Origin of the sequence: Carboxydocella sp. ULO1 (assembly GCF_002049255.1) — a bacterium.
Classification (GTDB): domain Bacteria; phylum Bacillota.
On record NZ_BDLQ01000021.1, the window covers coordinates 36,852 to 127,741 of the forward strand.

Annotated in this window: 93 protein-coding genes, 3 tRNA genes and 2 riboswitches; of the genes, 4 read left to right on the plus strand and 92 right to left on the minus strand. The window is 45.8% G+C overall.

Translation table 11 applies throughout. The annotated features are described in order from the left end of the window. The coding region (locus ULO1_RS04260; protein ID WP_200806930.1) for a CARDB domain-containing protein at window positions 1-1,070 on the plus strand (1,070 nt) is incomplete at its 5' end. Window positions 1,071-1,148: 78 nt separating this feature from the next. Here ULO1_RS04260 and ULO1_RS04265 read toward each other — a convergent pair. From ULO1_RS04265 to ULO1_RS04695, 87 genes are all read right to left on the minus strand, one after another. Beyond that, entirely contained in the window at window positions 1,149-2,816 is a 1,668-nt protein-coding gene (locus ULO1_RS04265; RefSeq protein WP_078665226.1) for a ribonuclease J, read from the minus strand. A gap of 174 nt (window positions 2,817-2,990) precedes the next feature. Continuing rightward, window positions 2,991-3,851, minus strand: a complete 861-nt coding sequence (dapA, locus tag ULO1_RS04270; RefSeq protein WP_078665227.1) for a 4-hydroxy-tetrahydrodipicolinate synthase — start codon at window positions 3,849-3,851, stop codon at window positions 2,991-2,993. A gap of 17 nt (window positions 3,852-3,868) precedes the next feature. After that, window positions 3,869-5,089 carry an aspartate kinase gene (gene dapG, locus ULO1_RS04275; RefSeq protein WP_078665228.1) on the minus strand — a complete coding sequence of 407 codons (1,221 nt, stop codon included), beginning with the start codon at window positions 5,087-5,089 and terminating at the stop codon, window positions 3,869-3,871. Window positions 5,090-5,103: 14 nt separating this feature from the next. Then, window positions 5,104-6,114, minus strand: coding sequence for an aspartate-semialdehyde dehydrogenase (locus ULO1_RS04280; protein ID WP_079906378.1), 1,011 nt, complete (start codon window positions 6,112-6,114; stop codon window positions 5,104-5,106). 23 nt (window positions 6,115-6,137) lie between these two features. Next, on the minus strand, window positions 6,138-6,728 hold the full coding sequence (locus tag ULO1_RS04285) for a dipicolinate synthase subunit B (protein WP_079906377.1): 591 nt from the start codon (window positions 6,726-6,728) through the stop codon (window positions 6,138-6,140). 1 nt (window position 6,729) lies between these two features. Next, window positions 6,730-7,638 carry a dipicolinate synthase subunit DpsA gene (gene dpsA, locus ULO1_RS04290; protein WP_079906376.1) on the minus strand — a complete coding sequence of 303 codons (909 nt, stop codon included), beginning with the start codon at window positions 7,636-7,638 and terminating at the stop codon, window positions 6,730-6,732. An 84-nt stretch (window positions 7,639-7,722) separates the two neighbouring features. Then, window positions 7,723-8,502, minus strand: a complete 780-nt coding sequence (gene dapB, locus ULO1_RS04295; protein WP_078665232.1) for a 4-hydroxy-tetrahydrodipicolinate reductase — start codon at window positions 8,500-8,502, stop codon at window positions 7,723-7,725. 107 nt (window positions 8,503-8,609) lie between these two features. Continuing rightward, window positions 8,610-8,795, minus strand: a riboswitch (Lysine riboswitch). 69 nt (window positions 8,796-8,864) lie between these two features. Beyond that, a complete protein-coding gene (locus ULO1_RS04300; RefSeq protein WP_078665233.1) occupies window positions 8,865-9,134 on the minus strand; it encodes a YlmC/YmxH family sporulation protein in 270 nt (89 codons plus the stop codon). A gap of 52 nt (window positions 9,135-9,186) precedes the next feature. After that, window positions 9,187-9,636, minus strand: a complete 450-nt coding sequence (gene dut, locus ULO1_RS04305) for a dUTP diphosphatase (protein WP_200803473.1) — start codon at window positions 9,634-9,636, stop codon at window positions 9,187-9,189. After that, window positions 9,624-10,877 (minus strand): pitrilysin family protein, encoded by a 1,254-nt coding sequence (locus tag ULO1_RS04310; RefSeq protein WP_078665235.1) that lies wholly within the window; start codon window positions 10,875-10,877, stop codon window positions 9,624-9,626. Before ULO1_RS04310 ends, dut begins: the two co-directional genes overlap by 13 nt. A 66-nt stretch (window positions 10,878-10,943) precedes the next feature. Next, window positions 10,944-11,636: a polysaccharide deacetylase family protein gene (locus ULO1_RS04315; protein WP_079933041.1), complete on the minus strand. Its 693-nt coding sequence runs from the start codon at window positions 11,634-11,636 to the stop codon at window positions 10,944-10,946. A gap of 39 nt (window positions 11,637-11,675) precedes the next feature. After that, window positions 11,676-12,776, minus strand: coding sequence for a D-alanyl-D-alanine carboxypeptidase family protein (locus tag ULO1_RS04320; protein ID WP_159446826.1), 1,101 nt, complete (start codon window positions 12,774-12,776; stop codon window positions 11,676-11,678). 64 nt (window positions 12,777-12,840) lie between these two features. Then, complete coding sequence (locus tag ULO1_RS04325) at window positions 12,841-14,934, minus strand: polyribonucleotide nucleotidyltransferase (RefSeq protein WP_079906372.1); 2,094 nt, start codon at window positions 14,932-14,934, stop codon at window positions 12,841-12,843. Between the two features lie 161 nt (window positions 14,935-15,095). Next, a complete protein-coding gene (gene rpsO / locus ULO1_RS04330; protein WP_078665239.1) occupies window positions 15,096-15,365 on the minus strand; it encodes a 30S ribosomal protein S15 in 270 nt (89 codons plus the stop codon). 105 nt (window positions 15,366-15,470) lie between these two features. Next, the gene (locus ULO1_RS04335; RefSeq protein ID WP_078665240.1) at window positions 15,471-15,692 is read right to left on the minus strand and encodes a hypothetical protein; all 222 of its coding nucleotides are present in this window, start codon (window positions 15,690-15,692) and stop codon (window positions 15,471-15,473) included. A gap of 78 nt (window positions 15,693-15,770) precedes the next feature. Next, window positions 15,771-16,715 carry a bifunctional riboflavin kinase/FAD synthetase gene (locus tag ULO1_RS04340; RefSeq protein ID WP_078665241.1) on the minus strand — a complete coding sequence of 315 codons (945 nt, stop codon included), beginning with the start codon at window positions 16,713-16,715 and terminating at the stop codon, window positions 15,771-15,773. 3 nt (window positions 16,716-16,718) lie between these two features. Next, complete coding sequence (gene truB, locus ULO1_RS04345) at window positions 16,719-17,627, minus strand: tRNA pseudouridine(55) synthase TruB (RefSeq protein WP_079906371.1); 909 nt, start codon at window positions 17,625-17,627, stop codon at window positions 16,719-16,721. Window positions 17,628-17,629: 2 nt separating this feature from the next. Then, complete coding sequence (locus ULO1_RS04350; protein WP_079906370.1) at window positions 17,630-18,613, minus strand: bifunctional oligoribonuclease/PAP phosphatase NrnA; 984 nt, start codon at window positions 18,611-18,613, stop codon at window positions 17,630-17,632. Then, a complete protein-coding gene (gene rbfA, locus ULO1_RS04355) occupies window positions 18,594-18,953 on the minus strand; it encodes a 30S ribosome-binding factor RbfA (RefSeq protein ID WP_078665244.1) in 360 nt (119 codons plus the stop codon). Before rbfA ends, ULO1_RS04350 begins: the two co-directional genes overlap by 20 nt. Window positions 18,954-18,968: 15 nt before the next feature. Then, window positions 18,969-21,368, minus strand: a complete 2,400-nt coding sequence (gene infB / locus ULO1_RS04360) for a translation initiation factor IF-2 (RefSeq protein WP_079933043.1) — start codon at window positions 21,366-21,368, stop codon at window positions 18,969-18,971. Between the two features lie 25 nt (window positions 21,369-21,393). Beyond that, window positions 21,394-21,693, minus strand: coding sequence for a ribosomal L7Ae/L30e/S12e/Gadd45 family protein (locus tag ULO1_RS04365; protein ID WP_078665246.1), 300 nt, complete (start codon window positions 21,691-21,693; stop codon window positions 21,394-21,396). Beyond that, entirely contained in the window at window positions 21,675-21,953 is a 279-nt protein-coding gene (gene rnpM, locus ULO1_RS04370) for an RNase P modulator RnpM (RefSeq protein WP_078665247.1), read from the minus strand. Before rnpM ends, ULO1_RS04365 begins: the two co-directional genes overlap by 19 nt. A 5-nt stretch (window positions 21,954-21,958) precedes the next feature. Continuing rightward, entirely contained in the window at window positions 21,959-23,002 is a 1,044-nt protein-coding gene (gene nusA / locus ULO1_RS04375; protein ID WP_107753463.1) for a transcription termination factor NusA, read from the minus strand. Between the two features lie 17 nt (window positions 23,003-23,019). Continuing rightward, the gene (gene rimP / locus ULO1_RS04380) at window positions 23,020-23,487 is read right to left on the minus strand and encodes a ribosome maturation factor RimP (RefSeq protein ID WP_078665248.1); all 468 of its coding nucleotides are present in this window, start codon (window positions 23,485-23,487) and stop codon (window positions 23,020-23,022) included. A 158-nt stretch (window positions 23,488-23,645) separates the two neighbouring features. After that, window positions 23,646-24,185: a GNAT family N-acetyltransferase gene (locus ULO1_RS04385; RefSeq protein WP_078665249.1), complete on the minus strand. Its 540-nt coding sequence runs from the start codon at window positions 24,183-24,185 to the stop codon at window positions 23,646-23,648. Between the two features lie 24 nt (window positions 24,186-24,209). Continuing rightward, window positions 24,210-28,496, minus strand: a complete 4,287-nt coding sequence (locus ULO1_RS04390) for a PolC-type DNA polymerase III (protein ID WP_079933044.1) — start codon at window positions 28,494-28,496, stop codon at window positions 24,210-24,212. 5 nt (window positions 28,497-28,501) lie between these two features. Further along, window positions 28,502-29,131, minus strand: a complete 630-nt coding sequence (locus ULO1_RS04395; RefSeq protein ID WP_079933045.1) for a glycosyltransferase family 2 protein — start codon at window positions 29,129-29,131, stop codon at window positions 28,502-28,504. Window positions 29,132-29,148: 17 nt separating this feature from the next. After that, the gene (locus ULO1_RS04400; protein WP_079906367.1) at window positions 29,149-30,870 is read right to left on the minus strand and encodes a proline--tRNA ligase; all 1,722 of its coding nucleotides are present in this window, start codon (window positions 30,868-30,870) and stop codon (window positions 29,149-29,151) included. Beyond that, window positions 30,871-31,923 carry a flavodoxin-dependent (E)-4-hydroxy-3-methylbut-2-enyl-diphosphate synthase gene (ispG, locus tag ULO1_RS04405; protein WP_107753467.1) on the minus strand — a complete coding sequence of 351 codons (1,053 nt, stop codon included), beginning with the start codon at window positions 31,921-31,923 and terminating at the stop codon, window positions 30,871-30,873. It abuts the gene before it with no gap. Between the two features lie 6 nt (window positions 31,924-31,929). Next, complete coding sequence (gene rseP, locus ULO1_RS04410) at window positions 31,930-32,997, minus strand: RIP metalloprotease RseP (RefSeq protein WP_079906366.1); 1,068 nt, start codon at window positions 32,995-32,997, stop codon at window positions 31,930-31,932. A 5-nt stretch (window positions 32,998-33,002) separates the two neighbouring features. Beyond that, entirely contained in the window at window positions 33,003-34,166 is a 1,164-nt protein-coding gene (locus ULO1_RS04415; RefSeq protein WP_078665255.1) for a 1-deoxy-D-xylulose-5-phosphate reductoisomerase, read from the minus strand. 22 nt (window positions 34,167-34,188) lie between these two features. Continuing rightward, the gene (ytvI, locus tag ULO1_RS04420; RefSeq protein ID WP_078665256.1) at window positions 34,189-35,301 is read right to left on the minus strand and encodes a sporulation integral membrane protein YtvI; all 1,113 of its coding nucleotides are present in this window, start codon (window positions 35,299-35,301) and stop codon (window positions 34,189-34,191) included. Then, window positions 35,298-36,089 (minus strand): phosphatidate cytidylyltransferase, encoded by a 792-nt coding sequence (locus ULO1_RS04425; RefSeq protein ID WP_159071881.1) that lies wholly within the window; start codon window positions 36,087-36,089, stop codon window positions 35,298-35,300. The genes ytvI and ULO1_RS04425 overlap by 4 nt, the downstream gene beginning before the upstream one ends. 16 nt (window positions 36,090-36,105) lie before the next feature. Beyond that, window positions 36,106-36,873 (minus strand): isoprenyl transferase, encoded by a 768-nt coding sequence (locus tag ULO1_RS04430; RefSeq protein ID WP_078665303.1) that lies wholly within the window; start codon window positions 36,871-36,873, stop codon window positions 36,106-36,108. Between the two features lie 104 nt (window positions 36,874-36,977). Next, window positions 36,978-37,145: a DUF362 domain-containing protein gene (locus ULO1_RS04435; protein WP_078665258.1), complete on the minus strand. Its 168-nt coding sequence runs from the start codon at window positions 37,143-37,145 to the stop codon at window positions 36,978-36,980. Between the two features lie 30 nt (window positions 37,146-37,175). Then, a complete protein-coding gene (gene frr / locus ULO1_RS04440; RefSeq protein ID WP_078665259.1) occupies window positions 37,176-37,733 on the minus strand; it encodes a ribosome recycling factor in 558 nt (185 codons plus the stop codon). Further along, the gene (gene pyrH / locus ULO1_RS04445; RefSeq protein ID WP_078665260.1) at window positions 37,730-38,458 is read right to left on the minus strand and encodes a UMP kinase; all 729 of its coding nucleotides are present in this window, start codon (window positions 38,456-38,458) and stop codon (window positions 37,730-37,732) included. The genes frr and pyrH overlap by 4 nt, the downstream gene beginning before the upstream one ends. A gap of 116 nt (window positions 38,459-38,574) precedes the next feature. Then, window positions 38,575-39,279, minus strand: a complete 705-nt coding sequence (gene tsf, locus ULO1_RS04450) for a translation elongation factor Ts (RefSeq protein ID WP_278308208.1) — start codon at window positions 39,277-39,279, stop codon at window positions 38,575-38,577. Window positions 39,280-39,292: 13 nt separating this feature from the next. Next, window positions 39,293-39,991, minus strand: coding sequence for a 30S ribosomal protein S2 (rpsB, locus tag ULO1_RS04455; protein ID WP_078665262.1), 699 nt, complete (start codon window positions 39,989-39,991; stop codon window positions 39,293-39,295). A 143-nt stretch (window positions 39,992-40,134) separates the two neighbouring features. After that, the gene (locus tag ULO1_RS04460; RefSeq protein ID WP_078665263.1) at window positions 40,135-40,590 is read right to left on the minus strand and encodes an endolytic transglycosylase MltG; all 456 of its coding nucleotides are present in this window, start codon (window positions 40,588-40,590) and stop codon (window positions 40,135-40,137) included. Beyond that, window positions 40,590-41,036, minus strand: coding sequence for a DUF6115 domain-containing protein (locus ULO1_RS04465; protein WP_143311824.1), 447 nt, complete (start codon window positions 41,034-41,036; stop codon window positions 40,590-40,592). Before ULO1_RS04465 ends, ULO1_RS04460 begins: the two co-directional genes overlap by 1 nt. A gap of 13 nt (window positions 41,037-41,049) precedes the next feature. Continuing rightward, the gene (locus ULO1_RS04470; protein WP_078665265.1) at window positions 41,050-41,316 is read right to left on the minus strand and encodes a hypothetical protein; all 267 of its coding nucleotides are present in this window, start codon (window positions 41,314-41,316) and stop codon (window positions 41,050-41,052) included. Between the two features lie 10 nt (window positions 41,317-41,326). Continuing rightward, window positions 41,327-42,730 (minus strand): DUF342 domain-containing protein, encoded by a 1,404-nt coding sequence (locus tag ULO1_RS04475; RefSeq protein ID WP_079933046.1) that lies wholly within the window; start codon window positions 42,728-42,730, stop codon window positions 41,327-41,329. Between the two features lie 17 nt (window positions 42,731-42,747). Then, window positions 42,748-43,539 carry a FliA/WhiG family RNA polymerase sigma factor gene (locus ULO1_RS04480; RefSeq protein WP_078665267.1) on the minus strand — a complete coding sequence of 264 codons (792 nt, stop codon included), beginning with the start codon at window positions 43,537-43,539 and terminating at the stop codon, window positions 42,748-42,750. A gap of 12 nt (window positions 43,540-43,551) precedes the next feature. Next, window positions 43,552-44,034 carry a chemotaxis protein CheD gene (locus tag ULO1_RS04485; protein ID WP_079933047.1) on the minus strand — a complete coding sequence of 161 codons (483 nt, stop codon included), beginning with the start codon at window positions 44,032-44,034 and terminating at the stop codon, window positions 43,552-43,554. A gap of 6 nt (window positions 44,035-44,040) precedes the next feature. Continuing rightward, the gene (locus tag ULO1_RS04490; protein ID WP_078665269.1) at window positions 44,041-44,652 is read right to left on the minus strand and encodes a chemotaxis protein CheC; all 612 of its coding nucleotides are present in this window, start codon (window positions 44,650-44,652) and stop codon (window positions 44,041-44,043) included. Further along, entirely contained in the window at window positions 44,631-45,053 is a 423-nt protein-coding gene (locus tag ULO1_RS04495) for a chemotaxis protein CheW (RefSeq protein ID WP_159071882.1), read from the minus strand. The genes ULO1_RS04490 and ULO1_RS04495 overlap by 22 nt, the downstream gene beginning before the upstream one ends. Window positions 45,054-45,058: 5 nt before the next feature. After that, complete coding sequence (locus ULO1_RS04500; RefSeq protein WP_078665271.1) at window positions 45,059-47,080, minus strand: chemotaxis protein CheA; 2,022 nt, start codon at window positions 47,078-47,080, stop codon at window positions 45,059-45,061. Window positions 47,081-47,099: 19 nt separating this feature from the next. Further along, window positions 47,100-48,134, minus strand: a complete 1,035-nt coding sequence (locus tag ULO1_RS04505; protein ID WP_079933048.1) for a chemotaxis response regulator protein-glutamate methylesterase — start codon at window positions 48,132-48,134, stop codon at window positions 47,100-47,102. Window positions 48,135-48,145: 11 nt separating this feature from the next. Then, window positions 48,146-48,790 (minus strand): flagellar brake protein, encoded by a 645-nt coding sequence (locus tag ULO1_RS04510; protein ID WP_078665273.1) that lies wholly within the window; start codon window positions 48,788-48,790, stop codon window positions 48,146-48,148. A 13-nt stretch (window positions 48,791-48,803) separates the two neighbouring features. Then, entirely contained in the window at window positions 48,804-49,700 is an 897-nt protein-coding gene (locus tag ULO1_RS04515) for a MinD/ParA family protein (RefSeq protein ID WP_078665274.1), read from the minus strand. A gap of 3 nt (window positions 49,701-49,703) precedes the next feature. After that, the gene (flhF, locus tag ULO1_RS04520; protein ID WP_079933049.1) at window positions 49,704-50,804 is read right to left on the minus strand and encodes a flagellar biosynthesis protein FlhF; all 1,101 of its coding nucleotides are present in this window, start codon (window positions 50,802-50,804) and stop codon (window positions 49,704-49,706) included. Window position 50,805: 1 nt separating this feature from the next. Beyond that, entirely contained in the window at window positions 50,806-52,869 is a 2,064-nt protein-coding gene (gene flhA / locus ULO1_RS04525) for a flagellar biosynthesis protein FlhA (RefSeq protein ID WP_078665276.1), read from the minus strand. 18 nt (window positions 52,870-52,887) lie between these two features. Next, a complete protein-coding gene (gene flhB, locus ULO1_RS04530) occupies window positions 52,888-53,976 on the minus strand; it encodes a flagellar biosynthesis protein FlhB (protein ID WP_079933050.1) in 1,089 nt (362 codons plus the stop codon). Between the two features lie 11 nt (window positions 53,977-53,987). Continuing rightward, a complete protein-coding gene (fliR, locus tag ULO1_RS04535; protein WP_079933051.1) occupies window positions 53,988-54,761 on the minus strand; it encodes a flagellar biosynthetic protein FliR in 774 nt (257 codons plus the stop codon). A gap of 13 nt (window positions 54,762-54,774) precedes the next feature. Next, on the minus strand, window positions 54,775-55,044 hold the full coding sequence (gene fliQ, locus ULO1_RS04540) for a flagellar biosynthesis protein FliQ (RefSeq protein WP_078665279.1): 270 nt from the start codon (window positions 55,042-55,044) through the stop codon (window positions 54,775-54,777). Window positions 55,045-55,055: 11 nt separating this feature from the next. Next, window positions 55,056-55,772 (minus strand): flagellar type III secretion system pore protein FliP, encoded by a 717-nt coding sequence (fliP, locus tag ULO1_RS04545; RefSeq protein ID WP_079933052.1) that lies wholly within the window; start codon window positions 55,770-55,772, stop codon window positions 55,056-55,058. A gap of 1 nt (window position 55,773) precedes the next feature. Then, entirely contained in the window at window positions 55,774-56,313 is a 540-nt protein-coding gene (locus ULO1_RS04550; RefSeq protein WP_079933053.1) for a flagellar biosynthetic protein FliO, read from the minus strand. 24 nt (window positions 56,314-56,337) lie between these two features. Then, entirely contained in the window at window positions 56,338-56,700 is a 363-nt protein-coding gene (locus ULO1_RS04555) for a response regulator (protein WP_078665282.1), read from the minus strand. Window positions 56,701-56,721: 21 nt separating this feature from the next. Continuing rightward, window positions 56,722-57,885: a flagellar motor switch phosphatase FliY gene (gene fliY, locus ULO1_RS04560; RefSeq protein WP_078665283.1), complete on the minus strand. Its 1,164-nt coding sequence runs from the start codon at window positions 57,883-57,885 to the stop codon at window positions 56,722-56,724. After that, entirely contained in the window at window positions 57,882-58,916 is a 1,035-nt protein-coding gene (gene fliM / locus ULO1_RS04565; RefSeq protein WP_079933054.1) for a flagellar motor switch protein FliM, read from the minus strand. Before fliM ends, fliY begins: the two co-directional genes overlap by 4 nt. 18 nt (window positions 58,917-58,934) lie before the next feature. Next, window positions 58,935-59,411, minus strand: a complete 477-nt coding sequence (gene fliL / locus ULO1_RS04570; protein WP_078665285.1) for a flagellar basal body-associated protein FliL — start codon at window positions 59,409-59,411, stop codon at window positions 58,935-58,937. 18 nt (window positions 59,412-59,429) lie between these two features. Then, window positions 59,430-60,242 carry an OmpA family protein gene (locus tag ULO1_RS04575; protein WP_079907437.1) on the minus strand — a complete coding sequence of 271 codons (813 nt, stop codon included), beginning with the start codon at window positions 60,240-60,242 and terminating at the stop codon, window positions 59,430-59,432. 3 nt (window positions 60,243-60,245) lie between these two features. Continuing rightward, window positions 60,246-61,028: a flagellar motor protein gene (locus tag ULO1_RS04580; protein ID WP_078665287.1), complete on the minus strand. Its 783-nt coding sequence runs from the start codon at window positions 61,026-61,028 to the stop codon at window positions 60,246-60,248. 10 nt (window positions 61,029-61,038) lie between these two features. Continuing rightward, entirely contained in the window at window positions 61,039-61,236 is a 198-nt protein-coding gene (locus tag ULO1_RS04585) for a flagellar FlbD family protein (protein ID WP_078665288.1), read from the minus strand. 61 nt (window positions 61,237-61,297) lie between these two features. Continuing rightward, the gene (locus tag ULO1_RS04590; protein ID WP_078665289.1) at window positions 61,298-63,382 is read right to left on the minus strand and encodes a flagellar hook protein FlgE; all 2,085 of its coding nucleotides are present in this window, start codon (window positions 63,380-63,382) and stop codon (window positions 61,298-61,300) included. 77 nt (window positions 63,383-63,459) lie between these two features. Beyond that, entirely contained in the window at window positions 63,460-63,837 is a 378-nt protein-coding gene (locus tag ULO1_RS04595) for a TIGR02530 family flagellar biosynthesis protein (protein ID WP_078665290.1), read from the minus strand. Between the two features lie 19 nt (window positions 63,838-63,856). Then, window positions 63,857-64,252 (minus strand): flagellar hook capping FlgD N-terminal domain-containing protein, encoded by a 396-nt coding sequence (locus ULO1_RS04600; RefSeq protein WP_079907435.1) that lies wholly within the window; start codon window positions 64,250-64,252, stop codon window positions 63,857-63,859. A gap of 13 nt (window positions 64,253-64,265) precedes the next feature. Then, the gene (locus ULO1_RS04605) at window positions 64,266-65,780 is read right to left on the minus strand and encodes a flagellar hook-length control protein FliK (RefSeq protein WP_159446827.1); all 1,515 of its coding nucleotides are present in this window, start codon (window positions 65,778-65,780) and stop codon (window positions 64,266-64,268) included. 4 nt (window positions 65,781-65,784) lie between these two features. Next, window positions 65,785-66,300, minus strand: coding sequence for a MotE family protein (locus ULO1_RS04610; RefSeq protein WP_159446607.1), 516 nt, complete (start codon window positions 66,298-66,300; stop codon window positions 65,785-65,787). A gap of 13 nt (window positions 66,301-66,313) precedes the next feature. Continuing rightward, window positions 66,314-66,763 carry a flagellar export protein FliJ gene (gene fliJ / locus ULO1_RS04615; protein WP_078665294.1) on the minus strand — a complete coding sequence of 150 codons (450 nt, stop codon included), beginning with the start codon at window positions 66,761-66,763 and terminating at the stop codon, window positions 66,314-66,316. Then, window positions 66,760-68,091 (minus strand): flagellar protein export ATPase FliI, encoded by a 1,332-nt coding sequence (gene fliI, locus ULO1_RS04620; RefSeq protein ID WP_078665295.1) that lies wholly within the window; start codon window positions 68,089-68,091, stop codon window positions 66,760-66,762. Before fliI ends, fliJ begins: the two co-directional genes overlap by 4 nt. After that, entirely contained in the window at window positions 68,048-68,860 is an 813-nt protein-coding gene (locus tag ULO1_RS04625) for a FliH/SctL family protein (RefSeq protein ID WP_159071885.1), read from the minus strand. The genes fliI and ULO1_RS04625 overlap by 44 nt, the downstream gene beginning before the upstream one ends. Further along, window positions 68,853-69,857 carry a flagellar motor switch protein FliG gene (gene fliG / locus ULO1_RS04630; protein WP_078665297.1) on the minus strand — a complete coding sequence of 335 codons (1,005 nt, stop codon included), beginning with the start codon at window positions 69,855-69,857 and terminating at the stop codon, window positions 68,853-68,855. Before fliG ends, ULO1_RS04625 begins: the two co-directional genes overlap by 8 nt. Window positions 69,858-69,868: 11 nt before the next feature. Further along, the gene (gene fliF / locus ULO1_RS04635) at window positions 69,869-71,407 is read right to left on the minus strand and encodes a flagellar basal-body MS-ring/collar protein FliF (RefSeq protein WP_079907430.1); all 1,539 of its coding nucleotides are present in this window, start codon (window positions 71,405-71,407) and stop codon (window positions 69,869-69,871) included. 28 nt (window positions 71,408-71,435) lie between these two features. Next, window positions 71,436-71,738: a flagellar hook-basal body complex protein FliE gene (gene fliE / locus ULO1_RS04640; RefSeq protein WP_078665299.1), complete on the minus strand. Its 303-nt coding sequence runs from the start codon at window positions 71,736-71,738 to the stop codon at window positions 71,436-71,438. Window positions 71,739-71,760: 22 nt separating this feature from the next. Next, a complete protein-coding gene (gene flgC / locus ULO1_RS04645; RefSeq protein WP_078665300.1) occupies window positions 71,761-72,213 on the minus strand; it encodes a flagellar basal body rod protein FlgC in 453 nt (150 codons plus the stop codon). A 3-nt stretch (window positions 72,214-72,216) separates the two neighbouring features. Then, window positions 72,217-72,642: a flagellar basal body rod protein FlgB gene (flgB, locus tag ULO1_RS04650; protein ID WP_078665301.1), complete on the minus strand. Its 426-nt coding sequence runs from the start codon at window positions 72,640-72,642 to the stop codon at window positions 72,217-72,219. Between the two features lie 52 nt (window positions 72,643-72,694). Continuing rightward, window positions 72,695-72,780: riboswitch (cyclic di-GMP riboswitch) on the minus strand. Window positions 72,781-73,000: 220 nt separating this feature from the next. Further along, window positions 73,001-73,783 carry a GTP-sensing pleiotropic transcriptional regulator CodY gene (gene codY / locus ULO1_RS04655; protein ID WP_079907458.1) on the minus strand — a complete coding sequence of 261 codons (783 nt, stop codon included), beginning with the start codon at window positions 73,781-73,783 and terminating at the stop codon, window positions 73,001-73,003. Window positions 73,784-73,819: 36 nt separating this feature from the next. Continuing rightward, the gene (gene hslU, locus ULO1_RS04660) at window positions 73,820-75,202 is read right to left on the minus strand and encodes an ATP-dependent protease ATPase subunit HslU (RefSeq protein WP_078666172.1); all 1,383 of its coding nucleotides are present in this window, start codon (window positions 75,200-75,202) and stop codon (window positions 73,820-73,822) included. Between the two features lie 4 nt (window positions 75,203-75,206). Next, window positions 75,207-75,743, minus strand: coding sequence for an ATP-dependent protease subunit HslV (gene hslV / locus ULO1_RS04665; protein ID WP_278308210.1), 537 nt, complete (start codon window positions 75,741-75,743; stop codon window positions 75,207-75,209). A gap of 5 nt (window positions 75,744-75,748) precedes the next feature. Next, window positions 75,749-77,059, minus strand: a complete 1,311-nt coding sequence (gene trmFO, locus ULO1_RS04670; protein WP_078666170.1) for an FADH(2)-oxidizing methylenetetrahydrofolate--tRNA-(uracil(54)-C(5))-methyltransferase TrmFO — start codon at window positions 77,057-77,059, stop codon at window positions 75,749-75,751. Window positions 77,060-77,070: 11 nt separating this feature from the next. Further along, window positions 77,071-79,128 (minus strand): type I DNA topoisomerase, encoded by a 2,058-nt coding sequence (gene topA, locus ULO1_RS04675; protein ID WP_079907427.1) that lies wholly within the window; start codon window positions 79,126-79,128, stop codon window positions 77,071-77,073. Between the two features lie 10 nt (window positions 79,129-79,138). Further along, window positions 79,139-80,101, minus strand: a complete 963-nt coding sequence (dprA, locus tag ULO1_RS04680; RefSeq protein ID WP_159446606.1) for a DNA-processing protein DprA — start codon at window positions 80,099-80,101, stop codon at window positions 79,139-79,141. Between the two features lie 83 nt (window positions 80,102-80,184). Continuing rightward, window positions 80,185-81,534, minus strand: coding sequence for a SpoVR family protein (locus ULO1_RS04685; RefSeq protein WP_079907424.1), 1,350 nt, complete (start codon window positions 81,532-81,534; stop codon window positions 80,185-80,187). Window positions 81,535-81,548: 14 nt separating this feature from the next. Continuing rightward, the gene (yhbH, locus tag ULO1_RS04690; RefSeq protein ID WP_079933056.1) at window positions 81,549-82,694 is read right to left on the minus strand and encodes a sporulation protein YhbH; all 1,146 of its coding nucleotides are present in this window, start codon (window positions 82,692-82,694) and stop codon (window positions 81,549-81,551) included. A gap of 14 nt (window positions 82,695-82,708) precedes the next feature. Beyond that, window positions 82,709-84,604, minus strand: a complete 1,896-nt coding sequence (locus tag ULO1_RS04695) for a PrkA family serine protein kinase (RefSeq protein ID WP_079933057.1) — start codon at window positions 84,602-84,604, stop codon at window positions 82,709-82,711. A 107-nt stretch (window positions 84,605-84,711) separates the two neighbouring features. On the opposite strand from ULO1_RS04695, the gene ULO1_RS04700 reads away from it, so the two are divergent. The 3 genes from ULO1_RS04700 (at window position 84,712) to ULO1_RS04710 (ending at window position 84,968) form a co-directional block, all read left to right on the plus strand. Next, a tRNA-Gly gene (locus ULO1_RS04700) sits at window positions 84,712-84,786 on the plus strand. Window positions 84,787-84,799: 13 nt separating this feature from the next. Next, window positions 84,800-84,874, plus strand: a tRNA-Cys gene (locus ULO1_RS04705). Window positions 84,875-84,880: 6 nt separating this feature from the next. Further along, window positions 84,881-84,968: transfer RNA gene (locus tag ULO1_RS04710), tRNA-Leu, on the plus strand. A gap of 38 nt (window positions 84,969-85,006) precedes the next feature. Here ULO1_RS04710 and ULO1_RS04715 read toward each other — a convergent pair. The 5 genes from ULO1_RS04715 to cooS all read right to left on the minus strand — a co-directional run bounded on the left by ULO1_RS04715 (window position 85,007) and on the right by cooS (window position 90,498). After that, entirely contained in the window at window positions 85,007-86,233 is a 1,227-nt protein-coding gene (locus ULO1_RS04715; protein WP_079933058.1) for an MFS transporter, read from the minus strand. Window positions 86,234-86,350: 117 nt separating this feature from the next. Then, window positions 86,351-86,698 carry an ASCH domain-containing protein gene (locus tag ULO1_RS04720; protein WP_078666163.1) on the minus strand — a complete coding sequence of 116 codons (348 nt, stop codon included), beginning with the start codon at window positions 86,696-86,698 and terminating at the stop codon, window positions 86,351-86,353. A 24-nt stretch (window positions 86,699-86,722) separates the two neighbouring features. Further along, window positions 86,723-87,340: a hypothetical protein gene (locus tag ULO1_RS04725; protein ID WP_079907418.1), complete on the minus strand. Its 618-nt coding sequence runs from the start codon at window positions 87,338-87,340 to the stop codon at window positions 86,723-86,725. 29 nt (window positions 87,341-87,369) lie between these two features. Then, entirely contained in the window at window positions 87,370-88,593 is a 1,224-nt protein-coding gene (locus ULO1_RS04730; protein WP_079907417.1) for an NAD(P)/FAD-dependent oxidoreductase, read from the minus strand. A gap of 12 nt (window positions 88,594-88,605) precedes the next feature. Beyond that, window positions 88,606-90,498 carry an anaerobic carbon-monoxide dehydrogenase catalytic subunit gene (gene cooS / locus ULO1_RS04735; protein ID WP_079933059.1) on the minus strand — a complete coding sequence of 631 codons (1,893 nt, stop codon included), beginning with the start codon at window positions 90,496-90,498 and terminating at the stop codon, window positions 88,606-88,608. Window positions 90,499-90,890: the final 392 nt, after the last annotated feature.

Sequence of the window (90,890 nt, forward strand, 5' to 3'; positions counted from 1 at the left end):
CTACAAAACTGGAACTAAAGCTGGACGGTCAGACGGTGGCCAGCCAGAACCTGACCATGAGCCCCGGTGATGGCAGGCCCTGGCAGGAACGGGGTCGGACCGTGGAGGTGGAAATCCACTGGCAGGCTCCGGCTAATCTGCCGGAAAAGGATAGCTACACCCTGACCGCCATCGTCAACGGGGACCGTCAGGCCCACTGGCTCAACCAGAACCAGCCTTTTGTAGAAACCACCTATGCCGATAATACCACCAGCTTAAAGCTCAATGGTTCCCTGGTTAACCTTAGAATGCTCAGCTTATCTTACCCGTCTCCCATCAGTCCCGGACAGAGCTACCAGGGGACAGTACAGGTAGAGAATCAGGGTAGCCGCCCGTTATCGACAACACTGAAACTGACCCTTAACCAGCGTCAGGTAGCATTATTGCCTGTAACCCTGGTAGCGAAGGAAAAGAAGGCAGTCAGCTTTGCCATCAAGGCACCGGACACTACTGGTTCCTTTAACCTGACAGCCCGGATTAATCCTGATCGTCAGGTTAAGGAGAAAAACTATCAGGACAACAGTTTGAGCAAGGCCATCCAGGTTCGTCAGGAAGTGAGGGAAGAACAGGGCCAGCTGACCGTCAGCGGCAGGGCGGAACCGGCCCAGATCAAAGCCGGACAGGTATTTGCCCTGGTGGTGGAAACGGCCACCACCCCTTATACCTGGGAAGAAACTGTTTATGAACAGCAGCCTGATGGCAGTGTTGTAGAAAAGAAAGTTAGACGAAGTCGGCCCTGTCCGGGAGCAAAATATGTACAGGCCCGCTTTCCTGATGGACAGCAGGTGCTGCTGGAACCGACAAATCCGGCCGGGACACCGGCTAACACCTGGCAGTTGCCTGTTAATCCCCGGTCGAAAAACAGAGCTCGCATCCATTTCACTGATCCCTATTTACCGGATGGACTTTATCCGGTTACCATTATCGCTGGCGGGGCGGGGGATAATGGTAACCTTTCGGCCCGCACGGTGATAAAAGTGGTGATTAAGGGCAGTATACTGGAAGGAATTAAGAGCAGATTGACATATTGAAAAAAAATCAAAAGAGGTCCCTTGCATTACATGCAAAGGACCTTTTTCTTGTCTTAAAAAAGGCAAAATCGGCTTTGTTCATACTTCCATGATGATGGGCAAAATCATGGGTCTTCTCCTGGTCTTTTCATAAAGATATTTACCGATGCTGTCTCTAATTCCGGCTTTGATCGAAGCCCAATCAGCATTCCCTCTGACCTGGGTCTTCTCAATCGCGATCTTCACCTTCTCTTTGGCTTCTTCCATTAGCTTTTCCGCCTCACGGACATAGACGAAACCTCGTGAAACAATATCTGGACCTGCTACAATGGCACCGGTCTCTTTGTTCATTGTCACCACTACAATCAAAATCCCATCCTGGGCCAACTGTTTTCTATCCCGCAATACAATATTTCCCACATCGCCTACACCCAGGCCGTCAACCAGTACTTTACCGGCAGTGGTGCGACCTGCCACCCGTCCACTTTTGCGTGTAAACTCCAGCACCTGACCATTTTCAGCCACAAAGATATTGGCTTCATCCATTCCCATTTCTTTTGCCAGCTGGGCGTGTTTAATCAAATGGCGATATTCCCCATGTACCGGGACGAAAAACTTAGGCCTAACCAGGTTGAGCATCAGTTTTAGCTCCTCCTGGCTAGGGTGCCCGGAAACGTGGATACCGGAGAACTTTTCGTAAATTACTTCCGCCCCTTGTTTAAACAGGCTATTGATTACACGGGAAACCATGCGCTCATTTCCAGGGATGGGAGTAGCTGAAATAATTACCGTATCACCTGGTAAAATTTCCACTTGACGATGGTCTGCATTAGCCATGCGGGTAAGAGCAGACATAGGTTCACCCTGGCTACCAGTGGTCAAAATCACAACCTCATTGGCAGGATAGTCGTTGATATCATCCAGATCAATCATGATATCTTCCGGATAAGTCAAATACCCCAGCTCTGTGGCAATATTAACAACATTGACCATACTCCGCCCTGAAACAGCAACTTTTCTGCCATATTTGTGCGCCGCATTAATTACTTGCTGCAGACGATGAACATTGGAAGCAAAAGTGGCAACAATTATCCGGTTTTTGGCATTCTGAAAGGTTTCATCGAAAGTCAAACCTACTGTCCGCTCAGACATGGTATAGCCAGGGCGTTCCGCATTGGTACTATCTGCCAGTAAAACCAGAACTCCCTGATCGCCAAGCTCAGCGAATTTATGAAAATCGGTTACTTCCCCATCAACAGGAGTTTGGTCAAACTTGAAGTCCCCGGTATGCACAATCACACCTAACGGAGTTCTGACCGCTATTGCTACCGCATCAGGTATGCTGTGGCTGACCCGGATAAACTCCACTTTAAAAGGTCCGATGGTCACACTGTCTCTGGGTTTTACTGCCACTAACTTGCACTGCCCTAAAATCCCCGCCTCTCTCAACTTTCCCTGCAAAAGCCCTAAAGTCAATCTGGTCCCATAAACCGGCACATTCAGTTGTTTCAAGACATAGGGTAAAGCGCCGATATGGTCCTCATGTCCGTGGGTGAGGACTATCCCCCTGACCATTTCCTTATTTTCCAACAGATAGGTGATATCCGGAATCACAAAATCAATACCAGGCATATCATCTTCAGGAAACATCAAACCTGCATCAATAACCAGAATGTTATCCTCATACTTTACTACCATCATGTTTTTGCCAATTTCCCCCAGACCACCCAGGGGAATTAATGTAATTTTACCCTTGGCCGCAGCCATGGATACACCTCCTGACTTTTCTTTCTCTGCCCATCTTTGTGCCAGGAGAAGCAATCTTTTACCTCAGGTGATTCCGGATATAAGCCGCCCTTGCCACTTCGTAACAATTATACAGGAAAGCCAGTTCATTTACAAGTATTCCCCAAGAAAAGAAAAAAATCCGGGGCACCCCGGTTATAGCAATTTTGCTATTGCTGCTTTTATTTCTTCAGTAGCAGGGACTAAAGGCAGGCGTACACTGCCAACCTGAAAACCTTTAAGAGCCATCGCAGTTTTTACCGGTACTGGATTGGTAGTAATAAACAACCCCTTAAAAACAGGTATCAGTTCCCGATGCAAGCTGGCAGCAGTTTCGATATTGCCAGCAAGATAGCTTTCAATCATTTTTTTCATCTGCAGGCCTACAATATGAGCCGCTACACTAACTACTCCATAACAGCCCAGGCTTAACATGGGTAAAGTCAGACTATCATCACCGCTATAGACACGGAAGTTTGCCGGAACCAGACGTAGCAACTGACTTACCTGATCCAGGTTGCCGGAAGCCTCTTTAATAGCCACAATATTGGACACCTGAGCCAGTTCTGCCACCGTCTCCGGCAATAGATTGATTCCTGTTCTGCCCGGAATATTATAGAGCATAATGGGTAACCCAGTGGATTCTGCTACTGCCCGGAAGTGAGCTTTTAACCCGTTTTGACAGGGCTTATTATAGTAGGGAACTACCAGCATTACCCCATCTACACCCAGTTTTTCTGCTTCTTTGGTCAGAGCTATAGATTCTTTGGTATTATAGGAACCGGTTCCAGCAATAACCCGGGCTTTATTGCCCACCGCCTCCTTTACCGCCGCATAAAGCTTAATCTTTTCTTCTTTAGTAAGCGTAGGGGATTCACCAGTGGTCCCAGTCACAACTATTCCATCACTGCCGTTATCGACTAGGTACTGGGCTATCTTCTGAGCCTCAGAGTAGTTTACTTCATCATTTTCTGTAAAAGGAGTAATCATGGCGGTTATTAACCTGCCAAAATCCATTAATGTTTCCTCCCTTCTTATTGGTCCAAATAAAACTCAGTATGCAAGGCCCGTATTGCCCTTTCCATATCCTGATTTTTGACCAGTACCCAGATGGAGGTATAGGAATCAGCGGATTGCAGGATATTGATCTGTTCTCGATAAAGGGCGCGGGCAATTGCAGCCATTACCCCGGGAATGCCAGTCATACCAGCACCTACCACAGCTACTTTAGCGCATCCAGGGGTGAGATAAACTTGATAACCTAAATTAGCTAAGATGCTATATGCTTTTTCCGCCAGGTCATCTTTTACAGTAAAAGCTACCATTTGCGGATCAGCATTTATGAAATCCACACTGATGCCAGCTTCCGCCATGGCATGGAAGATTTTGTATTGTTCAGTGATGCCGTTTTCCTGAGCAAGGACAACTTTAACCTGGGTAATTCCAGCAATATGAGCTATCCCGGTAATCATTCGCTCTCGTTTAACACCATTATTGCCCTGAGCCTCCTGGTTACCAGTTACCAGTGTCCCCGGATGTTCGGAAAAAGTATTTTTAACCCAGATTGGGATGTTTTTTTGCATAGCAATTTCCACGGCCCGGGGATGGATCACTTTGGCTCCTTCCTGGGCCAGCTGGCAAATTTCATTGAATGTAACCACATCCAGCAGTTTGGCTTTATCTACTATGCGCGGGTCAGCAGTCATAATGCCGTCAACATCAGTATAAATGTCAATATATTCGGCATTCAGGGCCACCCCCAGGGCAGAAGCAGTAGTATCACTGCCGCCCCGGCCCAGAGTGGTGATCTCACCTGCTTCAGTCATGCCTTGAAAACCTGCTACTACAGGGATTATATTGCGTTCCAGCAACTGCCGAATTCTTTTGGGTTCTACCCGCAGAATGCGGGCATCACCAAAATGGTCATCGGTAATTATCCCCGCCTGCCAGCCAGTCAGAAAAGAAGCTGCCAGCCCTCGCTCCAATAAGCCTGCCACTAAAACAACCCCGGAAATTATCTCTCCACAGACAGCCAGTAAATCCAATTCCCGCCGTGGCACTTTAGGGTTAGTTTTACGAACCAGATCCAGAAGGGTGTCGGTAGCATAAGGATCACCCCGCCGGCCCATGGCTGAAACGACTACTACCGGCAGGTATCCCTGTCGCACCGCACCAATAATTTTTTCCAGTACTTTTTCTCTGGTCTGCTCATTTGCTACCGATGTCCCACCAAACTTCTGGACAATAATCTTCATAAATTCGCACCTCGTCAAATACAATTATATTTGACCAGGAGTTCCGCTATTTGCACCGCATTTGTTGCTGCCCCTTTACGCAGCTGGTCGGCAACTACCCAGAGATTTAAACCATTGGCAAGGGAATTATCCTCCCGGATCCTGCCGACAAAAACTTCATCCCTATTGGAAGTGAAAAGTGGCATTGGGTACTGTTTTTCCTGGACATTATCAACCACAATAATACCAGCGCTATTGCGCAGTATTTCCCTGGCTTCAGCCGCAGTCAGCTTCCGCTCGGTCTCAATATTAATTGATTCGGAATGGCTGCGATAAACAGGAACCCGTACAGTCGTAGCTGTAACAGCAATATTGTCATCATGCAGAATTTTCTTGGTTTCCCGTACCATTTTCCACTCTTCTTTGGTATAATCCATGTCTTCAAAGACATCGATGTGAGGAATCAGGTTAAATGCGATTGGATAGGGAAACACCTGGGGCGGATACTCTTCCCCCGCCAGTACAGCCTGAGTTTGTTTGGTTAGTTCTTCAATGGCCTCAATTCCGGCACCAGAAACTGCCTGGTAAGTAGAAACAACAACCCTCTTAATTTTAGCAGCTTGATGCAGCGGATTCAATGCCACCACCATTTGAATGGTGGAACAATTGGGGTTGGCAATAATACCTTTGTGCCATTTTACATCTTCGGGATTGACCTCTGGCACTACCAGGGGTACGTCAGGTTCCAGCCGAAAGGCACTGGAATTATCAATAACTACACAACCAGCTTTGGCCGCGGAACGGGCAAATTCCTTACTGGCAGAGCCGCCAGCAAACAGCGCTATATCCACCCCTTGAAAGGATTCATGGGTAGTCTCCTCTACGATATAGTTTTTTCCCTGATATTGAATTTCCTTACCTGCAGAACGCTGGGATGCCAGTAATTTCAGGCCATTGATGGGAAATTCTCTTTCCGCCAGCACTTTTAGAATCTCCTGTCCTACTGCGCCAGTGGCACCTACTACAGCTACATTCAATTTTTTCACGTTCATCCCTCCATCTCTCTCTGTTATTTCGGTGGTCCTAACAAAACAGGCTGGATTTGGCGTCCGTTTAATGCCTCTATAACGGTATCAGGAATAAGTTCCATTTTAGCCACCAGTGAGTTGGGTTTTTGCCAGGGGTTATCCTGACAGAAAGGCACCAGATAGATATTTTTGCTGTTTAATAGCAATCCGATATTTTTAGCATTCATACCCAGTCCATCATTGGTCGAAACTGCAATGACCACCGGGCGGCCATTGCGCAAATGAGCTTTAGTAGCCATCAATACCGGGCCGTCGGTAATGCCATTGGCCAACTTGGCGATAGTATTGCCGGTACAGGGAGCGATCACTATCAGGTCTAACAGCTTGCCAGGACCGATGGGCTCTGCTGTGACTATTTCGTTTATTACAGGACCGCTACAATATTTAGAAAAGCGATTCAGCCAATCTTCTGCCTTGCCGAACTTGGTATCCGTCTGGTATGCCGCTTTGGACATAATCAGAGTGATCTCGGCACCCTCCTGAGCTAGCTGGTCCAGTATCGGTTCTACGGCAGCAAAGGTGCAAAAGGAGCCGGTGATAGCAAACCCGATTTTTTTACCCATGAGACGCATATCAGGCATCCCCCTTTTTAGTCAATCCAAGTTCCTGCATAATGATTTTGGGAATCACCTCAACCAGGATTTGGGCCGCTGTCACCGGTGCCACCTTGCCGGGGAGCCCCGGAGCCAGTACGGCTTTTATGCCGAGTCCGGCAGCAGTTTCAAAATCAACCCCGCCGGGATGGGAGGCCAAATCCAGAATATATGCGTCCGGGCGAACTTTTTTTAATTTTTCCCTGTCCAGCACCAGAGCTGGGACTGTGTTGAAGATAATATTCATACCAGGTAATACTCTGTCGATCTCAGCAAAGGCTACGGGAACATACCCGCATTCATAAATTCTTGCCAGGTCTTTTTGTTTTCTGGCTGCCACATAGGTATGCGCCCCAATGCCTTTGAGCATGCGAGCCAGAGTAATGCCAGTCCTGCCAAAACCGATAACCAGGGCATTAGAGCCATGGATAGTGATCGGTAAGGCTTCCATTGCCATCTGGATAGCCCCTTCAGCAGAAGGAATAGAATTGTAAATAGCAACATCATCTAGTTCCATATACTCGATAACCCGGTGACCAGTGCGTGCTACCAGTTGTTTTAAAGCCTTTTTAATCACTCCCACCAGGATTGGGGCCCGTAATGGCAAATGGGCAAGCGTCTCCTCCGTTAAAATTAAAGGAACAGATAAATGGGGAGCGTAAACTCTGCCGCCATCTCCAATTCCTGGTACCGGCAATAACAGCACATCTGCGTCTTTCAGAGCCTCGTGGATGCTGGCAGCTTGAATAATCTTAGGTCCAGATTTAAGATTGGGAACCCCGATGACTTTTAAAATCGCCCCCATTTCCGCCAGGGCATTCACCAGAATAATCTGCCTCTGGTCCCCACCAACTACGGCTATGGTTACCCCGTTTAATACAGGCGTCATTTTTTCCCTCCCTCCCTGAGCCTAAATCCCAATATACTCTCATGGTAGTTGTAGTATATGGTGCTCAGGGAGAAGGCGTGCCTGTTAGAGTTCCAAAAAGTTATCCAAACCGTATATTAAGCCCTGGGTATGATAAATCTGGCGAATACCCAGCAATACCCCGGGCATAAAGGACTCCCGGCTGATGGAATCATGGCGAATGGTGAGGGTCTGGCCTAAACCGCCAAAAATAACTTCCTGATGAGCGACATACCCTGGTAATCGTACGGAATGAATTCTAATCCCACCAAAATTGCCACCACGGCTAGCAGGAATGGTTTCTTTTTCCTCCGGGTGACCCTGAGCTTTTTCGCCCCTGACAGTCATAATGGCTTCCGCTGTCTTGATGGCTGTGCCCGAGGGAGCATCCAGTTTTTGATCATGATGTAATTCAATTATCTCTACATCGGGAAAGTACTGGGCAGCTTTTCGGGCAAATTCCATCATCAGGATAGCACCTAAGGCAAAATTCGGAGCTACCAGGCAGGCAGTTTGATATTGCTGACACCAGCGCTTAATCTCTTCCAGGTCCTGCTGGGAAATACCAGTCGTCCCTACTACTGCTTTAGCCCCATTGGCTAAAATGGTATGTATGTTACCCATCACATTTTCCGGGCTGGTAAAATCGACCACTACATCAGCTCCAGTGGACCGAATAGTTTCGGCCAAATCATTGCTTACATATAAATCTGTAATTGCAATTTTTTCCTTATTACCGCGTACATCTACTGCTCCCACTAAAAGCAAGTCCGAAGCACTATTTACAGCTTTGATGACTTCCTGGCCCATTTTACCTAATGCACCATTAACTATAACCTTAATCATCTAATCCCTCCTCCTGCTTAATAAAAAAGCGACTGCTGAGTATTTCTCTCAGTAGTCGCCCAATTCCCTATGAGCAGAGTTAAAAGAAATACTCACCTCTGTCCCCCAAATGAGTCAGTGCTCCATTAGGAAACGGGGATTTCCTAATGACAGTCCCGGACATCTTCTGCCCGGTCCCAGCAACAATAGCGCAGATCTATTGTCACTTCGGCGGTCTCCCCTTTCCCCTGACCTCCTCGAGTTCTGCCCTCTCCGTCAGGTTACTCATGAATCCCGCGACCTCTGACTCATCCCTCGTCGAGATGAGGATGATATTTTTTAATTTATATATTAGCATAATTTTTCTCCTCTGGCAAGGCTGGTTAATAGGCGTATTTCTGATAGTTGGGATAAGTATTATCCAGTTCTACAATTACCACTTCACTGCCTATTTTTTTTATCGCCGGCCATGGTATAATCAGATATTGTTTGTCCATCCAAAACCCCAGCATACCACCCCGATTAGGTAAAATAATGGATTCTATCTGCCCGGTTCTGGGGTCGATGACCACATCAGACTCGCCGATGGTGCCCAATCTGGCGCCATCCAGGATATTTATTACTTCTTTGCCAATTAACTCACTCAAGCGCATAATCACTCCCCCTTTGGAATTAAATATATCCAACAGGGGACAAAATTATGCTTTATCTGCCGGTATGACCAAATCCTCCCGTGCCTCGCTCCGTTTGAGGCAATTCATCGGTTATAACCCATTGGCCTTGAACTACTGGGGCAATTACCAGCTGGGCTATTCGCTCTCCCGGCTGGATGGTAAAAGGCTGTTGGCCGTGATTGATCAAAATAACTTTTATCTCACCTCGATAATCAGCATCGATGGTACCAGGGGTATTTAAGCAGGTGATACCATGTTTGGCAGCCAGGCCACTCCTGGGCCGGACCTGAGCTTCATAACCGGGGGGTAAAGCAATGGCAATCCCGGTATCTATTAACCTGTACTGGCCCGGTTCCAAAATAACAGGTGCCGGAATAGCTGCAATTAAATCAGCCCCGGCGCTCCCTTCTGTCATATAAACCGGGACCACATCTAGTGGTAAATCCGTAACTTTTTTCAGGGGGACTTTTATTTGTGCCAAGATTCAATCACCTCTTGGGTACCTTTCGGTCCGATTGCTGCCAATGACCACCCCTGCTGGTACCAGAATTTTGTACCCAGCTGTTTTACCTGTTCCACAGTAACCTGGTCTATTTTGGCCAGTACTTCCTCTATTGGTGTAATCCTCCCCAGGGTAAGTTCCAGCTTACCCAGCCTGGACATGCGACTGCTGGCTGACTCCAGACCGAGGACAAAATTTCCTTTAATTTGCTGTTTGGTCCGATGGAGCTCCTCCTCATTTAAATCATTTAACATTTGCTCGAAATTCTCTTTAATTAAAGTTAAGACTTGAGGGATATTATTCATGGTCAAGCCGGCATAAATCCCCAGTATGCCCGTATCCATATAATTACTGGTATAGGAATATACCGAATAAGCCAAGCCTCGTTCTTCCCTTATGCTCTGAAACAAGCGGGAACTGATCCCACCCCCTAGTAAACTATTAAGACAGTGCAGCCCATAAATATCGGGATCTCCTGCTGCCAGACCATAACTGCCCAGGCAGATATGTACCTGTTCAATATCCTTGGTTTTAACCAGTACAGGTTGCTGTTCAAAAGTGTTTTGGCTGGTAACGGTTAGGGCATTTTCCCGCTGCCAGTTAACAAACAACTGGGTAAAACGATTCTTTACATATTCTGGCTCAAAAGAACCGGCAATAGCTATCACAGTGTTTTCAGGACGATAGGTTTGTTCTAAATAGGTCAAAATATCTTCCCGTCTGATGTTATTTATGATTTCTGTTGTACCAATGATCGGACGACCCAAAGCATGTCCGCTGAAAAGCGCTCGGGAAAGCAAGTCATGCACAATATCATCGGGAGTATCTTCATACATTTTAATTTCTTCCAGAATTACATTCCGTTCTTTATCAATAGCATCTGTGGCAAAAAGGGAATTGAAAAACATATCGGTCAGAACATCAATTGCGATATCAATGTATTCATCCAGTACTTTAGCATAATAGCAGGTATATTCCTTGGAAGTAAAGGCATTTAGTTGTCCGCCAACAGCATCAAGAGCTTCTGCCAATGCTTTAGCACTACGCTGGGTTGTTCCTTTAAACATCATGTGTTCAATAAAATGAGAAATACCGTTATTTTGTTCATTTTCTGATACAGAACCAGCTTTAACCCAAATGCCAATGGAGACGGATTTTACCCAGGGTAAGTGTTCATAAACAATCCGTACACCATTGGGCAAAACAATTTTTTCGATCATTCTATATCCTCCCTGAACCCACAAAATTACCTCTAAAAAATTCAACACGATCGAGCAAATTCCTGCTTATGACGACATATTTGTTAATAATTTTCCAATTAATTCAATCTCATAACCTTCCTGTCGGATCTGGTTAATTAAGGAAGGTAACGCTAAAACTGTTGGAGCTGTAGGGTGAATGAGTATTATTCCACCATTACGCAGTTTACGCTTTACCCGTTGTAAAATTACTTCTGGTGCCGGTTTTTGCCAGTCGATGGTATCGATGTTATTGATTACAGTAATATGGCCTGTTTCATAGGCAGTGCTGATAACAAAATCATTAAAGTCACGATAAGGGGGGTGGTAATAAACCGTTGGTTTTCCCGTCAGTCCCCGAAGGATTTCCGCAGTCCGGGTTATATCTTCAATTAGTTGTCTCCGACCCAAACGGGTAGGATAAACATGACGAAAACCATGGTTTTCCACCTCATGGCCATAGGCCACAATTTCTCTTACCAGGTCGCCATTTTTCTGGGCCCATTGCCCTTCCACAAAAAAAGTAATCTTAACATTTTTGTCTTTAAGTACCTTTAATAAAGGCGGTAAATATTCCTCCCCCCAGGCTACATTACACATTATAGCTACCGCCTTTTTATCACTTGGTCCTGATTCAACCAGCCCTTTGGCAATTACTGGTTGCGCTGCTTCTCTGTTATAAAATATAGTTACCAAAAAGATAAGCAAAATCAGTGAAAAAAAGAATAGTTTTTTTTTCATTCCCAGTTTTCGCCTCCCTCCATTCTATTTTATTATTCTTTACTGTTTACGATGCCAGAAGTTCGTAATTATATCGCGATCAGGATAAAGCTCAATCCGGCCAATGAACTGGTTTCCAAACCAGAACTCCGCTTTTCCTACTGGTTGTTGAGCCTTAACCGGTAACTTAATATTAGGATTGATATATACTCTTTTTATAATCTGATTTTTTTCGGAGGCAGGCAACACCACTTCTATTCTTTTTTTACTGATTACAACAAATTCTAGCGGCCTATTGCCGCCCAGGCGCACTCTTTGCCAGTCTTGGTCAAAATCTACAATAATCTCCTTTGTACACCTTTCTTCAGTAAATCTCTTTAGTTTCAACATGTCACCCCAGCGTTCAGAACTATTTAGCACGATCCCAATAAAATGATGACCATGGGCGTCCCACGCCCCAGCCAGACATTTGCCAGCCAGGCTAGTGGTACCGGTTTTTATACCATAAATTCCCTGGTCACTAAAAAGTAAGCGGTTGGTATTGCGTAAGGTCAGCTTTTTTTCCTCTCCTTTACGCTTTATCATGATTTCTGCCTCTTTCATTCCTGCCAGGGCTTTAAATTCAGGATTACGCATTGCCATCGCTGACCAAACCGCCAGATCATAAGGGGATATGCGATGATTAGCTACTGACAAGCCATGGGTGTTGGTAAAACTGGTACTAGCAAGCCCAAAACCATAAGCAGTGCCATTCATTAGTTGTAAAAACAGCTCCAGGTCACCGGCTGTAGCTTCTGCAATCGCTATGGTAGCATCATTGGCAGAAACGATCATGGCCGCTTTCAATAAATCTTCAAATTTGATTTCATCTTCACTCTTTAGCCCAATGATAGAGCCAGTATTTAAATTTCCAGCTTTCTGTGATACAATCACCACTTTCTTATGGTCGCCAAATCTCAATCCTGTCAGGACAGTTGCTATCTTAGTCAAGCTGGCGGGATGAGCTTGCTTATTCATCTTTTTTTCCCAGATTATCAAGCCTGTATCCATGTCATAGAGAACGGCCTGGGCAGCTTTGAGCTGGAGGGATTGAGCAGCATTAGCACTTTCCACCGCTAAGAACAATATTAAACACAAACTAAACATGACTTTTCTAATCATTTTTATCCTCCTTCCCCTTTTATTATGCCCAGATAAACAAAAAAAGCTCAGGTAATTCCTGAGCTTAACCCTTTTGCTTTTCTTCCTGGATAGCTTGCTTGCGGGAAAGATTGATCCGCCCCAAATCATCAATCTTGATTACCTTAACAGGAATTTGATCGCCAACACTGACTACATCTTCTACTTTATTGACTCTCTGTTCGGAAAGCTGACTGATATGCACTAAGCCTTCCTTACCGGGCAGAACTTCGACAAAGGCGCCAAATTCTACAATCCGAACTACTTTACCGAGATAGGTTTTGCCTACTTCCACTTCCTCGGTGAGTTCCTCGATCATTTCCTGTGCTTTTCTACCAGCAGATTGATCAATTGCATATATGAAGACTCGGCCATCATCTTCAATATCAATCTTTACTCCGGTTTCATCAATGATTTTCTTGATGGTTTTACCACCAGGGCCAATCACCGTCCTGATTTTATCCGGATGAATGGTCAGGAAAATCAGGCGCGGAGCCCATGGTGACAACTCCTTCCGGGGTGCCGGTAAAGTCTCCAGCATCTTCTGAAGAATATACAGCCGTCCCTGTCGGGCCTGTTCCAGAGCCATCTTGAGGATCTGCCGGTCAATCCCAGCGATCTTGATATCCATTTGAATGGCTGTTACCCCGATTTCAGTACCTGCAACTTTGAAATCCATATCCCCCAGAGCGTCTTCCATACCCTGGATATCGGTCAGGACCCGGACAATATCTCCTTCCTTAACCAGACCCATAGCTACACCGGAAACGGGGCGCTTGATAGGTACACCGGCATCCATTAAGGACAAGGTGCTGCCGCAAACGCTGGCCATAGAACTGGAACCATTGGATTCCAGGACTTCGGAAACCAGGCGGATAGTATAGGGGAAGACCTTTTCATCAGGTATCATAGGTTCGAGAGCTCTTTCTGCCAGAGCGCCGTGACCGATTTCCCGTCGGGATGGAGCCCGGAGCGGTCTGGCTTCTCCTGTGCTATAAGGAGGAAAATTGTAATGATGCATATAGCGTTTTGATTCGTCTACTCCCAGGTCATCCAGAATCTGTTCATCCCCAATCGCCCCCAGAGTAGTAACGGTCAGTACCTGGGTCTGTCCTCTGGTAAAGATAGCAGAACCATGGGTTCTAGGCAAAACTCCGACTTCACACCAGATAGGACGAATTTCATCCAGTTTCCGGCCATCAGGACGGATTCCTTCAGTGATAATCATCTGCCGTACAGTTTCTTTCAAGATGTTATGAAATACTTTTTCCAGCTCTTTTTCCCGTTCCGGATATTGTTCCTGGAAATGTTCTAGCACTTTTTTCCTCAGTTCTTCTAATGTATCCTGCCGTTGCTGTTTGTCAAAAATTCGCACTGCCTGGTTGATCTTTTCGGCAATAAATGCCCTGACTGCCTGGTCCATTTCAGGATCTGGCTGGGCCAATGGAATTTCCCGTTTAACCACTGCCAGTTCAGTTTGAACCTGAATCTGAAATTCTACTATCTTCTTGATTTCTTCATGGGCAAACATGATGGCTTCCAGAATTTCATCTTCCGGAACCTCATTGGCAGCAGCTTCCACCATCATTACTGCATCTTTGGTTCCCGCTACGACGATGTGCATGTCGCTCTTTTCAGATTGTTCTAGATTAGGATTAATGATAAGCTTCCCATCAACGCGGCCAACGATAACAGCCCCAATAGGTCCGTTAAAAGGTATGTCAGAAATGGTTAGAGCAACGGATGCACCACACAAAGCCACAACCCGCGGGTCATGATCCTGGTCAACGGACATTACAGTAGCTACTATATGTACATCATTGCGAAAACCTTCAGGAAATAAGGGACGTATGGGTCTGTCAATCAAACGGGCAGCCAGAATGGCTTTTTCCCCCGGCCTGCCTTCCCGTTTGATGAAACCGCCTGGGATCTTACCAGCGGCATATAATCTTTCTTCATAATCTACTGTCAAAGGAAAGAAATCAATCCCTTCCCGGGGTTCCTTGGAACAGGTAGCCGTAACCAGGACCCGAGTATCGCCATATGCTGCCATCACAGCACCATTGGCCTGTTTTGCCAGTTTCCCGGTCAAAAAAGACATGGTCCTGCCGCCTACCTCTAACTGGAAGGTTCGTTCCATTGCTATATTTTCCTCCTCTCAATTTCGCCATTTAAGAATAACCTATAATTATTTCCACATTACCTATAGTATTTCCTGCTTATCTAGCAAAAAATACATTATTTTCCCATCATACAAAATGATTGATATAAAACAAGCGGGGTCTATACCCCGCTTATTGTCTATCTTCTCAGACCCAGTTGCTCAACAATATTACGGTAACGATTGAAATCCTTTTCCTTCAAATAGTTGAGCAAGCCTCTTCTCTGGCCTACCATTTTGAGCAGACCCCGACGAGAATGATGGTCCTTCTTATGAACCTTCAGGTGTTCAGTCAGGTAATTGATTCTCTCGGTCAGGATAGCAATCTGCACTTCAGGAGAACCAGTGTCCATGTCATGCAGTTTGTACTTGGCGATAATAGCTTGCTTCTGTTCTGTAGTGAGTGCCATGGTTTTCACCTCCTATTCCTAATATCCCCACAAGCCAAGAAGAAGGGCGGAGCCTCCTCCCTCCGAGCCAGTGGTTCTTTATAACAAAGGGATTCCTTTGTTAACTCATTTTCCAATGACAGTGATCACTATCCGCAAATTATCACTGTCTTTAACAACAACATCAAACCATCTTCCTGAACCAGCAAGAAAATTTCTAAATCTGGTGGCAACCTGAATCCGTCCAGGAATACTGCTGGCTGCTGCCAGAACATCTTCAACCCGAATCAGTTGCTGTCTCTCTTCCTGCAAGCGCCTCCGGGCATGATCGCTGATAATCACATTCACCTTTACTCACCCTGAGTCAAGCAGGACACTTATAAAATATACCATATCGGCCCCGCTTTGTAAAGTATTCTGCTTAGATTATATGCAAGGTGAGTAAAAAAGGCCTCTAGCTTTGGCAATATCCAGCTTTATTTGCTCTTTCAATTCTGCCACACTGGTAAATTTTTTTTCATCCCTTAATTTTTTAAGAAATTCCACTTCGATAGTCTCGCCATAAAGCTCGGGCACATTATCATTTAAAATAAAAACTTCCAAACCCAGCTGGCCTTGCTCATAAAAAGTAGGCCTATGTCCTAGATTGGCTACTCCCGGCCACTGCTGTTCCTGCCACCTAACTTTGACAGCATAAACTCCTTGCGCCGGAATGACCAGTTTCCTGTCAACTGCTACATTAGCAGTAGGAAACCCTAGTTCCCTCCCCCGCGCATCACCATGCTTTACTTCACCGGCAAGATAGGGATAATAGCCCAAACAGGTTGCCGCTGCTTCCATATTGCCCTGCTGGATATAGTGACGAATCAGGGAACTGCTTACCCGCTGCCCGTCAACAGTTACAGGAGGCACTATTTCTACCGGTACATTATAGACATTCCCCAGTTCCTGCAAAGTTTCTGCAGTACCTTTTCCGCCCTGGCCAAAGGTATAATTATACCCTACCACCAGACCCCTAACTCCTACTTGTTCCAGTAACACTTCTGTAAAAAAAGCCCGGGGCAAAAGTTCAGCAAAAATCCGGGTAAAGGGCACCACCAGAACGACTTCTATCCCTTTACTGGCCAACAATTGGAGTTTTGCCTTCTGATCGAGAATCATAGGAGGTAATTTTTGAGGGGCAAGTAATTGCAAGGGATGGGGATCGAAGGTCATGACACCCGGAATAGCGTCCAGCTGTGCCGCCAGTTGTAAAGTTTTCATCAACAAAGCTTGATGGCCGCGGTGTACCCCGTCAAAATTCCCCAGAGCCAGAACCAGCCTTCCTCTCAGGTCCCGCCCAAGATCAGACAGGTCTCTTAATATCAACATTCCTTACCCCTCCCGGAAAACAATCACAGGTTGCAGATGACCATTCTCTATGCTTTTGGCCACAGCTAATAGCCTGCCCTGTTGATTGCACAGCAAGATTCTTTCCGCCTGGTCTGGAAATGTTTTAGTATAAGGCAAATTGATCCTGTTCCCGTTTTCCACTTTTCTTGCTTCTTCTGCGGAAACAATAACTACCGGCCAATCCGGAAAAACCTGCTCAACAGAAAAAAGATAATCCTTTATTTGGTCTCCGTCCATCTCTTCTAACTCTTCCAGTGCTAAGCCATTCTTCAGGTTAAAAATCCCGACTTCTGTCCGTTCCAGTGCTGTCATGACTGCCCCTGTTCCCAGTTTCTGCCCCAGGTCGTGCACCAGGCTCCTGATATATGTTCCTTTTGAACAATGGACCTCTATTTCTACTAATGGGTGGTCACTGCCCAGCTGTTCTATTTTTGCAAGTTTTATCTGATAGATCTCGACAGGACGAGCCTCCCGTTCCACTACAATTCCCTGCCGGGCCAGCTCATATAAGGGCTTACCCTGCCTTTTAATAGCAGAGAACATAGGAGGTACCTGCATTATTTGGCCTTCGAACGTTTGTAAAGCTAATACAATCATCTCCCCGGTAATGTGACTGGCCGTGGTTTCGGCTATCACACTGCCTTCCCGGTCATAAGTATCGGTCTCAATCCCCAGTTGCAGCTGGGCCCGGTATTTTTTACCCATGTTGCTCACATACTCAGCCAATCGGGTAGCCGGTCCTAAACATAGAGGAAGTACCCCCGTTGCCAGCGGGTCCAAGGTACCAGTATGGCCGATTTTTATTTTGCCGGTTTTTTTCTTAACCCTTTGTACTACTTGTTGAGATGTTAGTCCAGCTGGTTTTAGTACATTAAGAAAACCAAAATGCATATTTATGCCCCCGCGCCCTCAGTTATTAATATGGCCTGTTCAATTATTTTCTGTTCAGCCTCTGTTAAGGGACCACGGTAACGACAGCCAGCGGCTCTCTGATGGCCGCCTCCCCCAAATATCTGGGCCAGCGCATTGACATCAACAGCCTTCTTGGAGCGGAAGCTGACCTTAACTAGATCTGGCTCAGCTTCTCTGAGCAGAATCCCAACCTCTACGCCCTTCTGGGCTTTGGCATAATTAACTATACCTTCCAGATGCTCATCCCGGGCCTGTAAACGGGTCAAAGTTTGCTTATCCAGTACCAGCCAGCAGACTTTGCGCTGGGGTGAATATTGAAAGTGGGCAAAGGCATACCCCAGCACCGCCAGGGTTTCTGGCGGTATTTCTTCATAGATCTGGTGATTGATTGTTTCAGTATCGGCGCCGGCCTCTTTCAATTCTGCTGCAATCCGGAAAGTGCTGGCGGTGGTATTAGGAAAACGAAAAGAACCGGTATCGGTCACAATGGTAACATACAGACAGGTGGCTATTTCCCTTGATAATGGCACCCCAGACATTTTCACCAGCTCATATATGATTTCACCGGAAGCAGCCCGTTCAGGAACTACCAGGTTAAAATCAGCAAAAAATTTGTTACTGATATGATGGTCAATATTGAAGAGGGTGCTAGCCTGACGGTAATAAGGCAAAATTTCATCCCCACAGCGTTTCGGTTCAGAACAGTCGACAAAGATCAGGTTTTTCCCCTGCCAGTCTCCTGCCTGGGGGCAAGAGAAACGTTGCACCCCCGGCAGGAAATGATAAAGCTCCGGTACTGGGTCCAGATTCCAGAGTTCAACCTTTTTCCCCAGACTCTCCAGCATAAAGGCCAGGGCCAGAGCAGAACCGATAGTATCACCATCAGGATTGATATGGCCGATGATAGCAAAATCATCCAGCTCTTGTAGCTTAGCCAGGAAATTTTTAATCTCTTGATTCTTCATTCTGGTTCACCTTGTTTAAAAGCTCCATTATCCTGGCACCATGCTCTATCGACTCATCATAGACGAATTGCAGTTCCGGAGCAAACCGCAGACGCAGGCGTCGACCCAGCTCCCCTCTGAGCCAGCCGCTGGACTTTTCCAGCAGCTCAGCAACTGCTCCTTTATCACCCTTGCCACCCAGCAGGGTGAAATAAATTTTGACATACCGCAGGTCAGAAGAGACATTGACCGCTGTAACAGTGACCAGTCGTAAAACTTCTTCTTTAACATCTTCGCGCAGGATTTTAGCCAGTTCCTTTTTAATTTCTTCAGCTACACGTTGCGGTCTGTGACCTCCCATTTTAGTTCACCTGCCCTAAATTTCTCTTTTTATTTTTTCAAAGGTAAAGAACTCAAGAATATCTCCTTCTTTGATATCATTATACTTTTCAATGGTCAAACCGCACTCATATCCCTGGTTAACTTCACGTACATCATCTTTAAACCGCTTGAGAGATTCCAGTTTACCCTCGTGCACGACGATTCCATTGCGGATTAACCGTAAATGGCTATCCCGGGTAATTTTGCCTTCCAGCACATAGCAACCTGCGATGGTACCGATTTTGGAGGCCTTGAAAGTCTGACGCACTTCCGCCCGCCCCAGGACTACTTCCTTGATTTCCGGCTCCAGCAAGCCACTCATAGCGGCTTTTACATCTTCGATAGCATCATAGATAACCCGATACAGTCTGATATCGATTTTTTCCTTTTCAGCCGCCTTACGGGCATTGCTGTCCGGCCGGACATTAAAGCCAATTATAATAGCATTAGAGGCTGAAGCCAGCATAATATCGGTTTCAGTTATAGCTCCAACCCCGCCGTGAATGGGTTTAACTCTGACTTCATCATTGCTCAGATTTTCCAGGGACTGCTTCAAGGCCTCTACTGAACCTTGCACATCCGCTTTAACAATGACATTTAGTTCCTTGATTTCCCCTTCTTTAATACGGGCAAAGAGGTCCTCCAGACTAACCTTGCTGTTAGCCTTCAGTTCCTCTTCCCGCTTGCGATCCAGCCTGATTTGCACCAGTTGCTTGGCCTTTTTCTCATCATCAAAAGCATAGAAAACATCCCCAGCTTCTGGTACTTCTGACAACCCCAGGACCTCAACCGGCATCGAGGGTGGTGCTTTCTTGACCTGTCTTCCCTTATCATCTGTCATGGCTCTGACCCTACCAAAGGCAGTACCGGCAACGATGGCATCACCAATTTGCAGGGTACCATTTTGCACCAGCACAGTAGCCACCGGTCCGCGGCCTTTATCCAGTTTAGCCTCAATCACTGTACCTTTAGCCAGGCGTTTGGGATTAGCTTTCAGCTCCAGCATTTCAGCCACCAGCAGAATCATTTCCAGCAAGTCACTAATTCCTTGCTTGGTTTTGGCAGAAACATTTACACAAATGGTATCTCCGCCCCATTCTTCCGGCAGCAGACCGTGTTCAGTCAGTTCCTGTTTTACCCGATCAGGGTTAGCTCCTGGTTTATCCATTTTGTTAATGGCAACTATGATCGGTACATTGGCAGCTTTTGCGTGGTTGATAGCCTCAACAGTCTGGGGCATTACCCCATCATCAGCCGCTACCACCAGGATAGCGATATCAGTAACCTTTGCCCCCCGGGCTCGCATTGCTGTAAAAGCTTCGTGACCGGGAGTATCCAGGAAGGTAATTTTCTGCCCATTGTGCTCGACTTGATAAGCGCCAATATGCTGGGTAATTCCACCAGCTTCTGAAGCAGTAACATTAGTCTGACGGATAGCGTCGAGCAAGGAAGTTTTCCCATGGTCAACATGCCCCATTACCGTAACCACACAAGGACGGGCTACCAGATCCTCAGGACTATCTTCCTGCTCCAACAGCTCCAGAATTTCTTTTTCCGGGTCCTCGATTTTGACCTGAACTTCCACCCCGTAATCAGCGCAGATAATTTCAGCGACTTCTGCGTCGATTTCCTGGTTGATGGTAGCCATAATGCCCAGACCGATTAACTTTTTAATCAATTCAGCGGCTGGTTTCTTTAAACGATTAGCCAGCTCCTGTACAGAAATGGAAGCTCCCATAATGATAGGCCCAATAACTTCCTGATTTTCATTGCTCGCCCTTTGCTGTTTGTTTCCTTTTTTGGCTTTACCGCGGGTTTTTTGCTTCTCCAGCAATTTTTGTTCTTCCCGTTCCCGGCGTAATTCGATAATGTTCTTTTCCTCTTTTTCCAACGGTTTTACCTTTTCCCGCGGCTGCTCCTTTTCCGGCGGTATTACCGGAGGTATATTAGCAGCGGCCTGGGGTCGCGGCCGGCGCTGATCGTCCTTACGGAATTGGGGCTGATTAGCCGCTGCGGCAGGGGCCTGACCCGGTTTTCTGTCCCGATTCTGCTCCCGCTGCCGATCACGCCTTTCACCTTGCGGTACTGGTCTGTTTCCAGGTCTGTTATGCCGGTGCTGTTGACCCTGAGGCCGGTGCTGTTGCTGTTTCGGTTGCTGTTGTTGTGTGGTAGTTTCTGTCTGCTGTTTTTTGGCTGTCTGCTGCTTAGGCACGGATTTCTCCTCTTTTTTCTCTTTTTGACCTTTTGCTTTTGCCCGTAGCATTTCTGCTACATCATCTTCAATTGTGCTCATGTGATTTTTTACCTCTATTCCATGGTTTTTTAGCCAGCTGATCATATTTTTACTTTCTATCCCCAGTTCCTTTGCCAGCTCATGCACCCTGATTTTACCCATGAATTCACCCCCAGAAGTTATGCTTTTAGACCAGATTTTCATATACGGCTTTTGCCAGTTCGGCATCAAGAATCAGCACCACGGCTCTGGGAGATTTGCCCAGTGCTATGCCCAGTTCCGTTTTCGTTCCGGCAATTACGCTCTTTATACCCAGGGACTTAGCCCAGTGTTGATAAACATTTATCCGTTTACTATTTAAATCTCCTGCCAGAACCAGTAATTCTCCTTTGCCTTTTTTCAACATGGCCTCAACAGCCGCTTCGCCCGATACCACTTTCCCTGAACGTTGCCCCAACCCTAAGAGACCTAACCATCTGTTTCGCATGCCGCCAACTCCTGTTCCAGTTGACTGATTAGTTCAGGAGGAATGGTAACCGACAGGGCTCTGTCCAACCGCTTGCCTTTGACTGCTTTTTTTAAACATTCCAAATTGGGACAGATATAAGCCCCACGCCCATTCTTTTTCCCAGTCGAGTCGACCAGCACCTCTCCTTCTGGAGTCCGTACTATCCGTACCAGTTCTTTTTTAGGCTTCATCTCCTGACAGCCTACGCATTTTCTTTCCGGAATCTTTTTTACCTTCATCAGCCTCACTCCAGTTCGGCAGCTTGACTCTCACTCTTGATATCGATTTTCCAGCCTGTTAATTTCGCTGCTAAACGCGCATTTTGTCCTTCTTTACCAATAGCCAGAGAAAGCTGGTAATCCGGCACAATTACTCTGGCCATTTTCTCCATATCCCTTATTTCTACTTTAACCACTTTGGCAGGGCTCAGGGCAGCAGCCACAAACACTGCCGGGTCTGGATGCCAGGGGATAATATCAATTTTTTCGCCCTTCAATTCATTTACCACCATCTGCACCCGGGCCCCTTTTTGACCAACACATGCTCCCACCGGATCAACATTTTCATCTCTGGAATGGACGGCAATCTTGGAACGGTATCCCGCTTCCCGGGCCACCGCCTTGATTTCCACAATTCCTTCCCGAATTTCAGGTACCTCCAGCTCAAACAGGCGTTTCATCAGCCCCGGATGGGTACGGGAAACATAGACCTGAGGGCCTTTATTGGTACGCTTGACCTCAACCACATAGGTTTTAATCCTGTCCCCGGAATGGTATTCTTCCGTAGGCATTTGCTCACTTTTGGAGAGCAAGGCTTCGGTTTTGCCCAGATCGATGATAACATTATCCCGTTCGATGCGCTGTACAATCCCGGTAACAATGTCCCCTTCCCGATTGGCAAATTCCTCATAAATCAGACCTCTTTCAGCTTCCCGCAGCTTCTGGATTACCACCTGCTTGGCATTCTGGGCCGCAATCCGACCAAAGTTACGGGGAGTTACTTCCAGTTCCACCACATCGCCCAGGTCATAACGGGGGTTAATTTTTCTGGCCTCGGTCAGGCTGATTTCCTGGGTTTGGTCAGCCACTTCTTCTACTACAGTTTTTCTGGCAAAGACTTTAAGTTCCAGCGTATCCCGGTTAATATCCACCCTGACATTGTCTCCGGTACCAAAGTTCTTTTTGTAGGCTGAAACCAGAGCTGCTTCCAGTGCTTCGATAATTACTTCCTTGTCCAGTCCCTTTTCCCGCATCAAATCAACCAGTGCTTCCAGTAGTTCACCACTCATTGCCTGTGCCTTCCTCCTTAAAAATCTATTTCTAATTTAATTTTGGCTATTTGATTACGTGGGATGCTGGTTTCCAGCATCTCTTCTCCTATCCCAATAACCACTCTTTCTTTAGAAAAAGCCCGTAGAGTACCTATCCATTCTTTTTTCCCTTCAAAAGGGGCAAACAAACTGATTCTGACTTTCTTACCCAAAGACCGGGCCAAATCCTGGTCGTTTTTCAGGGGCCGGTCCAATCCTAAAGAAGATACTTCCAGATGATATGGGAAGGGTATCGGATCGTGATTATCCAGAACAGGATCAATTTGCCTGGAAATCATTTCACAATCATCGATATTGATGCCTTCCGGTTTATCAATAAAAATGCGCAAATACCATTCACCATGTTCTTTTTCTAGTTCCACATCAACAACTTCAATTCCCAGGGGTTCCGCAATTTCCTGCGCCCATGTGAGTACCTTCTGGCAAACCTCTTTCTTATTCAATTTTTTTCACCTCTTCAACAAATATTTCCACTGGTTATTATTTCCCAGGCTCTATCCTTTAATAGCCATTCCATCTCTGCAAAAGGAAAGAGTGGGTATGGACCCACTCTTTATCCGCTCCATTCATGGGATACTATAACAATTATACCATAGTACAACTATAATAGCAACCCCATCATTACTTCATCAATATACTCCGAGCCAATTCGATATTGTCTTTTCCTTCTGCCTTCTTCCTGGAAACCGTGTTTTTCAAAGAGATGGATTGAGCGACGGTTGGTGGTAAAAATCTGGGCTGTTAGTTTGCCGAAGCCTTTCTCTTTGGCCCATTCGATTGCATAAGCCAGCATTTGACTGCCAATCCCGGCCTCCCGATAATCCTTAACCAAATGCAGGCCTATTTCCAGCACATGCTGCAGTTTGGGATACTTGCCTCCCCCTGCCTGGGACGCTCCCAAACCGCCGATAACCTTATCTTCATGCAAAGCGACCAGCAAAAGATTGTGCTGAGTATCCAGGTTAGCGATATATTTAGCTTCTTCTTCCACTGTTCGTCCCACATTTTCGGTGAGGATAAAACTGCGCTCCCTGGCAACTGAAGCTATACTGCTGAGAATCCCTTCAGCATCTTCCGGCCGGGCAGGGCGGAGCCAAATTTCCCTCCCTTTTTGGTCAATAAAACGCCACTCTCTCTCCATACTTTAACCTCCCATCCTTTAATCTTAAGCCATAGTAAAAAGCTGCAACTGACTGGTAGCCGGCAAACCTCTTAAACAACCATGCCGGTCTAACACCTCGATGACGGTTTTGGTCAGGCGGGCCCTGGTCCGCAAATCCTCAATGGACACAAAGGGGGCTTCTCGCCGCGCCTCCACAATATTCTGGGCTGCAGCTTCACCTACTCCCTGTAAACCAGCAAAAGGCGGCAGTAATCCTTCCGGGGTGATGATGAATTTCTTGGCCTCCGATTCTTCCAGGCTGATCCGGCGCATTTTGATTCCACGCATATACATTTCCAGAGCCAGTTCTAAGATGGTCTGCAGGTTTTTTTCTTTCTGCGTAGCGTCAGAGCCTTTGGCCTCGATCTCTTCAATGGTCTTACGTACAACCTCTGGTCCCTGACAAATGAGCTCCGCATCGAATTCATCGGCACGTACGGTGAAATAGGTAGCGTAAAAGGCTTCAGGATAATAGACTTTAAAGTAGGCTATCCGGAACGCCATCATGACATAGGCTACCGCATGGGCCTTGGGGAACATGTATTTTATTTTCTTACAGGATTCTATATACCACTCCGGCACATTATGCTTGCGCATTTCTTCTTCATCTTCCGGTTTTACCCCTTTACCTTTCCGTACGCCCTCCATAATTTTAAAAGCTCGGCTGGGTTCCAGTCCTTTATAGATCAGATAGATCATAATATCATCCCGGGCCGAAATGGCCTCTCCCAGCTGACAGATGCCATTTTTGATTAAGTCCTGGGCGTTATTTAACCAGACATCGGTTCCGTGAGAAAAACCGGAAATTCGCACAAGTTCTGAAAAAGTTTTGGGTTTGGTATCTTCCAGCATCTGTCTTACAAATTTAGTCCCGAATTCAGGTATACCGTAAGTGCCCACATTACTCCGAATTTGTTCCGGTGTCACCCCCAGTGCCTCCGTACTGGAAAAAAGGGATAATACTTTCGGTTCATCCAGGGGTATGGTTTTGGCATCCACTCCGGTCAAATCCTCCAGCATTTTTATTACCGTCGGGTCATCATGTCCGAGAATATCCAGTTTAACCAGACGGCTGCTGATGGAATGGTAATCAAAATGAGTGGTAATCACCCCGGATTTTTTATCATCGGCCGGATACTGCAAAGGAGTAAAATCGTGAACATCACAATCCCGCGGTACTACCATGACCCCTCCTGGATGCTGGCCTGTTGTCCGCTTTACACCGGTACAGCCCTTGACCAGGCGGAGCAGCTCTGGATTGCGTTTGGGAATCCTGCGTTCCTCAAAATACTTTTTCACAAACCCGAAAGCGGTTTTTTCGGCAATGGTACCGATAGTACCAGCACGGAAGACATTTCCCTGGCCGAACAATTCCTCAGTATATTTATGGGCCCGGGGCTGATACTCACCCGAAAAGTTTAAATCAATATCAGGTACCTTGTCGCCTTTGAAACCCAGGAATACTTCAAAGGGTATATCATGGCCATCTTTTTTGTATTTACAACCGCAGTCAGGACAGTTCTTATCAGGCATGTCCGCACCAGAGCCTACCGACCCGTCCAGGATAAATTCGCTTTTCTTACACTGCGGACAAACATAGTGAGGGGGTAAAGGGTTAACCTCCGTAATCCCGGTCATGGTCGCCACAAAGGAAGAACCGACAGAACCCCGGGAACCGACCAGATAGCCATCATCATTGGATTTTCTTACCAGTTTATGAGCAATTAAGTATAAGACCGCAAAACCATTATTGATAATAGAATTCAGTTCTTTATCTATCCTGGCCTGTACTATTTCCGGCAGGGGGTCACCATAAATTCTTTTTGCCGTCTCATACGTCATGTTGATAATTTGCTCCTCCGCACCTTCTAGAACGGGAGGATAAAACTCATCCGGAATGGGTTTAAAAACTTCTACCGATTCCGCTATTTTCTGCGGGTTTTCAATTACAACTTCCCGCGCCTTCTCTTCCCCGAGATAGGCAAATTCCTCTAGCATCTCCTCGGTAGTTTTAAAATAGAGTGGTGCCTGGTCATCAGCATCGGTAAAGCCCTTGCCTGCCATTAATATTCGCCGATAAACTTCATCCTCAGGATTGAGGAAATGCACATCACCAGTAGCTACAACGGGAATCTGCAGCTTTTCCCCCAGCCTGACAATTTCCTGGTTCAGCCGTTGTAACTCTTCTAAATTCTTGACGGCATTTTCTTTCAATAAAAATTGATTGTTGCCAAGGGGCTGAATCTCCAGGTAATCATAAAATGTGGCGATTTCTTCCAATTTTTCCTGACTGGTCCCGTCGAGCAAAGCCCTGTAAAGCTCTCCAGCTTCACAGGCAGAGCCGATGATCAAGCCTTCACGATGTTTTATCAGCTGACTTTTGGGAATGCGGGGATGACGATGATAATAGTGCAGGTGGGACAAGGTAACCAGTTTGTACAGATTTTTGAGACCAGTCTTATTTTTGGCCAGTAAAATAATATGGTAAGATTTCAGACTATCCAGATTGATGTTTTTAATCAAACTGTTAATTTCCTGAATCTCATTTATGCCTTTTTCCCTTACCAGTTCCAGCAGTTTAAGAAAAATCAGGGCAGTAGCCTCAGCATCACAATCGGCACGATGATGCTGTTCCAGGTCTACTTCAAAGTGACGGGCCAGCTGATCTAGTTTATAATTTTTCATTGTCAGTAAGCAGCGAGCTAGCGATAAAGTATCCAGGAGGGGGTTAGTCAATTTTTCGCTGAAATACTGTTCAATTTTCACCCGGATAAAACCAGCATCAAAAGTGGCATTGTGAGCCACCAGAACAGCCCCTCGAATGAAGTTAAGAAAATCCTGCAACCCTTGTTCTGGCTCCAGAGCCTCAGCAAGCATTTCATTAGTAATACCTGTTAATTGGCTAATTTCTTCACTAATTGGCCGGGATGGCTTGAGAAAACAGTGGAATCTGTCTTGAATTTGTCCAGCCCTTATTTTTACGGCACCGATTTCAATAATATCATTGGTTAAGGGACTAAGTCCTGTTGTTTCCAGGTCAAAAATAACATAATCCGATTCGGCAATTGGTCCATTAACTTCACCGATCAGAATCGGCTGACCATCATCGATTAAATAACCTTCCAGGCCATAGATAACTTTAATGCCATACTTCCCCGCAGCTTCAGCCGCTTCCGGGAAAGCCTGTACTACGCCATGATCGGTAATGGCTATTGCCGCATGTCCCCACCGGGCAGCGGTTTTAACCAAATCCGCAGCACTGGCCACTCCATCCATCGCACTCATCTTGGTATGGGCATGGAGCTCAATCCTTTTTTCAGTCGCCTGGTCCTGTCGTTCAGGTATCCCTTCGGCAATGTTAATATCATAGGCCATTACCACCAGTTCCCGGCAAAAAGGGTCATATTGCACTGGTCCCCGTACTTTCAGCCATTTACCTTCTTTTAGCCAGGAATTCTCCTGTTCCTCATCCTTTTTCTCGCTGAAAAACTTGACCAGAATGGAATCGGTAAGATCTGATATGGCAAAAGTTGTCACAGTCCGACCGGATTTTAATTCCTTGCGTTCAATATTGAAGATTTGCCCCTGGATAACCACATTCCGTTCTTCTTCCAGAACGTCCTTAATCAGGACAGGAGTAGCGGTAATAGGCTTGCCTTTTAGAACAGGACTTTCCTTCTCTTCTTTTCTTTGCTCTTTATTTTCCTGCTCCTTATCAGTTTTTTCCTCTTTTGCTATTGCTTCAATCCTTTGAGTCAAAATGGTCTGCACATCCGGCAGGTCTTCCTCTAAGCTCGGCTGGTGGCCGATATCCAGAAGCACCTCCGGACTAAACTCAAAATGTTTCAGGCAATATTCCCTGATTAGTTCGGGAATCTTCTTGTCCTTTAATACCTGAACTCCCAGCAGGTTAGGCATTGAAATCAGAATACGTCCGGCCTCAATTTCCAGTTCCGACATTTCCAGCCACTTGCGGCAAACTTCTGATTTTTCGCCTACAGCCTCAAGCAGATAAGACTTTAACTGGACTGACTGCTGGCTCAAATCCGAGGCTGGACAATATAACAATAGCTTCAGTTTAGCGGGCAGAATCAGTTTATTCCCCAGCCCCTGTTCCAGTATGTTTAATTCCTCCAGAGGCAGAAGCCCGCCGATTTTCAAGTGAACCAGCCACAAACCCTGTTTCTGGCTGATTTCCACTTTGATTATCTCTGCTTCTGCCAGCAGCGCACAGCTTTCCGGAGAAAGGCGCAATTCCTCTGCCAGTTGCCCGAAATCTATTCTGCGCATAGTAATTACCACCCTGTTAAGGATTTAACAATTTCCCAGTACATTTTCATTCTGGCCTGCATCCCTTTAACCAGGCCAAACTTTTCTTCTTTCATTCGATGGGTAAGATCAAAAAGTTCTACCTCCAGCACTTTCCAACCTTTCTCCCGGGCCAGACTGTTAATAAAAACTTCTACCCCGTAGCGGGTGCTGGCCAGTTCATCATAGGGGGTAATTAAGTCCCGTAAAAGGGCCCTTTGTCCGGACAAACTGGGGGTAATTTTTTGCGCCAGGTCAGTGGTTAACCTACCCCCGCTAAATATACCTACTGTCATTTCAGCTTGTCCATTTAGAATTGGATTCAAAAGATTGGTGATATGTTCATCTCTAAGACCGATCAGATCAGCATCAAGAAACAGCAGAACGGAATGAAGAGCAGCTCTGGCGCCAACTAGCAGAGCTGCTCCCTTGCCTTGATTGTAAGGTAGTTCGATCACTTTTGCTCCTGCTTGCTCAGCAAGGATGGCGGTTTGGTCCTGACAGCCATCGCAAACAACGATCACTTCATCTACCAGAGCATGATTCCTGGTTGTTTTCACCACTGGCGCGATAGTTTTTGCTTCATTATAAGCCGGGATTATGGCAGAGCATCCCATGGTACAACCTCCACAAGTTAGTATCTGGCTAATTCTTCTTTGACCAGATTAGCAATCACCTGTGCAGCTGCCTCTACATCGAGTACCCGGGTGTTACCTGTTCTCCGTTCCTTGAGCTCTACTTTACCCTCGGCCAGGGTTTTGCCTACAGTAAGGCGATAGGGGTAACCAATCAGGTCTGCATCCTTGAACTTGACGCCGGCCCTTTCAACCCTATCATCAATTACAGTTTCAATCCCCAGCTGAGTTAACTGACTATAGATTTTTTCCGCTGCTTCCCGCTGTTGCTGATCTTTCTCGGATACAGGTATAACCACCACATGATAGGGAGCTATGGCCAACGGCCAGATGATCCCATTTTCGTCATGGTTTTGTTCAATAGCAGCTGCCATTGTCCTGGTAATACCGATACCATAGCAACCCATTACCATTTCTTTTTGTTTGCCATTTTCATCCAGAAAAACAGCATTCAGAGCTTTACTGTATTTTGTCCCTAACTGGAATACTTGTCCAACTTCAATACCTTTTGCTGTCAGCAATTTGCCTTCTTCACAGCGCGGGCAATGTTCTCCTGCCTCAACCATCCTTATATCTGCAACCAGGTCAACTGCATAATCCCGGTCATAATTAACGTTTTTTAAGTGATAGCCGTCTTCATTGGCTCCACAAACCAGGTTGTTCTGCTGGACTACTTCCGGGTCCGCAATGACCTGCCATACCTTGCCTTTTAGACCCACCGGTCCGATTGAACCAGGAGCTACACCGATCTTTTCTACTACTTCTTCATCACTGGCCAGATGCAATTGCAAAGTATCAACCAGGTTTTGCAGCTTGATTTCATTAACCTGTCTGTCTCCTCGCAGCACAGCAGCTACCAGACCTTTTTCAGTATGATAGATCAGGGTTTTAATAGTCTGTTCAGGAGCTATTCCCAGAAAGGCCGCTACCTCATCAATGGTCTTTTGTTCTGGAGTGGCGATTTTCTCTAAAGGCTGGGCTTCCTGTTTTCCCCTGGCAATCAATCTGGACTCAGCCTTTTCCACATTGGCAGCATAGGTACAGGTATCACAGTACACAATGGTAGCTTCACCCGCATCAGCAATTACCATAAACTCATGGGTACTGCTGCCCCCAATGGCACCTGCATCGGCCTCTACTGGCCTGAATTTGAGGCCCAGCCTGGTAAAAATCCGGGTGTAGGCATCATACATTTTTTGATAGCTGATTTGCATGCCTACTTCATCTTTATCAAAGGAATAAAGATCCTTCATGATAAACTCGCGCCCTCGCATCAGTCCAAACCGTGGCCGGCGTTCATCCCGGTATTTGTTGGCAATCTGATAGAGCAACAGGGGCAGCTGTTTATAGGAATGCACTTCATTGCGCACCAGGTCAGTAATGATTTCTTCATGGGTTGGTCCAAGGGCGAATTCGCGACCGTGCCTGTCTTTTAAACGGAAGAGCTCGTCACCATAAACATGCCAGCGCCCTGATTCCAGCCAGAGCTCTGCAGGCTGGATGATGGGCATGGTAATTTCCTGGCCCCCGGCCCGATTCATTTCTTCGCGGACGATTTGCATTATCTTATGCAAAACCCGCTGTGCCAGAGGCAAATATGTATAAACACCAGCGGCAGCTTTGCGGATAAATCCCGCTCTGAGCAGCAGCTGATGACTGATAACTTCGGCTTCAGCCGGAGTCTCTCTCAAAGTGGGTGCTAATAACTGGGATGCTCTCAACTAATCCAACCTCCTTATTTCTTCTAACAAAGCTGATAATAACTGTTCTTCCGGCACCTTGCGGATAACCTGTCCCTTTTTGAATAATAATCCGGCTCCTTTGCCCCCGGCAATGCCAATATCAGCTTCCCTGGCTTCGCCGGGACCGTTAACTGCACAACCCATAACAGCTACTTTCAGGGGCCGGTCTATCTGGTAAAGAATCTGATCAACCTCTTCTGCCAGCTTAATTAAATTCACCTGGCAACGACCACAGGTGGGACAGGAAACCAGCTCCGGGCCAGCCTGACGCAGATTCAAACTCTGCAAAATCTGCCAGGCAGTTCTCACCTCATAAACGGGATCAGCGGTCAGGGAGACCCTCATTGTATCACCTATACCTTCAGACAGCAATATTCCCAGACCTACTGATGATTTTATCACACCACGGAACAAGGTGCCAGCCTCTGTAACACCTATATGCAAGGGATAAGGCACTTTTTGTGCCAGCAGTCGGTAAGCAGCCAGCAAAACCGGAACCCGGGAGGTTTTCAGGGAAATTTTTATTTCCTCATAGCCAAATCGCTCCAGTAATGCTACATGCCTGAGAGCGCTTTCAACCAGCGCTTCGGCACAGGGATGGCCGTATTTTTCCAGCAAGTCCTTCTCCAGAGAGCCGGCATTAACCCCGATTCTTATTGGTACTGCTCGCTCCCTGGCAGCTGCCACAACTTCTTTTACCCGATCTTCACTTCCGATATTGCCAGGATTAATGCGCAGGCCTGCAACTCCATGGGCCAGAGCCTTTAAGGCCAGGCGATAATCAAAATGAATATCGGCAATCACCGGCAAGGGAGACCTGCGGCAGATTTCCTTGAGTGCCTGAGCTGCTTCTTCATCAGGTACGGCCACCCGAATAATTTCACATTTTTCCCGGGCCAGTACCTCAATCTGCTGCAGGGTAGTCTCCACATCCCTGGTATCGGTATTGGTCATGGACTGAACAGATACAGGCGCTCCGCCTCCGATTAATATATTCCCTATCTTAATCTGTTTTTTACTGGCCAAAAACAACTCCCCCTATTTCAGCAGCTGGGAAATATCATTTACAGTTACCACTACCATTAACACCAGCAACAGAGCAAAACCCACCAGGTGAACGATGTTTTCCCGTTTGGGGTCTACCCGGCGACCGACCAGCCCCTCCCAGCCTACAAACAGCAGTCGGCTGCCATCAAGAGCCGGAATGGGCAACAAATTAAATAATCCCAGCTGCAAACTTAATAAAGCAGCTAGCTGCAGCAAGTTCAGCCAACCTGCCTGAGCAGCCTTGCCTATCTCCATACTAATACGAGCCGGACCAGCCAGCCCTGCCGTCGGGTCGGGCATCTTAAACAAGTTAGCCAGATAGTGTAAAACAGTAGAAGTAATTTTACCTGTATATAGTACCCCATAACCGGCTGCTTCCCAGAGGTTAACTGATTTCATTTTTGGTGGCTGAGGGGAAATACCAATCATACTCTGCCCTGTTGCCGGGTCCTTTTTGGGTCTAAGCTCGATCAGCATCTTCTTCTGATTCCGGAGAATTTCCAGAGAAACTCGCCCTTGTTCCTGCTTTCTGATTTCCTGGACTACTTTTTCCCAATCCGTTACGGTCTTGCCATTGACCGCAATAATTCTATCTCCCGGCTTTAGTCCTGCAGCTTCGGCAGGCATGTTTTTTATCACTTCACCGATAACCGGCTCAATTACTGGTACACCCAGTTTGAAGAAAATTCCTGCTAGAATCAGGATAGTTAAGACAAAATTCATTAACGGTCCTGCCAGGATTACCAGTCCTTTTTGCCAGGGTTTCTTTTCATTAAAGCCTTCCCCCGGCCGGTATCTGAGCGCCCCATCTTCATCGGTATCTTCTTCCTCATCCATCCCGGCAAATTTAACAAATCCTCCCAGTGGGATAGCCCGTACACTATATAGAGTTTGGTTGCGTCCGGTTTTACCAAAAAGCATAGGGCCAAAACCGATAGCAAACTCATAAACTTTCACGCCTACCGCTCTGCCGGCAAAATAGTGTCCGGCCTCATGTACCAGCACCAGTAAACCAAGAACCAGGATAGTAGCGATTACCGAGACAAGAAAACTGGTCATTTTAATCACCGACCTTTCTTAATCAACTCAGCAGCCTTATAGCGCGCCTGCTGGTCGATATGAAGCACAACCTCCAGATCTTCAGCCTTCTGAGGCGAAAACTGGTCCAGGGTGGCTGCAATGACATCTACAATTTCCACAAACTTTATTTCCTCATTTAAAAATGCTGTAACCGCAACTTCATTGGCTGCATTGAAAATCGTTGGCGCCAGTCCCCCTGCCTGACCAGCCAGATAGGCTAATTTCAATCCTGGATACTTGGCATAATCCGGCAGCGAAAAAGTTAAGCTGCCGATACTTGCCAGATCCAGCCGCGGCCAGGCCCCACTCCAGCGCTGCGGCCAGGAGAGGGCGTACTGAATGGGCAGGCGCATATCCGGTAAACCTAATTGAGCCAGCTGGGAGCCATCACAAAACTCCACCAGTGAATGGATAATACTCTGGGGGTGGAGCAGCACCTGGATCTGTTCATAGGGTATACCAAACAGCCAGTGCGCTTCGATCACTTCAAGACCTTTATTGATCATGGTAGCGGAGTCAATGGTTATTTTGGCTCCCATAGACCAGTTAGGATGAGCCAGAGCATCTCTAACTGTTGCTTCCTGGAGGCGCTGGATATCCCACTCGCGAAAAGCCCCTCCGGAAGCGGTTAAAATCAATTTACTAACTTCATTTTTCTTTGACCCTTGAATACATTGAAAAATAGCAGAATGTTCGCTGTCTACCGGGATAATTTTGACGCCATGTTTTTCGGCCAGGGCCATCACCAGTTCTCCTGCTGCTACCAGGGTTTCCTTGTTGGCCAGAGCAATATCAATTCCTTGTTTAATAGCGGCAATAGTAGGCAACAGCCCCCGGGCACCAGTAATAGCCGTCACAAGCAAATCTATCTCAGCTTCAGTAGCTGCTTTTAATAAACCTTCAGTACCCCAGTAGATTTCTGGAACCCAGCTTTCAACCCGCAGTTGCTGAGCTAGCCACTCAGCGTCCTTCGCTTCTGCAACTGCTACTACCTCTGGCTTAAACTCCCTAATCTGAGCCAGCAATAAATCCACGTTACGTCCTGCAGCAAGGCTTGATACTTGCAGATTTTCCCGCTGGGCACGGACTACTTCCAATGTCTGTGTCCCAATGGAACCTGTACTGCCGATTAGTCCTATTTTGCGCATGTCTGAACCCCGTTTCTTTCTATTATATCCGTGTTATCCCAGTTTTAATAACCGCCTGAATAGCGATTAACAGGATAGGACCCAATACTACCCCCAGAGCGCCCCAGAGCTGATAGCCTGTATAAATCGCTATTAAAGTGGCCAGGGGATGCAGGCCCACATTATCAGCGACCACTTTTGCTTCCAGTAGCTGCCTGACCAGGCTCAGCACCCCATACAGGATAACCAATTTCAGAGCAAAAAAGCCCTGGCCGTGAAAGTAACTGAGCAGAGCCCAGGGTAACAATACTGAGCCAGGGCCCAGCACCGGAATAAAATCCATTAACCCTACCACAATTCCCATGGTTAGAGCAAATTGACTGCCCGTCAGGTAAAGACCACCAATGGCCAGGATAGTGGTAATTGTAATAAGTATAAGCTGGGCCTTGAGATAGCCAGTAAAGGCCAGTATAATTTTCGATCCCACTTCTAAAGTCGTTTCTCCCCAGGGAGGATTTAGCAGTTGTAACCAGAAACGGATAATTTTTTCTTTGTCCTTGAGGAGAAAAAAGGCTGCCAAAATGGCGATAATCAATACAACAAAGCCGCCAGTAATACTGGCTGGTAATACTTGTACTGACCTCAGTAAAGTCTCTGATGCTGAAATAATCAGCTGCTGGCCTTTAGCCACAATATTATCTATATTGTCCTTGACAGCCTGATGGAGCTGCGGTGGCAACTCCCGGTAAAATGCAACCCCTTTTTCCAGCAATGCGTTAGCTTTTTGCCAGACGTGATCAACAAAAATAATGATCTGTTCCCGGTATTCAGGCAGTTCTCGGGTTAAGCGAAGGGTTTCCAGAATCAATCTGGCTAAAATCAGGGCCCAGATAACTATAAATCCGCCTACTACACCAGATAAGGTTAATAAAACAGCCAGAGACCTTTTTAATTTAAATCTTGCCTCCAGTTTATTAACCAGTGGATCCAGCAGGACTGCCAGAAAAGCCGCCAGGATAAACGGTAATGAGATATAAAGAAACTTTCCGAGCCAGGGCATCAAAAATGGTAAAAAGTAAGCCCCACCAAAATAGAGGGTGAGTAAAATCAGCAAGGCCGTCAGCCATTGATAATAATTGGAAGCCATCCGCCTCATCCATTGCCCCCCCTAACAAACCAATCCAGCAAAACATAGGCCAGCGGCGCTGTAAACATGATCGAATCAAACCGGTCCAGTACTCCTCCATGGCCCGGAAAAATGTTACTACTATCCTTTACCCCTGCCGCTCTTTTCAAAGTGGATTCTGCCAGATCTCCCAGCTGTCCTCCCAGACTTATGACAATCCCAAAGCCAGCCCAGAAAAGGTAAGAAAAACCGGTCAGTTTAGGCCCCAGCATTGCCAGCACCAGGGCAGCAGTGACCGCTCCACCAATAACCCCCTCGATGCTTTTTTGGGGACTGATCACTGGTGCCAGGGGATGTTTTCCCAGGGCCCGCCCTGTAAAGTAAGCCCCGGAGTCGGCCAGCCAGTTAGCAATAAAAAACAATGCTGTCAACCATAATCCCTGATCTTGCTCTCGGAGGAGTAGAATGTAAGTGAGAGAAACAGTTACATATACAATACCAAAAAAGCCTGCTCCTAGATCTGACCAGCGTAGGCGCGGAAAAGATATAACCGCAATCAGCAATGTCCAGAGCAACAGAAAGGTTATTCCATAATCAAGACGATGATTAATCATGCTGAAAAAGACCAGTATTACCCCCGGTCCAGCCAGCAGCCAGCTGACCTTTATCCCCAGATGCTGAAGGATATTTTTCAGCTCCCACTGGCCCAGCAGCGCTAGGATCAGAATACCTCCTCCCAGCCAGCTTCCCCCCTGCCAAATAAGCCAGAGAGCCAGAGGTATTCCGATAATGGCAGTTATAACCCTGTATACCAGCACAAAATCACCTCTATAGTTATAGCAAGCCGCCAAAACGGCGCTCCCGCTTTTGATAATCCACTATAGCCTGTAAAAAATGCTCTTCCCGGAAATCAGGCCAGAGCACATCTGTGAGCCAGAATTCCGTGTAAGCTAACTGCCAGAGCAAATAATTGCTGATGCGCAATTCTCCAGCAGGGCGAATCAATAAATCAGGATCTGGGATATCTCTGGTGTAAAGAAACTTTTCTATCACCTCTTCATCAATAGAACCGGGGTCAATTTTCCCTGCTTTCACTTCTGCCGCAATCTGATTTACCGCTTGCACTATTTCAGCTCTACCGCCATAGTTTAGACACAAGCCTAAAACCAGTTTGTTATTTTTGGCAGTTAAATTGATAGACCTGGTCAGTGCCTGCTGGGCAGCAAGGGGTAACCCGGCCAGATCGCCATAAGCCCGAATCTGAACTCCTTGCTGATTTAACTCTGCCACCTCTTTTTCCAGATATTCCACCAGTAAATTCATCAGTGTATCCACTTCTTCTTTAGGCCGCTTCCAGTTTTCCGTGGAAAAAGCATATACTGTGAGATATTTTATACCAATGTTTGTACAAACTTTCACCGCTGTACGCAAGCTTTCCACACCGGCACGATGACCAACACTTCTTGGCAATCCCCTTTTTTGTGCCCAGCGGCCGTTGCCATCCATAATAATGGCAACATGTTGGGGTAATCGAGACAGATCTATTTCATTAATTTGGTGATTGTCCGCTTGTTTTTCCGGCAAAACCGCAGAACCCAACATGCGCGATATCCATTTGGCCACGGGCAATCCTCCCTCCGATAATTTACCATAAATATATTATAACATGAAAAAACCCCCTCGGCGAGGGGGCTTTTTCCCGCAATTTAGCCCTGGCTGATTGCGCCAGTGGGGCAAGCTTCTGCACAGCTACCACAATCTACACATGCATCAGCATCAATGGAGTAGATATCCCCTTCCTTGATGGCGCCATTCGGGCAGGTATCCATGCAGGTACCGCAAGCTACACACTCATCGGAGATTTTGTAGGCCATTCCTCACACCCCCTTTCCCTATGTGGAAAATTAAAGTTCCATAATTTCTTCTTCTTTATGTTCAGCTAATTTATCGATTTCTTTAATATATTTGTCAGTCAGCTTCTGAACCTCATCCTGACCGCGTCTAACTTCATCTTCAGAAATGCCTCCAGCTTTCTCCTGAGCTTTCAGCTCATCATTTGCCTCTCTTCTCACATTCCGCACAGCAACCCGGGCCTCTTCCGCCTTTTTCTTAACCACTTTTACCAGCTCAGTCCGCCGCTCCTGGGTCAATTGCGGAATAGCAATACGAATTACGGTACCGTCATTGTTGGGGGTCAGCCCCAAATCGGATTTCATTATCGCTTTCTCAATTTCATTCAAAACACTCCGGTCCCAGGGTTGAACTACCAGCAACCTGGGTTCAGGAGCGGAAATATTAGCCAGCTGGTTAACAGGAGTTGGCACACCATAATAGTCCACTGTTACCTTCTCCAGCAAAGCGGGAGTTGCGCGTCCAGCCCGCAGAGAAGCCAGTTCTTTTTTTAGTACAGCCACTGCTTTTTGCATTTTCTCTTCATGCTCACGAATGATTTCTTTAATCATTTCGTCTCTTCACCTCCAACTAATGTACCGATCTTTTCTCCCAGTACTACTTTCTGGATATTGCCCTCTTCATTAAGGTTGAAGACAATAATGGGAATACTGTTATCCATACACAGGGAAGTGGCGGTTGAATCCATTACCCCCAGCCCCAGTTGTAAGACATCCAGATATGTAAGTTCTTTAAACAGTCGGGCAGCGGGGTTTTTCTTGGGATCAGAGTCATAGACCCCATTTACCTGCTTGGCCATCAGGATAACTTCCGCTTCTATTTCGGCAGCCCGCAAAGCTGCGGTGGTATCAGTAGAAAAATAGGGGTTACCAGTGCCGGCTGCAAAGATCACCACCCGTCCTTTTTCCAGATGGCGAATCGCTCTCCTTCTTATATAAGGCTCAGCTACCTGCCGCATCTCAATGGCCGTTTGTACCCTGGTATCCACGCCCAGGTTTTCCAGGGCATCCTGCAGGGCCAGAGAATTCATCACAGTAGCCAGCATACCCATATAATCAGCAGTAGCCCTGTCCATGCCTTTAGCACTACCGGCCACTCCGCGCCAGATATTACCTCCACCCACAACGATAGCAACCTGGACTCCCAGTTTTACAATTTCACTAATCTGGCGGGCAATGTTCTGAACAGTATGCTGGTCAATGCCAAAACCCTGTCCACCAGCCAGCGCCTCACCGCTTAGTTTAAGAACAACCCGTTTATATTTTGGAACTGTCATGGGCCAACCTCCTGTATTTGTATAATCAATTCTACAACGGTGGCCGATTTCCTTTTGTTTTCAGAAATATTTTTACAAAAAAGAGAACACAAAAATGTGTTCTCTTTTATTACCAACTACCGCTGCAGCTCCTTCATAACTTCGGCAGCAAAATCATCCTGCCGTTTCTCCAGACCTTCACCCATTTCGTAACGAACAAACCGTCTGACATTAATATTTTCACCGATTTTGGCAATTTTTTCCTTGATAAGTTGTTCTATGGTGATGTCCGGATTTTTAACAAAAGGCTGCTCCAGCAAGCATACTTCTTTGTAGAACTTTTCAATTCTTCCTTCCACCATTTTTTCGACGATATTTTCGGGTTTGCCTTCATTAAGAGCTTGAGCCCGCAGAATCTGCTTTTCTTTTTCAATTACATCAGCAGGCACTTCTTCCCGCCGGACATACTGAGGCTTGGAAGCAGCAATTTGCATAGCAATATCCTTGCCCAACTGCTGGAATTCCTCGGTTTTGGCCACGAAGTCAGTCTCACAGTTAATTTCCACCAGGACACCTACACGGCCGCCAGCATGTATGTACGATGTAACGATCCCTTCAGCTGCAATCCGGCCAGCTTTTTTGGCTGCTGCAGCCAGCCCCTTTTCCCGCAGATATTCAACAGCCTTTTCCATATCACCATTGGTTTCCTGCAATGCCTTTTTGCAGTCCATCATCCCGGCACCGGTTCTTTCTCTTAGTTCTTTAACTGCCTGTGCAGATATCATCACGATAACCTCCTTAAATTTTTGTAATAAAAAGGGTGGGCCCGAGTTTCCGGCCACCCACCCGACTTTACTACTCGGTCATTTGCTGTCCTTGCAAACCTTCCAGAATAGCATCTGCCATTTTGCTGGTTAACAGCTTTACCGCCCTGATGGCATCATCATTACCGGGAATAACGTAGTCTACCTCATCTGGATCACAGTTAGTATCCACAATAGCGACCACCGGTATACCCAGTCGCCGCGCTTCAGCAACAGCAATTTTTTCTTTCCGCGGGTCGACCACGAACAAGGCACCGGGCAGTTCCTTCATATCCTTAATGCCGCCCAAGAATTTTTCCAGTCTGGCTTTTTCTTTTAACAGTTCGGCCACCTCTTTCTTGGGCAGTACGGCAAAGGTACCATCCTGTTCCATTCTCTCCAGCTCATGCAGCCGTTCAATTCTTTTCCGAATGGTGGTGAAGTTGGTCAGCATACCACCCAACCAACGCTGATTTACATAGAACTGACCACAGCGGACAGCTTCCTCTTTCACAGCTTCCTGCGCTTGTTTCTTGGTTCCTACAAACAGCACAGTCTTGCCTTCTTCAGCTACACTGCGCAGGAAATTGTAGGCTTCCTCTACTTTCTTAACAGTTTTTTGCAAATCGATAATGTAAATTCCGTTCCGGTCAGTGAAGATATATTCCCGCATTTTGGGGTTCCACCGCCGGGTTTGGTGTCCGAAGTGAACACCGGCTTCCAGTAATTGTTTCATGGAAACGACTGACATATTTACACCTCCATTAGTTTTACCTCCGCCCCCATCTTCTTCGCTGCCCACCTGTCTCCAGGCACTCGGCAGCGAATCCGGAGACGTGTGTATTTTACACACCAATTGCTATTTTAACATAACTTGATTTAATTGGCAAGGGTTCAGTGGGTCAGGGTTTTAAGAATGTCAGCAACCGATGTGTTTTGTTTTATCTGATAAGTTCCCGCTTTAAACTTCCGGGCCAGTCCCGCCTTATCCACTTCCATCAGAAAAGCTTTTTTATCCTGGATTAATCCTTCTGCCAGCAGAATATCCGCTATTTTTTCTGAAGTAACCCCTTTGGGCAAAACCACTAGAACCATGCGTTCTGCTGATGGTTGCTGGGCAGGCTGGACCGGCAAACGTTGCTGGGCTTGTTTTTCCCATTCTTTCCTGGCGTTGGCCAGTTCCTGGGCTACCTTTTCCGCCGCCTCCTGTCGAGTAATCATACCCAGAGAGCGGGCCCGGCTGATTAGTTCTGCTTCTGATAACTGCAGGTTGCTTTTTGCAAAAAACAGGGCTAAACCGCCCAGTACCAGGCCTATGCCCAAACCGCGCCAAAAGGCTTGCCTACCCATTATCGCCCTGCCTCCTTGCCAAATAAATCTATAATCAGCTGGGCTTCCCCTTTGCCTATTCCCAGACGGGCCGCAATTTCATCTATCGATAGCCCTGATTGCCATAAGGCTATGATTTCATCTTTATTTTTAAACCGGGAATCCATTTTCTTCTGCGGCTCCTTATCTTTTTCCCGGTTTTCTTTAACTTTGTCCTTAGTTTTAGGCTTTTTCATAACCTGTGGGTCTCCATCCGATACCACTGTTTTTTCCAGCCTGTTAACCAGTTTTTCTGCCGCTTCTTCCACTTCTGTCAATAACAAGGCTACATCTGCTTTTGCCTGTTCAACCCTGGTCAATATCGTTAATAGTTCGTCCTGACGTTTCAGATTTTCCCTTTTTTCCAGCCAGAAACTCCAGCCCAGAGCCAGTATACCTGCTAACAACATCCACCATTCTAATGTCACCGCAAATCGTCTCCTATACCAGAATATCCAGATGTTCCTTTTTCCCTTCTTCCCGTTCTTCCTGCTTTTCTTTGTCTTTTTCCGTTTTTTTTCGTACACGACTGCCCAGCGTTTTGCTGCTGGCTTGAATCTTTTGTTTCACATTTCGGGTCTGTTTATCCAGTTGAGCGCTGAATTCCTGATTAGCCTGCTGGCGAGCAGCCAGCTCAGTTTGCTGGATTTTGCTTACTTCCTGAACTTTAATGAAAGTATTTTGCATATCAACAGGCTTAATACTCATCGCTCTCCCCCTAACGCAAAGGCCGCATTTCGATTTCACCTTCCTGATTCAGCTGAAAAGACACGTATTGCACGGGTTCATCGATAATCAGGGTCTGGTCACCAATGACGATCCGGGTTCCGGGATGGACAATTTTTTCTATCATTATTTTGCCTTCAATTGAGGTTTGCAATAAAGTTAATAGCTCCTGCTCCTCGACTATCAAATTTTTTAATTCAGCTTCCAGATTAATTACTGATCGTTTTACCTTAATTAACAATGCCTTCTTTTCATCAGGAAGCTCACCGGCCTTTTCCTTCATTCGCTGCAGAAGGTCAATGATTTGCTTTGCTTTGGTCAAACTTTGTTGAACTGCTGTCAGCCCGGATACAGTCGCTAAATATCTAAGTTTCAGTTTCGGGCTTACTCCAGCTTCCAGCAAAGTATGAGTCCCCATCGGTGCTCCCACAGTTTTGGCCCGGATGTCCCGTCCAGCCCGGACTTCCCCGCCGGCAATCAGAGCTTTGCTGCCTTCCACTATGACCGAACCTTCCGCAATTACCTGGCTGTGCATAATCCCTTTCCCGATTTGCACATTCCCGCCACATTCAATGAATGCGTTTTCAACATAGGCTGCAAACAGGTTACCCTGACAGGATATCTGAGCGCCTTTTTTGCCAATAATGCCATTACGTACCCGCAAATGTCCCCCGGCCTGGATACTGCCTCCTAAGACAGCACCACCTACTTCCACATCAGCGGTAGCTTTGACCTGAAATCCGCCAAGCACATCACCGGTGATACGGATGGTGCCATCAAAATCAATGTTTCCGGTGGAAAAATCCACATTACCCCGCACCTCATATATATCAGATACGGTTACTTTGCCATTAATCAAGGCCACATGTCCGTTTTTTTCTGCAACAATTATATTTTCCTCCTGCAAAAGGCGCGTTCCTTTTCCTGCTTTCAAGACCACATCTTTTGCCTTTTTAGCAGGAATCACCCGACCATATATGTCCATTCCATCCTGGCCAGGTACAGGAGGAACCCGCTCGGCCAGCACATCCCCGGCTTTAACCTGTTGAATCAGTTCCAGGTTATAATAGTCGACCGACCCGTCCTGACGGGCTTTGGGAGTTAGAGGGAGCCCATTAATTTCAAAATGATATTTAATACAAGCATCTATTCCAGCTACAGGTTCCCGGCCCCGGGCTAGTAGAATTTTTTCTCCATTCCGTTTTACAATAGCGGTTTTAATATTTTCCTCAATCAAACCATATTTAATCTTCCGTTCATTGATAGCTTTCCAGACCAATTGTTCCAGTTTCTGGTCACTTTCTTCTGCTGCTGCAAGCAGCTGTAAAAAGGCTGTCATGTTATCCGCACTGGTTTCGAGACTTAAAACGATTTTCTTTTCTTTCTGCTGATCCATGACAGCCCCTCCCCCGGTTATTCCGCAAAAATCTTTTGCTTCTGTCGACTGAGCCGGCCCCGTAACCGGAAAATTGCTTTGGTATGCAGCTGTGAAACCCGGGATTCACTAACTCCAATTACTTGTCCTATCTCCTTTAAGGTCAAACCATTATAATAATACAGGGCTACAACTAGTTTCTCCTTTTCTGGCAGTTTGGCAATAGCGTCGGCAAGAATTTGCTTGACTGCTTGAAGCTGAACCTGTTCCTCAAGGGTTGGTTGACTTTTGTCGGCGATCAATTCATGGAATCCGGCAGTATTTTCTTCTTCCCCAGGAATCAATTCATCAAGGGAAAAAATAACCCCCTGGGAGCTCTGTACCAGCAGCTGCTGATATTGCTCCTCTGACAAACCTAAAGCCTGGCAAATTTCTTCATCCGTAGCCGACCTACCCAAACGCTGTTCTAACTCCCAAATTCCCTGTTCTAATTTCTTTACTCTGGCTCTTACTGAAGCTGGCATCCAATCCAGCTGGCGCAAGCCATCGATTATCGCCCCTTTGATGCGGGCTACCGCATAAGTTTCAAATTTGATGCCTCGCTCAGGCTCAAACCGTTCGATGGCTTCCAGTAAACCAAAGGTACCAAAACTTAATAATTCATCATAAGTGATACTGGATGGCAAGCCTGAAATAAGCCTGCCCGCCACATATTTAACGAGATGAGCATAACGTTTAATGAGGGCCTCCTTCAACTCTGGTCCTTTTTTTTCTTTATATTCTGCCCAGAGCTGTTCATCCTTTTGCCCGCTCAATTTAATGGCCAACATGGGCTCACCTCTTTAGATATGATAGTTTTTAGCTGCCATAGTACGAATATGCACAAGCCCTGTTTCCAGGTCAAATTCAATGGTTCGCCCGATATTTCCTCCAGTGTCCTCCGCCAGCAAAGGAATATCCCAGGCAGCAAGGGCTGTTTTTACCGCTTCCACATTTCTCTGTCCCACTTTCATGATTTCATGTTCACCACCAAAGGAAAACATCTGGGCCCCGCCTGCAATCTTAGCTTTTAACCGACGGCGGCAAGCCCCATGGTTTTCCAGCAACTGGATTAGTGCCGGTACGGCTGTATCAGCAAATTTCGCGGGATTTCCCACTACCCTGGCTTTAGTGCTATCTGGCAGCATAATATGGGCCATGCCGCCTTTTTTGCTGAGAAAATCCCAGAGACATATGCCTACACAGGAACCCAGACCAGAAGTCAATAACCGGGCAGGAGCCTGTCCTATCTTTAAATCAGCCATCCCAACTTTTATAATCTCCATCTCAACTTACACTCCCAGCGCCGTAACTATAACTCTAAGGGAATCAGGCTCAGGCAAGAGGAAAAAGTGCCCGATCATTTCCTTGTGATTTAGCTTGAATATGGTCTCTATTATCAGTACCTCATTGGAAACATGCCCTAGTTCCGCAGCAACACTAGAAAGGATATTGCAGCCATAATCCAGGGCCACCCCCGGTATCGAAGGATAAAATCTGATACCAGTAAAGCCAGTAATGGCCGCTAGAAAACCTCCTGTTACGATATTTCCGACTTCAGCCAGGGCCGATAACTCAAACTGATTAAAACTCCCCGTCTCAGTTACAGAGCGCTGTAACAGCATTTCCACCAGCTGCTGGGCCATGGATTGCGGCAAGAGCCATAAAACTTCTCCTGGAGCTTGCCCCTTAATCTTCTGGTAAATACCATAAACAGTTTCCTGGCAAATAGGCGATGCTTCCAGAATCTCCTGATAAGAAACAATATTTATCTCCGGCACTGACATCTCTACTCTCTGACCCAGCATGGTGGCCAGAGCAGTGGCACCATTACCAGCACCAATATTGCAAACTTCCCTGATTACATCCAGCTGCGCTTCACTCAATTTTTTGAATTCCCCCACCCCAATTCCTCCTTAAATTGCCGTTTCAATACCATCACTACCCGATCTGGCAATTTAACAAAAGCGTCAATATATTTTTCGTAGATATCAGTTTGAATCTGATCTTCTCCTACCTTGGTTACACTGCTAATTTCATCAGCCAGTACCCCAAACATACCCTCCTGTTCAGTCAAAATTATAATTCGGCTTTCTTCAGTGATTAACGGTTCCGGCAAGCCAAACAACCGGTGCAAAGAAAGGACTGGTACTACTGTTCCCCGCAGGTTTATCACCCCGAGAATATAGGAGGGTGTCCGCGGCACCCTGGTAATTTTAACGAGCGGAAAAATTTCCTTCACTCTGTTGATATAAAGACCATACCATTTGTTTTGTAAACGAAATACAACAATTTGAACCTCCACTGCCTTTACCTCCCCGTCAATAGGGATGGGACATCCAGGATCAAGGCAACTTCACCATTGGCTAAAATGGTAGCACCTGCAATGCCTGAAATCCCTGTCAAAAGTGGGCCCAGGGACTTGATGACGATTTCCTGCTGTCCCAGCAGTTCGTCCACGATCAACCCTATCCTCTGTCTCCCTGTTCTGACAATAACCACAGGCAATTCTGTTTCCGGCTCTGGTATCTCCCAGGGGTGTTCCAGCAATTCTTTTAAAATGTACACAGGAACCAGTACTTCCCTTAGTTTTATATAATAAGCCCCCTGTAGTTCCAGAATATCCCTTTGTAAAATTGCCGCTGTTTCTTCGATATAGCCGATCGGTACTGCATAGGTCTCCTGACCGATCTTGATAAGTAAGCTCTGCAAAATCGCTAAAGTTAAAGGCAAAATAATGTGCACAGTGGTGCCCTGATGCAAACGAGAATTCAGCATAATCCGCCCATTGAGGGATTCAATTTTTTTCTTCACTGCATCCATTCCCACACCACGGCCAGAAATATCGGTCACTTTTTCTGCTGTACTCAATCCCGGTCGGAAAATCAAAGCCAGTTTTTCCTCTTCACTCATTTGTTCCGCTTCAACGCTATTGATAAGACCGTTCTGCAAAGCCTTTTGTACTACTTTCTCAGTATCAATCCCTTTGCCATCATCCTTAATTTCAATGACCACATGATTCCCTTCATGAAAAGCCGAAAGACTGATGGTTCCGGCAGCTGGTTTTCCTTTTGCCAGCCGCTCAGCAGGGGATTCAATACCGTGGTCAATGGCATTTCGCAGTAGATGCACCAGTGGCTCCCCAATTTCATCTATCACCGTGCGATCCAGCTCTGTATCAGCTCCATAAACCTGAAAATCGATCTCTTTTCCCAGTTCTCTGGCCAGATCCCTAACCATGCGAGGAAAACGATTGAACACCGTCTCAACTGGTACCATGCGAACTTTCATTACCAGGTTTTGTAATTCGGAGAAAATAAAATCCATTTGTTCGATAGTCTCGTTAAGTTCTTTCAGTCCATTTTTCCTGGCGATGGCGAATAAGCGGGTTTTATTTATTACCAGTTCTCCCACCAGGTTCATCAATATATCCAGTTTCTGAATATCCACCCTGAGGGTTTGAGCTTTCAACTGTCCTGACGGTTTCTTATCAGATTCTACCGCTGGTTTTATCGTTTCCTGCCCTGATGATACTGCCGGTTTTTCTGTTTTTGTTTCCTGTACCGGTCTGGCCTGAAGCTGAAAGGCTTCGATGTGATAGCTTTCCAGTTCAGAGACAGATTGCATAGCTGTTTCTACTGCACTGGCTGATTCGGAGCTTATTAACAGAAATTCCACTATCCGGTCAAAATTGTCTTCTTCAATTTCCGATGTGTCAGGTACGGTTTTAATAATTTCCCCCAGCTGCTCCAAATTGCGATAAACCATCAATACCCGGGGCACTTTCATTAAACAATCTTCCCGTAGAATTACTTTGATTTTCCAGACATTTAACCCCTGGCTACTGGCATCCTGTACCACTCTTACTTCATACTCATTGAGTACCATAGCAGGTGCGGGGGAAGTTGTCGGTTTAGACTCTTCATTTTTTTTGGTAGTAACTGATTCAGCGGCCTCAGGTTGATGATTCCTAAGCTGATTGATAATATCCTGCGGCGATGTTTGAATACTGCCCTGGCTGGCGACTTCCTCCAGCATAATTTCCAGCGTATCAGCTACTTTCAGCAAAAGGTCAATCCCATTGGAACTGATACATTGCTGGGTTCCCCGGTAGGGTTGCAAGAAACTTTCCATTTCATGGGTAAGTTCGGCCATCTGGGTAAAACCCATCGTTGCCGACATTCCTTTCAAAGTATGGGCACTGCGAAAGAGCTCATTGATGGTTTCCAGGTTACACGGGTCTTTTTCCAGCTCCAGCAAACACTCACTGATTTTTTGCAAATGCTCCCGTGCTTCCTCAAAAAATATGGTTAGATACTGGGACAGATCCACAATTCTCCCCTCCCCTGGGCTATAGCCATTTCATTATCTCCAGGGCAATTTTATTCAAAGGCACAACTACATCAACGCCACCTTTTTGGATTGCTACTTTTGGCATACCAAAAACCACACATGAACTTTCATCCTGGGCGATAGTTTTACCCCCGGACTTTTTGATTTCCACCATTCCATCAGAGCCATCCCCACCCATACCGGTCATAATCACCCCGATTTTGGGCAGATTTAAGCGGGCTACTGATTTCATCATTACATCTACTGATGGTCGATGTCCGGAAACCGGTGGTGACTGGTTTAGACTGATAAAGTAACTGCCCTGATTTTGACGAACTTCCATATGATAGTCTCCAGGTGCGATATAAACGACCCCGTTTTTGATTTCCTCTCCATCTTCCGCTTCCTTGACTACTAAATGAGAAATGCTGTCCAGTCTCTCTGCCAGCGATTTGGTAAATCCTCTGGGCATATGCTGTACAATCAGGATAGCCGCCGGTAAATTGCGGGGAAACTGGGTCACCACTTCCTGTAAGGCCCTGGGCCCTCCTGTGGATGTACCGATTGCAACCAGCTTGGAAACACGCTGAAAAGCAGTGAGCTTTGCCCCTGTCTGAGGAAGAAGCGAGAGGCTGCTGCTCGTTTTTTTCAATTTGGCCAGAGCAGCATTGCTTACTTTAATGATTAGTTCCTCCTGGACTTTATCCAGATCAAAACTAATTTGTCCTGAAGGTTTGGCTACAAAATCCACCGCTCCCAGTTCCAGAGCTTTAATGGTAGCTTCTGCCCCTTCTGTCGTCAGAGAACTGAGCATAACCACTGGGAGTGGGAATTGTTCCATAATTATTTTTAAAGCTTCCAGGCCGTTCATGACCGGCATTTCCACGTCCAGAGTCATCACCTGGGGTTTTAGTTCCTGGACCTTTTCTATGGCTTCCTGACCATTTTTGGCATATCCGACTACTTTGATTTTACCGCTGCTTTCTAAGATCCTGGTGATGTACTGGCGCATAAATGCTGAATCATCAACAACTAAAACTTTTAATGGTTCCATAGCCAAACCCCCTATAACAATCCCTTCTTTCTCAGCTCCCGTTGCCGATCGAAAATGTATTTTATGATTTTATCCCTGTCCCGTTCTTCAATAATAGTAAACTGTATACCGATATTGTAACCTTTTTTGGGTTTTTCCAGGGGCAGGCAGCGTACTACCTTGCCTACGGCGATGATTTTATCCTTTGGCAGTTTTAAATGGAGTTCCAGTTCGGTCCCCAGTTCCAGGGGTTGCGGGATTTCGATGCGCACGCCGCCACCGGAAATATCTTTGGTTACAGTATCAGTTCCGGTTATATCATCTTCTTGCAGTTTATAAAAGGTCAGGGGAACGCTGTCATCCAGGCGGACGTAGTTGCGTCTCTGTACCCGATTTACTGATTCTGGAATGCTAATGGATAATATCGCTTGGGGAGCTGTGGCCCGGGAAATTACTTCAGATTTAAAGCTGTATATTGCCGACTGGTCAAAATACCGCACCAGAATTTGGCTTCCTACTCTTACGGGAACAGGTACTCCTTTACTAAAGGGCAAAGCGAGGATGATTCTGTCAGGTGCAATCTCTTCTACTCGGCTGCGGTAAACCCCGGAAAGATTTTCTTCCAGCAATTCTATTTCCACATTCTGGTTTACCGACAGCTGCGGTACTACCGCCACTCAAATCCCTCCCTCAACTGAAGAAACCAATAATTTTGTTAAAAAATGATTTAACTCCACCTGGCGGTTTTTGGGTATCCTGCCCCGTTAATAATTTATCGGCAATTCCTTTCATACAGGTACTGGCCAAGCAATTGGGGTATTTTAAAACAAAAGGTTCCTGATATTTTACCGCCTTGGATACATGGAGATCATCCCAGATAAAACCCAGTTGCTCCAAATTCAATTTCAAGAAACGCTGTGAAACCATGGTTAGTTTATTGGCTGTATTTTTGCCTTCCTCCATGTTTTCGACCCGGTTGACCACCAGGCTGATGCGGGCATCCGGCTTCTTGCTATGCAAAGCCTTTATTAAACCATAAGCATCAGTAATACTGGTCGGCTCCGGTGTGCAGACCACAATTACTTCATCTGCCGCCTGTACAAAAGCCAGCACATTCCGGTTCAGACCGGCCCCGGTATCGATAAGGAGTATGTCTGCCATACCCTCTAATTCCTGCAGGCTCTTGATAAAAGTATTTAGTTTTTTGCGGGAAATATTAGCCAGTTCCTGAATTCCCGACCCTCCTGCAATGATCCCCAGTCCCCCCGGGCCAGTTGTAATTATATCTCTAATATTCATCTCATCTTTAATGAGATTATAAAGGGTATATTTAGGAGTTACACCCAGGACTACATCCACATTGGCCAACCCCAAATCAGCATCGAAAACCAGTACCTTTTTACCTAATTTTGTTAAAGTAAGGGCCAGGTTAATGGTAAAATTGGTTTTACCGACCCCGCCTTTCCCTGACGTTACAGCAATAACCCTGGTTCGGTTAAAGCGCGGATCTTTTTCTCTCAGCTCAGCCTCAGCCTGTTTCTTTAAATTCAAAGCCAGTTGCCGTAGTTTTTCTGCCTGATCAGCCATGGCTTATCTCTCCTTTATCAGTTTACCAGCTAACCAGGTCGGGTCAGCTTCACTGATATCATCTGGTACTTCTTGTCCCGTTGTAACATAGACTAAAGGCTTCCTGGTTTTTTGCAGAACTGAGAGAATACCGCCAAAAGAAGAAGTTTCATCAATTTTGGTAAGAATAATTTTGTCAAACTCTATATCCCGGTAATTTTCAACAATCTCCAGCATATCTTTTCGTTTTGTCGGTGCACTCAGAACCAAATAGGTTTCATCTGGCTGGGCCGCAGCAATAAAGCTTTTGAGTTCCACCATTTTATCTTTGTTGCGGTGACTGCGCCCGGCCGTATCGATTAGCAGTAAATCTTTATCCTGATGTTTTTCGATGGCCTCTTTCATGTCCTTAGGCGAATAAACTACTTCCACAGGCAGCCCCATAATATCTCCATAGGTTTTTAGTTGCTCAACTGCTGCGACCCGATAAGTATCTGAAGTCAGTAACGCTACTGCAAAATTTTGCTTGATAGCAAAGTTAGCAGCAATTTTAGCAATCGTGGTAGTTTTACCAACCCCTGTTGGCCCAATGAAAGAGACAACCAGCGGTCTTTCTTTGTTTTTATTCTTTTTTACAGTAATAGGTTTACCTTTTTTAAAATATTTCTCCAGGACATGCAGTATCTTCTCCTCTTCTGTTTGACTCTCTTCCTCACTTGCTCTAAGCTGTTTAAAAATCTTTCTTAATATGTTTTCTTCAACTTCCTTGTCCTGAAGCAGGGCCCAGTATTTTTTCCCTTCTTCTGACAACTCGGCTGGGATTTTCTTTTCATCCACTATTTCTGCCATACGGTCAATTTTCTCTTTCAGTTCATGAATTTCCTGCTTCAATTCGACATTTATTTGTTTGTCCTGGATCTCAACAGGCTGTGACGGTACTGGAGGAGAGGAAATTTTTTCTTCAACCGCAGCGGTAACCTCTACCATCTGGCGGCCAAAGAGCCCGAAAAATCCACCCTCACGAAATTTGCGGGTATGGATGATCACAGCATCTCGCCCCATATCATTTCTGACTTTCAGCATCGCCTCATTAACTGTAGGTGCCACAAAGCGTTTTACTTTCATTTCAGATGGTCACCGTCCCAACCGCTTGAATTTGTACATTCCCTTCCAGTTCATTGTAGGAAAGGATGGGTAAATCCGGTAATACCCGTTCCACGATTCTGCGGATATAAATTCGCAATAAGGGCGGGCAAAGCAACACAGGCTGAATCCCCCGCTGCCATTGCTGATTAACAGCATTCTGTAAACTGGTGTAGAATTTCTGAGCCGACATCGGATCTAAAGCGATATAGGAACCATGTTCTGTCTGCTGTAGATTTTCTCTCAATTGCTGTTCCAGCTCCGGGGCCAGGGTCAGGACAGCTATTTGTCCGTCTCGTGCGAACTGTCTGGTAATCTGTCTTGATAAAGCTTGACGAACATATTCAGTCAGCACATCAATGTCTTTGGTGGCCCGGGCCTGGTCTGCCAGGGTTTCCAGAATGGTAACCAGATCGCGAATGGAGATTTTCTCCCTTAACAGGTTAGCCAGAACCTTCTGGATTTCACCCAGATTCAACAGGTCAGGCACCAGTTCCTCAACCACCGCCGGATTGGTTTCTTTCACATTATCCAGCAGTTTTTTCACATCCTGCCGGCCCAGAATCTCATGGGCATGAGACTTGATGATTTCCGTCAAATGAGTTGCCAGTACCGAGGATGGGTCTACAACAGTATAACCTTTTAGTTCCGCTTCTTCTTTCAGATGAGCAGGAATCCACTTGGCCGGTAAGCCAAAAGCCGGTTCAACCGTGTCTATTCCTGCTATATCATCCTCCGCCAGACCAGCATTCATTGCCAGATAGTGGTCGACCATCAATGTACCGGAAGCAACTTCTACTCCTTTGATTTTTATAACATAGCTGTTAGGTCTAAGCTGCATATTGTCCCGCATCCGAATGGGAGGCAAGACAATTCCCAGCTCCAGGGCACACTGACGGCGAATCATTACTACCCGGTCCAGCAAATCCCCACCCTGTGAGCTGTCTACCAGTGGAATCAAACTGTAGCCCAGCTCCAGTTCCATCAAATCCACCTGTAACAGGGAAAGCACATTTTCCGGCTTGCGGGCTTCTTCCGCTTCTTTAACTACTTCCTCTTCTACCGTCTCCTCACTGGTCTTTGCAGCCCGGTTTATTTGCCAGGCCAGTCCCCCCAGGATAGAGGCCAGCAATATCATCGGCAAAGGAGGCATGCCCAGCAAAGCCAGCAGCAGCAAGGCAGCCGCAGCTAAAGCCAGGGCCCGTGGACTATTAAACATTTGTCCGACCAGTTCCTGTCCCAGACTGGATTCCGAAGCAGCCCGTGTTACTGTGATACCTGTGGCCACTGAAATCAGCAATGCAGGAATTTGAGTAACCAGACCATCACCAACCGAAAGCACCGTATAAGTCCTCAGGACCTGGGTAATATCGCTGGCTCCATTTTGAACGAGCCCGATTATAAACCCACCGATGACATTGATTGCAGTAATAACCAGAGAGGCGATAGCATCTCCTTTTACGAACTTGGAAGCACCATCCATAGCCCCGTAGAAATCAGCTTCCCGCTGAATATTTTTCCTGCGCTCTTTCGCTTCCTGGTCATTGATTAAACCAGCGTTTAAATCAGCATCAATACTCATTTGCTTACCGGGCATCGCATCCAAAGTAAAGCGAGCAGCAACTTCCGATACCCGCTCTGCCCCTTTGGTAATGACCAGAAACTGAATTACCACCAGGATTAAGAAAATAATAAAACCAACTACCGCATTACCTCCAATAACAAACTCACCAAAGGTTCTGATTATCTCCCCCGCTTCCCCCCGGTTCCCCAGAATCAAGCGAGTAGAAGATACATTCAAAGAAAGCCGGTAGAGAGTCATAACCAGCAACAAAGTGGGAAAAGCGGAAAACTCCAGGGCATCTTTAATATACATTGTCACCAGCAAAATTACTAAAGACAAGCTGATATTAATGGTTAGCAATACGTCCAGAAGCCGCGGCGGCAGAGGAATAACCATCAACAAAATCATCATGATTACTGCTCCTGCTACCACTATATCGCTATTGCGAAAGCCTCTCGAAGCCGCTGTTTGTGGTGTTGCCACAACGCCACCTCCTTCGGGCTATATTTTCCCTTTTAGCTTGTAAACATAGGCCAGCACTTCAGCCACAGCTTGAAATAGTTCTGGCGGGATAAACTCACCGATCTCAACACTTTTATATAAAGCTTGTGCCAGTGGCTTGTTTTCAACGGTAACAACCCCGTGTTCCCGGGCAATTTCTTTTATTCGTTTTGCTAGCAAATCTGCACCCTTGGCTACTACCACAGGAGCAGGCATTATACCAGCCTGGTATTTGATAGCCACCGCAAAGTGAGTCGGGTTAGTTATAACCACATCTGCCCTGGGAACTTCTTGCATCATTCTTCTTTGAGCCAGAGCTCTCATTCTTTCCTTAATTTTAGCTTTAATTTGCGGGTTACCTTCCGTTTGTTTGTATTCTTCTTTAATCTCTTCCTTACTCATGCGCAAAGATTTATTAAATTCCCAGCGCTGATAAGCATAATCAAATAATGCCAGCACTACCAGCATCCCTGATGTGTATAGCCCAATCTTAATAATCATATGGCCGATAAAAGCGAGACCAGTATTTAATTCAACGGTTTGCAGACCGGGAAAAAACATAATCTGATTTTTAATGATCCCATAGGCAACAAGAGCAACAATAGTTACCTTAAACAGAGATTTAATTAATTCCACCAGGGTTCTCTTGCTGAAAATCCGTTTAAAACCTTCAACGGGATCTATGCGCTCCCACTTCATCGTTAACCCTTCAGTAGTTAACAGAAAACCCGTTTGAATCAGATTAACCGCTACACCGGCGATGATTGCCCCCAGCAAAAGCGGTATGAGGATCTTGGCTCCAACGAGAATCCCCTGCCAGAGGAGAACTGGAATAGTGTTGGTTGTTAGTAAATGCTCTTTTAACTGCACACCGTAGATATTTCGAATAAATTCTCCCATAGTCTGGTAGGCAAAATTACTGGTCAAATACAAAATAGTAAAGGCACTTAGCAATACGAAGGCTGAACCAACTTCAGGGCTCCGGGGAACCTGACCTTTTCTGCGCGCTTCTTGCCGGCGTTTAGGGGTGGCCTCTTCGGTTTTTTCACCGGCAAAAAGCTGTAATTGCTGTAATTTTAGTTCCAGCATGTCCGTCCCCCTTATCCATGCATGAATGTGGCCAGCAAATCAAACCCCTGCCAGAAAACCTGATTTAAAATCTTTACATAGAGAGGCAGACTTAGCATCAAAAAAATCAAGCCAATAAAGATTTTCAATGGTAAGCCCACAACAAAAATATTCATTTGAGGTACAGTGCGAGCTAGAATCCCCAGCGCTATATCAACTACTAGTAGAACACCCACTACCGGCAAAGCAATTTGTAACCCGGTAATTACTGTAAAAGGAAACCAGTTAAAAACCAGGGTACTAACCCCCATCTCCAGCCAGGGCTGGCCAGGTTTTAACAAGGTAAAACTCTTGATCAGTGTCATGACCAGTAAATGATGACTGTCAGTTAACAAAAAAATCAGTACTGCCAGCATGTTCTTAAAATTGCCAATCAATGGCATGGCCTGTCCAAAAGTTGGATCCACCAGGGTGGCCATGGATAAACCGATTTGCAGGTCTATCATCTCTCCTGCCAGACTGATGGCCGCAAAAACCAGATAGATCACAAATCCCAGCGCCAGACCAAAAGTGAATTCATTGAGAGCTAACCAGACAAACCCGTAAATATTAGTAAAGGCAGGTAGCTGCTGAGGTGGCAGGCTGATGGTAACTAAAGCAGCTAGAATAAGAGCAATAGCTATTCTCAGTTGTTGGGGAAGTACACGAGCACTGAAAACCGGTGCGATTACCATCAGTCCACCAACACGGAAAAAAGCCAGAAGAAAAACTGGCAATTTTTGTTCTATTAATAGTAATTCTTGCATAGCTCAACCCCTGTTAACCGATAAATTTATGCAAATTCCCCAGTAGATTACCGGCAAAACTCAATAAAACATTCATCATCCAGGGGCCAAAAATCAGCAGCACTGCCAGGACTGCCAGGATCTTGGGTACAAAAGCCAGGGTAGCCTCTTGAATTTGGGTGGTTGCCTGAAAGATACTAACCAGCAAACCCACCAGTAAGCTGCCCAGCAACACCGGCGCGGAAACCAAAACAATAGTAAATATTGCTTCTTTTCCCAGATAAATAATAAAGTCCTGGGTCATAGTTTTTCACCCTATCTAAAACTCAAAATTAATGACTGCACAACCAGATCCCAGCCATCTACCAGTACAAACAGCAATAACTTGAAAGGTAGTGAAATCATCATTGGAGGTAACATCATCATCCCCATGGACATTAAGGCGGAAGCTACAATCATATCAATCACAATAAATGGGATAAAAAGGAGAAAACCCATTTCAAAAGCTGTTTTTAATTCACTAATAACAAAAGCAGGAATAATTACATAAGTGGGTATATCTCGATAAGTCCTGGGTTTCTCCAGTTTATGCAAGCGGATAAATAAGGCCAGGTCTTTTTCCCGGGTTTGCTTCAGCATAAATTCGCGTATAGGATCTATTGCCTTAGTTAAAGCTTCCTGCTGGGTAATTTTTCCTGCAAAATAAGGTTGTAAAGCATTTTTATTAACCTGATTAAAGGTAGGTGCCATAGTGAAAAATGTCAAAAAGAGAGCTAAACCTATGATCACCTGGTTCGGTGGCATTTGCTGAGTAGCCAGGGCCTGGCGCAAAAAACCCAAAACCACTACGATTCTGGTAAATGAGGTCATCAGGATTAGCAGCGCCGGCGCCAGAGACAGGATAGTTAATACCAGAAGAATTTGTAAACTGGAGCTTAAATCACCATTTTGACCGGTTGTCTCTACTCCTAATTTAATCCCTGGTATAATGGTCCCGGAAACAGCCAGCAGAGGGGTCATTAGCAAAGACATTTTACTGGTCGCCCCCTTTCCCGGCCAGATTGCGAATTTTTTCGATCTGCTTTTGTAACTGACTGGTAAAATCAACCAGCTGTCTGTCCAGCTGCTGGGGTGAATTTCCCTTAGCCTCCACCAGCTCCTCAATCAGTTCCTGGTCAGTTATTTCCGTCAGCAAATTCACACCACCAGAACCTGTTCCCAGCAAGTAAAAGCGACTGCCAACCTCGACGATTATTAAGGAATTGCTTACGGATAAATCGAGTTTGTCGACTACCCTTAATACCTGACTATCCAGCTGGCCAGGTGGGTTTACCCGGTAATAGCGATTTTTTACCCAGTAAACCGCTGCGCCAAGCAGGCCCAGAGTGATGACTACTTTTAAGAGATATGCACCTATACTGGGCAGCTCGGTCTGAGCCGCTGTCTTAACTGTTTCCTCACCAAGGGCGGGTGGCAAAGGTTGATCCTGGAAAGAGGTCGGGGCCGCACCAGCCAGTTGTCCCGGCAAGATTAGCAAGGCTGCAAAAATAATGCTAAATAGTTGTTTTTTCACCCCGAAACCCCCTTTGTTTTTTCTTTAAAGTAATGCTTTTTTTACAGCCTCAATTACCCGTTCAGGCTGGAAAGGTTTAACAACAAAATCCCGGGCTCCGGCCTGAATGGCATCAATTACCATCGGTTGTTGCCCCATGGCACTGCAAATAATAATTCTCGCTTTTGGATCGATTTTCCTGATCTCTTTCAAAGCTGTTAATCCATCCATATCCGGCATGGTTATATCCATGGTTACCAGATCTGGTTTCAATAGTTGATAAAGTTCTACTGCTTTGCGGCCATTTTCCGCTTCAGCCACTACATTATAGCCCGCCTTGGTCAAAATGTCCTTAATCATCATCCGCATAAAGGCAGCATCATCCACTACCAGAATTTTGGCGCTCATCATCTTCCCCCCAGCTTAATATTACGTTAACTTGCCAAATCGTTCCATCGGGCTGACAATATCTGTGATCCTGACGCCAAAGTTTTCATCAATAACTACTACCTCACCTTTGGCCACCAGTTTTCCATTAACCAGTACATCCACAGGCTCACCAGCTAGCTTATCCAGTTCCACCACTGACCCCGGTCCTAATGTTAAAATTTCTTTAATGGTTTTCCGTGATTTACCCAGTTCCACTGTTATCTGCAGGGGAACATCCATGATTAAATCCAGGTTTTGCGGCATTTCCGCTTTGGCTCCGCCTTTATCCAGGGGAGCGAATTCAACGGGTTGCACTGTGACTTTTTTCGTTTCACCTGCCATTGACTGAACCCCTCCATTTCCCCCTCTGCTTACCTGGTCCTGTATGGGTTGCTGGATAACCGGCGCCAGCTCTGGTTCCGGTATATAGGCAGGTGTTTCTGGAACAGATAGCATCTCCCCTTTGTTGATATCACTCAGCATTTGTTCTACCAGCTTCCTTCCCAAATCGAGGGGAATCAGCTGAAGTAGATGGCTGTTAACCAAATTTCCAATTTGCATGGAGAATGTTATTAAAATCACAGGCGCTTGTTCATCCTGGCCAGTTACCAGTTTTTCACTGGCCAGATTGATGGTACGGGTTCGCGGTGGACCAATCTCAACCCGTCCGGCCAGAATCTGGGACATGGCTGTTGCTGCTGAACCCATCATCTGGTTCATCGCTTCGGCGACCGTAGATAGGTAAAATTCATCCAGCTCCTGAGGGGGATTAGAACCATCATTACCCATCATAAGATCAGCTATGATCAAGGCATCCTGATTCTGAATAACAAAAAGATTAGTTCCATGCAGTCCTGAAGTATAGTCTACTTCTACCAGAACGAAGGGCATAGGATAGCGGTTTTCTAGCATTTGATAGGTAATTATTTCAACCTGTGGAGCTGTAATCTCGACCCTGGTATTGAGCAATGTAGAAAGTGCTGTGGCAGCCGCTCCCATCGCCATATTTCCCAGCTCACCCAGAGTGTCTTTTTCTATATCACTTAGTAAATAATCCAGGTTATCATGTCCGGCGGTCGCCTCTTGCTGAGAACTATCGTCCTGAAGAGTAGCAGAACGGAGGAGAGCATCGATTTCTTCCTGTGATAATACGCCGTTATTCATAGGCTATCTTCTCCTTCTTCAATAACTCGCACTATTCGAACCCCCAAACGGCTTCCTATAGTTCCAGGCAATCCTAAAAATTTAGGCGTCTGCCCTATATATAAACGTACTAGTTCATCGCTTTTTGTATCAAGCTTAATAATATCCCCAACTTCCACTTCAAGTAGTTCTTTTATCGAAATCGTCCCTTCTCCCAATCGCACAGAAATATTAACATTGATTTTTTGCAGTTTGTTTTTCAATTTCTGTAAATATTCGACATCTGTTTCTTTCCTGCTTGTACCATACCAAATATGCGCATTTAATCTTCCTATGATTGGTTCTAATGTTAAATAGGGAATACATATCGAAAGCATACCCGTTTGTTGCCCAATTCTTGCCTCAATCCCAATCAGTACAACCATTTCACTTGGTGAAACTATCTGAACAAACTGTGGATTACTTTCCTGACTCTCTAAAGTGAAGTCAATTTTAAAGACATTACTCCATGCTTCTGAATAATAGCCAAGCAACGATGTTATTAATTTTTGTAAAACAACTTGTTCGATATCTGTTAAATTACGAGCTTTTTCTACGCTTTCTCCAGGGCCACCCAATAACCTATCCAGCATTACAAAACCGATAGCAGGATTTATATCGAGTAAAACGTTACCGTTTAACGGTTTGGAGGAAAGGACACTAACTATAGAAGGATTTTGTAATGAGTTTATTACTTCTTCATAAGTAATTTGTTCAACTGACACAACAGTTAGCTGGGTCGCTATACGTAAATACGCTGACAAATAAGTTCCAGCTAATCTACAAAAATTCTCATGAATTGCCTGGATTGTATGCAATTGTTCCTTTGAGAATTTTGAAGGGCGACGGAAATCATAAACTTTTACAGTTGATTTTTTATTCGATCCATATAATAAACTATCCTGTTCATTATGGGAAATACTTGCTAAAGGTTCTTTACCATCTTTTTTTTCTTCTTGTGTTAATGCAGCTAGCAAAGCATCAATTTCTGCTTGTGAAAGTATTTCACTCACACTACCAGCTCCCAAGCTTTATTTTTGTACAACAAAATCCGAGAAATATACATTTTTCACCATACCTGGGAGAGTTTTTTCATTGAGCGTCTTGGTAATTTCCTTGGCTAAATTGACCATGGAATCTGACTGGGTAACATCTTCCAGTGTTTTACTTCTTAAAATATTAATAATATCATTGCGAATAATCGCTTCCCTCGCTTTAGCTGTTGCCTCATTTTTTGCATTAGTTAATTCTATAGTAACTTTGGTTTTTAAATAGGGTGAAGCTTCGGGATCATTTAAATTAACTATAAATTCTCCAGCTTCAATAATCGGTCCTATTTCTGATGATTTGCTTTCAGTAGCTGCTGGTTGCTTGGTCAAACTCGGCAATAGACTTTTAATTAAAAAATAATTGGTTCCTACTACCGCTACAACGATAATAATTATTGCAATCCCAATGGTAAAATAGATTTTGTTGCTTTTGGTTTCCTTGTTGGTCTCTGAAGCCAACCTTTACACCCCCATTTATCATTTAGGTTCTTTTTCTGATTCAGAAGAATGAAGAATGACTATATCAACCCTTCTATTTCTGCTGCGATTTTCTTCTGATGTATTAGGTACTATTGGCTTGTATTCACCATATCCTGCAGCAGATAATTTTTGGGGGGACAATCCATGTTTTTCAATCAAATAAATTAGTACCGTAGTAGCACGATCCGTTGATAATTGCCAGTTACTTGGATATTTACTATTTTTAATTGGTACGTTATCAGTATGTCCCTCAATTCTAATCGGATTATTTAGTTGTTTAAGTAATCCGGCCATCTGATCCAGAACCTTTATTGCCATTGGTGTTAAATTGGCTTTACCTGTGTCAAACATAACAGAATCTGCCAGGCTTATAACCAAGCCCCGTTCCTCGATATTCATAATCACTTTATTTTTAAATCCTAATTTAGCAGCATATTTCTCTATTTGTTCTTTTATTTTTTGAAACTCCTCATTTTCTTTTTTTCTGATTTCCATTTCCTGTTTTTTCTTTTTTAACAATTCCAAATCACTGCTACTTTGTTCTTCAGGTGCTGGTACCTGAACTGTCGAAGCTCCCCCTTGGTCAAGAACAACGCTACTACCGCCACTTGAACTATTAAATGCAATTGATAAAGAATGCGCCAATGCTTGATATTTTTTGGCATCAGTCTGCGACATGGAATACATAATAACAAAAAAGGCTAGTAATAAGGTAATCAAATCGGCATATGTTAGCAACCAGCGAAGCTCGCCGCTGCCACCATGCCCCCCTCCACCGCCCGAACTGTCAGATTTTTGTTTGCGTGCCATATATTATTTCTCCCCTCCTTCAACAGGGAGCTGAGACCTAATTTTGGGAGATAAAAATGCCATTAGCTTTTCTTTTACAATCCTGGGGTTTTCACCTGCCTGAATGGAAAGTATTCCCTCTATCATTATTTCTCTGATAAGTTGTTCAGTGCTACTTTTACCTTTTAGTTTGTTTGCCAGCGGCAAAAAGATGACGTTTGCTGAAGACACCCCATAAAATGTTGCTATAAAAGCGGTGGCAATAGCCGGACCTAGCCCGGCTACATCCGATAAGTTCCCCAAAACGTGAACCAGCCCCATAACAGTCCCAATAATCCCCATCGTCGGTGCAAAACCACCGGCAGTTTCAAAGATACTTGCGCTGCGATGATGTCTTTGTTCTAAAAAGGCCAATTCTGTTTCCAAAATATTTCTAACAAGTTCCGGGTCTGTACCGTCAACGATTAATTGTATTCCTTTACGTAAAAAATCATCGTCCATGCTACTTGTCTCATTTTCTAAAGCAAGTAAACCTTCTCTTCTGGCTCTTTCAGCAAAACTGACCAGGTTTTCAATAACACTGATCGGGTCAGTTTTTTGAGTAGTAAAAGCTATTTTTAATACCTTTCCGATTTCTTTTATATCTTCAAGGGAATAACAGATCAGGGTAGCCCCTATGGTGCCGCCAAAGACCAGTAAAGCCGCTGATTCGTTGATTAATGAATGTAGTTCCCCACCTTCTAAAATAACACTGATCAACAGCGAAGCAATCGCTAAAACCAGACCAATGATTGTCGCTAAGTCCACTATTTACACCTCACTTCTCTACCGGGAACATACCAATCTGGCGTTTATAGTGAATTACTTTTCCAATAATTTCATCTACACTTTCCTGCACAACAACTTTTTTGCCACTAACAAGGGATATCACCGTATCTGGGGTTTGTTCTATAAACTCTATTTGCTCGCAATTGACAACAAACTCTTTTCCATTTAAACGCGTGACCTTTATCATTTATGTCACCTTCTAATTAATCCAAGCAGCCGAGAGCGGCTGCTTGGATTATCAATTTAAACTACCTCTTTAGATTAACCAGTTCCTGTAACATTTCATCAGAAGTAGTTATAATCCGTGAATTGGCCTGGAACCCCCTCTGGGTCACAATCATATCAGTGAATTCCTGGCTCAAATCCACATTGGACATTTCCAGCGCCCCGGGGGTAATAGAACCCCGTCCACCTGTGCCAGCCGGGCCAATCTGGGCCAAACCGGAGTTGTTGGAACGTTTGAAAAGGTTTTCGCCCATTTTCATCAACCCGCCCGGATTATTGAAATTAGCAATAGCAATTACTGCCAGATCTTTGGTAAAACCGTTAGAGAATATACCGGTAACTGTCCCATTCTTGTCGATGGTAAAGCTCTGCAAAGTACCCGCCGGGTTCCCGTTCTGGTTAACAGCACTGGCTGTAAAAGGCGAAGTGTACTGAGTAAGGGACTTGAAATCAGGAATAATATTTACTGTCTTAGCCCCGGAAGGGGAAAAACTATAAGCTCTGGTCAAATTTATATTTTTCGGATCGATAATCAAGTTTGCCAGTCGGGTTTCATCAGCTTTTAACTGACCGCTCTGATCGAAAATAATATAGCCATATCTGGGATTAAGTTTATCGATTCCCAGGCTAGTTTGTACCTTTAACAAATCATCAACATATTCAGGACTATATGTTGTCGTGTACCATCTAGCGGTATCTACAGTACTACCGCCATATTCGATAGTTATCGTGTCTCCATCCTTAACCTTGATACTTCTGGTTGCGGCATTAGATGCGCCATTGGTAAAATTAAAATCACTTTGGAAAATACCTGTATCAGGACCTGTTTCTGTTAAAGTTATTGTAAAACCAGTAGGATCACTATCCGAATAAATTTTTATTGTTATAGTTTCAGCTACTGAAGGATCAGTATTGGCAGCGGGATCTGTTACGGTAAGCGGATAAGGAACACCTAAATTATCAATATAATAATTATTGCCAAATACGGTGCCCGCTCCAGTATACGGTGCAGTTACATTCAAACTATAGTCTCCGGAAAATTTGGGGTTGCCAGCAGCTACCTGTTTATTTGCCTCCACTGCCGCATAAGCTGCTTCTAAAATAAATAGCTTTTGGGCTACATCCAATGAATCAAAATTAGCCGCGCCCCCCGTGAGATACGATACCTGGTCACGAATGGAAAAGGCTGGATTACCAGTATCCTGAACCAGATCAGAGAATTTTAAGTCCTTAGTAATCGGCTTGCCATCTATGGTAACATTAGGGTTTGCCAGAAAAGCTGCTCTCTGGGCCAGGTTTAATACCTGATATTGCGTTTCCAGCTTCGTGGTTGGTGTAGGAATAGGATCTCCAGGGCCTCCAGGTAATAACGAATCATAGGTGTCAAATTGACCGATAAAAGTTTGAATTATCGCATCGTTATTACCTAAGCTAACTGTATAACCCCAGGTGGTATTTCCATCAGCATCAACAGATAATTTTTCGAAGTTTGTCACTATAGTATGGGCATTGCCAACAGAATCATAAACCTCTACCTGTGTCTGATGAACAGTCCCAAGTTTGGCACTGGCATCCAGGTTGTTGGCATAGGTCACTGCTTCGGTTGCCTGAGGTTTCATGGACTGACCGATGGGAATAGTGATATTAGTTAAGCTGGTATTAGTGACTATCTTGCCATAGGCATCAACTGTGGTCCAACCCATTACCTTCATCCCGTTGGAGGCAAAAATCAGATTGCCATCCTGGTCCAGGTCAAAAATCCCGGTTCTGGTATAGAGTTGATCCGCACCATCAGAAAGGATAAAGAAACCATCCCCCTGCAGGGCCAGGTCAGTGGTCTTGCCAGTAGACTGCAGGTTACCCTGGGTCTGAACATAATCAATGCTGGCCACCTGGACACCCAGACCTACCTGTTGAGCATTGACGCCACCGCGCCCCCCTTGAGGAGCAGAGGCACCTCGAATGGTTTGTACCAGCATTTCCTGAAAATTAACCCGTCCTCTTTTAAACCCAACCGTATTTATATTAGCAATATTATTACCGATCACATCCATTTTGGTTTGATGATTTCTCAAACCCGACACACCAGAGAATAATGAACGCATCATACGCAATCAAACCTCCTCTTTTTGTACCGCTTCAGTCAGTCCACGGCACCTGGGCCTCCTCACTGAGGTCCAGCCCGTTAATCCATAATTACAGCACAATCTATATTGGTAAAGACATTTTCCTTCATTGCTTCTTTGGTTACCGCTGTAATTACAGTCCTGTTTTTGATACTTACCACATAAGCCGTATTATCCAGCCAGATTAGCGCTTCCTTTGCTCCTTTTGCAGCAGCTTTGGCGACAGCATCTTCCAGTTTTTGCTGAGCCCTTTCACTGATGGTGCTGTTTCTGAGGCCCAATCGTTCTAAGGCATGGCCGGAAAACTTCAACTTTTGCTTGTTTACCGCTTGTTGCAGGATCCCCGCAAAATTAACGTTTTTGCTGATGCCATGCCCAGGCTGATTGACAGCAGGTTTTATACTCTGACCGGTAATTCCGCGTAACATCTCACTCATAGCTCTCTATCCCTCCCGGTCACAGGCTAACTTCCAAAATCTGTTCAATGCTTACAACTTGATCATTAACTGTCAGTTTTACCTGTCCATCTACCTTCTGAGCTGCAGTTACCAGCCCGGAAATAACTCTTTCCTGCCCTTTTTCATCAGTCAATTTGGCTTTAACCGTCTTGCCGAGCAGTTCAGTTCCTCGTAACAAGTTAAAATTTAAGTTCAGGTTCTGCATTTGTTCCAGGCTGCTGAACTGGGCCAGTTGGGCAATAAAATCCTTATCTTCCATAGGGCGCAGCGGATCCTGATAGCGCAATTGAGTGGTCAGCAACTGTAGAAACGCATCTTTGCCCAGGTCTTTATTATTTGCTTTTGGTGCTACCCCACCCTGATTGGTAGTTTGCTGAACCTTACTGATAGTCATCTTTCTCACCTCCTTAAGCTCGATAATTAATCTGACTCAGTTTGATTTCAGCAGCAGTTTCGCTGTGCTCCAGCTCTTCCTGCAACCATGTACGAAGGGAACGTTTTGTGAACTGCTTGAACATACCCGAATTTCTCTCTCGCTGTTCCTGCTGAAACTGCTGAAATATCCCGTTCTGCAGGTCTGAAACAGTAAGTTGTCCCAGTTTCAGCCCCTGGTCAGCCAGGCTTTGTTTGAGATTAGCAAGATCTGCCTCAATAGTTTGACGCACGAAACTATCCAGAACCTTGATTTCCCCTTGCAAAACTCCGTTTTCCACTTTGAGGACAATTTCCAGCTTCCCTAGATGTTCAGGTTTTAATTGAATTTCAATGGTCGTTTTTTGCTGTTCCCGAACCACCTGGCTCTTCTGAACGATTTGTTCATTAATCTGTCTGGTCACTTGCTGTTTATCTGCCGGTGCTTGAACTGGCTCACTATCCCTGTGGAATTCCGGTAGAGAAAAATGCCTGGTTTGAGCAACTGGTTGATCTGAAGTTTCCCAATTCTCACTTGCCATTTCCTCGCCAGGTTCCCCTGGCTGAACTGAGGACCCATTTTCCTTCACCTGGATAAGCACTTTCTCTTTCAAACCTTCTTCTCCAGAATTTGCAACCAGCGTAGCCTTTAACATTTCCAGCTTTTCCTGTTGCGGAACCTGATGCTGTTCTTTTGCGATTTGCGGTAGATTTAAAACTTCATTAACCCGTACCATCCTGGGTTGTACCATTATGGGTTCCCGGGATCGCATTTCAGGTAGCTTAAATTGAAGCGATAAACCGGAATCTGCTTTCGATACGACTAATGCAGATTCTTGCTTCTGTGCTACCTGGCCAGTTAAAGCCTTAATTAGTTTCATAGATTGCATATCAGCTGGCTGCTCAAATTGTAGTGATAAACCGGAATCTTTTATTTGAGGTTTAAGGTCTGGCATATCTGCCTTGGGCATAACTGCTGGAGATTCTTGTTTTAGCACTATCAGATCAGCTAAAGGCTTAACTGGAAACTCATGAAACAATGATGTTTGTCCAGTTGATGGCTCCTTGTCTTCGACAGGTATTGCTGTGTCTGCTAAAATCTGCCCTTGTCCTGGCAGTCTTACCCCTAAAACAGCAGGGGAGACAGTAGGCGGTTGCCTTACTGCATCTACTAATATTGGTCCCTGGCCCGGTTCTTGAACTTGAACTTGAACCTGATCCAGTAGCTGCCCCTCTTGTTCAGTAATCATCTGGGATCGGGGCGCTAATGATGGTATGGAGAGCAGGTTAAAAAGTTCAAGAGGCAAATCCTTAGCCCTGTTAATGCCTTCACCTTCCTCTTTCTGTTTGACTGGCTCAGCCTGTTCCTGTTTGCTTTCCTGCACAGGAGCCAAAACAGAAAGCAGCAATGAGGTAAAATCCCCTGCTTTCCCATTTGCATTCCCTGCAGTCTCAATTTTCTTGAGTTCAGGAAACCCCAGCAGCAAGGCGGCTAAATTGACATTTTCCACTCGCTCACCTCCTCTCATTCAGCATTTTGGTATAACCAGCCGCCTGGTCAGGCGACATAGCCGCCAAAATTTTTGCCACCACATCGGCTTCCATAGCCGCCAGGATGTTGACAGTGAGGTTATTATCCAGCTTAACCAGTACCGCCGCTGCTTGCTGCGGTTTCATCTCAGTATAGTACGCAGCCAGTTGTTGGGCTTTTTTGTCATTATTCTGAAGCCGGCTTTGAACCATTTCCTGTTGCATTTGTTCCATTTCAGCCTTTTGTTTATTGATTTGATCAGTTAAAAGGTTAGCTTGCTTTTCTGTTTCCGTCAATTTTTTCCTGAGCTGTTCATTCTCTTGTTTGAGTTTCTGGATTTCTTCTTCCAATAAGGCTTGCTGATTTTTAACAGTTTTAGTTGTAGCAGTTTTTTCAGTTTTCCGCCAGCTCCAAATCTGGTAATGGTCCAGGGCCCAGGCCGCTCCTGCAACAACCCCTGCTAACAGCAGGACAAATAAAATCCATTTTACTACCCTCATTCCTTTGCCCCCTTTAGCTATGTTCCTGGTACCAGTACCGGACGAGGGCCAATTCATCTAAAATAATCTGCTCTTCTTTTAATTGTTTTTGCCGATGTTCCTCCCATGCTTTGGCCCGGAGGTTTTCTAGCATTTTGCGATAGCGCATTTTCTCCTGCAGCATTGCCATTTCATCCTGATATGCTTTTTCAGCTTCTGCAACCTGAGTTTGTTGTCTTGAGATCTGTCTAGCCAATTTATCCAGATAAAACTGCATCTCAATAAGCTCCTGAACTGAGCAGCCCTTTAACATGTTTTCCTGTTGTGAATAAAGGGCAGTTTGCTTATCCTCCATGAGGGATTCCAGCGTTTCCTGTTCTTTTCTCAACTGCCGCTCTGCCACCCTGGTTTTGTTTAACTGCTGTTCTTCCAGTTTCACAGCCAGATCTAACAGGGCTTGTAAACGAAACTTAAACTTCCTCATGGCCTACTTCCTCGCTCTGTCAGTTGCAGCAAGCGCTGCCAGGTCTCAGTAAAATCCCAGTTTTCCTCGGTATCCTGTTGCAAAAATCCTTTAATCTCCTCTAGATTGGCGATGACATAATCCAGTACCGGGTTGGTTCCATTTACATAGGCACCAATTTCAATTAAATCTCTGGCCTCCTGATAAGTGGCCAGAAAACTGCGGAATCTGGCCGCCGCCAGTCTTTGTTCTTTGCCGACTATTTCTGTCATTACCCGGCTGACACTATTGAGTACATCAATGGCAGGATAATGATTCTGCGCTGCCAGCTGCCGCGATAAAACTATATGGCCATCTAGAATACCTCTTACCGCATCAGCAATAGGCTCATTATGGTCATCCCCATCAACGAGAACGGTGTAAAGACCGGTAATAGAACCCTTTTCACCGGTACCTGCTCTTTCCAGCAATTTAGGTAAGAGAGCAAAAACCGATGGTGTGTATCCTCTGGTTGCCGGCGGTTCCCCTACTGCCAATCCGATTTCCCGTTGTGCCATGGCAAAGCGGGTAATAGAGTCCATCATCAGCATTACATCATAACCCTGATCTCGAAAATATTCGGCTATAGCAGTAGCCACCATGGGAGCCTTCAGGCGAACCATAGCCGGTTGGTCAGAAGTGGCCACCACCACCACCGACCGTTTTAACCCTTCCTCCCCCAGGTCCCGTTCAATGAACTCCCTTACTTCCCGTCCCCGTTCTCCTACCAGAGCGATAACATTAATATCAGCCTTGGTGTTGCGGGCGATCATGCCCAGCAAGGTGGATTTACCCACCCCGCTACCAGCAAAGATACCGATCCGCTGCCCCTTTCCCAGAGTCAAAAGACCATCTATGGCTTTCACTCCAACAGCGATGGGTTCAGAAATGCGCCTCCTGGTCAAGGGGTTGGGGGGTGTATTATGAACAGGATAAACCATACTGCCTTTTATTTCCCCTTTGCCATCGATAGGCTGGCCCAAACCGTCCAGGATGCGGCCCTGCAACTCTGGTCCAACGGGAATTTCCAGATTGCGCCCCAGAGCCAGCACCTCGCATCCCGGTCCTATCCCGCTGGTATCAGCCAGGGGCATCAGTAATACTTTCTTTTCCTTAAACCCCACCGCTTCGGCAAGAATCCTCGGACCGCCATTTCTACTGCTAATAGCACATATCTCCCCCAGTTGCACCCCGGGCCCATTGGCTTCAATAGTAAGGCCAATTATCTGAGTAACCCTACCCTTAACCCGGATCAATTCGGTGTTTTCAATTGACTCCAGATAGCGCCATTTCTTCGCTGTCCAGCTCATCTTCCATCACACCTTTTAAGCTTTCAGCCAGCAGCTGCATTTGCTCTTCCAGAATCGCTTCCACTCGGCCATACTGAGTTTCCAGAATCACACTACCAGGCGACAAACTGGAATCCGGTTGAATCCTTAGCTTGCGAAGGGTAGGATGATTGGCGATTATCTCATCCAGCCAGCCACTGACTTGCTCTACAGCCTGAGGGGCCACATACAAAATTCCTTGCTCACTGTCCAGCACTTTTTCCACTACTGCTTCAACCTGCCCGCGGAGATAGTCTGGATTAATTTCCGGCAGCGCTTTCAAAATGCGGGCAGAAATGGCTAGTACTAGTTCTACCATCAATTCCTCAGCTTCCTTGAGAGCCCGCCTTTTGTTTTCCGTAGCCGCCCTAATAATAGCTGTTAAAGCAGAAATTTTTTCTTCCCATTGCGCTAATGCCTGTTTTTGTCCTTCCTGCAGTCCCTGTTGAAAAGCCTGGGTGCGCAGGTTTTCCCCTTCTTGACGGGCATTGGCCAGAATGGCTTCCGCTTCATCATGGGCTTCAGCGATTATTACCTGAGCCTGTTCTTTAGCCTGGTTGATTAAATCCGCCACCATTTCTTCTGTTTCTTTTAAGATGCTTTCCCGGACCTTTTCCAGTTCTTCCGCATCTGGTTTAAATATTTCAGGTCCAGTTTCTTCCCCGGTTTCATTCAGCTGCAAAATTCTGAGCCGATGAACCGGCAAAGGAGCCAGATTAGCCACATGAGCAGATTTGATGACTTTAGACAATGATCTCATCTCCTCCCCCACGTGCTATGATGATTTCGCCAGCTTCTTCTAGCTTGCGGATAATGTTAACAATTCGCTGCTGCGCATCCTCGACATCCCGCAGACGGACCGGGCCCATAAACTCGATGTCCTCTTTGAGCATCTCCGCTGCCCGCTTGGACATATTGCGACGAATTTTGTTACCAACTTCTTCGCTGGCACCTTTCAGGGCAAGAGCCAGATCCTTGCTGTCAACCTCCCGCAGAACTTGCTGGATTGCCCGGTCATCCAGTAACACAATATCCTCGAAGACAAACATGCGCATTTTGATTTCTTCTGCCAGTTCTGGATTCTGAATTTCCAGGCTTTCCATAATCACCTTTTCGGTAGAACGATCCACGCGGTTCAATATATCTACAATGCTCTGTAATCCGCCGGCAGTAGTGTAGTCCTGGGCAAAAACAGATGACATCTTGCGCTCCAGAACCTTTTCAATTTCCTTGATAACCTCCGGTGACGTACGATCCATTAACGCTATCCGTCTCGCCACATCCACCTGAATTTCCGGCGGCATAGCCGACAGGAGCTGAGCTGACTGATCCGGATTTAAATAAGCCATCACCAGCGCAATAGTTTGAGGATGCTCACCCTGAATGAAGTTCAATAACTGGGATGGATCAGATTTGCGAATAAAGTCAAATGGTCTAACCTGAAGGTTTAAGGTCAGTTTTTGGATAATGTCAATGGCTTTTTGAGTGCCCAGGGCTCGCTCCAGGATTTCCCGGGCATAGTCGATACCACCCTGGTTAATATACTCTTTGGCTATACAAAGCTGATGAAATTCACGCAACACCTGTTCCGTATATTCCCGGCTGACCTTACGCAAATTGGCAATTTCAAAGGTCAGTTTCTCCACTTCATCTTCCTTCATTTTTTTCAGCACCTGAGCTGAGAGCTCAGGACCAAGGGCTATTAGCAATATTGCTGCTTTCTGCTTTCCTGTTAGACCTTTGGCCAACTACATCACCTCTATTCCTCGGCCAACCAGGTGCGTAACAACCCGGCCACATTTTCCGGTTCTTTTTTGGCCAGTTGCTCAATTTCTTCCTGAATTTTTTCCAGTTCAGATTTTTCTTGGGTCTTTTCAATGCTGACGCCGGCCAGAAGCTGTTCCACCGAAACCGGCTCAGGCTGTATTCCGCCTTTAGGAGTTAACACCTTCTTAAGCATGAAAGCAAGCCAGATTAGAACTATCGCAATCCCCGCCCAGATTGCTATCTGTTTGTAAAGTTCCATTTTTTCAGCTTTTGTCAGCTCAGCTGCCAGAGCCTGTTGATCGGATGTATCAAAAGGAATGGCGGTAACTTTAATCATATCACCACGAGCAGTATCAACACCCAGAGCACTGGCAACAACTTCCTGCACTGCTCCTACTTGATCCTCTTTTACCCTTTGCCCATCCACCATCACAGCTACTGACAGGCGCTTAATTGAGCCAGGCGCTACGACACGATGTTCTTGAGTACGGTCAATCTCATAGTTGCGGATTTTATTGCTCTTATTGCTTTCACTGCTGTTATTCTGCTGAGTTATTTGCTGATAACCGGGTATATTTGTGGTCGTTCCGGGAACTCCCTGCGGAATAGTGCTGCTGCCCTTCTGGTTTTCTTCCTGAATCTGCTCCGACCGCGTTACTTTATCTCCCCAGTCCTCTTTGTTGATTTCAACCCGGTCAAAGTCCAGTTCAGCAGTCACTCTAACCACTGCCTTACCCTGTCCAAAAACCCGGTCCAGCATAGACTGGGCTGATTTTTCCATATCCTTTTCCAGCTGCTGTTTTAATTCCAGCTGGGATGCTGTTAGCTTCGAACTATTTTTCTCTTCACTGCCCAGATTAATATCATCACTTAAACTCTGCATATTGGAATCAACAATTGTTACATTTTCCGGCTTTAAACCTTTAACACTATTGGCTACCAGACGGATCAGGCCCACTACCTGCTCTTCTTTTAATTTCTGGTAGGGTTTCAGTTTCAGCATTACTGCCGCTCTAGCTTCCTGTTCATTCTCCAGGGCAAACAAACTGTTCTGCGGCAACACAATATGAACCCGCGCCTGCTCAACCTCATTCATTCGCATGATAGTGCGGGTCAGTTCTCCTTCCAATGCCCGCTGGTATTTGGCCTGACGATCGGTATCTGTCTCCCCGAATTTAGGCTGGTCGAATAATTCAAAACCCACCACGCCACCAGTAGGTACACCATCACTGGCCAGTTTTAAGCGAATAGAAGCTTGCTGGTCAGCGGGTACCAGGATGGTCTTGCCATCCGCTGAAACCTGATATGGCACTTTCATCTCATCCAGTTTGGCTGTGATGGCACCAGCGTCGGCTGCTTCCAGGTTAGTAAAAAGGGGCTGATAATCAGGCTGCCGGTAAAAATACAAAATCGCCCCAATGGCTACAACAACAGTCACTGCCGCCGCCAGGGCCAGTATTTTCTGGGTTTGGTTGGCCTGTTGCCAGAATTGCATCAGTTTTTCCCTGACTTTGGCATATAACTCTTTCATATCCACCTTCCTCACTAACCTTTAACTTTTATACCTGCATGCGCATGATTTCCTGATACGCCTCAATTACCTTATTGCGTATTTGTACCGTTAATTGCAAAGCCAGATTAGCTTTTTCCCCGATAATCATTACGGTGTGCAAATCAGGGGCCTGACCGGTCAAGAGTTGCATCCTGGCGGCATCGCTCTGTTTTTGCAACTCATCCACTTTGGCCAAATTGGCAGCCAGTATTTCACTAAAACTGGGACCCTCACTGTTAGTAACAGTTTTTGTTTTATCCAACCCCAGGGGTTGAGCCAATCCGCTGCTTTGGATTGCTTCGATTTTCATTCTTTCACCCCTTTTCCGCTAATTAACGGCCAATATCCAGAGCCTTGACCGCCATGGACTTAGCAGCATTCAAGGCGGTAACATTGGCTTCATAAGCTCTCGTAGCTGAAATCATGTCTACCATTTCCGTCACTACATTCACATTCGGCATTGTCACATACCCCTGGTTATCGGCATCCGGATGCTGGGGGTTGTAAACTCTGGGTAAAGGACTCTGGTCTTCTGCAACCTGAACTACCCTAACTCCCTTTCCCGCAGGAACAGGTTTTTGCTGCCCCAGAGCATTCTGTAAAGCCTGGGCAAAGGTAAGCTCATCGGCCCGCTCTGCAAAAACTACCATTTGCCGCCGATAAGGGCCTCCGTTCTGCGTTCTGGTAGTATTAACATTAGCCAGATTGTTGGAAATAACATCTAGCCGCAACCTCTGGGCCGTCAATCCTGAAGCACTGATTTCCAGACTGTCAAACCAGCTCATTAATTAGCGCCTCCCTTCGGAGATCACATATTTCAGCTTGGCAATTTCCGCTCCAATTTGTCTGGATAAAGCTTCATAATAAATGGTGTTTTTCGCCAGTTCAGCCATTTCCAAATCAATATCTACATTGTTACCATCATTTCGGAGAGAAGTATCCTCCTGCCGGACAAGCTGAGGTTGAACAGCCACAATTGGGACAGAACCAATGGGCAAATGTTTAGCATCCGTTCTGACACCTGCAAGGGTAGTCTTTTCTCCCTGTCCTAACGCTGCAGCCAGAACCTCTTCAAAAACCACATCACTGCGTTTAAAACCAGGTGTGCTCACATTAGCAATGTTATTGCTTAAAACCTGATGCCGCAGGCTGGCTGCATCCAGACCCCGTTCTAAAAAATTGATTGTCGAAAGATTGAGAATGCGCTCGATCATCTCGCTATCCCTCCAAAAAATAAACCCGGCAGAGGCCAGGGCAAGAGAACCCTTTGGTAACCCGGCTGCCATACTCATCTGAGCTACAGGCCCGTGGCTTTGCGTCTTGGCCTTTCGACCAAGTTGCCCTGAGCAAAGGACAGGACTTTAGTCCCATATTATTGCTTTTTGTTTAACCATTTTCGTTTTTCTTCTTTTTTTGTCATCTTATGTCGCATTATATATTCGCCGCAGCTGGCGAAATTCCTTTCTCTTATCAATAAAATATCAAGCTTTACCTTAAAAAATATAGTATTTGTTGCTGGAAAGACAAGAAAAAAAACCACCAGTAAGGTGGTTTTTCATCGTTTTCTAAAAATTAGTGTTTTAGCTTTTTTAGTTCTTCCAGCAGCCGATCATTTAATACCCGGATATAAGTGCCTTTCATTCCCAGGGATTTGGACTCAATCACACCTGCGCTTTCAAATTTTCGCAGAGCGTTTACAATTACCGAACGCGTAATACCTACCCGGTCAGCAATTTTGCTGGCCACCAGCAATCCTTCTTCCCCGCCCAGTTCCTCAAAAATATGCTCAACTGCCTCCAGTTCCGAGAAGGACAGGGTAGCCAGAGCGATTTGAACAGCCGCTTTTTTCCTTGCTTCTTCTTCTACTCGCTCGGCTTTAGATCTGAGGATTTCCATTCCAATAACAGTCGCACCATATTCGGCCAGGATTAAATCGGCATTACTGAATTCAGTATTAAATTTAGCCAGGACCAGAGTGCCCAGGCGGTCACCGCCACCCAGTATGGGAACTACCGTTGTACGCTTCCCACTGAATATACAGGTATGCCCGCCTTCAAAAACACAGGTGTTGGCCCGCTGGTGAAAATCAGTACAAGTATCAGAAACTTTAAGCAGAGCCTCATTGTATGCCTCAGGAAACCGCTCTGCCTGTTCCACGATCTGAACCATGGTGTCACATTCGAATTTTTTCATAAACGCATGGCCCAGTACTTTTCCTCTTCTTCCCACAATGTAAACATTGGCATCTACACAATCACACAAAACTTTGGCCATTTCTTCAAAATCTACAGGGTTGCCCGCTGCTTTCTGTAAAAGTCGGTTGATCTTCCTCGTCTTCTCTAAAAGTATTTCCATTTCTTCCATTCCTGCTGTCCCTCCAAAGAATAGTGTTTATAAAATATATCGGCTCAAATCCCGATTTTGCACCACATCAGCCAGCTTTTTTCTGACATATTCGGCATCAATAGTAATATGTTTTTCCTCAGTTTCCGGAGCAGCAAAGGCAATATCTTCCAGAACTTTTTCCAAAATAGTGTGTAATCTTCGTGCCCCGATATTCTCTGTTTCTTCATTTACAGTATAAGCTATTTTCGCTATTTCAGCAAGGGCATTTTCAGAGAATTTAACTTCTATGCCTTCTGTAGCCAGCAAAGCTGTATATTGCTTGATTAATGAGTTCTGCGGCTCAATTAAAATTTGTAAAAAATCCTGTTCACTCAATGGTTCTAATTCAACCCGGATTGGAAATCTTCCTTGCAGTTCTGGAATCAAATCCGATGGTTTCGCAACATGAAAGGCACCAGCAGCAATGAAGAGCATGTGATCTGTTTTGATGGCCCCATATTTGGTCATGACGGTTGAACCTTCCACAATCGGCAATATATCCCGCTGAACCCCACCCCGCGACACATCTGGCCCACCAGTCTGTTCCCTGGCTGCAATCTTGTCAATTTCGTCCAGAAAAATTATTCCTGTTTCTTCTGCTCGCTCAATCGCTGCTGCAATCACTTCATCCATATCAATGAGTTTCTGTGCCTCTTCCTGCATCAATATTCTTCTCGCTTCCGCTACAGTTACTTTCCGTTTTCGCTTCTTCCTGGGCAGGAAGCCGCTTAGCATATCCTGAATATTCAAACCCATATCCTCAATGCTTCCCGAAAAAACTTCCACCACCGGGCGGTTAGTTTCTTCGATTTCGATTTCAATCAACATATTATCCAGCTTGCCTGCTTTTAGTAACTGGCGCTGATGAACCCGCTGGAGTTCATCTTGTTCTGATACCTGTACCGGTTCCTGCTCTTCCTGATTGCTACCAAAAAATAATTCGAAAGGATTTTTGCGGTTCAAATTTTGCTGAGTTCGAGGGGCAATTATGTCCAGTAACCGCTCCTCAGCCAGTTCATAGGCGCGTTCTTCCACTTCCTGCATTTTTTCTTCTTTGACCATGCGAATGGACGTTTCCACCAGATCCCTTACCATTGCCTCTACATCCCGGCCAACATAACCGATTTCCGTAAATTTCGTAACCTCCACTTTAACAAAAGGAGCATTCACCAGTTTGGCAATCCGACGAGCTATTTCGGTTTTACCCACTCCGGTTGGACCGATCATAATAATATTTTTAGGAAGCACTTCTTCCTGAAGTTCTCTGGGCAGCCTTTTCCGCCTGATCCGATTGCGCAGTGCTATGGCCACAGCTTTTTTAGCCTTATGCTGACCCACTATATATTTATCCAGTTCCTGTACTATCTGTTTAGGAGTCAGTTCCTGCACGGTCTTACCCCCCTATCCGCTTCACAGTAATATGCTCATTGGTATATACACAGAGAGAGGCAGCGATTTTTAAAGCCTCTTCTGCCATGCTATCTGCAGGCAGTGCGGAATGATGATACAAACCCTTCAGGGCTGCCATTGCATAGGCGCCTCCTGACCCAATAGCTATATATGGCTGATCAGGCTCAATCACTTCACCGTTCCCGGAGATTATCAGTATTTGTTGCAAATCAGCCACAATCATCATGGCTTCCAGTTTCATCAGGATTTTGTCCCGCCGCCATTCTTTGGCCAGCTCGACAGCAGCTCTGGTTAAATTTCCCCTGAATTCCTCCAGTTTGCTCTCAAACTTTTCAAAAAGGGTAAAGGCATCAGCTACCGAACCGGCGAAACCGGCCAGCACTTTACCACCATAAAGTTCCCGCACTTTGCAGGCCTGGTGTTTCATAATCATGGCATTGCCGAAAGTTACCTGCCCGTCACCGGCCATAGCAGTAATCCCTTGCTTACGGACAGCGGCTATCGTCGTTCCCTTTAACAAACCAATCACCCCCATCGGTAGCGGAACTGCTCCAAATCCGCAAGGGCCCGTTTGGCCAGTTCCAGATTTCTTTCTTTCTTGTTCTTTATCCTGGTTGCAAGGGCCGGGAAAAGGCCATAGGTTACATTCATCGGTTGAAAATTATCCGGCCGGGCACTGGTAATATAATGAATCAATGCCCCATGGGCAGTGGTTCGGGGCCAGACCAGCGGTTCTTGTCCTATGGCCAAACGGGCCGCATTGGTACCGGCAATTAAGCCCGCTGCCGCTGATTCTACATAGCCCTCGACCCCGGTAATCTGCCCGGCAAAAAACAAAGTCGTCCTTTTCCTGGTTTGCAGAGTAGGTAATAAAATTCTGGGGGAATTTATGTAAGTATTCCTATGCATTACACCATAACGGACAAATTCCGCCTTTTCCAGCCCGGGAATCAAGCGGAAAACCCTCTCCTGTTCCCCCCATTTCAAGTGAGTCTGGAAACCCACCAGGTTATAGAGGGTCCCTTCGGCATTATCCTGACGCAACTGTACCACTGCATAAGGCTGTTTACCGGTACGGGGATCAATAAGTCCTACAGGCTTCATGGGCCCAAAGAGCAATGTCTTTTCCCCCCGGGCTGCCAGCACTTCTACCGGCATACAGCCTTCAAAAAAAATCTGTTTTTCAAAATCCTTTACCGGTGCTTTCTCTGCTTCTACCAGCTCACGCCAGAATCTCAGATATTGTTGTTCGTCCAGTGGGCAGTTCAAATATTCATCCCCCTGCCCCTTGCCATAACGGGAAGCAGCAAACACCTTGCTGAAATCCAGAGATTCCCTGGTTACGATGGGGGCTGCGGCATCAAAAAAATACAAATAATCTTCCCCGGTAAACTTCAGAATAGCCTCTGCCAGGGCAGCAGAAGTCAGCGGCCCCGAAGCCAGAATCACAATCCCTTCCTCCGGAATGGCGGTTACTTCTTCCTGAATAACAGTGATCCGGGGGTGTTTATGAATGGTTTCCGTTATGTAACGGGAAAAGCCCTCCCGATCGACCGCCAGGGCCCCACCAGCCGGCACCTGATATTTTTCCGCCGCCTGCATTATGAGAGAGTTCTGCCGGCGCATCTCTTCTTTAAGCAAACCCACAGCATTTTCCAGAGCATTGCCTCTCAGAGAGTTACTACAAACCAGCTCAGCAAAATAACCGGTATGATGGGCCGGTGTCATTTTAGACGGCCGCATTTCCTTTAAAACCACATTTACACCTAGATTCGCCGCCTGCCAGGCGGCTTCACAACCAGCTAATCCCGCTCCAATAACCTGTATCGTAGCCACTTTCTTTCCTCCTAAGATACCTGGGCCTTAGTTTTGCATTTAATACACTCTGCTATTTTCTTGCTTTTTCTCACCATTAGCGCAGAGCACTGGGGACATTTCTCCGGTACCGGTTCGTTCCAAACCGTAAAATCACATTCCGGATAATTAACACAGCCAAAAAAGGTTCTTCCTTTTTTGCTCCGCCTTTTCACCAGCATACCACCACACTGAGGACACAATACCCCCGTTTCCTCCAGCAAGGGTTTGGTAAAACGACACTCCGGAAAATTAGGACAGGCCAAAAATTTACCAAAACGCCCGGTTTTGATCACCAGATTAGCCTGACAATTAGGGCATTTTTCCTCAACCACCGGATCCGCTACCACAATTTTTTCAGCTTTTATTTCCGCCTGCTGCAATTCTTCTCGAAAAGGCTCATAAAAACTACGGACTACATCTACCCAGCGCTTTTCCCCTTCTTCAATTTTATCCAGATCCTCTTCCATTTTTGCAGTAAATTCCACATCAATAATATCCGGGAAAAACTGTTTTAATAACTCCACTACCATTTGTCCCAGTTCGGTAGGATAAAAATGTTTTTGTTCCCTGGTAACATAGCCCCGTTTCTGAATGGTTTCGATGGTCGGAGCATAGGTTGATGGACGTCCAATCCCCAGTTCCTCCAAAGTCTTAACCAGAGAAGCTTCTGTGTAACGGGGTGGTGGCTGGGTAAAATGCTGTTCCGGTTTCAGTTCTCTTAATTCCAGCCATTGCCCTTCAAATACAGGGGGAATCTGTTTTTCCTCTTCCTTCTCCTCATCCTGATAAATTTTCATAAATCCGGGGAAAATCACCACCGTACCGGTAATACGGAACAAATATGGTGATATGTCTACATCGATGCTGGTTGTTTCCAGCTGAGCTGGAGCCATCTGACTGGCCAGAAAACGATCCCAGATCAGCTTATATAGCCGGTACTGATCTCTGGTCAAAAACTGCTTGATATTTTCCGGCGGTCTGCTCATAGAAGTAGGCCGAATAGCTTCATGGGCATTCTGAATTTTACCTTTGCTGGCGAATTGTCGCGGCTTTTCCGGTAGGTAAGCATTGCCAAATTCGGTTTTGATATAATCCGCCGCTTCTCGCTGTGCCTCTTCTGCAATCCTGACCGAATCGGTTCGGATATATGTGACTAAACCGACAGCTCCCTCTTTTCCCAGTTCAATCCCTTCATACAGCTGCTGAGCCAGCTGCATAGTCTTGCGGGTGGAAAAATTCAGCCTTTTGCTGGCCTCCTGCTGCAGTGTACTGGTAGTAAAGGGAGCAGGCGGTTGACGCAACCTGGCTTTCTTCTTCACTGCTGTTACCTGAACCTGCTGGATACTGGCCAGGTCCGCCAGGATTTTTTCCATCTCTTCCCGATTTTTAATTTCCGCTTTCTGGTCACCGATTTGTACCAGCTTCCCTACCAGTTTATGAGTCTGCCCTGGTTCAGTAAAAATGGCTTCCAGGCTCCAGTACTCTTCCTGAACAAACTCGCGAATCTCTTCCTCGCGATCACAAATCAACCGCACCGCAACAGATTGCACCCGTCCGGCTGAAAGCCCTTTTTTGATCTTCTTCCAGAGAAATGGACTCAAGGAATAACCCACCAGACGGTCCAGTACGCGCCGGGCCTGCTGGGCATCAATGCGATGCCAGTCCAGCTGGCGTGGTTGTTTTACGGCCTTTTGAATGGCTGCTTTGGTAATTTCATTAAATTCAATTCTACACCTGGCTTCAGGAGGTAGTTCTAACAAGTTAGCCAGGTGCCAGGCAATGGCTTCCCCTTCCCGGTCCGGGTCAGTAGCCAGCAGAACTTGATCTACTTTTTTGCTCTCAGCTTTGAGGGATTTGATCAAATCCCCTTTACCCCTGATGGCGATATATTTAGGAGCAAAATCCTTTTCCACATCTATTCCCAGCTGACTTTTCGGCAAATCGCGTACATGTCCCATGGAAGCTGCTACTTTAAAACCTCTGCCCAAAAACTTGTTGATAGTTTTTGCTTTAGCTGGAGATTCAACGATCACCAGGGTTTTTGCCACAATCAACACCTCACGCCCAAAAATTGTTGCCAAAACGAATAACCTGTCCACGCAGTTCCATTCTGGTTAATTCCGCCATGACTATATCCAGATTCAGATTGAGTTCACGGGCCAAAGCTACCGCATCGGTAAAGCCCCGGTTAATTAAGGATAAAATTCTGGTCGGGAGTTCTGAATCTGCAGTATTTTCCTTTACCGGCGGTAAATCCAGATCCTCCAGGTCACAAAGCGGCATGGCTCCCTGTTTTATCAGGTTATTGGTTCCTTTAGAATATATACTGGTAATGGGTCCAGGGACCGCCCAGACTTCCCGTCCCAGTTCCAGGGCGTAATCTACAGTAATCAAGGTACCGCTGTTTTCTGCTGCCTCAACCACAATCAGCTTCTGACCTAAACCAGCAATAATGCGGTTGCGCATGGGAAAATGCCAGGGTTTAGGCTCTGTTCCCGGCCAGAATTCGGACAATAAACAGCCCCGGTTTATGATTTTCTCCGCCAGGGACCGGTTTGCAGCCGGATATATGCGTCCCAGCCCATTGCCCAGGACCGCAATGGTCAGACCAGAACGCAGAGCTCCCTGGTGAGCAAAGCTGTCTATGCCATAGGCTAGCCCTGAAACCACTACATAGCCACAGGCAGCCAGCTGATTACTAACCTGCACAGCCACCTGTCGCCCGTATTCGGTACCTTTTCTGCTGCCGATTACGGAAATCATGGGTTTCTTTAAAACTTGCTTGTCCCCCTGGCCAAAAAGAAGAAGGGGCGGCTGATGCAATTCCCGCAAAGCCGCAGGATATTCCTCATCTTCATCAGTTACCCACCAGATCCCCTGCAGTTGTAATTCTTCCATCAGGGTAGAAGGGTCACACTCCAACCGGAAGCTGATCTTTTGCCCCTGAGCATAATAGTAATTGATGGCTTTGGCTGGCCCCAGCTGGTAGACCAGGGCCAGCTTCAATTGACGCCTATCCATCTCTTTTTGACTCCTCATTACCATAGAATTCCTGCAACTTCACTGCTTCCACTATAAATAAGATAGTTTGAAAAGTCAAGCAATCACAATAATCGCTTGCTGCTTCTGAAACCATCGCTGGTAAAAAGAACGCGTTTATTGTCGATAACTGTCTCCAGATGTACCGGTCGACCCCAGAGGAAACTGACATAATGCAAGGTTTTTTCCAGATATTTTGTATCCAGCTCAATTCCTTCATACCTGTGTAAGAGATACAGCTCATGCCGTTTGTTATAATCCCCATCTACCGCTTCTATATAAGGAAATCCACAATTATTCAAGCTAAAGACCAGATTATCCCTGATTTGTTCCCATTTTTTCTCTGTTATCTGCCAGTTTTGCCCCACCTTTTGATAAAGATAAAGGTCCAGTTCCTCTACCAGCTCTTCATTTAAATAATTTCGCAAAAATGACTGATCATGATCCACTTCCCTGATCAGAAACAGCTCATCCCGGCCGTATTTTTTATCCAGATATTCCCAGATACGCCAGCCTACCAGGTAGGGATTGATATGATAGGGATTAGGCTGGCTGATGCCAGCATGGAGTTTAGCAAATTCAATAGCCTCATCTTCGGTTAGAGCCAATTCCCGCATAATCCGGACGTGCCAGAAAGTAGCCCAGCCTTCATTCATGATTTTAGTTTCCAACTGGGGCCAGAAATAGTACATTTCACTGCGAATCATAGCAATTATATCCCGTTGCCAGTCCGTTAAATCCAATGAGTTTTCCATAATGAATTTCAGCAAATCTTTTTCCGGCAGCTTCTTATTGTTTTCCTCCTCCTCTTCTTGGTCCTGTATTTCTCTGCTATCCAGTTGCCAGAGATCAGCATAGGACCCAGCAGGCTCTGGCTTTTTTTCTTTGACAGGCCTGCCGTCTTTCTCCTTAATCTGGTGTGGATTAATATGCTCCTGAATAGAGAGAACAGCATCAAGAAATTTCTCCACTTCCCGAAAACCATAATGAAATTCATAGTCGGCAATCCGCAGAGCATGCACAGCCATAATGTCCACCATTTGGCGATCTGTTCTGGCAAACCAGCGGTTATTTTTAAAAAAATCGCAATGGGCATAGACATGGGCTATTACCATTTTATTTTGCACTAAACTGTTTCCCTCTAACAAAAAAGCATAGCAGGGGTTAGAATTGATTACCAGTTCATAAATTCTGCTCAAGTTGTAATCGTAGGAAGTTTTCATCTTGTGAAATGCCTTGCCAAAACTCCAGTGGGAAAAGCGGGTAGGCATCCCATATGCTCCAAAAGTATAGATAATATCGGCAGGACAAATTTCAAAACGCATATCAAAAAAATCCAGACCAAAATCCAGGGCGATGGCTTCGATTTCGCTAATAGCTTTTTGCAGAGCTTTGATTTCCTGTTTATCTGCCACCGTTACCCCCCCTTTTATGCCATATCAGCCTGGGGTCCAAAAAAAGCTTTCAGGGCTGGATAGACACCAGTTTTATCTTTTATGGTTACAGCTACAAAACGAGGATGGTTAATCCGCTTAAAAACAGAATATAGAGTGCTATGCCGGTAATAGGGCCCGACAATTTCTCCATAGCCAACCATATTACATTGTTCTGCCAGCTGATGTAACAACTTGACACACAATTCATTGTCTGAAGCCAGATTATCGCCATCCGAAAAATGAAAGGCATAAATATTATAATCCTGGGGACTATAGCGTTTTTCAATAATATCCAGGGCCAGTTTATACACCGAGGAACAGCGCGTACCCCCTGATTCGCCTTTAGTAAAAAATTCGTCTTCTGTGACCTCTTTAGCCTCAGTGTGGTGGGCTAAAAACACTATATTTACCGCTTTATATTTTGTACGCAAAAACTTCACCATCCAGAAAAAGAAACTGCGAGCAATGTATTTTTCAAAGGGCCCCATTGACCCGGAAGTATCCATCATAGCCAGGACTACTGCATTGGCGTGATACTCAAATTTTTCCACCCAGGTTTTAAATCGCAAGTCATCTTTGCTGATTTTGCCAATTCCTTTAATTCCCTTTAATGCATTGCGTTTCAAATTCTCCAGAAGTGTTCTTTTCTTATCCAGGTTGCCCGTAATACCCACTTTGCGGACATCATTGAAGTGATATTTCACATTCTCCAGCTCTGGTGCCGTTTTTTGTTCCAGATTGGGTAGGCCCAGATCTTCGAAAATCAATGCTGCCAGCTCATCTACCGTTACTTCTGCTTCATAATAATCAAACCCAGGCTGATCGCCGGCGCCGGGGCCTTTACCCGGTCCTTTGCCGGCTTTCACATCTGACCCCAAAACATCACCGACTTTACTGTCTCCTTTACCCTGGCCCACATGCTTTTGCTTGTTAAAATTATAGCGGAAACGATATTCATCCAGGGAGCGAATGGGAACTTTAATTATCTTTTTACCATCAGACATAATGATGCTTTCTTCACTAACAATATCTGCCAGATTGTTTTTTATAGCTTCCTTTACCTTCTCCTGATGTCTTTGTTGATCAAGGAACCCTTTGCGATGCAGTGACCAATCGTCCCGGGAGATAATCGATGTCATATTACCCCCTCCCGTTACCGGTTAAGTAAGCTTCCTACATATTTTAGCAATTCATTGGCACAGACCGGGCAATACCCGTGTTCATCAATGAGGCGCTTGGATACCTGGTTAATACGCTTTAGCTGTTCCGCATCGGGAGTACGGGTAGAGGTTGTAATTTTAACTACATCTTTCAAGTCGGCAAAGAGTTTTTTCTCAATAGCCTCTTTAAGGCGTTCATGACTGTTGTAATCAAAAGTTTTTCCCCGCCGGGCATAACTGGAAAGGCGAATCAGGATTTCCTCCCGAAAACTTTTCTTGGCATTTTCCGAAACCCCGATCTGTTCTTCAATGGAACGCATCAATTTCTCATCTGGATCTAGTTCTTCTTCAGTAATGGGATCTTTTAATTTTACTCCATTGCAATAGGCCTCTACATTATCAAGATAGTTCTGGAACAGGGTTCTGGCACTCTCTTCATAGGAATAGACAAAAGCCTTTTGCACTTCTTTTTTAGCGATCTCATCAAATTCCCGCCGGGCAATGGCAATGAAATTGATCAACCGCTCTTTTTCCTCCTTGGTAATGGATGGATGCTGATCCAGTCCATCTTTAAGAGCCCGCAGTACATCAAGAGCATTGATACAGGTTGTATCCTTGGTCACCAGCGCACTGGAAATTCGGTTAATTACATAACGCGGATCAACCCCGCTCATCCCTTCATCAGGATTCTCATTCAGCAGTTCAGTTACATCTTTTTGCTTGAATCCCTCTACATCTTCTCCATCATAAAGCTTCATTTTCTTGACCAGGTCCATTCCCTGTTTCTTGGATTCTTTCAGGCGGCTGAGCACAGAGAAAATAGAAGCTACCCGTAAAGCATGGGGAGCAATGTGAATATGTTTCATATCACTGTTGCGAATTAATTTTTCGTAGATCTTGACCTCTTCTGAAACTTTCAGATTATAAGGTACCCTGATGACAATTATCCGGGACTGCAGAGCCTCATTTTTCTTATTGCTGATAAAAGCTTTATACTCAGCTTCGTTTGTGTGAGCTACTACAACTTCATCTGCCGAAATTAAAGCAAAGCGGCCGGCCTTGAAATTTCCTTCCTGTGATAGGCTCAACAGGTTCCAGAGGAATTTTTCGTCACATTTTAACATTTCCTGGAATTCCATGATCCCTCTGTTGGCAATGTTCAGCTCACCATCAAAGCGATAAGCCCGGGGATCAGACTCAGAACCATATTCAGTAATCGTAGAAAAGTCAATGGAGCCTGTTAGGTCAGCAATATCCTGGGATTTGGGGTCAGAAGGTGTGAAAGTACCTATGCCAATCCGGTTTTCCTCGGAAAAAATTACCCTTTCTACCGGCATCAATTCGATCTGTCCGTTGAATTCCGTTTGTAAACGTAAACGGCAAACAGGACAGAGGTTACCTTCGATATAAACCCCATATTCCCGCTCAAAGTCCGGGCGCAGTTCTTCCGGAATCAGGTGTAATGGCTCTTCATGCATGGGGCAACCTTTTATCCCGTATAACGCCCCTCTATCAGTGCGCGAATATTTTTCCAGGCCTTTTTTGAGCATGGTTACAATCGTTGATTTTCCCCCTGAGACAGGCCCCATTAAAAGCAAAATGCGCTTACGCACATCCAAGCGTCGCGCTGCTGAGTGAAAATATTCCTCTACCAGCTTCTCCAGGGTTTTTTCCAAACCAAAAATTTCTTCGGCAAAAAACTTGTATTTTTTTACCCCATTTTCCTCTTCAATGTCAGCATCTTTAATCATGTTATAGATTCTGGCATGGGAAAGCTGAGCAATATAAGGTCTTGCTTTGACTAGCTGCAAATAGTCTTTGAAGGTGCCTTCCCAGGCCAAAGCTTCCTGCTGCTGTCGATATAATTCCAGTTTTTGTAAAAAATCCATTGAGGTCGCCTCCTTTCCTCCCAAAACCCCCTGGGTGTTACATATATATGTAGAATTCTAAATCTACTTGACTTCTTTTTACTGATAGTTTATACTATCTTTCGCAGGCGGAAGTGGCTCAGTGGTAGAGCATCGCCTTGCCAAGGCGAGGGTCGCGGGTTCGAATCCCGTCTTCCGCTCCATTTTCTTAAATATGGCGGCGTGGCGAAGTGGTAACGCAGCGGTCTGCAAAACCGATATGCGTCGGTTCGATTCCGACCGCCGCCTCCAAATCCTGCCGAAGTGGCGGAACTGGCAGACGCACCAGACTCAAAATCTGGCGTGGTTACCCCACGTGCGAGTTCGAGTCTCGCCTTCGGCACCAATAAGTCAAAAACCCCTGCAAAAGCAGGGGTTTCTCTTTTATGCAGAGATATTTTGCTGACTTAAATCAGATTGTAAATTATTATATCTATTTAATGCGGTCGCCAAAAACAAGACTAAAATCAGGAAGATCCCGCTTAATTTTAGCGGCCAGTTATAGCCCAGTCCCTTCAATACTACCATGCCACCAAACGCAGCAATTGCCATGGCGCTATTGATAATTGGTTCGATCAAACCAAAAACTTTGCCCCTGAGCTCATTAGGTGTTATTTCCTGCATAAATGTTCGCATGCCCAGACCGCCAAAGGAATTGGATATTCCGACCAGAGCAGCTGCAATCACTACAGTTGCCCAGTTGATCTGCCAGCCCAGCAGTATAAATGCTATCCCGCCCAGCAGGACACTAATTTGTACCAGTAATGGTCTAGGAACTCTCTGACCATATTTCCCCAGTAAAAAAGAGGTTAAAATCATCAGTCCGCCAGTGAGGGCAAGAGCGTAACTGTAGTAAACTTCAGCCAGTCCCAGTTCCTTGCGAATTATCAAGGGCTGGACAAAATTATAAAAACCACCGGCCAGGAAAAAGCCAAACACCACTGCAAACATGATTAAGTGCGGTGGTGATTTTTTTATTTCCCGCAGGCCCTGATAGGTTTGCTGAAAAGGCATAAGCAAAGAAAAATGAGCCGTTTTCTGCGAACGATAGTTAATGAAAGCCAGAAAAAGTGCTGATAAAAGAAAACTCAAAGCATCAAATAAAAAGGCCCATCGGTAGCCGATAGCAGCAACCATGACACCACCAATTAAAGTCCCCAGCAACCAGACACTGTTTGCCGTAACACCATTAATGCTATTAGCAGCCAGCAGATTTTTTTCCTCAACCAGTTCAGGGATAATAGCATAATAGGCCGGGGTAAACAGGCACGATAAAATATTTAAGGCAAAAACTATCAATGTTAAGGCCCAGAGGGGAGGGGAAAAAAGCAACAAAAGAGTAAGGAAAAACCGGGATAAATCCGCAATGACCATCAATTTTTTCCGGTTGTGTTGATCAGCCATTGCCCCACCAAGCGGCCCAAAAAACAGAATGGCCAGGGTCTTGCTAAGGGTAATCCAGGCAAGGGCTTGTACGGAATTGGAATACCTGTCAATTACAAAAAGAGTTAAAGCGACATAGCTGATCCAGTCCCCCAGCGCTGATATCAGCTGACTTAACCATAAAAACCGAAAATTACGATTTTCAGATAAAAAAGCAGTAAAATTCATAAAATCTGCATCTCCCCGGTTATTACATTACGATTTACAAAACCATTATTTATTATATAATAGAAGGAATAAAATGTCAAAGAAAAAAATTCCTCCTTTTCACGGAGGAATTATCTCTTACTCGAGAATTTCGGAAAAATAGATGACTGTAACAGTTTCATCCTTTTCTACTGGACGTTTGTAAATCTCAGAAAGATACTTGATTACATCATCCAGAGAACGAATATCCGGACTTTCTCCTTTTAAATCATCTTCATTTAACTCTGAAAGTTTTTTGACAATTACTCTGTCCAGGACAGCAGTAAAAACTTTTTTGCGGGGTTCAAAGCGATTACCGGCAGTAATCCAAACGATATCACCTTCACTATATTTCTCTCTCTTATCTCCCAGTCTGATGGTACAATTCTTCTTGCGACATAACAGATGACCATGGTAATTGGAAGAATAGAAATTCAACGCCCGCACCACTATCGCCTCCCTCTGCCAATCTTAACCCTTGCGGGGATAACTCAATTTTTGCAGTTGCTCCTGTACCTGCCCTAACTCCTGTACTAATTCCTGTCTCTGGTTACCATTCATTTTTTCCCATTCATCTGCCAGTTTTTCATATATATCAGTAAGTTTTTGCAATAATTCTTTTGTTTGCTCAATTGCTTTTTCCTGTTCTACCGTTAAGGCTTGATTGGTCAGAAGGCTCTGGCTCCAGGGATCAAATATATCCTGTTTAATGTGGGTTAGTACCGCTCTGGTTTGCAACAACTGGGTTAAAAGCCCGGGAGTAACCAGCTCTTTTTTTATCTCCACGCTAATATTACGGTTTTCATCCAAACGTTGATATTCCTGTTCCTCAGTATAAATAAAAGCTTCCAGTGCTCCCGTAGCTTTTCCGAGAATCCAGGCGGGCTGGTCAGAACTGCGTAACCGGTTGATATTGCCAGTTACAATGCTCAAGAGGCGATAATCCCTCTCCCAGGCAGCCCGCAATCCCTCTCTGGCATCAGCTGCTAACCAGTTCTGATCATTTCCGGAAATAGTACCACCTTTAGCGCAACCACTTAGAAGCAGGAACAACATCATTCCGGCCAAAATCCTTGAGCGAATTTGCATAATCTCAGCTCCAAATTGTTTTTTGTTTTTTATTCGACAAAAACAGCTTTTTTCCTGCTGAACCAGTCCAGTGCTTGCGCTTTTTTCCAACTCCCTAGACCCCAGGAAAGAGGTCCGGCAATCCGGGCCGATGCTCCAAGCAAAATAAATCCGGCCAGGGTTCCTTCAAGGAAAACAAGCTTCTGGTATTCTTTCCCCCTATCTTTTATAACCTCCACCTCAGCCTCAGCTGGAGTCAAAGGTGAAAGTCCGCCGGTAATCAGCCGCAAACTGCCAAAATGAGCAGAATTGCCCGGTTGATAATCATCCCAGGCTGTTTTATACCCGGCCATATTTCTGGCAGCAATTAAACCCTGTCGGGCTGCTACCGGCCAAAGGGCCAGGTTACGCAGTTTCCCGGTAACTTTTTCTTTGGCCAGGGTCACATCCCCGGCAGCATAGATATTTTCGTACTCTGTTTCCTGAAATTGGTTAACCGGTATGCCTTTTTCCCGGCCAAGGAAATCGCTATTGGGGTTAACTCCCTTACCGATAACCGCAAGTCCTGCTGGCAATGTTCTGCCCCTGGCCGTCTGCAGAGCGGTTAGGCCCTGTTCTGGACTGCCAGTGAAGGCGACCGGGTTGTCCCCGAAAATTAGCTCTATCCCGTGTTCAATCAAATGAGCTGCCAGGATTTCACCTGCTCTTGTATCCAGGCCCTGGGAAAAAGGATAACTGGAGGAAATAATCATGCTTACCTGTTTGTCCAGTTCCCGCAAAGCCCAGGCAGTTTTAAGGCCTACCAATCCCCCGCCAATGATAGCGCATTTCTGGGTTTGCTGTAATCTAGCTTTGATGATTTGTAGATGTTCCAATGTACGTAATGGGGTAACACCTTTGAGTTCGACGCCAGGCAAGTCAATAGCCACAGGGTCAGCCCCACTGGCAATCAATAGCTTTTGATACTGGATTTCCTTTCCTTGTTTATCAACTATCAGTCGCCGGTTAACATCAATAGCCTGTACTTTATAATCGGTAATTTGTTCAATCCCCTGTTCCTTTATGGCCGCAGCCGTTTTAATATAGATTTGTTCAGACTGGATTTTCTGAGCCAGAAAGTAGGTTAATAGCGGTTTACTATAAAATCCGCCCTCTGTCTCAGCAGTCAAGATAGTGATTTTCCGCCAGGGAACAAGCCTCCTCAATTCCTGGGCAGCAGTAATCCCGGCAATGCTGTTGCCGATAATAACGATCTCTCGCTGTAAACAGGCCATTGTCACTGCCTCCTATAAGCCCAGTCCCTTGCGTTTGGCCTGAATATGTTCATAAATAACCGTTGCAGCTTTTACAGGGTCGGATTCTACGAAAAACTTGCCTCCGAGAACCTCTTCTGCGCCACTGGTTAGGAAAGCAGTGACTTCCTGCCCCCCTAATATCGGAGGCATTACTCCTAAGTGAACCAGACATCCCATGGCTACAGCCCAGGTACCGATAGCCAGGGCCTTTTCATGCTGATGTTCCGGCGCCGAAGCGGCAACAGGCAATTGCTGAACAGTCACGCCCAGGTATTCTGCCAGAGCTGTCAGCACATCACCAATCCGGGAATTATCTACACAGGAGCCCATGTGCCAGACTGGCGGCAAGGGTTTATCCAGACCGGCTACCTGACCCAGGAGAGACAGGATCTTCTTCAAGCCCGGCCCAGCCCACTTTTCCGTAGCTTCACTATTGAGCAAACCAGCTTTGGCCAGGGCATTAGCTGAACAGCCCGTTGTCACAACCAGTACATCTTTGCTGATTAATTCTTTGACTAAATTTACGTGCAGGTAATCATGGGTAATCTTGACATTATTGCAACCAACAGTTGCCACTACCCCCTGGATATCGCCATTGCTAATCTCCTGAACCAGGGGCTTTAAGGGTTCTTGAGCATCTATTTTGCTGAGGATTGAAATAATAGTTTCTACACTGAAACCAGCCATGAGGGTAGTCTTTTCTCGGGTGGCATTGATTTTGGCAGGATCTCGCTTGCTATAAGCTGCAATAGCCAATTCTACTGCTTTTCTGGCCATTTCATCAGCTTGCTGATAGGACCATTCCAGGTGGGTTGCGCCATCCATTTTGACGATGGGGTTGGTAGTAATGAGGACTGTATGGTAGCATCTGGCCAGGGAAGCCAGAGATGGCATAATACATTGCACATCCACAATCATGGCATCAGTGAGTCCGGTGGCTATTGCCAGTTCCTGGGCCAGAAAATTAGTTGCCAGGGGAATGCCATGTCGCATCAAAATTTCATTGGCTGTACAGCAAATACCGCTGACTTGAATACTTTTGGCCCCTGCTTTCTGTGCTTCCGGTGTCAGCTTTCTGGCCCATTCTACTATTTTCTCGGAAAGTAAAGGTATATGTCCATGTATAACAATATTTACGTTTTCTTCAGTCAGGACACCAAGGTTAGCTTCACTGAAGACAGGCTGAGGTGTACCAAATAGTATATCCTGCAAATCAGTACCCAGTTTTAAACCTGCATAACCATCCACCAGACCCAGCTTGACAGTAGCCAGCAAAAGATTTGGCCAGGAAGCGTCCATGCCCATGGTGGTCTGATGTAAGGCTTCGCGAATTTCCCGGTCAGCATTTCTGGGTATTACCCCCAGTTCCCGCCATTTAGCTACCCTTTCTTTGGGAGCATGGGCAACCAGCCAGTTCAATTCTCCACTGCCAAAACGTTGAAAATCTTCTCTGGCTTTGGCTACTAATTCTTTGCCAATATCTTTTATATCTTTGCCTTCAACAGCAATCCCCAGTTTGTGAGCCAGCCCTTTTAGCTTTTCAGCATCAGTGATCTTGTATGGTCCTTCTTCAGATAAGGCCTTTTCTAAAACTTCCAGGGTTTCATAGGCATGATCCACATGAGCTGCTGCCCCGGCAGTAACCTGTCTGAGCAAGTTCCTGGCAACCATAATATTGCCATCTGCTCCACAGATTCCTTTGTCTGGTTTCCCAAAAGGATTAATCCGGCAAGGGCCCTGGCCGCAGTGACGGCAGCACAAGCCTAGACTGCCGAAGCCACACTGGGGTTCCTGTTCCTGGTACCTCTGCCAGACATGTTCTACAGGACCCTGCCAGTTTTGCAATACTTGCTCCGCCCCGGTATCTATTGTAAATTTCTCCATATCTGTAGCCTGGTTCAAAAAACTTGACTGTTTTTATCTCCAGCCAAGTCGGCCCCCAGACCAGGCTTTCGCCTCCTTTCCGAATACTTGATTTGCCCCCGCGGGGCAGGGCGACAGGGGACCTCGGCCCGGGAGTTCCACCCGGACAGGAGTACTGCACCGGTTTTTGCTGACCTCCCGGTGGGAGTATAACTCCGCCTCCCGCGTCCTGTTAGGACGCCTACCGGTTTCTCCGACACCGGCTAAACGGGGTCACCGTACGGACAGGGCCAATAACTTCATGTCAGACCAGACGGAGTTATACGCCTCCTGCTCACTCTGGGCAAGCCCGTTATGCACAGGAAGCCTCTCCTCCAGCCGCCTCAAGCAGGCCCTGACCCCACGGGTCATCC

Excerpts from the sequence above, each read along its gene's own strand:
- ULO1_RS04265 (WP_078665226.1), bottom strand. The coding sequence starts at position 2,816 with ATGGCTGCGGCCAAGGGTAAAATTACATTAATTCCCCTGGGTGGTCTG.
- dapA (WP_078665227.1), bottom strand. The coding sequence starts at position 3,851 with ATGGATTTTGGCAGGTTAATAACCGCCATGATTACTCCTTTTACAGAA.
- dapG (WP_078665228.1), bottom strand. The coding sequence starts at position 5,089 with ATGAAGATTATTGTCCAGAAGTTTGGTGGGACATCGGTAGCAAATGAG.
- ULO1_RS04285 (WP_079906377.1), bottom strand. The coding sequence starts at position 6,728 with ATGCGTCTCATGGGTAAAAAAATCGGGTTTGCTATCACCGGCTCCTTT.
- dpsA (WP_079906376.1), bottom strand. The coding sequence starts at position 7,638 with ATGACGCCTGTATTAAACGGGGTAACCATAGCCGTAGTTGGTGGGGAC.
- dapB (WP_078665232.1), bottom strand. The coding sequence starts at position 8,502 with ATGATTAAGGTTATAGTTAATGGTGCATTAGGTAAAATGGGCCAGGAA.
- ULO1_RS04300 (WP_078665233.1), bottom strand. The coding sequence starts at position 9,134 with ATGCGCTTGAGTGAGTTAATTGGCAAAGAAGTAATAAATATCCTGGAT.
- ULO1_RS04310 (WP_078665235.1), bottom strand. The coding sequence starts at position 10,877 with ATGATCGAAAAAATTGTTTTGCCCAATGGTGTACGGATTGTTTATGAA.
- ULO1_RS04315 (WP_079933041.1), bottom strand. The coding sequence starts at position 11,636 with ATGAAAAAAAAACTATTCTTTTTTTCACTGATTTTGCTTATCTTTTTG.
- ULO1_RS04320 (WP_159446826.1), bottom strand. The coding sequence starts at position 12,776 with ATGATTAGAAAAGTCATGTTTAGTTTGTGTTTAATATTGTTCTTAGCG.
- ULO1_RS04325 (WP_079906372.1), bottom strand. The coding sequence starts at position 14,934 with ATGGAACGAACCTTCCAGTTAGAGGTAGGCGGCAGGACCATGTCTTTT.
- rpsO (WP_078665239.1), bottom strand. The coding sequence starts at position 15,365 with ATGGCACTCACTACAGAACAGAAGCAAGCTATTATCGCCAAGTACAAA.
- ULO1_RS04340 (WP_078665241.1), bottom strand. The coding sequence starts at position 16,715 with ATGTTGATATTAAGAGACCTGTCTGATCTTGGGCGGGACCTGAGAGGA.
- truB (WP_079906371.1), bottom strand. The coding sequence starts at position 17,627 with ATGCATTTTGGTTTTCTTAATGTACTAAAACCAGCTGGACTAACATCT.
- ULO1_RS04350 (WP_079906370.1), bottom strand. The coding sequence starts at position 18,613 with ATGAAGAATCAAGAGATTAAAAATTTCCTGGCTAAGCTACAAGAGCTG.
- rbfA (WP_078665244.1), bottom strand. The coding sequence starts at position 18,953 with ATGGGAGGTCACAGACCGCAACGTGTAGCTGAAGAAATTAAAAAGGAA.
- infB (WP_079933043.1), bottom strand. The coding sequence starts at position 21,368 with ATGGGTAAAATCAGGGTGCATGAGCTGGCAAAGGAACTGGGGATAGAA.
- ULO1_RS04365 (WP_078665246.1), bottom strand. The coding sequence starts at position 21,693 with ATGCGAAACAGATGGTTAGGTCTCTTAGGGTTGGGGCAACGTTCAGGG.
- rnpM (WP_078665247.1), bottom strand. The coding sequence starts at position 21,953 with ATGAAGGTAAAAAAGATTCCGGAAAGAAAATGCGTAGGCTGTCAGGAG.
- nusA (WP_107753463.1), bottom strand. The coding sequence starts at position 23,002 with ATGAGTGGTGAACTACTGGAAGCACTGGTTGATTTGATGCGGGAAAAG.
- ULO1_RS04385 (WP_078665249.1), bottom strand. The coding sequence starts at position 24,185 with ATGGAGAGAGAGTGGCGTTTTATTGACCAAAAAGGGAGGGAAATTTGG.
- ULO1_RS04390 (WP_079933044.1), bottom strand. The coding sequence starts at position 28,496 with ATGCGCAGAATAGATTTCGGGCAACTGGCAGAGGAATTGCGCCTTTCT.
- ULO1_RS04395 (WP_079933045.1), bottom strand. The coding sequence starts at position 29,131 with ATGGGATGCTCTGCCATAATCCCGGCTTATAATGAAGCAAAAACTATC.
- rseP (WP_079906366.1), bottom strand. The coding sequence starts at position 32,997 with ATGACCAGTTTTCTTGTCTCGGTAATCGCTACTATCCTGGTTCTTGGT.
- ULO1_RS04415 (WP_078665255.1), bottom strand. The coding sequence starts at position 34,166 with ATGCGCAAAATAGGACTAATCGGCAGTACAGGTTCCATTGGGACACAG.
- ytvI (WP_078665256.1), bottom strand. The coding sequence starts at position 35,301 with ATGAGGCGGATGGCTTCCAATTATTATCAATGGCTGACGGCCTTGCTG.
- ULO1_RS04430 (WP_078665303.1), bottom strand. The coding sequence starts at position 36,873 with ATGTTGGGTTCTGCGGTTTTGCCGGAAAAACAAGCGGACAATCACCAA.
- ULO1_RS04435 (WP_078665258.1), bottom strand. The coding sequence starts at position 37,145 with ATGGCCTACAAAATCTCCGATGAGTGTGTAGCTTGCGGTACCTGCATG.
- frr (WP_078665259.1), bottom strand. The coding sequence starts at position 37,733 with ATGATTAAAGAAATCATTCGTGAGCATGAAGAGAAAATGCAAAAAGCA.
- pyrH (WP_078665260.1), bottom strand. The coding sequence starts at position 38,458 with ATGACAGTTCCAAAATATAAACGGGTTGTTCTTAAACTAAGCGGTGAG.
- rpsB (WP_078665262.1), bottom strand. The coding sequence starts at position 39,991 with ATGTCAGTCGTTTCCATGAAACAATTACTGGAAGCCGGTGTTCACTTC.
- ULO1_RS04460 (WP_078665263.1), bottom strand. The coding sequence starts at position 40,590 with ATGGGTAGGCAAGCCTTTTGGCGCGGTTTGGGCATAGGCCTGGTACTG.
- ULO1_RS04470 (WP_078665265.1), bottom strand. The coding sequence starts at position 41,316 with ATGAGTATTAAGCCTGTTGATATGCAAAATACTTTCATTAAAGTTCAG.
- ULO1_RS04475 (WP_079933046.1), bottom strand. The coding sequence starts at position 42,730 with ATGGATCAGCAGAAAGAAAAGAAAATCGTTTTAAGTCTCGAAACCAGT.
- ULO1_RS04480 (WP_078665267.1), bottom strand. The coding sequence starts at position 43,539 with ATGTTGGCCATTAAATTGAGCGGGCAAAAGGATGAACAGCTCTGGGCA.
- ULO1_RS04485 (WP_079933047.1), bottom strand. The coding sequence starts at position 44,034 with ATGGAGATTATAAAAGTTGGGATGGCTGATTTAAAGATAGGACAGGCT.
- ULO1_RS04505 (WP_079933048.1), bottom strand. The coding sequence starts at position 48,134 with ATGGAACCATTAAAAGTTTTAGTTGTTGATGATTCAGCATTTATGCGC.
- ULO1_RS04515 (WP_078665274.1), bottom strand. The coding sequence starts at position 49,700 with ATGGCTGATCAGGCAGAAAAACTACGGCAACTGGCTTTGAATTTAAAG.
- flhF (WP_079933049.1), bottom strand. The coding sequence starts at position 50,804 with ATGAAAGTAAAACGCTTTGTGGCACCTACAGTTAATGAGGCGATGCTG.
- flhB (WP_079933050.1), bottom strand. The coding sequence starts at position 53,976 with ATGCTGGAACTAAAATTACAGCAATTACAGCTTTTTGCCGGTGAAAAA.
- fliR (WP_079933051.1), bottom strand. The coding sequence starts at position 54,761 with ATGCAAGAATTACTATTAATAGAACAAAAATTGCCAGTTTTTCTTCTG.
- fliQ (WP_078665279.1), bottom strand. The coding sequence starts at position 55,044 with ATGACCCAGGACTTTATTATTTATCTGGGAAAAGAAGCAATATTTACT.
- fliP (WP_079933052.1), bottom strand. The coding sequence starts at position 55,772 with ATGTCTTTGCTAATGACCCCTCTGCTGGCTGTTTCCGGGACCATTATA.
- ULO1_RS04555 (WP_078665282.1), bottom strand. The coding sequence starts at position 56,700 with ATGAGCGCCAAAATTCTGGTAGTGGATGATGCTGCCTTTATGCGGATG.
- fliY (WP_078665283.1), bottom strand. The coding sequence starts at position 57,885 with ATGAATAACGGCGTATTATCACAGGAAGAAATCGATGCTCTCCTCCGT.
- ULO1_RS04575 (WP_079907437.1), bottom strand. The coding sequence starts at position 60,242 with ATGGCACGCAAACAAAAATCTGACAGTTCGGGCGGTGGAGGGGGGCAT.
- ULO1_RS04585 (WP_078665288.1), bottom strand. The coding sequence starts at position 61,236 with ATGATAAAGGTCACGCGTTTAAATGGAAAAGAGTTTGTTGTCAATTGC.
- ULO1_RS04590 (WP_078665289.1), bottom strand. The coding sequence starts at position 63,382 with ATGATGCGTTCATTATTCTCTGGTGTGTCGGGTTTGAGAAATCATCAA.
- ULO1_RS04595 (WP_078665290.1), bottom strand. The coding sequence starts at position 63,837 with ATGAGTGAGATGTTACGCGGAATTACCGGTCAGAGTATAAAACCTGCT.
- ULO1_RS04600 (WP_079907435.1), bottom strand. The coding sequence starts at position 64,252 with ATGACTATCAGTAAGGTTCAGCAAACTACCAATCAGGGTGGGGTAGCA.
- ULO1_RS04610 (WP_159446607.1), bottom strand. The coding sequence starts at position 66,300 with ATGAGGGTAGTAAAATGGATTTTATTTGTCCTGCTGTTAGCAGGGGTT.
- fliJ (WP_078665294.1), bottom strand. The coding sequence starts at position 66,763 with ATGAGGAAGTTTAAGTTTCGTTTACAAGCCCTGTTAGATCTGGCTGTG.
- fliI (WP_078665295.1), bottom strand. The coding sequence starts at position 68,091 with ATGAGCTGGACAGCGAAGAAATGGCGCTATCTGGAGTCAATTGAAAAC.
- fliF (WP_079907430.1), bottom strand. The coding sequence starts at position 71,407 with ATGAAAGAGTTATATGCCAAAGTCAGGGAAAAACTGATGCAATTCTGG.
- fliE (WP_078665299.1), bottom strand. The coding sequence starts at position 71,738 with ATGAAAATCGAAGCAATCCAAAGCAGCGGATTGGCTCAACCCCTGGGG.
- flgC (WP_078665300.1), bottom strand. The coding sequence starts at position 72,213 with ATGAGCTGGTTTGACAGTCTGGAAATCAGTGCTTCAGGATTGACGGCC.
- flgB (WP_078665301.1), bottom strand. The coding sequence starts at position 72,642 with ATGATCGAGCGCATTCTCAATCTTTCGACAATCAATTTTTTAGAACGG.
- codY (WP_079907458.1), bottom strand. The coding sequence starts at position 73,783 with ATGGAAATACTTTTAGAGAAGACGAGGAAGATCAACCGACTTTTACAG.
- dprA (WP_159446606.1), bottom strand. The coding sequence starts at position 80,101 with ATGGATAGGCGTCAATTGAAGCTGGCCCTGGTCTACCAGCTGGGGCCA.
- yhbH (WP_079933056.1), bottom strand. The coding sequence starts at position 82,694 with ATGACATCGATTATCTCCCGGGACGATTGGTCACTGCATCGCAAAGGG.
- ULO1_RS04695 (WP_079933057.1), bottom strand. The coding sequence starts at position 84,604 with ATGGATTTTTTACAAAAACTGGAATTATATCGACAGCAGCAGGAAGCT.
- ULO1_RS04715 (WP_079933058.1), bottom strand. The coding sequence starts at position 86,233 with ATGAATTTTACTGCTTTTTTATCTGAAAATCGTAATTTTCGGTTTTTA.
- ULO1_RS04725 (WP_079907418.1), bottom strand. The coding sequence starts at position 87,340 with ATGCAAATTCGCTCAAGGATTTTGGCCGGAATGATGTTGTTCCTGCTT.
- ULO1_RS04730 (WP_079907417.1), bottom strand. The coding sequence starts at position 88,593 with ATGGCCTGTTTACAGCGAGAGATCGTTATTATCGGCAACAGCATTGCC.
- cooS (WP_079933059.1), bottom strand. The coding sequence starts at position 90,498 with ATGGAGAAATTTACAATAGATACCGGGGCGGAGCAAGTATTGCAAAAC.